Here is a 92,486-nt window from a genome sequence, read left to right on the forward strand (position 1 = left end):
GATATTCAAGCCTTATTACTGCAAGGCAAGAAGATAGAGGCGATTAAACAAGTACGGCTCCAAACCAACCTTGGCCTCAAAGAAGCCAAAGATTATGTTGAGCAGATTGAGCGTGGCGAAAACCCAAGCCAGCTGATTAGCCCAAATCGCGCTGTGCCTCAAGCCCAAGCCTTGCCCGATGATCTGCTGCGTGAAGCCCAAACCATCGCCCGCCAAGGCAACAAAATTCAGGCGATCAAATTGGTGCGTCAAGCAACCAACTTGGGCTTGAAAGAAGCCAAAGATATGGTCGATCGTTGGGTATAACAAAACCACGCTGGGCCAGAATCCAGCGTGGTTTTGAAGCATGGTTGCGTCAAGGCGACGCGAAGAGGTTCGACAAGCGAGGCTTGTCCGCTAATCAGGCTTTGTTGGCACGCACAGCTAAGGCATGCTCAATTGCCCAAATCGATTGTGGCCGCATGTACATACTGGCGCGGAACGTTCGCTCAACGCCCCATGCTTCTGGGGTGCGGAACCACAAACCAAGTTCGTTATAGGTGGCGTTATAGGCTCCCCAAGCGGTTTGCCAGCCTTCAACATCAAGGCCTTCTTGCAGCATCATGGCAGCAATCGCATAGGTTGTGCCGCTCCAAACTTCGCTCGCTTGGTTTGAACTAGTATCAACCGTGCCATCTGGATGCATGCCATTGACTGCACCCAAGGTTCCATCGGCATATTGCATCACGTTGAAGCGATAGACCGTTTGCAAAGCTGAGCGAATCATGGCGTGCGGGGCAACCGCTGGCAAGCCAATTGCGCCTGCATACCATTGACCAACCAATTGATCAGCCATAATCACTTCGCGCAAATCGGTATCGGCGGTGTGATAGCGGAAGTAGGTGCCATTCCAAAGCTTGGTTTCGAAGCTCTGGCGCGCAGCAGCCAACCATTCGCTCCAGCTATCTGCTTGCGCTTGCTCGTCCATGCGTTGGGCCAAGCGAATCGCCGCTTCCAAGGCACAAATCAACAAGCTGGCCGAGTAGCTAGCAGCACCGCTCATCGCCCAGGTATCGTAGGTTTGGTCGGCTCCGCTATGGTCGAGCAAGCCATCGCCATCGCTATCAAATTGGTGCACATATTCCAAGGCAGTCGGAATCGTTGACCACGTTTCTTCAAGCATGGCCTGATCGTTCCACAAGGTTACGTCGCGATAGATGCGCAAAATATACTTGAGGTTGAGATCTTTCCAATTATTGATGTCTTGGAAGTCGTAGGCATTGGTTTTGATCAAGGGTTGCTCTTTGGGCGCACCAAGATCGTGGGGCAAGGCTCCAGCTGCTTTGCGAATCGCTTGCACTTGGGTTGCCACAATCGTCACGACGGTATCATCAGCATCATTGACGGTTTTGGAGAAGGCAATAATTTCGCCGCGTTCAAGCTCTGGCCACAAGGCCAAAATGCTCCACGAGCTATAAAACGACACATCGAGCGTGCCATAGAACGGATAATCGTAGCATTCAAGGTAGCTGAACAAGCCCACCGAATCCTCAGCAGGTTCAGGCTCGCCCACCGCGCGATCAACCCACAACGTACCACCATCAACTAAATAATAAAGTTCGTTAAAAAGAGCAGATTTATACCAAAGTGGCCGTTGATCGTCGTTGAGAATTGGGTTTTGCCACGCTTCAATCGCGTTGCGCCATGCATCGGCGTTGTTCAAACTAGCGGTTGCCAAGGCTTGAGCTTGATCGCCATTCGTGCCCCAGAAATGGGTATAGCGCTTGTACCAGCGGCTTTCATCAGCAAACTCGACGATTGGGAAATCCCAAGCAAGGCTGAATGGAATCACCGCGCTTGCACCTGGCGCAAGTTCGAGGGTAACGGCAATTGCGGTAGCGCTCCGTTGGTCGGCAGCAACCTGTTGGCTGGTTGGATACTCGGTCAATTGACCATCGCTGGCAAAATCTTGCCATAGCGCGGCTGCATCTTGAGCAACATCCCAACACGTCCATTGACTAACGCTGGCAGATTCGGGTGCTTGGACGGCCAACGCCCACGTACCATTGTGGCTGCTCAAAGCTTGGTCGCTGGTTTGGCTCAAGGTCACGCCAGCCGTGTTGCCATCGTGCCATGCGTTGTGTTGGCGTTGCAAGCTCAGGCCCGCTGCCTCAACTGCCCGTGTATGTTCCCAGGTCAGCATCAAGCCCAAGCGCACGGTTTCGCTGCCACGGTTGGTCACGCGCCATGTAAACACGCCAACAGGGAAGCTACTTTCCTTGAGATTGCCAGCCAAAACAGGTGAGAATTGCTCTTGCACCAATTCAAGCGGCCAATCTGGGTGTTGATAATCGAACCAAGCGCGAGGGAAAAGCGCATGATACTTGCCAGCGCCAACTGGATAATTCCAATTCCATGTGCTCAGTTCATCGCCATCTGGTTGGGTTGTGCACAACACTTGGGCTGCTTGTTGGCTGGCGGTTTGCCAGAAAACACTCCATTGGTTGGGCCAAACGCTGCGATTAACGTGTTTGCCAACTTCTAAATGCCAGCGCGACCAATCGCCGCGAAAGTTACGGCCAATCGCCCCGCTGCCCATGCCACCAATTGGCAAACCATGAAAGACACCATCGTCAATGATTGGCCCATGATCGTGGGCGGCAACCGCCGCATTCTGGTAATCGAGGCCAAGCGGGCGTTGCCACGCTGCGAGAGGAATTGAGGGGTGGTGGCGTTGTTCGGTCATGATCCTGTGCTCCTATGTTTGGTTGCGATTCCCAAACACTGCTCGATAAATAACAAAGCGACGTGCAGACCTCAGCAACGCCAAAGTCTGCACGCCTTTGTCCCGGTTGTTGAGAAAATAAATCTATTTGACAGCGCCAGCGGTAAGGCCAGCGATAAATCGCTTTTGTAAAAGGAAGAACATCGCGGCAACTGGCAGAATAATCACCACCGACGCTGCCGAAAGCAACTCGTAGCGATTTTGCGAGCCAGCAACACCCGTAAATTGGCGAATCCCGACCGGAATCGTCTGTACATTCAAGATCCATGCGAACAACAGTTCATCCCATGCGGTCAAGAACACAAAGATCGCAGTTGAAATTACGCCTGGGCCTGCCAACGGCATAATAATATACAAGAAGGCTTGGAAACGGGTTGCCCCATCGACCATGGCCTGTTCTTCCAAGTCGATTGGAATCGTCGCAAAGAAACTGCGCTGAATCCAGAGTGAGATTGGCAAAAAGAAACCAACATACAGCACAATCGCGCCAAAATTGGTGCCAATCAAGGGAATGCCAAGGTTATTTTTCAACCAAAGGAAGGTCATATACAACGGAATTAGGAACAAAGTGCCAGGCACCAATTGGGTTCCCAAAATCGCCATACTAAACCCACCCGAACCAGGAAAACGGAAGCGGGCCAAGGCATAGCCCGACATCGAAGCCAAAATGGTCACAACGAGGGTTGTAACTCCACAAATAATCAAGCTATTGCTGAAATAGGTGCCGAATTTAACCCGCGTCCACATTTCGCTATAGTTGCTAAATTTCCACTCACTAGGGAAGAAGCTACTAGCAGCTGCGAACTCATCGCGTGATTTGAACGAGCCAAGAATCAAGAAGAGAATTGGCAACAACATAAAGGCAATCAGAATCAGCAACAAAATATCGCCACCACGATCGAACAACCATGCTTTATAGTTGATTGTCGCGCGTGCTGGTCGGGCCGATTCGGCCTTTTTACTGAGCGAAACACCCATAAACGGCCTCCTTATTCAGCCCGCAAGCTATCGCGGAATGTACGATACCAAATGCCAACAAAGATCAACAGCATGCCCATCAAAATCACCGAGGCTGCCGAGCCAAATCCATAGAGGTGACGTTCCCACGTCTGGCGCGTAATTGCTGGTACGAGCAAGTCGGCATATTCGCCTGCGAAACCGGTACCACCGCCAAACATTTGGACAGCGATATTATAGCCGCCGTAGAAACCATTAATCAAGCCAAACAACACTTGGGTTGCAGCAATCGGCTTAATCAGTGGCAAAGTAATGTGGCGAAAGCGCTGCCAGCCATTTGCGCCGTCAAGTGAGGCCGCCTCATATAAGTCGGTTGGAATCACCTGAATTGCGGCGAGGAACATAATCGTGGTGAAGGGCAACCCTCGCCAAACGGTGGCAATCACCAAGGCATACAGCGAGTTAGGGCCAATCAACCAGGTTATTGGCGTATCAACAATATTCAAGCCGAGCAAAATTCGATTGGCCAAGCCACCTTGTTCGAGCCAAATAAAGTTAAAGATCGTGCCAGTGACGAAGGTGGGCACAACCCACGGCAACAAGACCAAGGTTCGGGCAATCCCGCGCCAGCGGAAATTACGATTCAGCAGCATGGCCAGAATCAAGCCCACGCCCAGCGTGCCAATATTCGTCCAAATGGTATAGACTAAAGTATTTGAGGCTGCATTAATTAGGCCAGTTACCCGCGAGCTTGCGCCATCTTCACCGATGCCAAAAATCGCGTTGAATACTTCGATGTAGTATTTAAGCCCAACAAATGGAGCTTTGAGGTAGAGGGTCAGGGTGGTAAGCCGAACGTCGAGGAGTGAAAGATACAAGCCTTGCACAATCGGAATCAAGTGGACAACCAGCATCGCTACAATAGTTGGAGCGATAAATTTATATGCTAGGCTGTTTTGCCGAATCCGTTGCCACAATGAGAGTTTATTTTTTTTTGGTGCCAGAGCCATAAACGTCGCTCCATTGCGTGGATGCAGTCGCTGATGGGATGCAGGCGTTTTTCAGCCTACATCCCATCACCAAGTCCGATTATTTACCCAACAATTCGTTGACGGTTTGAGCAGCTTGATCCAAGCGGGTCTTGACGACTTCAGCGCTGACTGGGCCGCCAGCGGTTGCTACATCGTCCCACAATGAACCAAGTTGTTCGTTGAGAACGCTCTCAACTTGACCCCATTCAGCGATAGGTGCTGAGGTCTTGCCTTTAGCAGCAGCTGAGATGAACACGCTGTACAACGGATCGCTGGCGATGCTAGCATCTGCTTGAGCGGTCTTGGTTGCTGGCAACATCCCGATAGCTTGGCTGTAGCGCAATTGTGATTCGTTACCGGCCAAGAATTGGACGAACTTGACAGCGGCTTCGACGTTTTCGCAGCTCTTCAAGATAGCCAAGTTGCTACCACCAACGAAGGTGTATGAGCCACCTGGGCCTGCTGGGAATTCGGCGTAGGCCAAGTTGTCGGCCACGGCGCGGTTAGTCCAGCCACCAGCATCAGCAGCAGTGCGAGCATTGCTGATCAACCATGGGCCAGTGATGGCGCTGAAGGTGCGGCCATCGCCGAAGCTGGCATCAACTTGGGCTGAGTTCAATTCCAAGGTGTTGGTGACGGTCAATTTGCTGCTGTAGAGGTTTGCAAATTCTGAAACACCGGCCACAGCTGCATCTGAGTTGAAGGTTGCTTCGCTGAGGTCGCTGCTCAACAAATCGCCACCGCTGTTCCAGATCCACATTGAGCTATTTTGCCAAACGTTCCAGTCGTTGCGGCCTGGGAAAGCGATCCCAGCAACGTCAGGATTTTGTTCTTGGATGGTAGCCAAGGTGGTTTTGAAGCTAGCCCAATCCTTGAAGGCATCTTCTGGCTTCAAGCCAGCTTTTTCCAACAAGTCTTTGCGATAGGCCAAGGCGCGCACATCAGCAAACCATGGAATCGAGAACGTGCCTTCCATACCTTGCAATTGTGAGGTTGCCCATGAAGCGGCTACGAAGCTGTCGCTGCCACCCATAGCGGTGATTTCTTCTGCGGTGAATGGGCGTAAGCCACCCATTGCAGCAAAGGTTGGGTTCCAGGTCGTACCCAATTGGGTCAAACATGGGCCTTCGCCACCTTGAACCGAGGTTTGGATGCGTTGGAATGCAGCACCCCAGTCGAGCATTTCTGGCTCAACGTTAATGCCTGGGTTTGCTTTTTCGAAAGCATCAATTTCTGCTTGGATAGCATCTGCTGGAGCAGCACCGTTTGGCATGTGCCACAGCTTCAAGGTCACTTCGCCAGCAGCTGGCTCGGCGGTTGCTGGTTCGGTGGTTGCTGCGGTTTCGGCAGTTGCAGCAGTGGTTGGCTCAACTTGGGCCGCAGTCGTTGCGGTTGCAGCTGGAGCAGTTGTCGCGGTGGGAGCGGTCTCAGCACCACCACAAGCAACTAAGATCATTGAGATCAGGGTTAAGAGGGTTAGCCAATTAATAAACGGACGGCGTGAGCGTTGCATACGAATCCTCCTTGATTCCGGCGTTGAGTGGGTTGAACATCAATGTCCAATGCGAACGCATTTGGGATCGCTCCCAAAAACTCCCGTGTTCGATCAGACCATGCGATCTAGTGAATCCGGCGGGTTTATGAAACCCGTGGTCCGCACGATTGGCGTAAGACTAACGAAGGTGAGAGACGGATGTGTTGCTGAAGCGGTGGTCGCCCTTCGAGATGGTCAAGCAACATCGTAGCGGCGGTACTTCCGAGTTTTTGAATCGGTTGGTGAATTGTCGTCAGGGCTGGGGTTGTGTAGGCCGCGCCTGGCACATCATCAAAGCCGATCAACGAAATATCATGCGGGGCATGTAAACCGGCCTCATAAATAGCCCGTAAGGCTCCTAACGCCATGGTGTCGCTGGCCACAAAGACAGCGCTTGGTCGATGTTCAAGGCTCAGCAATTGGCGCATTGCAGCATAGCCACCCTCTTGGGTAAATTCGCCCTCAATCATCAATTGATGCTCGATTGCGACTCCAGCTTGCAACAGCGATTGCTTGTAGCCATCACGTCGATCAATGGCGGTTTTCATCTGAAGTAGGCCTGTAATTGCCCCAATCCGTCGATGGCCAAGTTGCAATAAATGATTGACTGCCAGCACTGCGCCCGCCCGATTTGCCACATCAACGGTATACATTGGTTGCATATAGGGGTGTTCGCCGATTAAGACCAACGGCATTTGGTCGTTAATCAACAAGGGCAAAACTGGGTCATCAATATCGCTCGAAAGCATCAACAGACCGTCGGTCATCCGACTACGTAATACTCGCTGATAGAAATCCCGTTCTTGTAGCCCCGTCACCATCGAGAGCATCACCGAATAATCCCGTTCAGAACAGGTTTCGGTAATTCCTTGAATAATTAAGGGAAAGAATGGATCAGTGAAGATAATTGCCGAGCTGCGTGGGATCAACAGGGTCACCACATTGGTTCGGCGGCTTGCCAGACTGCGGGCGGCTGCCTGCGGAACATATTCTTGTTCGCGAATAACTTCCAACACCCGTTGTCGCACTTCAGGCCGCACGCTGGGATGATTATTAATTACCCGCGAAACGGTTGAGCGTGAAACATTCGCAAGTTGGGCTATTTGACGAATCGTGAGTTGTTCCACGGTGAAACCCCACAAACTGATTTAAATTACTTTGGAACCGGTCTCAGAAGTCTTGGGGAGAGAATAAAAGATCTTATGTATTTTGTCAAGCTGTACGTTGCTAAATGCTAATTTTAGATTTCTTTATAGCTCTGTAGTAGGTTTTTAGCCCTTTAGAACAGGCAAAATTCAAATCTAAAAACTTTTTAAAATTTACGCTTGACAAGTTGCAATGAATCATTTAGGATATTTTTACTTTCATAACAACCTGTGCTTGGGAGCGATCTCATTCTACTACTGCATCACACTCCTTCCTCCTATATCACGCAACAAACGCTTGATTTCGAGCCATTGGGAGCGGTCTCAATCGCCTGAGCAAGCAACGTTGAAGCCACAGCGACCATGATCGTCGTGCTGTGCCACGCAGCACATCAGTACATGCAATCAACATTAAAGCCTTCAATGTAGGAAGGAGTGTCCAATGATGAGTACACCGCTCGAACGTTCGAGCCAACGCTGGCGACTTTTCGCCGGAATCGTTGCTTGTTTGATGATTGCAGGGCTAGTTCTTAGCCCAACCACCCCTACCAAAGCAGCCGCGCCGCTATACGCTTATGGCGAAGCACTGCAAAAGTCCTTTTTCTTCTACGAAGCGCAACAGGCAGGCCCAAAACCAAGCTGGAATCGCGTTACATGGCGCGGCGATTCAGTGCTCAACGATGGCGCTGACGTTGGCCTCAACCTCAGCGGCGGCTGGTTCGACGCTGGCGACCACGTTAAGTTTGGCTTTCCAATGGCGGCTTCGGCCACAATGTTGGCTTGGGGCGCGGTTGAATATCGCGATGCCTATGCCCAAAGCGGCCAGCTTGATGAATTGCTGAACAATTTGCGCTTCGTCAACAATTATTTCATCAACGCCCATCCCTCAGCCAATGTGCTCTACGGCCAAGTTGGCAATGGTGGCAAAGACCATGCCTTCTGGGGTCCAGCAGAAATTATTCACCTCGACGACCAAGCAGGCCCACGCCCTTCGTACAAAATCGATGCAACTTGTGGCGGCTCAGATTTGGCTGGCGAAACCGCCGCTGCCATGGCCGCCTCGTCGATTGTGTTTCGGCCAACCGACCCAGCTTATGCCGACACGTTGCTGAGCCATGCTCGCCAACTGTATAGCTTTGCCGACACTGTGCGCGGCAAATATAGCGACTGTATCACCGATGCCACCTCGTTTTACAACTCGTGGAGCGGCTACAACGATGAGTTGGTTTGGGGTGCAATTTGGTTGTATCGCGCAACCAACGAAACCAGCTACCTCAATAAAGCTGAGCAATATTATGCCAACCTCAGCACCGAACCCCAAAGCACAATCAAATCGTATCGCTGGAGCATCGCATGGGATGATAAATCCTATGGTTGCTATTTGTTGCTAGCCAAATTGACTGGCAAACAACAATACAAAGACGATACCGAACGCTGGTTGGATTATTGGACGGTCGGTTATAACGGCCAACGCATCACTTATTCACCAGGTGGCTTGGCTCAGTTGGATACCTGGGGAGCCTTGCGCTACTCGGCCAATACATCATTCGCCGCCTTTGTCTACAGCGATTACATCAGCGATGCAACCAAAAAAGCGCGCTATCACGATTTTGCGGTCAGCCAAATCAACTATATGCTGGGCAGCAACCCACGCAATAGCAGCTATGTGGTTGGCTTCGGCAACAATCCGCCAGTCAATGTGCACCATCGCACCGCCCACGGCTCATGGACAGATTCATTGAGCAATCCAGTCAATCAACGCCATATTTTATACGGCGCGTTGGTTGGCGGCCCAGCCAAAGGTTCGGGCGATGCCTACACCGATAGCCGCAACGATTATGTGGCCAATGAAGTTGCCACCGACTACAATGCAGGCTTCACCAGCGCTTTGGCTCGCATGTATAGCGAATTTGGCGGCGCGCCACTCGCCAGCTTCCCACCGGTTGAAACCGCTGAAGATGAATTTTTCGTGGAAGCCAAAGTGAATGCTTCAGGCCCACGCTTCATCGAAATTAGCGGCGTAGTGCATAACCAAAGTGCTTGGCCGGCCCGCAACAGCACCAAACTCAGCTATCGCTACTTTGTCGATTTGAGCGAAGTGTTTGCTGCTGGCTATGGCTTGAGCGATATTACGGTGAGCAGCGCCTATACCCAAGGCTCAGGCGTTTCGGCGCTCAAGCAATGGGCTGGCACCATTTACTACGTCGAAATCGCCTTTGCTGGCATCAACGTCTATCCAGGCGGCCAATCGGAATCACGCAAAGAAGTGCAATTCCGGCTCTCGTTGCCAACCAACACCAACGCCCAACAATGGGACAATACCAATGACTGGTCGTTCAATGGCGTTGGCACGAGCACTGATCGGCTCAAAACTCGCCGCATCCCAGTCTACGACAATGGCGTAAAAGTCTTTGGCGATGAGCCTGGTGGCAGCAACGTAACGCCAACCGCAACCGCGTTGCCAACCAACACGGCTACGCCAACCGTGCGCCCAACCAATACCGCAACCCCAACCACGGGGCCAAGCCTTACGCCAACGACGCGCCCAACCAACACCGCAACCCCAACCGTTGGCCCAAGTGTGACCCCAACCATCCGCCCAACCAATACCGCAACGCCATTGCCAAGTGCAACCGCGTTGCCAACCAACACACCACTACCAACCAACACGCCAGTTGCTGGTGCATGCCAAGTCAAATATCGCGTTGCCAACGATTGGGGCAGCGGCTTCCTTGGCGATGTGACCATCACCAACGGCGGCGCTGCCATCAACAGCTGGACGCTGACTTGGAGCTTTGCTGGTAATCAACAAATTAGCAATCTCTGGAGCGGCGTGGTCAGCCAAACTGGTCAAAACGTCGCGGTCAGCAACGCTGGCTGGAACGGAAATCTTGCCAATGGCGGCTCGGTCAATGTTGGCTTCCAAGGAACCTACAGCGGAACCAATAGCATTCCCACAAGCTTCAGCCTGAACGGCGCTGCTTGTACGATTGTGCCATAACCAATTAGCAAAGCCTCGGCAATGGTTGCAGCGAACGATCCGCGCTGTTTGCTACAACCATTGCCCTAGGTTCGCAAGCTAGTTGTATGGAAATAGATAGCTCTGCCGTCGATTGGGCAGAGGTTCGCTTCGTATTGTCTCTGAACTTTTCATTTATCCAAGGAGCATGTATGTCTCGGCACTATTATGCCCGAGGGGCGATGTTGTTAGCGCTGCTAACAATGATTGGTGGTCTGCTGACCACCCAAAATGCCAAACCAACCGCCGCCGCTGCCAGTTGTGTTGTCACGTATCGCGTTCCCAATGATTGGGGCAGTGGCTTCCTCGGCGATGTTAATATTCAGAATAATGGCGCTGCGCTCAGTAGCTGGACGGTTGGCTGGACGTTTGCTGGCAACCAGCAAATTACCAACCTTTGGAGTGGCGTTGTAACCCAGACCGGCCAAAATGTCAGCGTCAGCAACGCTGGCTGGAATGGCTCAATCGGCAGCGGTGGCGCTGTAAACTTTGGGTTCCAAGGAACCTACAGCGGAGCTAATGCCCTGCCAACCGTGTTTACGTTAAATGGTGTGGTTTGTGGTGAAACCAATCCCAACCCAACCGCAACTGTGCCACCAACCAATACAACTGTGCCGCCAACCGCGACCACTCGGCCAACCAATACCGTCGTTGTGCCACCAACCAACACGGCTGTGCCACCAACCGCGACCACTCGGCCAACCAACACGGCTGTGCCACCAACCGCGACCAACGGCCCAACCAGCACGCCACGGCCAACCAATACGCCAACCGTGGTGCCACCAACCAGCACCCCAACTATCCCAGGCGACGATACCTACGATCAACGCTTCTTGGAGCTGTACGCCGAGTTGAAAAACCCAGTCAACGGCTACTTCAGCCCAGAAGGCGTGCCCTACCACTCAATCGAAACCTTGATTGTTGAAGCCCCCGATTATGGCCACGAAACCACATCCGAAGCCTATAGTTACTGGTTGTGGCTCGAAGCCATGTACGGCGAAGCAACTGGCAACTGGCAACCATTGGCCGATGCTTGGCGCAACATGGAAATGTACATCATTCCAACCAGCCAAGATCAACCAAGCAGTGGTTCATACAACGCCAACAGCCCAGCCACCTACGCTGGCGAATGGGAACAACCAAACCTGTATCCATCACAATTGCAAACCAACGTTTCAGTTGGCCAAGACCCAATTGCCGCTGAATTGCGCTCGGCCTACGGCACCAGCGATGTCTATGGCATGCACTGGTTGCTCGACGTTGATAACTGGTATGGCTATGGCCGCCGTGGCGATGGCACCAGCAAACCATCATATATCAACACCTTCCAACGTGGCGCGCAAGAATCAGTGTGGGAAACCGTGCCCCACCCATCGTGGGAAAGTTTCAATGATGGCGGCCCCTTCGGCTTCTTAAACTTGTTCACTGGCGATGCCAGCTACGCTCGCCAATGGCGCTACACCAACGCTCCCGATGCCGATGCCCGCGCTGTCCAAGCGATCTACTGGGCTAAAGTATGGGCCGACGAACAAGGCGGCTCGCCAATCGTCAATGGCTTGGTAAGCAAAGCAGCCAAAATGGGCGACTACCTGCGCTACGCCTTCTTCGACAAGTACTTCAAGCAAATTGGCTGTACCTCAACCTCGTGCCCAGCAGGCTCAGGCTACAACAGCGCGCACTATCTGTTGTCGTGGTACTACGCTTGGGGCGGTTCGATTGGCAATGGCGGCGGCTGGGCATGGCGCATCGGCAGCAGCCACAATCACTTCGGCTACCAAAACCCAATGGCAGCCTGGATCTTGGGCAGCCAACCAGCGTTCAAACCAGCTTCAACCAACGGCGCTCGCGACTGGAACACCAGCTTGACCCGCCAAATTGAGTTCTACACCTGGTTGCAATCAAGCGAAGGCGCAATCGCTGGCGGTGCTACCAACAGCTGGAATGGCCGCTACGAAGCAGCTCCAGCAGGCACCAGCACCTTCTACAACATGGCCTACGACGAAAAACCGGTCTACCACGATCCTGCGAGCAACACCTGGTTTGGTTTCCAAGCTTGGTCGATGGAACGGGTCGCTGAATACTACTACGCTTCAGGCGATGTCAAAGCCAAAAACGTGCTCGACAAGTGGGTAACCTGGGCTTTGGCCAACACCACCTTGACCAGCAATGGCAGCTACGAAATTCCATCAACCTTGGCATGGACTGGCCAACCAGCGACTTGGAACGCCAGCAACCCAGCCGCCAACAGCAACTTGCACGTTACGGTTGTCGATAAAACTCAAGACGTTGGTGTTGCTGCTGCATATGCCAAGACCTTGATGTACTACAGTGCCGCTACCAAGCGCTATGGCACGCAACACGTTGCCTCACAAACCGTCGCCAAAGCATTGATCGATCGCATGTGGACACAGTATCGCGATGATAAGGGCGTTGCGAACCCAGAAACCCGCCGCGACTACAACCGCTTCGATGATCCAGTGTCTGTGCCAAACGGCTGGACTGGCACTATGGCCAATGGCGATCCAATCAACAATTCATCGACGTTCTTGAGCATTCGCACCAAGTACGAAGATGATCCAGCCTTCCCAGCAGTGCAAGCCTACCTCAACGGTGGCCCAGCACCAACCTTCACCTACCACCGCTTCTGGGCACAAGCAGATATCGCAATGGCGTACGCCGAATACGATCGCTTGTTCCAATAAGCAGCACGACTGCGCGTTAGTGCCGGCTAACGCGCAGTTGTTAATAAACCTTAATTGCAGGACTTTTAGGCTATCCATTAAATATCTTAATAAAGAGTAAACTGAGGGCGGCAGTTAATTGTCTGCCCTCTTTGTTCTGAATTGTTCTTTTTGGAGGTTGTTTGATGTTAAAGCATCGCAAAATGCTGCTGCTGGTGGCGTTACTCGCGCTCATTAGCGTGCCATGGCTGCAATCCAAATCAGCGCAAGGCAATAACGTTAGCCCATTGTTGTTCCCATACAATCAAGCTTCAGGCATTAACTATAATGTGACCGATCTCACACAGGCTTGGAATGAGTGGAAAAGCAACATGATCACCGCCAATAATGCTGGCGGCGGCAATCGGCTGCGCGTGATGGGCGGGGTCGATAACTCATCGACGGTTTCTGAAGGCCAAGGCTATGGCATTCTCTTCGCCTCGATTTTCGATGACCAAAATACGCTTGATGGCTTGTGGTTGTTCACCCGCGATCACCTCGACCCCAACGGCTTGATGCACTGGCACATTGGCAATCCAGGCCAATTGCGCGGTAGCTACGCCGCCACCGATGGCGACGAAGATATTGCCTTGGGCCTTGTCAATGCCTGTGTCAAGGTGCGCAAGGGCGTTTGGCAACCAAGCAGCAATGGCTTAGATTATTGTGGCTTGGCAACAACGATGATCAACAATATTTATACCTACGAAGTTGATCATCCTGGCTCAAGCCCAATCGCTGGCTTGCCCAACAACCCAGGCAACGAATTATTGCCCGGCGATGGCTGGAACTTGACCCGCGACTATCCAGAAGGCATCGTCAATCTTTCCTATTTCTCGCCTGGCTATTTCACCGTTTTTGGTAAATTCACTGGCAAAACCAGCGAATGGGAAGCGGTCAACAGCCGGAATTATGAAATTACCAACTTAGCTCAATCACGCCCGGGCAACTGCTCCAAACTCGTGCCCAACTGGAACCAATATGATGGCGATGCCCAACTCGTTTCGTGGCAGCCAGAAGAATATGCCTGGTGGAGCTACGACGCAGCGCGCTTTGCATGGCGCGTCGCCGTCGATAAGGCTTGGTACAACACCGCCAGCTCACGCGAAACCATGAACGAAGTTGGTGGTTTCTTCAGCAGTGTCGGCATCGAAAACGTCCAAGCACGCTACCGCATGAACGGCACGTCAGTTGATAATTATCGCGGCGTGTTCTTTGTGGCCAATGCTGCTGCCGCAATTTGGGCCGCCCCAGCTCCGCAAGCTGTCAATTGTGGCGCTGCCACGGGCCAGCTCAAAACCAGCCCGCAACAAGCGTATAACATGGTTTTGGCCACCAAAGATGCGCCAAATTCATATTATGTCAATGCTTGGCGCTTGATGAGCATGTTGCTGCTGACCGGCAACTTCCCCAATATTTATGAATTAGCCAACAGCGTTACGCCAACCAGCACGCCATTGCCAACCAATACAACGGTTCCAGCAACCAGCACGCCAATCCCAGCAACCAGCACCCCACGCCCAACCAATACAACGGTTCCGGCAACCAGCACGCCAGTACCAACCAATGTATTGCCAACCAACACGCCAGTGCCAACCAATGTATTGCCAACCAATACAGCGGTTCCAACAATTCGCCCAACCAACACACCTGTGCCAACCAGCGTACCGCCAACCAACACACCAATTGCTGGCGCATGCCAAATCACTTACACCATCAGCAACGATTGGGGCAGTGGATTCACCGCCGATGTCAGCATTCGCAACAATGGTGCAGCGATTAATAGCTGGAATGTCGCTTGGAGCTTTGCAGGCAATCAACAAATTACCAATCTTTGGAATGGCGTTGTCAGCCAAACTGGTCAAAATGTCAGCGTCAATAGCGCCGGCTGGAATGGCTCGATCGCCAGTGGCGGCACTGCCAGCTTTGGCTTCCAAGGAACCTACAGCGGTAGCAACGCCAAACCAAGCAGCATTAGCTTGAATGGCACTGCTTGTAGCGTCGCGCCATAAGATTCTTGGTATACTAGCCGTCGGTTTATTGCAAGGATGCAGCCCACCACTGCATCCTTGTTTTTGTGTCTAGGAGCAAACTCGATGAAGCAAGCATTCCACTCGCGTTGGGTTATTTTGGCCATTTTGGTCGGCCTCGGTTTTACGTTGCCACACGAGCAACCAGCCAAAGCTAGCCCGCAAGGATTTACCTTTCCCTATAATCAAGCTTCTGGCATTAATTACAATGTGACCGATCTCACGCAAGCATGGAACGAATGGAAAAGTGCCCAAGTTACTAGCAACAACGCTGGCGGTGGCAATCGTTTACGCGTTCTTGGTGGAGTCAGCAATAGCAGCACGGTTTCAGAAGGTCAAGGCTATGGCATGCTGTTTGCCTCGTTATTTGACGATCAAACAACCTTCGATGGTCTGTGGCTTTTCACGCGCGATTATTTGACCAGTCGCGGCCTGATGCACTGGCACATCGGCAATCCAGGCCAAATTAATGGCAGTGGTGCGGCCACCGATGGCGATGAAGATATGGCCTTGGGTCTCGTCAACGCCTGTGTCAAAGTGCAACAAGGGGTTTGGCCCGCCAGCAGCAATGGGCTGAATTATTGCAGCCTAGCAACAACAATGATCAACAATATTTATACCTACGAAGTTGATCATCCTGGCAGCAACCCACCCGCTGGCCTGCCCAATAACGAAGGCAACGAGCTTCTACCAGGTGATTCTTGGTCAACAGCGACCGAATATACGCAAGGTATTGTTAATCTCTCCTATTTTTCACCTGGCTATAGCACGGTTTTTGGCAAATTTACCAATAAAAATAGCGAGTGGGCCGCCGTCAATACCCGCAACTACGCCATCACCAACTTGGTGCAAGCCAAGGCTGGCAATTGCTCCAAGCTGGTGCCCAATTGGAACCAATATGATGGCGATGTGCAGTATGTTTCGTGGCAGCCAGAAGAATCGGCGTGGTGGAGTTACGATGCAGCGCGCTTTGCATGGCGCGTCGCGATCGATAAGGCTTGGTACAACACCGCCAGCTCACGCGAAACCATGAACGAAATTGGCGGTTTTTTCAGCAGCGTCGGCATCGACAACCTGCAAGCGCGCTATCGGCTTGATGGCACGTCGGTTGATAATTATCGTGGTGTGTTTTTTGTGGCCAATGCTGCTGCCGCGATTTGGGCCGCCCCAGATCCGCAAGCTGTCAATTGTGGCGCTGCAACGGCGAGCCTGAAAACTACGCCGCAACAAGCCTACAACGCAGTGCTGACGACCAAAGATACGCCCAACAGCTATTATCCCAACGCTTGGCGCTTGCTGAATATGTTGTTGCTAACCGGCAATTTTCCTAATTTGTATGAGCTGGGATTAGCAGGCAATGGTGGTACGCCAACGCCAAGCAATACGCCAACGAGAACGGTAACGGCTACGCCAAGCAATACGCCAACGAGAACGGCGACAGGCACGCCTACAACTAGCACCAACACGCCTGCGACAATTACCATCACGCCAAGTCGTACGGCAACCGCAACCGCCAGCCGCACGCCAACGCTGGTACCAAATTTAAATTTCCGTATGTATTTACCGTTTGCTAAATCTAATCGCTAATTAAATGCAAAACGGCGGCAGTTGGGTGGAACTGCCGCCGTTCGCCAAACCATAATAAAGATTCTCATTGCTACATCTGATTTGAGATTGTGTCATATTAAATAGCTGACAGCTAATTTAGCGCCGTTTCAAACGCCCCAAAATGCGTTGTTGCCAGACTGCTGCTTCGGGCGCACCCAAGGCGCTTGAACAAGCAAAATAAATCGCAATCGCCAATAAGCCGTTAAATAGCAACGAACCAAGCAAGCTGGCCAAACTTTGGGCTTGCGGCGCAATTTGCACCCACGTTGCCAGATCGAATAATTTGGTCTGCCATGCCAAGCCCAAGCCACCGATTGCAGCAATCGCAAAGCCCAACCATTGGGGCAGCGGCGTGGCCTTCAAACGTCGCCAGGCATAATTTAAGCCCAGCAAGCCAACAATCAACACGCTAAATATCGGTGCTTGCACCACCAACGCCATCGCCAACGAGCTAAGCAGCGTAATTAATAAAGAACGCTGCAATTGACCAGCACCATCAAGGTTGCCATTGCGCCGTCGCCACATTACCAGTAGCAACAACAATTCAAGATTGTTGGTAACGCTAAATGCTCCGGCCAGCACGATATGGCTGGTGCTATAACGAGTCAGTATCCAACACAGACCAATATTCAACACCACGGTTACAATCCCAATCACCACCGGAATCGTGGTTTCTTGACGGGCATAAAAGCCGCGAATCAAAATTTCGGCAGCACCAAAGGCTGGCAATGCTGTGGCATACATCATCAACGCTTGCACCACCCATAAAGTCGATTGGCTATCGAAGTTGCCGCGTTGGAATAGCACTTGGACAATTGGCGTGGCCAGCAGCATTAAGCCAACAGCAGCGGGAATAATTGCCCATAACACCGTGCCCAAGGTGCTGCGCGTCGTTTGGTTAAAGCCCTCGTGATCACCTGCCGCATCCAAGCGGCTAAGTTGCGGAAACATCACGGTCGCCAAGCTGAGGGCAAAAATGCCATGCGGCAACAACATCAAGGTGAGGGCATTACTCAACGCCGTGGCGCGGCCATCGCCAAGCAATTTGGCAAAGCTAAAAATAGCAATTGTGTTGATTTGCATTGCTGCTTGGCCAAACACCCGCGGCCCCATCAAGAGGCCAATTCGGCGCAACGCAGCATCGCGCCAATTGAAGAGAACTTGATAGCGAAAGCCTGCGCGATAGAGCACTGGCAATTGACAAACCAAATAGAGTAACGCGCCCAGCACCACGCCCCAGGCTGCGCCTTCAATCGAAACTGCCTGACCATTATGCTCAACCACGCTAATTGGGTGTTGCACCAAGCCAAAGCGCACCAGCAACGGCCCAATCAGCACAATTCCCGCAATAATCGCCACGTTATAAATCACTGGAACCAAGGCTGGCATGGTGAAATGATCAAGTGCATTTAACGTTGCCATTGCCAAGCCACCCAACCCAAGCAGCAACGGCGAGAGCATAAACAAGCGCACCAAATAAATCGCCAAGCCTAGTTGTTCGGGTGTATAGGTGGGGTTAAGCCAACGCAGCAGCGGGTCGGCCAGCAGCAAAATCGCCAACGAAACCACGCTGAGCACTGCCAAGGCGGCATTAATCACCAAATTGGCAACTTGCCAAGCCCGTTCATGGGTTTCTTTGGTATAGGCTTCGATAAAAATCGGAATAAAGGCTGTGCCCAACGCGCCGCCAATAATCACCAAATATAATAAATCGGGAATTTGAAAGGCTGTGGTATAAATATCGCTGATACTATTGGTGCCAAAGTAGCTCGACAAGACCGTTTGGCGCACAATCCCAATCACACGGCTCAATAAATAGCCCAACATCACGATTGCGCTATTGAGCACTGCACTCATCGAACGTTTGCGTAAGGGGCTGGAAGTCGGCGTGGGAGTCGGCGATAATGACTCGTTGCTCATTTTGATTCTTTCTGGTATAATCCATCGTCGCGAAACCAAATTAGCCGCAGGCTGCGTGGCCTCGGCGTTTTCTTATGATACCAAACCTTCGAGGAGGTCACGTTGGCTAATACAGCTTCAGCCCGCAAACGCATTCGGACAACTGCTCGCCGCCATGCACGCAACGTCATGGTGCGCTCACAACTCAAAACCTTGGTCAAAAAATCAGCTCAAAGCGTCAATGCTAAAAACGAAGCTAGCAAAGAATCGTTGGCAGCAGCGTTGAAAGCCTTGGATCAAGCAGCCGCTAAAGGCATCATTCACAAAAACCAAGCAGCCCGCCGCAAATCACGGTTGGTTCGCCGTTTCAACATTGCTAACGGCATCGGTACCCGCACCACTGTGCAATAAACCCTGCCATTTTTAGCATAGATCTGCAATGAAAGCCCCATCTGTGGGCTTTTTTGCGTTAATTCGAGGATCGGTTGTTGGGGGCTGGGGATCGGGAAGTAAGAACAGAGAGCAGAGAGCATAGAACATAGGGGGAGCCGAGGTTAGCGTTTTTAACGCAGCGGCGCAGAGATAAGTATGGCTATGGGCTGTTGGCTATAGGCTATAGGAATTGTTCCCAGAGCCTATAGCCCCAATTTTCATCCCTCATCCCTCATCCCTCATCCCTCATCCCTCATCCCTCATCCCTCATCCTTCAGTCGCTATTCATCGTCGTCGTGGTGGTGTTTGGCATTGGCGATGATGGTTTGGGCAACGCTGTGTGGCACATCATCATAATGGTCAAGTCGCATCACAAAATCGCCACGGCCTTGGGTAATCGAACGCAGATCGGTCGAGTAGCGTTGACATTCGGCTAATGGCACATGGGCCGTAATCAAGGTGCGGCTATGGCCAATTTGCTCCATGCCTTGCACTCGCCCGCGCTTGTTGCCATTCAAATCGCTCAAAATATCGCCAACATATTCATCGGGAACATTGATGTTGAGCACATAAATTGGCTCAATAATCACTGGATTGGCTTTGCGCGTAGCCTCGCGGAAAGCAAATTTACCGGCAGTTTTGAAGGCAATTTCTTTGCTATCAACCGGATGTTCCTTGCCATCATAAATCACGGCCTTCACATCAATTACTGGGTGGCCGGAAAGCACGCCCAAAGCCATCGATTCGCGAATGCCCTTTTCAATCGCTGGCCAGAACGAGCGCGAAACCACGCCACCCACAATCTCGCTCGCAAATTCGAGTGGATCAGCGCGATCAGGATCGGCTGGCAATGGCTCAAGCCGTAGCGAAATTTCGGCAAATTGGCCAGCGCCGCCAGTTTGCTTTTTATGGCGATAGGTTGAGCTAGCAGTGCTGCTGATGCGTTCGCGATAGGGAACGCTAGGAATTGCCAAATCGAAATGCACATCGAATTTGCGCTTCACTCGTTCAGCAATAAAATTCAAGTGCGTTTCGCTCAAACCTGCAAGCAAGGTTTCGCCAGTTTGGATGTCGCGCCCAAGCTGCAAAATCGGGTCTTCTTCAATAATCCGATGTAGTGCATTGCCTAACTTGTCGAGGTCATTTTTGGAGTGCGGCGTGACTTTGGCGGTAAAAGCGGCTTCGGGGTAGCTAATGCCGCGCAAGCGCAGCGGATTGTCGGGGCTGTAGAGTGTGTCGCCGCTCAGCGTGTCGGCGAGCTTGGCCACAGCTCCCAAATCGCCTGCATGCACCACCGAGACAGGCATTTGCTCCTTGCCGCGCAGCTGGAAGAGCTGGCCGATGCGTTCGTCGCGACCTGTACGGGCATTCCGCACCACCGAGTTTGAGTGCAACTCGCCGCTAAATACGCGGAAGCAACTCAAACGCCCAACATATTGATCGACATGGGTTTTGAAAACCAGCGCACTCAGCGGCTCATCGGCATTGCCTTCGAGAAAATAATCATCATCGTTGCGCAAATCGTGGGCAGTGGTCAAACGTTTGGCAGCAGATGGAATCGCATCGAGAATGCCATCGAGCAACTGGGGAATGCCCGAAAGCGTGGTTGCCGAGCCGATAAACAGCGGCATAATCGTATGCGCATTAATTGCAGCCTGAAAGCCTTGGCGAAGCTCTTCATCGCTGAGTGCTTCTGCGCCGCCTTCCAAATATTCCTCGATCAAGTGGTCGTTGGTCATGGCGATTTTTTCAATCAAGCCATCGGCCATTTGCAGTGCTGCTGGGCGAATCTCAGCAGGAATTTCGGCAATTTCATAAGCTCCATCTTTGCCATTGTGATGCAACCAAGCTTTGCGTTTGCGCAACGAGACAATGCCCTTGAAGTTGGCTCCGCTGCCAATTGGCATATGCATCGGCGTGATTGCCTCGCTCAGCAGGCCCTTGGCTTGTTCGACAGTACGTTGAAAGTTGGCATTTTCGCGATCAAGCTTGTTAATAAAAACAACTCGTGGGATATTCGCCTCACGAGCCATTTGCCAAAGTAATTCTGCGCCAACTTCGACCCCGCCAGCGGCATCGAGCACCAGCACCATGCCATCGATAACCCTGAGCGCCGCAGCAGCTTCGCCGCGAAAATCAGCATAGCCAGGCACATCGATAAAATTGAACTTGTTACCGTTCCATTCGATTGGAATCACCGAGAGGTTGATTGAGGCGTGGCGTTTGACTTCATCGGGGTCGTAATCGCTCACGGTTGAGCCATCTTCGACGCGCCCCATGCGTGGGAGGGCTTTGCTGGCGAAAAGCAGGGCTTCAGCGAGGGTGGTTTTGCCAGCACCGCCATGGCCAAACAGGCCAATTGTGTGGATACGATCCGGACCGTACTCTTTCATAGAGACTCCTCCTTTGGAGTTACTTGAAACGACGACGGAATCAATGTGAGGGTTGATTGTCTGTCGATTATAGCGCCGTCGCGACCGAACGGCAAGCTTAATCCTTAAATTCCCTAAACCACCACGCTTCGGCGATCGCGGTTTAGGCTTTGAGCATAGCATGCGCCAAGTGACAGAAAGTTGTAGTTTCGCTACCGTTGGGTATAAATCAAAAATTTTTAAGCGGCAAAAGCAAAGTGTTTTGGATTGAGGAAAATAAAAAAGCTTTTTAAACCACAAACGGCTCGCATAATGGAGCCGCTTGTGGGAGAGAAGAGAGAGGAGAAGGTTTGAATATATAGTACACCACCAATCACTCTCTGTCAAGAGGGTCTTTGGTGTTTTAGTTGGGCAATTTTCGCAACCTTTGTAGTAGCTAGTTGCTTTGAGTTTCCATGCCCGCCCAAAAGGCTTGCAATTTCTCGCGCACTTTGGCATGCTCAGGCAATTCTAGCTCAGGGTCGATCTTCAAGATGCGTTCGGCCTCGATTCGTGCCGCATGCAGCAAACGCGTATCGGTTAGTTGCGCCACTTTGAGATCGGGCGTGCCACTCTGACGAATGCCAAAAAACTCGCCAGGCCCACGCAGTTCAAGGTCAACCTCGGCCAAGCGAAAGCCATCTTCGCTTTCTTCCATCGACGAAAGTCGCGCTACCGTCACATCGTTATCTTCTTTGTCGCTGACCAAAATGCAGAATGATTGATGGCTGCCGCGCCCAACCCGCCCGCGAAATTGATGCAATTGGGCCAAGCCAAAGCGCTCAGCACCTTCGATCATAATCGTGGTGGCGTTAGGAATGTCGATGCCAACTTCAACTACTGCTGTCGCCACCAAAATATCAAATTCACGGTCGCGAAACTGCGCCATAATCGTGTCTTTTTCGCTCGCCGTCATGCGGCCATGAATCAAACCCACTTTCAGCTCAGGGAAAATCTCGTGCTGCAAATGCTCTTGCTCAACAATCGCCGATTTCACATCTTCGAGTTTTTCGCTTTCCTCAACCAACGGGCAGATCACAAAGGCTTGGCGACCAGCAGCAATCTCTTTGCGCATATGTTTGTAGGCTTTGCTACGTTCGCCTGAGCTAATCCATTTGGTGCGAATTGGCTGGCGGCCTGGTGGGCGCTCATCAATCACCGAAACATCAAGATCGCCATAAATCGTCAAGGCCAACGAGCGTGGAATTGGCGTGGCCGTCATCACCAACAGATGCGGATTAAAGCCCTTACGTTTGAGCGCCTCACGTTGCTCAACCCCAAAGCGATGTTGTTCATCGACCACCGCCAAACCAAGCGCCTGATAATCGACATTGGCTTGAATCAGCGAATGCGTGCCAATGATGATGTCAACTTCGCCATCGGCAATCAGTTTCAGCGCTTCGCGGCGTTGACGAGCTTTGAGGCTGCCAGTCAAAAGTGCCACCCGAATGCCACCTGGCTCTGGCTCTGGCTCATCGGCGAGCATCAGCAATTGCTTAATTTGCGCCAGCCGATTGCGTTTTTCCTGATCAAGATCGCTGCGCCAATCGCCATTCGTCGGCGTTTCGCGGCCAGGAATTTTAACATTCGCTAGCAGTTTTTTCAGGCCGCGATAATGTTGCTCGGCCAAAATTTCGGTCGGAGCCATCATCGCGCCTTGAAAGCCAGCAGCAACTGCTTGCACCAAAGCTGCTGCTGCAACCGCCGTTTTACCCGAACCAACATCGCCCTGAACAAGGCGGGTCATCGGTACAGGTCGCTCCAGATCGCGACAAATTTCGGTAAAGGTGCGCGCTTGGGCATTGGTCAAAGCAAAGGGCAACGAAGCCAAATAAGCATCATGAATTGCTTGATTAAAGGCAATTGGCTGGCCTTGCACCCCTTGATAGAGCCGTTTGCGCTGCAACACACCCAACTGAATATACAAAAATTCATCAAAGCCCAAGCGTTGGCGCGCTCGTTGCACCATCGCCCAGCTATCGGGAAAGTGAATTTGGCTGACGGCAACGCCCAAAGGCAACAAGCTGGCGCGTTCGCGTAACTCAATTGGCAATGGGTCGGGCAAGGTTGGCGTAAGCACATCTACCACCCGTTTGATCACTTGGCGGGCATTGCGATCTTGCAAGCCCTTGGTTAATGGGTGGACTGGCACAAGTCGGCCAGTATGCACCAAATCGTCTTCGACAAACGGCTCCCATTGTGGGTTGCTCATCGATTTCATTTCGCGGAACATACTGACTTTGCCGCTGAGCACAATCCGCATGCCTTCGCGAAATTGCTTGGCCATCCACGTGCCGCGAAACCACGAAGCCTTGAGCACGCCAGTATCGTCGCCAACCGTGATTTCAACCCCTTGACGACCTTTGGCATTGAAGCTTTTAATTGCATCGACGGTCACAATCACCGTATCGGTTTCGCCTACCACCAAATCGCAAATCTGCTTGCGTTTGCTAAAATCGTCGTAGCGATGGGGCACGTGATAAAGCAAATCTTCGAGGGTATGCACCCCAAGCCGCGCAAACGAACGCGCGGTGCTTGGCCCAATTCCTTGAAGATTTTTGAGCAGGGTATCAGGTGGCGGTACGGCTCCAACTGGCTCGGCAGGAGCTTTGGGCTGTTTACGAAATAAATTGCGCAGCCGATCAAGCGCGACGCTCAAACGAGCCTCACGTTCTGCATGGCCCAAATCGGAATAGCCATCGAGCGCATCAAGCACACCCTGCACAACTGGTTCATGCAAGGCTTGAGGATGCTGCAATTGCCATTCGCGTAGAAAGACGCTGATTCCCTCGGTGGTTGCGGTATCGTCACAACCGACTTTTTCCTCGGCGGCCAAGGTTTTGCCAAGGTCAATAATGTGCTGATTTGCTTGCATAGCCATCAAAACAACGAACATAGAAACAGGCGCTATGTTCGAATCTAGTCGCTCAACTGTGCGTATATTGTACCAGAATAAGAACATAGAGCAGAGAGCATGGAACAAAGGATGAAGGATGAAGGATGAAGGATGAGGGATGAAGGATGAGGGATGAGGGATGAAGAGGCTAGGGTTCAGGCTCTAGGCTAGTGGCTCATGGAAATTCAATCTGAGCAAGCTGGGCCAATCTGTGGCGAAAAAACTTAACCTTCGCGCGCTTCGCGTTCTTCGCGGTTTCGTTCTTTCCTGAACGCAGAGGCGCAGAGGGAATGTGGCTATCGGCTCTGGGCTTTTGGCTAATCAATTGGTGAAATTCGTGCAATTCGTGGCCAAAAAATTCATCTCGATAATCTGGGCCAATCTGTGGCGAAAAAACTTAACCTTCGTGTCCTGTGTGTACTTCGCGGTTTCAGCCTGCATGGGTAATTTCAACTATTCTCCCGATAGCCCAAAGCCTCATGCCAATAGCCTCATACAATGATTAAATCTTTTTCAATTGCAAATACCACAATGCCCGTTCCCATGGCAACAGATGTAAATTTTCAACGATTTTGAGCGCATCGGCCAAAAGATAGAAGTTTTGCGAAAAGACTTGCTCACCAGTATGAATATGTTGAATCATCACCCAAAAATTCTTGCCTTCACTCGTTTGTTTTTTAACCTGATCATAGGTATTGGTTGGATACAAACAAATAATTGGTTTGTCGGCTAGCAATTGCTTGGAAGCAGTTACGAGTTCATGGCCTTTGGGGCAATAATAATCATCTGGCAATTCCCAATCATCATCGTGAAATTCTTGCCATGATACACAATAATCGCAATGAAAACTCCAAATTACTTTCATTCTTCACTCCTTGCTATATATTTCGATTATAACGCTACACGAAGAATGAATAGGCGAAGGGTTAGGGGTCAGGGTACAGGCTTTTGGCTCTAGGCTATGGGCTATTGGTTATTGGCTCGTGGAAATTCAATCTGAGCAATCCGTGCCAATCTGTGGCGAAAAAACTTAACCTTCGCGCGCTTCGCGTTCTTCGCGGTTTCGTTCTTTCCTGAACGCAGAGGCGCAGAGGGAATGTGGCTATCGGCTCTGGGCTTTTGGCTAATCAATTGGTGAAATTCGTGCAATTCGTGGCCAAAAAATTCATCTCGATAATCTGGGCCAATCTGTGGCGAAAAAACTTAACCTTCGTGTTCTTCGCGGTTTCAGCCTACATAGGTAATTGCAACCATGCCCCCGATAGCCAAAAGCCTATAGCCTTCTCTTGTGCTTCATGGATCAAAACTGAGGCTTGCAATTCAGCAATAGCTCAAATATGATTCAAATTAATTTGAATCATTTCAATTTGGAGTATTTTATTGTATGCAACCGCTTATGCTTGAACCACCAGCAATGCTTAAGTTACTAGCGCATGAGCTACGTTGGCGCTTGCTACAACTTTTAGTTCATAGCGATTATCGTGTCCATGAATGTGTGGCCGCACTGCAAGCACCAATGAATGTGGTTTCTTATCATTTGCGGCTATTACGTGAAGCAGCCTTAGTGATTGAACGCCGCAGCGAAGCTGATGGCCGTGATGTCTATTACCATCTCGATTTACCAGCCCTACAAACTGCTTACCAAAGCAGTGCCCAAGCACTCCACCCTGATCTTGCTCCATTCGCCAATCAAGCAACCAGTCAACCCTACCAACTTACTAAGCCAGTCCGCATTTTATATGTGTGTACTCACAATAGTGCACGTTCGCAATTGGCCGAGGCTATTACCCGCCATTTCGCTGGGCCACAGCTTGATGTAGTGAGCGCCGGCACCCAACCTGCCGAGGTGCATCATTTGGTCTTAGCAGCCTTGGCCGAAAAAAAGATCTCCAGTGCTGGCCTCTATGCCAAATCGCTCCAGCCATACCTTGATCAGCATTTTGATTATGTGATTACAGCCTGTGATCGGGCGCGCGAACAATGCCCAACCATACCAGGCCACCCAACGAGTTGGCACTGGAGTTTTGCCGACCCCTTGCTCAAAACCAGCGAACTAGCCCAAGCAGCCGCAATTGATACCACCATTCAACAACTGATAACCCGTATTCGCTTTTTACTGACCACGATTGAGCGCCAACAGCATGAAGGGAGCAAATAATGGCCTTACGGATTGGAATTAATCGGTTCGAGCGGATGTGTTAGGAGCTAGCGATGCAACCACAATTTAAAGAATATACAATTGTCACCGCAGCCTATTGGGCCTTTACCTTGACCGATGGTGCATTACGAATGCTGGTATTGTTCCATTTTCATCAACTTGGCTATGGCGCTTTGGCGGTTGCGTCACTCTTTATTTTCTATGAAGTGTTTGGGGTTATTACCAACTTGTTTGGTGGTTGGCTCGGGGCACGCTTCGGCCTTAATCGCACCTTACATGCGGGTTTGGTATTGCAGGTGCTGGCTTTAGGAATGATGGTTGTGCCGAGTGCTTGGCTCAGTGTGCCATATGTCATGCTTGCTCAAGCTGGCTCAGGCATCGCCAAAGATCTCACCAAGATGAGCGCCAAAAGCAGCATCAAAATGTTGGTAGCCCACGACGCACAATCAACCTTGTTTAAGTGGGTGGCAATCTTGACTGGCTCGAAAAATGCGCTCAAAGGTGTGGGCTTTTTCCTTGGCAGTCTATTATTAAGCACAATTGGCTTTCGCAGTGCTTTCGTTGCCCTTGCGAGCCTAATTGCCATAGCCACCCTTGGCACATGGCTTGGTTTGCAACACGATTTAGGCCGCAGTAAAGCCAAACCAAAATGGCAACAAATGTTTGCCAAAAGCCGTGCGATCAATCTCCTTTCGGCAGCACGCTGTTTTTTGTTTGCAGCCCGGGATGTATGGTTTGTAGTCGGCTTACCAGTTTTTCTGAGTGAAGTGCTTGGTTGGTCGTTTTGGCAGGTTGGAGGCTATCTGGCCTTGTGGGTGATTGGCTATGGCCTCATCCAAGCGCTTGCGCCGCAAATCACCCGCCGCTGGCAGGCAACCCCCAATGGCTCGGCAGCAACGATTTTCGCCGCTTTATTAATGCTGATTATGGCGAGTTTAGCGAGCGTTGTGCAAATCAACCAACAATCGGCAATGGTAGTGGTAGTGGGATTAATTGGCTTTGGCGTTATCTTTGCGTTAAATTCGGCAGTCCATTCCTACCTCATTTTAGCCTATACCGATCAGGCTGATGTGGCGTTGAATGTTGGTTTTTATTATATGGCCAATGCTTTGGGCCGCTTGCTTGGCACCATTCTTTCTGGCTTGCTCTATCAACGTTATGGGTTGGTGGGCTGTTTATGGGCGGCAGCATGCTTAAGCGCAATAACGGCGCTTATCTCATTGAGCTTGCCTCGCGTGCCAAACCAACTTACGTCGGGCGATCAACAGGCTAAAGCTGGCTCGCTATAAGCAGAATGGAACCAAATTGCTACTTGTAAGTTGGCATGAATCTACTACAATAGAGCTAAGCACCGGATCGTGGTAGCTACCACGTGGCATTTTGGAGGAAACCCCAATGACTGATAATGAACCAGGGTTTTTCGAAAATTTGGTTGATAAAGCCAAGGATGTTGCCGAGTCGGTTGGTGAATTTTTAGGCGATGCCGCTGAAAAAGCTGGCGACCTTGCAGAACAAGCAGCAGAAAAAATTAGCGATGCTGCTGAAGTCGTTGGCGATAAAGCTAGCGATGTTTATGAAGCCGCCAAAGATAAATTGGGTATCGACGGCGACGAAGCTCCTCCAGCTGCCTAAGTTGCACTAAACCACAAAAAAACCACCCTCAGCATGGTTAAGTGCTGGGGGTGGTTTTTTTATGGGGATTGGTTCTTGGTCGTTGGGGATCGGGATATGCAACATAGCTTATGCTTAGATTCCGACCCCCAACAACCGATCCCCGAACCCTATCTTTAGCTACTCAGCATCAAACAATGGCGTGCTGAGGTAGCGTTCGCCGTTGCTTGGCACAATAAAGACAATCGTTTTGCCAGCATTTTCTGGGCGAGCAGCTACTTGCAAGGCAGCCCAAGCGGCAGCCCCAGAGCTAATGCCCACCATCAAACCTTCTTCATGAGCCAATTTGCGCGCCCATTCAAAAGCGTGTTCATTGGTTACCTGAATAACTTCATCGATCAAGCTGGTATCAAGCACATCGGGAATAAAGCCAGCACCAATGCCTTGGATTTTATGCGGCCCCATTTTGCCACCAGAAAGCACTGGCGAGGCAGTTGGTTCAACCGCAATGGCCTTAAAGTTTGGATTGCGCGCTTTGAGCACCGAAGCAACCCCGGTGAGTGTGCCGCCAGTGCCAACGCCTGAAACTAAAATATCAACCGCGCCATCAGTATCATTCCAAATTTCTTCGGCGGTTGTGCGTTGGTGCACTGCTGGATTAGCCTTATTTTTGAATTGTTGCGGAATAAAGCTGCCAAGTCGTTCGGCAGCCAATTCTTCAGCCTTGCGAATCGCACCAGGCATACCTTCTGGCCCAGGAGTCAGCACTAATTCAGCGCCAAAGCCCTTGAGCAATTTGCGCCGCTCCAAGCTCATTGTTTCTGGCATAACCAGCACAATCCGATAGCCTTTGGCGGCGGCCACGAAGGCCAAGCCAATGCCAGTATTGCCACTGGTTGGCTCGATAATCGTGGTTTCGGTTGGATTGATCAGACCTTCGGCCTCCGCTGCCTCGATCATCGCCAAGCCAATGCGATCTTTGACGCTGCTCGCTGGGTTGAAAAACTCAAGCTTCGCTAATACCGTCGCCCCCGTGGTATTAACTTTGCCCAAGCGCACCAGCGGCGTGTTGCCGACAAGTTGGGTAATGTTTTCGTAAATCCGCGCCATCGTTTGGGTCCTTTTGTTAACTAAGTTAAACGACAAACCTAACAATAATAGTAGCATAGCTTAGGGTACTGTCAATATTTAATCTTTATTTAATTGAGTTTTGGATTATTGCTCTCCGTTTGCAGTTTTTTGATGGCTTGACATCTCCGGCGCAATCTACTACTGTCAGCAGCAACCATCCTGAGAGAGGCTGATTCATGAAACGCACCAGAGCTCCTAGTCGCAAAGCCCGTTGGAAACGCTTGGTCGCTGCCTCGTTGCGCGACGGCTGGATTGTGTTTCGCGATTCGTGGGTGTGGTTGGGCTTGTGGCTCTTGCTCTGGCTGGGCTTTACCATGGCAATTTGGGCTGGCACGCGCCCAGTGCTGGCGTTTCACGAAGCACTGTATCAAGCATTTAGCCAAATGACCCTCAATCCTGTGCCCTTGCCCGAGCCATGGTGGTTGCAGCTCTTGTTTTATCTTGCGCCAGCCTTGAATATTATTTTGCTAGCACGCGGCGCGCTCAACATGGGCATTTTGCTGTTCGATAAACGCAATCGACGGGAGGCATGGCAAATGGCGTTAGCATCAACCTATCGTGATCATATTATTGTGTGTGGTTTGGGCAAGATTGGCTATCGGGTTGTTGGTCAATTACTGGCCAGCGGCTGCGATATTGTGGTGATCGATGCCCATAGCGATGGGCCGTTTCATGAATTGGTGATGGGCCAGCATGTGCCAGTGATTATTGGCGATGCTCGTCAGCCAGAGCTTTTGCAGCAAGCGGGTCTGCATCACGCCACCTCGCTCACCGTCGTAACTGGCGACGATTTGACCAACCTTGATATTGCGCTGACCGCTCGCGAACAACACCCCGATATTCATATTGTGATGCGGGTGTTCAACGATTCGTTGGCGGGCAAACTTAGCTCGGCGTTTAACATTCAGACCGCATTTAGCACCTCGGCCTTGGCAGCACCAACCTTGGCAGCAGCAGCCTTGGGCCGTGGCATTACCAACGCCTTATATGTTGCAGGCAAATTGCTTTCGACGGTGGAAATTATCGTCGAACGTGACGGCATTTTTGATGGCCGCTTGATTCAGACGGTCGAAAATCAACACGATATTTCGGTGCTCTATCGACGTGGGCGTAATGGCGAGGATTTACGCCCACGTGGCGATGAACGCTTGACCAGCGGCGATCAACTGGTGATTATCGGGCCGCTGACAGCAATTAATCATATTCAAGCACTGAACAAACCAAATGCAGCGCCGCACTCACCCTACCGGCTTTAGGCTTGATCGTTGGGATCTTGCCACATGCCCAACGAACGGGTTGGCGTGCGCCCGCCATACTCGGCAGGAGTGGAGCCAAAACTCGTTGGTTGTTCATAGCTATCGCTTGGTTGATAACTGGCAGGCTTGGGCGTATATGGCACAACGCTATCGCTTGGTTGATACTCAGTAGGCTTGGGCATATATGGCGCAACGCTATCACTTGGTTGATATTCATCTGGCTTGGGCGCATAGCTTAGCGGCGCGAGCGGTGTGGTTTGGCTGGCTGCTGGATAGGCTGTGCGCGGGCCAGCAGTTGCTGGATCATAGGACTGATAGGTAGATGTTGGTTTGCGGCGGCTCAACACGAAGCCAACCCCAACCAAGATCAAACCAACCCCAACCAAACCGCCAACAACCCAAAGCGCCCATTGTGGCACAGTCGGGCTGAGTACCCCAACGATCTCAAGCTGATAATCACGGGTAAGCGGATAAGGAAAATCATAGGTCAAGGTCTTTTTATCTTCGCTGACTGAGGCAATTTCGCGTTCGCTCCACGAATCGATGCGTTCAGGAAAGCGAATTGTCCAGCTGGTAGTTGGGCTGGCCATCAAACCAGAGCCCAACAAATCACTGCTTTCTTGGCTATCGAACATGCTGTTTTCGCCATTTTTGACCGTCGCACGCAGGCGGACTTGACGGCCATCTTGGATAACTTCAACATCTTCAAAGCGTATCAAACTATACAATTCGTTCAAGTCACTATTGGTCAATTGATCGCGCAGCATCGCCGCATCGCGAAATTGCATGCGAATTAATGTACCGCGATATTTGCCATCATCACTTTTCCAATTTTCGCTGCTTGCTTGCCATTCAGTGGGCAAGCCATTGGCAATTGAGCCTAACTCAAGTAGCGCATCATCAAGCGCATCATCACTTACCCCAGAACTGCCCATCGTGGCAAAATCGAGCATTTGCTGCGAAAAGCCAATTCGAATTTCATACGTACCACTGCCATCGGGATTAAATTCAGTTTGTTGTTGCTGACTCACACACCCGCTCAACAACATCAGACCGAGAAGCAACAACCAAGCGCGCATACACAAGCCTCCATTAATCAAAAATCGCTCACTCTAATCGTACCGCAATTTTGCCAGCTAAAACGCCAACACTCCGCCATAAAGACGGAGTGTTGAGCAAAATGTTTCACGCTAGATTATGGTTTGCGGTTAGGGTCATTGGGATCTGAATAGTTTTGTTGGGCGTTAGGGTCGTAGGTTTGGCCACCATATTGTTGATAGCCAGCAGCCACAGGAGCTGCTTTGCGGCGGCTCATCACGAAGAAGGCCACGCCAGCCAAAACTACCAACAAGCCAATCCCACCGAGAATCAACGGCAAACTGCTGCTACCTTTTTCGGCAACAGCTTTCAAGCTGTAGGTTGCCGTTTTATCAACGGGAATCGTCCACGTGACGGTATCGCCATTGACCTTGGTAATTTCAGCTGGACTGGATTCGGTAATATCACCAGGTAAAGTTACTTGCCATACAATCACAGCTGTTTTTGGGTCTTCAACTTGACCAGCAAGTGATTCCATTTCAGCGCCACCTTGGTCTTTAAGGGTAGCAGCCAAATCGGTAGCAGTAGCATTACCAGTAACAGTGAAGGTATCACCATCATTCGTAACTTGCATGTTCGACAATGCTTGGCCAGTAGGGCTATCATCACCACCTGAATCGGTCATAAATTTACCAAGTTGCTCATTTAACATGGCAAGATTAGCAAATTTCATATCAACTTTAACGCCTTTGTATACCGTACCGTTAATCGTTTCTTGCCAATCAGTTGAGGTTGCACCCCATTCGGCAGGATAGGCAGCAATGTCTTCTTTTACATTAGCAAAGGGTTCTTCAGCTTCACTACCACCAAGACTTGTAAACATACCCAAAGCTTTTTCGCCCAAGCCAACTTTAAATGTGTTCGTGCCACTGCCATCGCTGGTAATCTTAGTTTCGGTTTGCGAGGCGATACAACCACTTAAGGAAATAGCTAAAACGCCTAGTAAAATACGGCTCATCCATTGTTTCATGGGTTTCGCTCCTTCAATAACTATTCTACCGGAGGATACTGCGATTATAGATGGCAAACCATGCCATGTCTACCAACGTTCTGTGCTATCCTGATAGCAAAATTGCGATAAGGATAATGGTATGCGTTGCTGGCGAATCTGCCTTTTGCTTTTGATGTTGGCCGGTTGTAGCCCAACCACAGTTGCAAAGCCCACCGAACCACCAACTACAAGCTCATTAACTCCAACTCAGTCACTCAATACGACGCAAGTTGTCGCCACAACACTTCCCATAATTGCTGATGAAGCAGCCGTGGAACAAGCCAACCAACAGGGGCTTGAGCGCGATTTAGCTCAATTGGCGGTTGATTGGCGCTTGATTGCGGCCAAACCGCCAGCCTTAATTCCCAAAATGCCACCCCCATACGAGCAGCGCAGCTTTTGGGTTACCGATTTAACAAGTAATCAACAGCGCAATATCAGTGCCACCCTTCAAGTCAGCACAACCCACTTGTTAATCTATGTGGCCGATAATCTCCCAGTTGACCAACGAGCGCTGAGCAATGCTGCCAAGCAATTTGAGCAAGTTGGCTGGCCATTACTCGCCAAATGGTATCCGCAAGCTGCTTGGCCCAAAGTGCCCGTAACTGTGTTGAATACGAATATCAGCGGCGCTGGCGGCTATTATGCGAGCGATAATGAATTGCCCCAAGCGATCAATCCCTTTTCTAATGAACGCGAGATGGTGGTGATTAACGCTGCGGCCACGCCACCAAACGATCCGAGCTATGTTGCCACTGTAATTCACGAGATGCAGCATTTATTGCAGCGCAATGTGCTGAGCCACCCAGCAACATGGATCAACGAAGGCGCTTCGATGCTCAGCGAACAGCGCTCGGGCTATGGCAACGATAGCTTGGCGCTCGATTTTCTGGCCTCGCCCGATACCCAACTGAATGCATGGGCCAGCAGCCCGGGCATTGCGCTCAAGCACTACGGTGCGGCCCAGCTTTTCCTGAGCTACCTTGATCAGCAGCTTGCTGGTTTGCCAATGGGAACCTTGGCCGCTGCCGATGCTGGCGATAATCTGACCAGCATTACCAGCCTGATGGCCACGCGCTACCCCGATTTGAGTAGCTTTGACCAAGTGTTTGCAGCGTGGTCGGTGGCCAATTTGGTTAATGATCAGGGCTTGGCTGATGGCCGTTATGGCTACGATCTGCCGCGTGCTGTGTTGCCAGAAACAGCCCAAAGTAGCGAACAAAACCTTAGCATTCAGCAATTTGGCAGCGATTATTTGGCCTTTGAGCCAGCAGCCTTCGAACGAACAGTTGAGTGGCAGGGCAACAACACTGTACCTATTTTCGCCGCCGCTGTGACAAATAGCGCCACATGGTGGAGTGGCCGTGGCGATGCCCGCGTCAGCACATTAACCACGGCAATTCAGGTGCCAAGCACTGGCAGTCGATTAAGCTATCAACGCTGGTTTGATTTAGAGCAAGATTACGATTATGCCTATCTCAGCGTCTCGCTTGACCAAGGCCAAACCTGGCAGGCCATCGCAACCCCAGCCAGCACTGGCGCTAATCCGGTTGGCTTAAATATTGGCGCTGGCTGGACTGGCCAACAAACCACTTGGCAAGCAGAAAGCATTGATCTCACGCCGTGGGCAGGCCAAAATATTCAATTGCGCTTTTGGGTGATCAACGATGAAGCCTATAACGCCTCAGGCTTGGCCTTGAGCGATCTCACAATCGCTGGCCTAACGCCGCAATGGCAGGGGGCTGGCTTTGTGCCAGTGCGCAATCAACTAGCCCAGCGCTGGATGCTCACGGCGGTGCTCTATGATCAAACTGGGGCAGTCAAAATTATGTCAATTCCAACTGATAATGGCAAGGCCCGTTGGGTGATTCCGGCCAATCAGCGAGCAGTTTTAGTGGTCAATGCAACCACCCAAGGCACGACCGAAGCAGCCGATTACAGCTATAACGTCACACCGTAGTATAATTGGGCAGCCCTAGCTTAGATGGATTGAGGATTGGCTCATGACTGAAAGCGTCGCAATTGCCGAGCAGCCTAGCCAAACGGCTGCCATAACCATCCCTCGTTCGCCCTTAAGTCGGTTGTTATTGCCAATTGCCTTGGTTGTATTGGCGCTTGGTGCAGGGCTAGCAGCGTGGAGTGGGCTTAATTTTGGTTCGCAACCCATGCTGATTGGCGCAATTGCTGGTGGGGTTGGCGCGCTCGCCGCCTTGGTTGGCTTAATTGCTGGTTTGCGCCGTCGCCTGCCCTTGAGCGGTTGGGCCTTGGTCGTTGGCACCCTGAGCATTGCCCTAGGCGCGACGATGGTTTTCCCCGACCAGCGCGAATTGGCAATTATCAGCGCGGCCCTGCCAGTGTTGTGTGCCGCTCTGACCTTGCGTCCCTTGCACACTGCTATTGTTACGGTTGTTAGTTTAGCTAGTTTGTGGGCAGCAGCCTATTTTGCCGCTGCCGAGCCAAGCACCAACCAATTAATTCAATGGGGCGTTCTGAGCGCCTTTGTGCTGGTGATTAGCATTTTTGGCTTGGTATGTAGCGCAGCCTTACGCGCCTTTGATCGCCAGCAAACCGTTGGCCACGAATCAACGACTCAACTCAACAAGCAGCTTGGCGAAGAACAAGAGCGGGTCGAACGCGCCGCCCAAATGTTGGTGCAAGAGCGCGATCGCCTTGCGGCGGTGCTTGGCGCAGCCAGCGATGGCGTGGTTTTGGCTGATAGCAATGGCGTAATCGTCCAGGCCAATGCTGCTGCTCGCCAATTGTTGAATGAAACCTTTGGCGGCACGCTTGAAGGCCAAGCGCTCAACCAATGGAGCCAAGAAAACACAGGCCGTCTGCGCGTCATCAGCAACGAGCGCGAAGGCGAACGCCAACGAGTGGTTTTTGAGCAACAACAAGGCACGCGCAAACCAGTCATTGGTCTCAATCAAGTGCCAATTCGCAGTAGCGCTGGCAGCGTTTTGGGCTATGTTGGGGTCTTTCACGATAAAACCACCGAATTGGAAGTTGAGGAAATGCGCTCGCAATTGCTCGATTTCTTGGTGCAAGATATGCATGATCCGCTCAATTCGGTGTTGGCAGCCCAAGATACCTTGTTGGCTGGCGATTTGGGCGATGGCAATGAGCGGGTTTTATCGACCGCGCGCCGTACGACCTCGCGCTTGGTTGAATTGACCAATACCTTGATGGAAATGAGCCGTTTGCATGGCGATGCCAACAGCTTGCACCGTTTGGCCAACCCATTGCGGCCATTGATCGAAGGCAGCATTGCCCAAGCCACGCCCCAAGCCCAACAACGCGCAATCAACCTTGTGTTGGAATATGGCGCTGATAGCGGTGGGCTGGCCTTTGATGCAGATAAGATGCGCCGCGTGATGAGCCATTTGCTGGATAATGCCTTGCGCCGTAGCCCAGCCTATAGCACGGTGCGGGTGCAAGTCAGCAATACTGGCGGCAATGCCCAAGTGCGGATCGCCGACCAAGGCCCAAGTATTCCGGTGGAGCTGGCTGGCCGCATTTTCGACCGCTTCAGCAAACAGGTTGGCGAGCAACGCATCGGCGGGGTTGGCTTAGCCTATTGCAAACAGGTCATCGAGGCCCACGGTGGCCGAATTTGGGTCGATAGCACGCCTGGCAAAGGCAGTACCTTTATCTTTAGCATGCCCTCAGCAGCATAATCGAGGAGTAGTTCCATGGCAAAAGTAGGCCGCAATGATCCATGCCCATGTGGCAGTGGCAAAAAATATAAACAATGTCATGAAGCAGCTGATCGAGCGCAAGAAGACCAGTTGCGCTTATTGCGTCGCGCACAAGATCGCTTGTTTCCCAAATTGATCGATGCCAGCCAAAACGACGAGTTAGCCCCCAAAACCCCAGCCTTGTTTGAGCAATATTGGGGTGGGCGCTACACTGCCGCCGATATGATCGACCTCGACGAGAAGGAAGATCGTGGCTCAGAGCGCTTTTTGACTTGGCTCGCCTTTGATGCGCAAAGTGGCGACGACGGCTCAACCTTGGTCGAACGGATTGCCGCCAATCCGCCAGCTGAGCTTGAGCTTGATGAGCATGAACTTAATCTGCTGCCAACATGGTCGGGCATTCGCTTGCGACCATACCTGATTGTGGAAATTATCAAGGGCAAAGGCGCGTTGATTGAAGAGGTTTTGACCAAAGAAACCTTTACCCTGCGTGATCATGCCGCCGCCAAACGCTTAGAAGAAAACGAGTTGATTTTTGCGCACCTCGTGCCAGTTGGCGATGAATACTACATTGCTGGCGCTGCGGCGCAAACCACCCCCGATACGGTGGAGAAACTACACGAGTTCTTGGCCGTTAGCTTGGAAGATTGGCAATTGCGCAATCCTGATGCCGATTTGAACCAGTTTGTGCGCGAAAACAGCCACTTGTTCAATCACTTTATCTCGGTATTACCACGCGAAGAAAAAGAGCCATCGAAATTTGACGATTTGATGTTGCGTGGCCGTGCAGCCTTGTTGATGACCAAACAAACGTTGGGCTTGGGCAAGGATGACGACGACGACAACGACGATGACGATGACGATTTTGACGATGATGAGCGCGAATTCGACGACGCTGCTGCAGATGACGACGACGTTGAAGCCACTGAGACTGACAACGCCCCAGCAGCAAGCGACGCTGCTGACGACGATCAGCCTGAAGCAGTAGTCGATTCGAGCGAACAGCCAGCCAAATAAACAGCGCAAACAGATCGATCAGGGGTGGGAATCAGCATTCGATTCCACCCCTGATTGTTGATTAACCCTTTGACTTTGCTCCTGCGTTCAGCTACCATGCAATAGATCGAGAATTGGCTCAGGAATTGAGGAATATGTCTGAACAATCACCACTTAGCGAGCGTGAAATTGAAGTCTTGCAGCAGCTAGCGCTGGGTGCAAGCAATAACGAAATCGCCAATACGCTCGTCATCAGCCCCAACACAGTTAAAGTGCATATTCGCAATATCTATACAAAGTTAGGGGTTTTATCGCGAACAGAGGCAACGCTCGAAGCCGTGCGTCGCGGCTTAATTGAGGTTGCAATTAACCCAACCCTTGTGCCAGAGCCAGAAATTGTGCCAACAGAGCCAGAACCGCTTGTTAGGCCCCCAAGCAGCGAGCCACCCCCAGCAGAACCAGTTCAAGCAACCACGATTGTGCAACCAACAATACCGTCCATACCTGATCCAATTACCCCAGTGCTGACCCAACCAACCAATCAAATTACGATTCCGCGCAGCTATGCCTTGGCCATTTTGGGCGTATTGGGTGGGCTAATTGTGGCGGTGATGGCGATTGGCTGGATTGTTGTGCGCAGCAACATCACGCCAACAACCCAACCAGTGCCAACCACAGTTGTGAGCAATGTGTGGCAACCACTGACTGCATTGCCCCAACCAACCTATCAACATACCGGGGTCTTTTTGGCCGATAGCTTGCTTGTAATTGGCGGCAATACCGAGACGGGAGTGGTCGAGCAAACATGGCAACTCAACCTCGCGACGGGAGCTTGGCGGGAGCTTGCGCCCAAGCCAACAGCGGTCGCAGCCAGTGGCGCAGTGCAGATTGCAGGCCAAATTTATGTGGCTGGAGGTCGCGATAAAAATGGCAATGCAAGCAAGAGTTTTGAGATTTTTGACCTGGCCCAAAATCGCTGGCAAAGCGGGCCAGCCATGCCTGAAGCGCGCGCCAATGCCATGGTTGCGGCAATCGATGGCAAAGTGTATGTGTTTGGCGGCGAAAACGAAAGCGTGATTGCCGCAACCAGCTTTATTTATAGCCCCGATAGCAAAAGCTGGAGCCAAGGTGCACCGATTCCATTGCCATTACGCGATGCAGCGATTGCCCAAAACGGCAGCGATGTCGTGTTGATTGGTGGCCAAACCACCACCGGCCCAAACCTCAAAACCTGGCGCTTGCAAACTGGCGCTTGGCAGGCCTTGGCCGATTTGCCAGCCCCACGGATTGACGCAGGCGCAGTGTTTATTACCAATCAAATCTATGTGGTTGGTGGCGCGGAAGGCGATCAGCCGGTGCTGGTGTTGCAAAACAACCTGTGGACAACAACCGATTTACGCACTGGCCATGCCCTCAGCGAACACCTCGTGCTATCAAATGCTCGGGATATTTATAGCATTGGTGGGTGGAATGGCACGAATGCGCTCGCTGAAACTCGCAGCTGGACACCAATTACCAACATCTTTTTGCCAGGTGTGGGCAGATAGCTACATCCCAAAGCTCAAACGGGCAGCCAAAATATTGGGCAAGCCATGTTCAAGCATCAAGGTTTGGGTGCGCCGAATATTGTAAGTTGTGCGATGGAAGGTGACCGTTTGTTGCTCATCGTCGTAAATCGCCCAGCCGGAGCGGGCATCGCCATCGCGGGGTTGACCAACACCGCCAGCATTGATGATATAGCGCTTATCGGGCTGCAACTTGAGCACCAAGTTATCAGTAGGAATCGTGGCGGTGCAATGGTCGCCAAGCATATCGGCAGTAAAAATAACTGGCTGATGCGTATGGCCAACAAAGCAAATAGGTGTGCTAAAATGATCAAACGAATAGGTTGCTCCCACCGTATCAAGTAAATATTCCCAAACTGGGTCGCGTGGACTCCCATGGGCCAACGTAACCGTATCATTCACCTGCTGCATGGGGCTAAGGCTGAGCAAAAACTCGCGATTTTCCTCGGTTAATTGCGAACCATTCCATTCGTTGGCAATCCGAGCATCACGATTAAAATTCGACAGCGAAATTGAGCCAAGGCAACCGAGGTCGTGATTGCCGACCAACATCGCTTGCTGGCGTTCACGCATGAGCGCAACACATTCATTTGGTTGAGGCCCATAACCAACCGTATCACCCAAACACCAAACCGAATCGACCTCGCCTGCTGCTCCAAGAACAGCTTCCAGTGCGGCTAAGTTAGCATGAATATCAGCAAGAACCAGAACCCGCATGTGTTACCTTTCTGCAATCAAGCGCTGTTTCTGTGGCAAGGGTTGGTAGAGTATAATGGCGGTCAGAAGCCTTTTGAGCTTGAACGAGGAACGTCGTGGAACCAGTGCATCATTGCCCATATGTGGGCCTTAAACAAAATCGTGCGATTCGTTTCGCGAGTCCTACGTCGGAGCACCGCTGCTACATAACTGGTGAGGCCCACGATATTCCAGTGCCCCAAGCCGCGTTTTGTTTAAGTAGCAACCATGTGCGTTGCCCATTATATACTGGTGAAGATCTGCCGATTGAGCAGGCGGCTAGCCCGCCTACGTCGGTTGGGGTTGGTGGTTGGCGCGGTTGGCTCGCTGGCTTATCCACCCGCGATCGCCGCATTTATGCCACCTTGGTTGGCTTGCTTTGCTTAATTATTGTGGCCTATGCCATTAGTGGGGTTGTCTTATTTAGCAACAACTCCAGCACTACGACACCGAGCACCACAGCGTTGGTCGTGCAACCAACCAACATTGGCCCAACAGTAACCGTTTCACCATCGCCAAATGCCTTTGCCACAGCAGCGGTTCGTCAAACTCAAACAGCCGAAGCTATCGCTCTAACCACTACCGCCACTCCTTCGGTCTCTGCTACACCATCGGCTTCTGCAACCACTCAGGTGATTCTTGCATCGCCTACATTTGTTATTGTACCGCCAACTGAAGATGTGATTGTTGCTAGTCCAACTCCTAGCATTCCGTTTGCCACCGATCTGCCAACCTTCGAGCCAACCTTATCGCCAATTGCGACGACGGTTGTGCCAACCGTTGAACCAACAATTGAGCCAACCCTCGAACCAACAATCGAGCCAACAATTGCACCAACCGTTGAACCAACAATCGAGCCAACCACAGAGCCGCTGCCAGAGCCAACTGCCCAGCCAACCGAGGAAACTGGTGGCCGTGAGGTCAATCAATTGACGCTGTTTTATGCAGATAGCACCGGCCAAGTGTTGGTGCCGGTTTCGCGCCAAATTGCAACAACGCGTCGGCCACGCACTGCTGCGATCCACGAGTTGATTGCTGGTGCGCGCAGCGATTTGCGCAGTTTGTTGCCCAGCGATACCCAATTGCTTGGGCTACGCTTAAACAATGGCATCGCTACGGCTAATTTTAACCGTATCCCGACGTTTGGCAATTCAGGCGTGGAAGATTTGGGCTTGCGTTCGATCGTTTTGGCCTTGACTGAACAACCAGACGTTAGCCAAGTGCAGCTTCAAGTCCAAGGCCAGAATCTTGGTGGCTTGCGTTACCGACCCAACGTCAACCCCGATAATCCACAGGGTTTAAATGGCCAGTTTAACACAACTTCGTTCTTACCGTTGTATTTTCAAGCCAGCACTGGCCGTTGGGTGCGCGTGATGCGCCTTGTGCCAAGCACCAAAACCGAGGCGCGAGCCACTATCGATGAGCTTATTCGTGGTGCGGGCCGCTATAGTAACGTAGTCAGCAGCGCGATTCCTAGCACGAGCCAAGTTCGGCGCTTGGTCATTGTCGATGGCGTGGCGCAGCTCGATCTCAGCGCTGAATTCAGCCAAACCAGCAATCCCCGCGCAGCCGTTGATGCCTTGGTCTTGGCATTAACTTCGTTCAGCAGCGTACAGCAGGTCTTTATCACAATCGAAGGCCAGTCGCTCAGCGCTATCTGGGGCGAATCATTCAGTAATCCGTTCACGCGCCCAGAGCTCAATCCTGAATAAGATTAGTAGGGGTTAGGGGCTAGGGGTCAGGGGCTAGGTGTGTAATGGTTAATTGGATGGGCAATAGTGTTCCCTCACCCCCAACCCCTCTCCCACTGAACGCTGGAGAGGGGAGCACGCGTTTTTACCGACGAATTGCGCAAGAACCACGAAGTTAAAGCCCCTCGCCCGCGACACGGGAGAGGGGTTGGGGTGAGGGGATCAGGATGTGGTTAACCCAATAAATCGAAACTTCGTGCTCTTCGTGTCCTTCGTGGTTAAAAAAACCTAATCAAAACAATCTGTGGCAATCTGTGGCTAACGAAAAGGATGAAGGATGAATTATGAGGGATGAATTTTGAATCCTACCAGCCCATAGCCAATAGCGACTTCCCCTTCGTGCTCTTCGTGTCCTTCGTGGTTTCAATACAATCTCCACTAGCCAAAAGCCCATAGCCCATAGCCAATTAACTCCCCTGCCTAGATCACACCTGCTATGTTAAAATGCAGCTATTGGTTTAGCTAGATTGGGAACGTGTATGGATTATGCTCATTTAATTGCCAAAAGCTTGACGGTGCGTGCCGACCAAGTTACCGCCGCAATTCAATTGTTTGATGCTGGCAATACCTTGCCGTTTGTCGCTCGCTACCGCAAGGAGCAAACTGGCGGCTTGGATGAAGAGCAACTGCGCAGCATCCAAAGCCAAATTGCCCGTTTACGCGAGCTTGATGAGCGCCGCGAGGCGATTTTGAATGCTCTGCGTGAACAAGGCAACTTGACTGATGCGCTCGCCCAAGCCTTGGCCGAAGCCAGCGATAAAACAACGCTCGAAGATTTGTATGCACCTTTCAAGCCCAAACGCCGCACCCGCGCCAGCATCGCCCGCGAACGTGGCCTCGAAGGCTTGGCCGAAATTATCCAAATGCAGCCCAACGATGCGCTTGAAGCAACTGCCCGTCAGTTTCTCAACGACCACGTTGCGAGTGTTGATGAGGTCTTGGCCGGAGCGCGCGATATTGTGGCCGAGCAACTGAGCGAGCATCCAGAAGTGCGCCGCCAAACCCGCGAACGAGCCTTGCGTTGGGGCGTTGCTCGCAGCGAGTTAATCACCGATGCAGACGATAGCAAAGGCCTATATCAGACCTACTATCAATTCGAAGCCATCGCCAATCGGCTCAAACCCTACCAAGTGCTGGCGCTCAATCGCGGCGAGGCCGAACATATTTTGCGCTTCAAAATTCAGGTCAGCGAACGCGATTGGGCCGATGTTGCCGCCAAATATTTTCCACTCGATCAACGCTCGCCTTGGGCCGAGCAACTGCGCTTGGCAGTGCACGATGGTGCTGAGCGCTTGCTGCTGCCAGCGATCGAGCGCGATGTGCGCCGTGCGCTAACTGAACAGGCAGAAAGCCATGCGATTACCGTTTTTGCCAAAAACGTGCATTCGTTGTTGTTGCAAGCGCCAATTGCCAATAACGTCGTTTTGGGGCTTGACCCAGGTTTTCGCACTGGCTGCAAAGTGGCGATTATCGGCCAAACTGGCAATGTGCTGACCACTGCCACAATTTATCCGCATAGTGGCGCGGCGGCGCGCGAACGAGCGTTTCAAGAATTGCTGGGTTTGATCAAACGCTACACTGTGAGTTTAATCGCCATCGGCAATGGCACAGCATCACGTGAAACCGAGCAATTGGTCGCCGATGTGATTCGCCAACAAGCTGGCCTCAAATATTTGATTGTTAGCGAAGCCGGAGCCAGCGTTTATAGCGCCAGCACACTTGCCCGCAACGAATTGCCCGATCTCGATGTGAGTTTGCGCGGCGCGGTTTCGATTGCGCGGCGGGTGCAAGATCCACTCGCCGAGTTGGTTAAAATTGAGCCAAAAGCGATTGGCGTGGGCATGTATCAACACGATGTTGATCAAGCGGCGCTCGGCAATGCGCTCGATGGCGTGGTTGAAAGTGCGGTTAATAATGTTGGTGTTGATGTCAACACAGCCTCGCCTGCACTCTTGCGCTACGTTGCGGGCATTGGTCCCAAACTTTCGGCCCAGATTGTCAGCCATCGCGAGGAGCATGGGCCATTTCGTTCGCGCGTCGCACTCAAAAAAGTCAAAGGCTTGGGGCCAAAAGCCTTTGAACAAGCAGCAGGCTTTTTGCGCATTCGCGATGGCGATGAGGCCTTAGATGCCAGCGCCATTCACCCAGAAAGCTATGCTGTAGCACGAAATTTGCTAGCCAAGCTCAATATCAACGCCAAAACAGGCCGCAACGAACGCATCAAACGCTTGGAAGATCTGAAAAATCAGCCATTGCATGGCCTCGCGGCAGAATTAGGCACTGGTGTGCCAACCCTGATCGATATTATCGATCAATTGCTGCGGCCAGGCCGCGACCCGCGCGACGATGTGCCAACGCCAATTTTGCGCAGCGATGTGCTGGCTTTTGAAGATTTGCAGCCAGGCATGCAGCTCAAAGGCACAGTGCGCAATGTCGTCGATTGGGGCGCATTCATCGATTTGGGGGTCAAGCACGATGGCTTGTTGCACCGTTCGCAAATTCCCCGTGGCCTGAGTTTGAGCGTTGGCGATATTGTGGATGTTAGCATTCAATCAATCGACCAAGAACGCAAACGGATTGCCCTCGTTTTAGCACAATAATTGGGGCAGCCTGCGGTACAATAGACGGCGGCGCTAGCGCAATCTAGCGCCTTAATCTTTGCATTATCAATAAAGAGGTAGCTTGTGAGCACAACTCCTATCAGCGATTTTTTGCGCCATAACTTTCGCCACTTCAATGCGGCAGCCTTAATCGATGCCAGCGATGGCTATGTGCAGCACCTGGCCAACAATGGCAAAATGATGATCACCCTTGCAGGCGCGATGAGTACCGCCGAATTGGGCCTCTCGTTGGCCGAAATGATTCGCCAAGACAAAGTGCAGATTATTTCGTGTACCGGCGCGAATCTCGAAGAAGATTTGTTTAACTTGGTGGCGCACGATTACTACGAACGCGTGCCGCATTATCGCGATTTAACGCCTGATGATGAAGCAGAACTCTTGGCTCGCCATATGAATCGCGTCACCGACACCTGTATTCCAGAAGAAGAAGCCATGCGCCGCTTGGAACGGGCCTTGGTCGATGAATGGACATCAGCCGATGCAGCAGGCGAGCGCTACTTTCCTCACGAGTTTTTATATCGGATCTTGCGCAAGGGCGTTTTAGAAGAATATTTCCAAATCGATATTAAAGATTCGTGGATGTACGCCGCGATGGAGAAAAACCTGCCAATCATCGTGCCAGGCTGGGAAGATTCGACGACTGGGAATATGTTTGCAGCTCACGTTATGCAAGGCGAAGTCAAGAATGTGCACACCGTGCGCACGGGCATCGAATACATGACCTACTTGGCCGAGTGGTATATCGAAACCAGCAAAACCCATTCAATTGGCTTCTACCAAATTGGCGGTGGCATCGCTGGCGACTTCCCAATTTGTGTTGTGCCAATGTTGCACCAAGACATGCAGATGGGCAATGTGCCAGTTTGGGGCTACTTCTGCCAAATCAGCGATTCGACCACCAGCTATGGATCGTACTCAGGCGCTGTGCCCAACGAAAAAATCACCTGGGGCAAGTTGGAGCCAACCACGCCTAAGTTTATCGTTGAATCCGATGCCTCAATCGTGGCTCCGTTGATGTTTGCCTTGATTTTGGGGCAATAAATAGAGCATAGAACATAAGCTATAGGCTATTGGCTTTGGGCTATTGGCGATTGGAATGATTGATTTTTGGTACTTCCAAGATATTTAGTTCCAAAGCCGATAGCCTTCATCTTTTATTTTAACCACGAATTGCCCGAATTCCACGAATGATATTCTCGCCAGCCCATAACTTCATCCCTCATAATTCTTCCTTCATCCTTTATTTTAGCCACAGATTAGCACAGATTTTTAGGATTAGGTTCGTGCCAACCCATAGCCAATAGCCATTATTGCTCTGCACCGCTGCGTTAAAAATGTGATCCACGAAGCGCACGAAGGGCCACGAAGGGGAATTGGCTCTGGGCTTTTGGCTAACGGAGATTGTTTGGAGTTTCATCAAATGTTCCGCTAGCCAATAGCTGTATTGGTTCATCACGTTAACCACAATCTGATCCCCTCACCCCAACCCCTCTCCCGTGGCGCGGGCGAGGGGCTTTAATCCCGTGGTTTTGACGCAATTTGTCGGTGAAACACCGGTGCTCCCCCTCGCCCGCGTCCAGTGGGAGAGGGGGGTGGGGGGATCAGGTTGCCAATCCAATGTACCAGTACACCTAGCCCATAGCCTTGCATCCCTTTTCTGACTTTTGATTTTCGCCTTCTGCCTTCATCCCTACATATATAGCCATGGATCGATACTTGCTTGAGACAGGCACTCAAGGAAGCGCCGATAAACATCTAGCTCAGTTTGTTAATCGCGCGCTTGCTGTTGGGTTGGATTGTGGCCCAACCGACCAAACATCGCTAAGCATTTAAACCCAATTGCTGCATCAACACAATTCAGATGATAGTGATCGCAGGCAACATAACCATTATGCTTGGGGCAAATCGTTCCAACTGATAGGCGGCAATCGATGCGCCCAAAGAAAATAGTTGGCAAATTGTGGCAGAGATTTATCCGGGTAATCGTCAACGTTAAGCCTAGCCCAACCAGTAACTACTGTTAGCGCAATGTTAAAAAGTAGCCAAAAAGAAATTTCCTAGGAACGTTCGCGATTATTCAACGTTCTACTTACAACGAAAGCAAATTGGGTAAATTAGTTGGTTAACTTGAAATTGTAGGCTGAAACCATAGTTTTCTTGATGGAGAAAACGTTTCCAACCATCAAGCGAGGCTATTGGTGAATAGTAGAAACGAAAGGGTAGTAGCACACAAATGAGCATGGTACTTGAAACACAAACATATACAATCAAAATTTCGCCTAATGCAGATGAGCAGAGCATTTCGATTGTGCGCTCTGATGGCATCGAGGCTACATGTTACCAACTTAACGAAGTGATAACCGTTGTCGAAGTGCTCGGCGGGCGCGGCTGGTGGCAACAACACCAAACCCAAATTCGCAGCCTGCTCGAAGCCTGCTTTGGGGAAACCGTCTGTTAAACCCCAAGCCATAGATCAAACAGGGCGGATCTTGCATCCGCCCTGTTTTTATTTAACCCAGTTCGCCATTGGCATAGCGGGCACGCAAGACTTTTTTATCAAACTTGCCAACGCTGGTTTTGGGAATTTCGCTAAGGAAGACAACCCGCTCAGGCAGCCAGAATTTGGCCACCAACGGCTCAAGATAATCCAACAATTCGCTTGGCTCGACTTGGCCAGCGTCGTTGGTCAAAACCACGCAGGCCAGCGGGCGCTCGCTCCAACGCTCATCAGGAATTGCGATCACCGCCGCTTCAGTCACTTTGGCATGGCCCATCAAGGCGTTTTCAAGCTCGACCGATGAGATCCATTCACCGCCGCTCTTGACCAAATCTTTGGTGCGGTCAGTAATGCCCAAATAGCCTTCGTGATTGATCGTGGCCACGTCGCCAGTGCGAAACCAACCATCGGCGGTAAAATGCTCGGCGGTTGGCTCAACTTTGTAATAGCCAGCAGTCACCCACGGACCACGCGCCTGCAACTCGCCCACCGTCGTGCCATCCCACGGCAATTCCTCGCCTGCATCGTTGACGATGCGCAGCTCGACTCCGCCAATTGGGTAGCCTTGTTTGGCGCGCAAATCCCAGCGCTCGTGGTCGCTCAAATTGCGATGTTGCGGTTGCAGGCTCGAAATTGTGCCTAATGGCGAAAGCTCGGTCATGCCCCAGGCATGCAGCACTGGTACGCCAAAATCGCGCTCGTAGGCTTCGATCAAGCCACGTGGCATGGCCGCGCCGCCCACCGCCAAACAACGCACATGCGAAAAATCGCGTGGTCGAGCGCGCATTTCTTGATACATCGCAGTCCAAATCGTGGGCACGCCAGCAGGGAAGGTAATTTTCTCGTCGGCGATCAAATCGGCCAAAGCCACCGGATTAAGGTGCAAGCCAGGCATCACCAAATCTGCGCCTGCGAACATAGCCGAGTAGGGCAAGCCCCACGCCATCGCATGAAATTGGGGCACAACGGGCATCACAATATCATCGGGGGTAAAGGCCAAGGCAGTGGCCTGATTTTCGCCCATCGTGTGCAAATAGAGCGAGCGATGGCTATACAACACGCCTTTGGGATTGCCGGTCGTGCCACTGGTGTAGCAAAGCCCCATCGCTTGGCGCTCGTCGGTCACCGGCCAATCGAATTCAGCCTCAGCGGCAGCCATCAGATCTTCATAGTGCAAGACATTGGGGAAGGGGAGTTCGATGCCAGGTTGGCCATTGATCAAGACGATCGTTTCGACCGCAGGAATATCATCGGCCAGCTTGGAGAACAACGGCAGCAAGGTCGCATCAACAAAAATCACCTTATCTTCGGCGTGATTGATGATATAGGCCAATTGCTCGCTTGAAAGCCGAATGTTGAGCGTATGGCAAACAGCGCCAGCACAAGGAATTGCATAGTAGAGTTCAAGATGTTGGTAGTTGTTCCAGGCAAACGTCCCGACTCGATCCCCTTGGTTGATGCCAAGTTTGTGGAGCACATTACCTAAGCGTTTGACACGGTGGTATAAATCGGCGAACGAATAGCGGTGGAGTGAGCCATCTGGTTGCTTGGTCGTCACGCGTTTGTGGGGGTAGAGCTTATACGCGTGGTCGAGCAACCGATCAACGGTCAGCGGATAGTCCATCATCAGGCCACGTAGCATGCAAATGCCTCCTTGCACTCCGAAACGGGTCTGGCTCTCAGCTATACATTTGCGCCATCATACCATATTCGAGGGATCGGGGATCGGTTGTTGGGGATCGGGGAAAGTCAGAAGTCAAAAGGCAAAAATCAAAAATCAAAAGTCAGAAGTCAGAAGTCAGAAATCAATAGCCCGTAGCCAAGAATCAAAAGCCCAATCCTCAAAATCTGTGGAATCTGTGGCAAAAAATAATCATTTGTGAAATTCGTGTCCTGTGTGGGTCACGATTTTAACGCAGCGGCGCAGAGCACCAAAGGATGAGGGATGAAACACCAAAATCAAAAGGATGAAGAACATAGAACATAGGGCTATGGTCTAGCAGAAACAAGGAATTTCCAATCATGGTTCCGCTAGACCATAGCCCCAACTTCGTGCCCTTCGCGTCCTTCGTGGTTAAAAAAGCACTCTATGTTCTATGTTCTATGTTCTATGTTCTATGCTCTATGTTCTTCGTACGTGGCTCAGGCAGGCGGCGCGAGAGCAACCAGCCGCCAAAAGCACTGGCAGCGCTGATCCAAAACAAGGGCAAATAGCCAAATTGCGCTAGCAGCAAACCACCCAACACGGGAAAGAAGGTTGCCACGCCCATCAGCGTATTGCAAACGCCAACATACACAGGCCGCTGCTCAGCTGGTGCCAGCTCCATCACATAGGTCAAACTGGCAGTGTTCGAGCCATCAACGCTCAAGCCAATCAGCAAAAAGATTACGCCAAACATCCAGCCCAAGGCTTCTGGGCCTAAAACGCTGGCAAATGGCATAATCAGCAACGCCCACGTTGGCACGGTGATAATCAACGCGCCAGTTAATACAATCAACAAACGATTGCCACGCTGATCGCCAATGCGCGACCAAAACAGGTTCGATAAGGCTGCGGCAAACACCCGCACTGCCAAATATACCCCAATCATGCGTGGCGAGACGTGCAGCACTTCGCGGGCATACAAAATATAAAACGGATCGGCCAAGCCACCCAAACGCGTGACCATACGCGAAAGCACATATTGGCGAAAATTGCGGTCGTGCTTGAGCAACACCGGAATTTTGGCAAACATCTGTTTGGCCGAAATTGCCGCCGGCGGATTGGTCGTGGGCGGTTCGGCAAATAAGCTAAACGAAATAATGCCAAAGCCAATCAGCACAAACGAAATAAACAGCAAAATGCCGTAGTTATGCGGAAAAACCAAGGGACTGCTGCGGCTAAGCAGCCAGCCAACCAACGGGCTAACCATCACAAACGAAAGCAAACCGCCAATCAAATTGCGCGAGCCAAAAAATTTACCCCGCTGGCGAGCTGGAATCGTTTTGGCCACAACTTCTTGAAAAGCGACCGAGCCAGAGCCGCCAGTAAAATTGTACATGGCGTAGCCCAGTAAAAACAACGGCAGCAAAACCAACACCGGCAAACTGGTGGCATTCCAAACTACAAGCAGCATCGCCAGCCAAATAAAGAAGCGCACAATGCCAACTTGGCGATAGACTGGCAATTTGTAGGTCATGCCTTGCAAACGCCCAGCGCTCAACAATTGCGGCAACAACCAACCGCCAGATTTGAGCGATGGCAACAAACCAACCACCCACGGCGCAGCACCCAACTCACGCACAAACACCGTCAAAACCAAATTCGCATCGCTAAATGCATCGGCTAAAATAAATAAAACTCCATTGGCCACTCCTAAGCGCATGTTGCGGCGCAAAGTTTCTTCATTGCTCGCTCGGGGAGCAATTGGCCGATGAAGTGCTAATTTCCATTGCATAGCACGTTTGTCCTTCGCAACGGGCCGTTTCCCGCTACTTACAAAAAAACGCCCAAGAACCCAGTTGTTCCCGAACATTTGCTGCTGTACGGAGCTGCCGTACCAGATTCAATTAGCGCCCATTCTACTGCGATGTGCTGCGTTATGCAAGTATGCGAAAATGACCATATTGATCCACGAATCGCACAAAGAGCACAAAGTCTGAAACCGCGAAGGACGCGAAGAGCGCGAAGGGAAATAGCTATTAGCTTTTGGCTATTGGCTTTTGGCATTACCAACCCATGTTCGATAGCCTATCGCCTCAAGCCATCCCTCTTTTGATTTTTGATTTTTGATTTTTGATTTCTGACTTTTGACTTTTGCTTTGGCCTTTCATCCCTCATAATTCATCCTTCATCCTTTCCCCTATGTTCTATGTTCTATGCTCTATGTTCTTAATTTCATCCTTCGCAAGCCCGATCTTGGGGTGGGCGCAGCTGTGCTAAAGTGAGGTTATTGATTCTTTTATGGAGTTACACCAATGAAAATCACCAGTTTGATGATCCTGAATCGCCCTTCGGCCCAACATAGACTACACGGGAGATCATCGAACATATGTTATTGCAGATCAACAACCTCAATAAATCTTATGGCCCACATCAAATCCTCAGCGACATTGCGCTAATCATCAATCGCGGCGAACGGATTGGCTTAGTCGGAGCCAATGGCGTTGGCAAATCAACCTTATTGCGTTTAATTATTGGCCAAGAGCAAGCAGATACTGGCTCCATTCGCTGGGGCGAAGGCTGCGAATATGGCTATTTAACTCAGCAATTAACCACGTCCACTGCCATGAATGTTGAGCAATTACTGGCTGCCAGCCAACAACAGCTGAACGAGCTAAGCCAACAACTTGAGCAGTTAAGTGACCACATGGCAAGCGCCGACCCCGATCAACTTTCAGCCATTTTAGAACGCTATGGCGATGTGGCCCAACGATTCGAGTTGCGTGGTGGCTACGAGCTTGATCATCGCATCGATCAAGTGATGCAAGGCCTTGGATTGAACCATATTCCCCGTGAACGCTCGGTGCAAGAGCTATCTGGGGGCGAGAAAACGCGGCTCGGTTTAGCTGCCCTGCTGATTAGCAACCCCGATCTGTTGTTGTTGGATGAACCAACCAATCACCTTGATCATCAGGCCAGCGCATGGCTGGAAACATGGCTGCAAGCGCATACTGGTGCAATGCTGGTGGTTTCGCACGATCGCGCCTTTCTCGACCAAGTGGCAACCACCATTCTTGAGCTTGACGAACATACGCATCAACTCAAAACATACCCTGGCAATTACAGCGCTTATTTCGCTGCCAAACAAGCAGAACGCGAGCGTTGGGAAGCGGATTATGAGCGGCAGCAAGCCGAAATTCGCCAATTGCAACAGCGAGCCAAAGCCCAAAATCAACAAGTTGCGCATAATCGAGCGCCACGCGATAACGATGGCTTTATTTACCACACCAAGGGCGAAAATGTGGCAGCGGCGGTTTCGCGCAATGTGCGTTCAGCCCAACAAGCGCTCGATCGCATTTTGGCTGATCCAATTGCTGAGCCACCAAAACCACTCACCATCAACCCAACCTTCAACCCAAGCCCCGATGGCAGCCAACAAATGCTTTCGATCGAAGGCCTAAGTTACCAACGCGAGCAGCAAACCATCCTCGAGCAGATCGATTTAGAATTACGACCCCGCCAACGAATTCTAATTACCGGAGCTAATGGCAGCGGCAAAACCACCCTGCTTGATCTGATAGCAGGCGATTTGCAGCCAAGCAAGGGTCAAATTCGCTCTGGCCCAAATATGCAAATTGGCTATTTACGCCAAGAATATCAGCGCCCCAAGCCTGAGCAAACGCTCTTTGAAGCCTATCGCGAAGGCTTAATTGGCTTCAACAAAGACTTAATCAACGAGCTAGTGTGGTCGGGCTTATTTCGCTATGCTGAGGTTAATCGTCCGGTTGGTGGCATTAGCACAGGCCAGTTGCATAAGTTACAATTAGCCCGCTTGATCGCCTTGCGCGCCAATTTGCTCTTGCTCGATGAACCAACGAACCACCTAAGTTTTGATGTTTTAGAGCAATTTGAGGCGGCGATCAATCAATTTGCTGGGCCGATCATTGCCGTTTCGCACGATCGGCGCTTTATCCAGCAATTTGCTGGCGAGATTTGGCACTTACACGAGGGACGGTTAACGCGCCTATGCTGACATCTTTTGAACAAACAATTATCGAACCAGCCCGGTATCAACTAGAGACGTTGATTATTGGCCAAGAATTACTAGGCCTCGAACAAACTGCTTCGACCAACAGCCTGATTCGCGAACGGGCCTTTGCTGGAGTGGCCGAAGGCTTGGTGATTGTGGCCAACGAGCAAACCGCAGGTCGTGGGCGACGCGGGCGCAACTGGAGTGCTCCCGCTGGCAGTAGTTTGTTGTTGTCGCTGCTTTTGCGGCCAACCTGGCTGGTGCCAAGCGAAAGCTTCTTGCTCACAATGTTGGCGGCGGTGTCCATCAGCGAGGCAATCGAACGCGAAACCAGCTGTACGGTTGAACTCAAGTGGCCCAACGATCTGCTGATTAACGGGCGCAAACTGGCTGGCATTTTGGTCGAGCTAGAAACCGCTGGCCCCGAACGGTTGCGCTGGGCGGTGATTGGCAGCGGCATTAACGTCAATTGGCAGCCAAGCGATGATCCAACAATTAACCAAGCGGCAACCTCGTTGGCAAGTGAATGTGGCCATGAGGTTGATCGCGCTGGCTTGCTGCGGGCAATTTTGCATAGCTACGATCGCCATTATCTCAATTTGCGTAGCGGTCGCCGCGAAGCATTACGTCAAGCATGGTTAGACCGATTAACCACCTTGGGCAAAGCGGTCGAGGTTGAACTGAGCAGCCATAGCTTTACTGGTGTGGCCGAAGCAGTTGATCAGCATGGCGGCTTGCAGGTGCGCGACAGCACCGGCGAACTCCAAACCGTCTATGCAGGCGATGTTAAAGTGCGGCCATTAGCCTAAGCCTAACCAAGCTAAAACCCCACAATAGCCTAGCGTTGGCCAAGCCTTAAGGTTTGACAGCGTTTTAGGCTATTGTTATACTCGCCACGTTGTGACAGCTGTCACATGAATTAAAGGCCACGATGCATGCAGATCGAATCCCATCCTTCAACTCAGGCGAAGCAATCAGTTTGGCAGCACTATCAGCCATTCGTAGCCATGGCGAGCGCAGGTCTAGCCATCATCTTGGCATTGTTCAGCTTTGGCTTTGGGCGTAGCATCGATTGGTTTGCGCTTAATTTCACGCCGATGGTTGGAGTTGGCAGCTTTTTGCTCTTTGTGATGTTAATTCCTGGCTGGGCAGCCATTCGCTGGCTTAGCCCTGCCCAATTGCTCAGCAGGAGCGAACGTTGGGCCTTGAGTTGGTGTGTTGGCATTGCCCTGCCGCCAATTGGATTAAATCTGTTCCACATTCTGGGCTTAGCGATTAATCGCTGGGTAATTATTGCCTATGCTTTGCTTGGGCTGCTCGCTGCAATCTGGCCAGCGCCACGCTCAAGCTGGGCTATGCGAATGAGCCAGCTGAAAACCATCAGGATTAGCGGCCATGGCTGGCTGCTTTTCAGCATTACGCTGGTAAGCCTGCTGCAACGAATGCTGGCGGTGCGCAACTTAAGCGTCGCTCAATGGAACGATGCCTATCACCATACGCTCATCACACAGCTCTTCTTAAATAATGGTGGCATTTTCGAGACATGGCAACCCTATGCCGCTTTAAATACATTCAGCTACCACTATGGTTTTCATGCCAATAGCGCCTTTTTGGCGTGGTGGAGCCAGCTCGCCGCCACGACCAGCGTTTTGTATACTGGACAACTCCACGGCGTTGCTACCACAGTCATGGCCTACCTGCTTGGGCGACGGCTCAGCGGGCGGCTTAGCGTGGGCTTAATCGCCTTTGGCCTCACCAGCTTCTACAACCTGATGCCAGCCTTTTATGTTAACTGGAGTCGTTTTACCCAATTAACTGGCCAAATTATTTTGGTGGGCTTGGTCGTTGTGTGGTTTATGGCCTTAGAATATTCGCGCTTTTCGTGGCAGTTGGTTGGTTTAGCCACCATTCTGACCACTGGTTTATTATTGACCCATTATTTGGTAACGCTGTTTGCAGTGGTGATGGTTGCGCTGCTGATCCTAGCATTATTAGCCTTGCGACCAACATTTGCGCAGTTAAAGCAGCTGAGCCTACGAGCGAGCGCAATTACAATCGCCAGTGCGCTTATTGCCGCACCGTGGCTATATACAATTATTCAGAGCAAACTTACAGCGATTGCCCGCAACTATGTCACTGGCTATAGTTCGGGATATGCGGCAACCGTTGCTACGCTCGACCAAATTGTGCCAACCTATATTAAAGCGCCAATTATGCTTTTGGCCTTTGTCGGCATTTGGCTTGCTTTTGCCCAACGCGCTTGGCGCATGCTTTTGCTCGTGGTTTGGAGCCTTGGAATTCAGATTTTAGCGGTTCCCTATGTCTTTAATTTACCGATTAGCGGTATTATTAGTGGCTTCGCGGTTTCAATTATGTTGTACATTCCGATCATTCCCTTAGCCGCCTACCCGCTGGGGCTGTTGCTCGATCGCTTCAGCAGAAACTGGTATCTCAAAGGCGTGGCTTTGGTTGGCTTATATGGCTTGATCGTATGGTCGACACCATGGCAAACGGCGATTGTGAATGAACAAAATCGGCTATTAACCAGCGCCGATGAGCAAGCGATGGCTTGGATTCGCACAACAACCGAGCCAGATGCACGCTTTTTGATCAATGGGCTATCGAGCTATGGCGATGCATTAATTATTGCCGATGATGGTGGCATGTGGATTCCCTTCCTGACTGGTCGCCAAACCACAATTCCACCATTAACCTATGGCTCGGAAAAAGCGATTGACCCAAAACTTGATCGCGATGTATATATGCTGTATGACGCGTTGCGTTCGACCGCCTTAGAAAGCGCCGAAGGCATCGCCTTGCTTCAGAAAAATCAGGTTGATTATATTTATACTGGCCCGCATATGGGCCAGAATGCACAAAATACCCAGCTGAACATTCAAGCCCTTCGTTATCGGCCAGAGCAATTTCCAATTGTCTACGAGCGTGATGGAGTGGTGATCTTTGCAGTAAAGGCGCAACAATGAAACTGTGTGTGGTTGGACCAACCTATCCCTATCGTGGGGGGATTGCTCATTACACCACGCTTTTGGTCAAACACTTGCGCGAGGTGGGCCATCAGGTGCGATTTTATTCGTATACCCGCCAATATCCGCGCTGGCTTTTTCCAGGCAAAACCGATAAAGATCCAAGTGCAACGCCATTGCGGGTTGAATGCGAGTATGTGCTCGACCCAACCAACCCGATTACATGGTGGCGCTTATGCCGCAAAATTCGCGCCGATAATCCCGATTTGGTGGTGCTGCAATGGTGGGTTCCCTACTGGACACCATCGCTGAGCTATATTTCGCGCTGGCTGAAGAAACACACCAAAGCCAAAGTTGTGTATATTTGCCACAATGTGATGCCGCATGATGGCGGGGGCTTTTTGGATCGGCGCATGGCTTCGACGGTGCTCAAGCAGGGCGATGCCTTAATTGTGCATAGCGATCAAGATTTGCATCGTGCTCAAGCGCTATTGCCGCAAGCAGCCGTGCTTAAATCGCAGTTGCCAACCTTTGAAGAGGTTGCCAAACACACCGATGCCGCGGCAATTGAAGATTTGCGCAGCCAACTTAGCATCTCCAGCGAGCACGATATTTTGCTGTTTTTTGGCTTTGTACGGCCCTACAAAGGCCTCGAATATTTGATTCAAGCCTTGCCGTTGGTGGTCAAAGAGCGGCCTGTACACTTGCTGGTGGTTGGTGAGTTTTGGGCTTCGCCCGAATTTTATCAGCGCTACACCCGCGAGTATGGCGTTGAAGCCAATGTGACCTTTGTCAATCGCTATGTGCCCAACGAAGAGCTTGGCCCCTATTTCGATCTCGCCGATGTCGTGGTATTGCCCTATATCTCGGCCACTCAAAGCGCGGTGGTGCAATTGGCTTTTGGGCTGGGCAAGCCAGTCATCACCACCCGCGTTGGCGGTTTGCACGAAGTTGTGCGCGATGGCGTAAATGGCTTAGTCGTGCCGCCGCAAGATGAAGTAGCGCTAGCCAAAGCAATTGTGCGCTATTTTCAAGATGAGCTTAAAGCGCCAATGACTGCTGCGGTTCAGGCTGAACGCGGCCAACAACTGCATGGCTGGGAAAATCTGATCAGCTGCCTTGAACAAATTGGGGCCAAATAATGCGGCGGATCGTGTTTCTAATTACGATGGGCATTGAACGGCCATCGGGCCAGCGCTACTTTAATCTGGCCCGCGAGTTGGTGCGCAATGGCGACCAAGTGCGCATTTTAGCCTTGCACCCCGATTTGGCCCAATGCCAACAGCGCCGTTTTAAGCAAGATGGCGTTGAAATTTGGTATGTTGGCCAGATGCACTCGCGCAAACGCCATGGCGAGGTGCTGCCATTTTCGCCCTTGCAACTCCTCTGGGTCTTAATCACCGCAACCTTGGGCATGCTTTGGGGCATTCTCTGCTCGCCAGCAGCAATTTACCACCTTGGCAAGCCACAGCCCGTTAATGGGTTGGCGGCGGTTTTAGGTGTGCTGCTTGGGCGCGGCCAGCAGTTTTGGGTCGATTGCGATGATGATGAAGTTGGCAGTAATCGGCTCACCAATCAGGCCCAGCGCATGGTCTTTGCTTTTTGGCAATGGCTCTTGCCGCGCTTGGCCAAGGGCGTAACCGTCAATACCCAAGCCTTAGCCGCCCGTATGCTGCAAGCACGCGCTCCCAAAATTGTTTATGTGCCCAACGGTGTTGATTTAAGTCTGTTTCAAGCGCCAGAACCAACAGTTTTGGCTGGGTTACGTAGCAGTTTGGGCCTAGATGGCACCAAGGTGATTGCCTATGTAGGCACAATTGCCCTCCACAATCACCCAATCAATTTGCTGCTCGAAGCCTTTGACCTGCAATTAAAGCACGATCCACTAATTCGCGTGTTGCTGATTGGCGGCGGCGAGGATTTGGGTTATATCCAAAACTGGATTCGTGAGCATGGCTATCACGAGCAGATCATCTGCCTCGGCCATCAAGATCGGCGCACGATTCCCACTTGGATGGCGCTTGCCGATGTTACGGTTGATCCCGTGTATGATGATGCGGTGGCGCAAGCCCGTTCGCCATTGAAGCTCTTTGAAAGTTTGGCCTTGGGCATTCCAGCGGTCACTGGCGATGTCGGCGATCGGCGCTTGATTTTAAATTTTGTCGCCGATCGCTTGATTGCGCCTGCTGGCGATGCCTTGGGTTTAGCAAAAACCCTGCAAAGCGCGCTTACAAGCTGGAGCGATGCAGATCGCCACGCCTGTTTTGAGCGAGCGGCTGATTATGCTTGGTCTGCTTTAGCGCTACGTTGGCGCACAGGCTACGAGGAATAATATGCAAACTAGCCGCCTGATCTGGCCCCAACCAACGAGCGAGCATCGTCATGATTAAGGATTCTACCTCAACCCAAGCCACCGCGACCGAACCCCAAGCATCGGCCAAATTACCACGGGCGCGGCTTTTTCAGATTAGCTTTGGGGTTGGCGGCGTTATGCTGGCGCGGCTGTTGGGGATTTTCACCCAAATTATTTTGGCCCGCCGCTTAGGTGCCGAGCAATATGGCTTGTTCAACTCGCTGTATGCCTTGCTGAACCCATTAATTATTCTGGCCAATTTGGGCTTGGATAATTGGTTGCTACGCCAAAGCTCCGATCGGGTGCTGCTAAATAAATCGGTAAGTCGCGTCTTTGCTTTGCGTGGCTTTGTGCTGGCAGGGCTGTTATTAGTCGCCGCACCGTTTGTCAGTATGCGCAACCCTGCCTTTACCCCGCATTTGATCGCCTTAGCCTGCGCAGGCATTATTGGCGATTTATTGGTTGGCACTGCCGATACCGCTTTGCGGGCTTCGATTCAGGTGCTCAAAGCTTCTAGCCTGCAAATTGTCGTCGCGCTGAGTTTGTTTGTGCCAATTTGGTTTACGCCCCAATTGCCATTCTCAACCGTGGTGATCTATCGCTGTATTGCGGTAGCCTTGGGTTTTGGCCTCAGTGTGTACTATTTGCATGGCATTTTGCGCTGGGTTTGGCAGCCGCGCCAATGGATTAATACCATTCGCGAGGCGCGCTTCTACTTTATTTCCGAAGTTATGGCCTACCTAACCTTGCGCGTCGACCTCTTTTTGGTGGCCTTGCTATTACCAACGATTAATTCAGGGATTTATGCGCCGCCGCTGGCAATTATCAATAACACATTTTTAGTGCCCAGCATTACCGCCCAAATTTTGCTACCGATGATCGTCAAGCATTCGCCAAAATCACCACTCTATCGGCGGGTTATTCGCTTGGCAATTGGCTTGAGCGTGCTGTATGGCTTGGCATGGTTCGCGCTGCTCACATGGTATTCCGATTGGATTATCAACCTGATGTATGGCGCGCAATATGCCGATGCAATTCCATTGTTGCAAATTATGGCAATTATTCCCTTGCTCAAGAGCCTGAATTTTTGCTGGGCGACCTTTATGGTTTCCAACGATCAGCAGCCATTGCGGGTCAAATTGCAAACCATTGGCGCGACCATTAGCATTCTCGGCAATTTTGTGGTAATTCCGTTGTATGGCTTGCAAGGCGTGGCGATCATCAATATGATCACCGAAATTGCGCTGTTTATCTCGTATGGATATGGTGCTTGGCTAACCTATCAGAAAGTGATGCGATGAAGGTTTTGTTGTTAAACGCCCATTCGCCGCAAAATGCTGGCGATTTGGCCTTGCTTGAGCAATCGTTGGCCCATTTACAGGCAGCGTTTCCCCATGCCGATGTGAGTTATGTGATCAATCAGCCAGAGCCAGCAGCCTGGCTCCCAGCAGCTGTGCCCTATATTCGTTCGATTCACGAACATAAAACCAATTTGATCAAAGATGCACCCAAGCCACGGCGCAAATGGCTGATGCTTGGTTTGGCAATCTGGTTGGTCAGCATCAGCTTAATCTATCGCTGGACAGGCCTCAGATTCAAGCCCCGCGCAAGCAGTGCTTGGCGCGAATTACTTGATCATTATTTTGAGGCCAACGTAGCTGCGGCGATTGGCGGCGGCTACTTATATGCCACCAAAGCCTTTGACCTCAACTATATTTGGGTTTGGTTGGGCGTGGCCTTGCCTGTGATCATGGGCAAGCCGCTGGTGATGTTGCCGCAATCGTTTGGGCCAGTTACTGGCAAAATCAATCAATTGTTGTTGGCGTGGTTGGTCAATCGCTCGGTGCTGGCCTATGCCCGCGAGGAGCGCTCGCAGCAATATTTGTATAGCATTGGGGTTAATCAACCAGTGCATGTTGTGCCCGATGTGGCCTTCAATTGCCCAACTGTCGAGCCAGCCCAAGCAGAAGCCTATTTGGCAGAGTGGTGGCAACCAGCCAAACGCCCAGCCTTGTTAATTGGCATCACGGCCATGGATTTTGGCATTCAGCATCCAGGCTCTGGGTTTAGCCATGGCCAGCGCTACGAACAAGCCTTGCTTGATTTGATTCAGCATATCAGCCAGCACGACGATGTGCATATCTTGGTGTTTGCGCAATGTGTTGGCGCGAGCGAGGCCGAGGATGATCGGGTTGTGGCGCGGCGTTTGCTGGCCCAATTGCCTGCCGAAACCCCAATTACCTTTATTGATGATCGTTTGCAGCCAGCGATGCTCAAGCAATTGTATAGCAAGCTCGACTTGCTGGTAGCGACCCGCTTGCATTCGGCGATTTTTGCCTTGAGCAGCAACACGCCAAGTTTTGTGATTGGCTATTTGCACAAATCGGCGGGTGTCATGCAAATGCTCGGCTTAGCTGATTATCAAATTCCGATCGAATCGATTGATAGTGCCAACATTATTAGCGCATTCGACCAAACCGTGGCCGCGCGCAGCTTGATTAAAACCCTGATGCGTAGCACAATTCCCAGCCTCCAAAGCCAACTAGAGCGCTTGCCCAGCCAAATTCGGGCAGCGGTTGGCGATTGGTTACGAGGAGCAAAGTAGCAGATTATATGGATAAAATAACTGTCGCTCATGTGATTACCGGCTTTGCCAGCGCCGAAGGTGCTGGTGGCTCGGCGCTGTTTGGCATCGAAGTTGCCCGCGCCTTAGATAAAAGCCGATTTCGGCCAATTGTCTGTGGAATTCATCGCTACGATGCGCCATCCGAGCAGCGCTGGCTCGAAACTTTGGCTGCTGAAGGCATCGAAACCAGAATTATGGTGCCAGAACGCAGAAAATTGCGCTACGATATGGTGCGTTTTAGTGCCCTCTTCAATCAACTGATTCAAGAGCAAGCGGTTGATATTATTCATACCCATGTCGAACGGATCGAATTTTTCATTAGTGTGCAAAAACTGTTGCACCCAAGCTACTACCCCAAATTAGTGCGCACCCTGCATATTAACTCGATGTGGGTAACTAGGCCATTGGTGCGGCGCTTGATGAATATTGCCTATAGCCAATTGTTTAGCGAAGAAATTGCAATTTCGCAAGCCACCAAAACCATGCTTGATAACCGCATGGCAGCGCGGGTTTTTGGCCGTTCAGCGACGCTGATTCAAAATAGCTTACCCTTGGCGCGCTTGCAAAAATTCGATTTGCCAAAACAGCACACGCCGTTTAGCCCACCACGCTTCTTATTAATTGGTCGGCTAGAGATTCAAAAAGCCCAAGATATTTTTATTCAAGCGGCGGCGCTAGTACTGCAACACTCTCCAGATGCAGAATTTTGGCTCGCAGGCGAGGGCACGCAAGAAGCCAATTTCCGCCAACTTGCAGCCAATTTAGCTATCGAGCATGCCATAAAATTCCTTGGGCCACGCGATGATATTCCCGAAGTTTTGAGCCAAGTTGATGTGCTTGTTTCAACGTCGCGCTGGGAAGGCTTTGCAACCGTTATTTTGGAAGCAATGGCAGCGCGCACGCCAATTATTGCCAGCGATATTGGCGGCAACAACGAGCAAGTCGTCGATGGCGAAACAGGGCTATTGGTCGAGGCCGAAAATGCGAGCGCTGTGGCCGAAGCAATGATCTGGATGCTGGAACACCGCAGTGAAGCGGCGCTTATGGGCCAGCGCGGCTACGAGTGGGGGCAGCAGTTCACGATGGAACGCACTGCTGCCCAGTATGAGGCAATCTACGAACGGCTAATTAGGGAGCAAAAATATCGACCTTGATTGCGCCAAGATCAAGCTTTTTATCGCTTTGAGCATCAATTACCATCGTTACCTGATCGGGGCCAAGTAACACCTTATAATTCCCAAACACATCGCCGACTACGATGACATAGCGATGGGGTGGAATATTTTCAAAGACAAAATCGCCTTGATCATCGGCAACCGTGATTGGGCTATGAGCGGTATTCAGCACAAAATTGGTTTCGCCTTTTTCATTATCATAGGCTTCAGCCAATTGAACTGGGACTTGGCTATAGGGTTGATTATTGGTTGGGTTGCTGACATTGCCAATAACCGTTGCCCGGCCACTTTCAGGATCTTTAACTTGGCTCAAATCGCGATCTTCGGCGATCATGAGGGTTGGGGTTGGCAAGGTTCCGACCGTTGGTAAGGAACTGTTCGCGGTGGGCACTGGGTTGGTTGTAGCGGGCAAGCTACTATCGCTACAGCCAGCCAACGCGCCCAGGATCAACCCTGTCAAAAGAATTTTGCGCATAAACAATGTACCTCTTTCTTAGAACATGAAATTAGCGACGAGTAATATGCAAGCGACTTTTATGCTCAAAGCGAAATTCAGCTTGGCGATTACGGAAGAAATCATCGATAGCCTGGCGACACCCAGACCAACTCTCATAGTCGTCGATGACCAAGATGCCACCTTGCACCAGATGTGGCACAATGCGTTCAAGACAAACCATCACTGAATCGTACCAATCGCAATCAATGTGGGCTAAAGCGACAGGCTGATCGATCTGAAGGCTATCTTCGTATAAGCCCTTAACCAAACGTACATGGTGTTGCTCAATGGGATAGCCTGCTGCTGCAAAGGCGGCAATTACCTTTTGATCAAGCGCCTCCTCGTAGCCATAATAGCGGCGATTACCCAACCCTGGCGATTTACCAGTGCTAATCACTTCGTAGCGTTGATGCACATCATGACCATCACGTTCTGAAGGTGGCGGAATCATGCCAAAGACATCGTAAATGGCAAATGGACGTTGTTTGGCTTTGACACTGGTAATGACAATCGCCGAGCCACCAGCAGCACAGCCCAATTCGAGCATTTGGCCAGCGATGCCCTCTTGTTCAAGTTGACGCACTGCCAAGCCAAGATCGATCAAGGCTGCTTGATCAAGATAAGTTAAGTGCTGTTTTTGCACATGCCTGATCGCACTTACCAGCGCTGGATACTGCCGATTGAGCGTACTCAAGCGCCAAGAACTGATCAGTTTTGATGCGCTATTCTTTAATCGTGCTTTGATTCCCAAATCTGGCAACTCCTCGTTAATCGAGCGAAATTAACCCCTCTAAACAGCTCTAAACCAGCTAATTAACCCAAAAGGATTAGTCGTTTAACAAGGGATTAAAGGAAGAGCAAATCAACAATTTATCCGAAATTAAGCGTTTCTAGGGCGCTGGAATAAGCAGCAGCGACAACTAATCCTTGCCAAAAGCTAGCCAAGCATACCATGCTGAATACATCAGATCAAATCCAGCAAAGAAGCAGCAATACTCGAAATAATCCCTCTATTAGCCAAGATGGAGTATTGCACTGAACCTATGATCTTGTGATACTATAGCCAGCATCCAAGGGAATACCTAACGAAGTGTTTAGGTACATTAACGGTCTTATAAAGGAGTTCATCCATGACGTTTGCAAAGCTGCGTGTCCGGGCAATGATGGTTGCCTTGTTGCTTTCAATCTTTGCAGTAGGCGGTCGGGGCGTATCAGCTCAAACCAATGCCTATGCAACCGCCTTCACCACCTCAATCACCTACCAAAACATTGGTGCTGGTACTGCAAACATTAACTTGGTTGTGTACAGCTCAACTGGTACTCCATCAACAGTTCCATCATCAACCTTGGCTCAAAATGGCGCTGGCTCGTTCTTCGTTGGCTCAGTTAGCAGCTTTGGGACGAGCTTCAATGGTTCAGCAGTTATCTCAGCTGATCAACCAATCGCTGCAACGTTGGTTCAAATCCCAGCAGCAGCTTCAGTTGTCAAGAACCGCCCATTGTCAAATGGTTTCTCAAGCGGTTCAGCAACCGTTTTGATTCCAACCGTTTTGAAGTCATTTGCTAACTACACCAGCAAATTTGTGATTCAAAACACCGACACCGTTGCGAACGATTTCAAGATTGAATTCGTCACCCCAACTGGTGTTTCGTACACCGCCAACCCAACCAACGTTTTGCCAAACGCTTCAGTGTACTACGACGCTGGCACGATTGCAGAATTGGGCGCAAGCTTCAATGGTTCAGTTCGTGTAACCGCCACCAAGAATGGCACCAGCAACCCAGGTAGCGCTGTTGGTACCGCCCTTGAATTACAAACCAACGGTGCTGGCGCATATGCTTCACAAGCATTCCCATCAACCGCTGCTGCAAACAAAGTCTACATGGCAAGCGCCCTCTGCGACTTAGTAATTCCAAGTGGTAAAGCTACCACGTTCTATGCAGTGCAAAATGCTAGCACTTCACCAGCTACAGTTAGCGTTACCTATGTTAGTAGCGCAGGTGGTGCACCATTAACTTCACCACAAGTCACCATTGCCCCAGGTGCTAAAGCAAGCTTTAACCCTTGTGGTGTGACTCCAGTGAACTTCAATGGCTCAGCAACCATCAACTCAAACCAACCAATCTTGGCAATTGGTAAAGTTAACGGTGCTGGCTTGTACACCGCATTCGAAGGTGCAACCGCTGGTACTGCTAAGGTTGCATTGCCATACGTTCGCTGGTTGACCCCAGCTCAAGGTGGCCAACAAACCTTCATCGCCATCCAAAACGTTGGCACAGCTGCTGCAAGCAATGTCACCGTCAAGTACTACAACGCAAGCGGTACCTTGCTCGGTACCCACACCATCCCAAGCATTGCAGCTGGCGCTAAAGCTAGCTCAAACCCAACCAGCGCAACCCCAAGCGCTGCCGGTATGGGTGTTGGTGGCGGTTCAGCCGTGGTTGAAGGCGCAGGCGCTAGCTTGATCGTTGTTACCCGTGTCCAAACTCCTGTTGGCACTGGTACCACCGGCGAAGACTACAACGGTATTCCTTTCAACTAGGCTTAAACCTTTGAGGATTCCCTTGGGCCTGCTCCAGCAATGGAGCAGGCTTTTTTTGTGCATTCAAAAACGCCAGTTCACATGAACTGGCGTTTGCTCGTAGGTAACTGAGTTTATGCCAACACGGAGCTATAGACAGGGCTGCACCATTCGCGGCGCTTCGCATCTTGGCCATGGGTCGCTGCATAATACAGGCTACGCAGCTGCGTGAAGATTGGACCAATCTCGCCATTACCAACCGCACGATGATCAACCTCAACCACCGGCGTAACTTCAACGCCCGTGCCACAGAAGAAGATTTCATCGGCTGCATAGAGTTCGGTACGATCAATCGTACGCTCAACCACCTGCAAGCCAAGCTCCTCGGTTGCTAGTTGTTTGATGACATGGCGAGTAATGCCTTCCAGAATGTTATCGGTAATGCCTGGCGTATACAACACGCCATTGCGCACCACATAGATATTTTCGGCACTGCCTTCGCAAACATGGCCATCTTGGGTCAAAACAATGCCTTCATCAAAGCCATTTTGCATGGCTTCGCTCTTAACCAGCGCTGAATTAACATACGATCCGGTAGCTTTCAGGCGGGCTGGAATCGCATTATCATCAATTCGTCGCCATGAGCTAATGCCAACTTTCAAGCCAGCTTCTTTTTCAATGTATTTGCCAAATGGAATCGCCCAAATCGTAAAATCGTCGCTGATGTCGTGCAAGCGCACCCCAATGCCTTCAAATGATTTGTAGGCTAATGGGCGAATATAGACATCGCTGCGAAATTCTTCGCGCCGCAATAATTCGAGCGTGGTTTCGACCAGTTGCTCAACACTGTATGGCAAGCGAATTTGTAGCACTTTGCACGAGCGCAACAAGCGTTCGTAGTGGGCTTGCAGATGAAACACATACAATTGCTCGTCGGCTTCGTTCCAATAAGCCCGAATGCCTTCAAAACAGCCAGTGCCATAATTCAAGGCATGATTCATAACACTGACTTTGGCATCAGCAATCGGCACAATTTCCCCTTTGAAAAAGGCAAAACGATTGGTTGACATAGCTACTCCTTAATTGTAGGCAAGAATTAATTAGCTGCTGGAAGCGGCCACGCTCTGACGACGAAATGGCCATTTGCCATTAACGATGATCACGCCCAGCAAAATCAAACATAAACCAATCAGCATATCGCTGCGAATGGCTTCATTCAAAAACAGCCAGCCCCAAAAAATCGCGAAGATTGGCAAAATATAGGTCACTTGCGAGGTACGCGCTGCCCCAACTTGCTTCACCAACCAGAAATAGAGAATCTGGGCAATTGCAGTGCCTAAAATGGCCAAGCCAAACAGCGATCCAACCGAAACTAAACTCGGCGTTTGCCAGCTATTATGATCAACCACAATCGCGATTGGCAAAAGCATCAGCGCGCCACTCACCATCTGGCCAAACGCTGGAATCAGGGCTGGCAAGCCGCCAAAGGTGCGGCGCACATACAACGTGCCAATGCCATACATCGCCGAAGCAATGATACAAGCAATTTGGCCCCACGTATCCAAGCTATTAATGTTGCCAATTGAACGCGAAAAGAGATATACGACCCCAGCGAAGCCCAGCAAAATGCCAAACGTCCGCACCCCGGTCAAGCGTTCTGAACGCACAAAGCTAAACGCCAGAATCACTGTCCATAATGGTGTTGTAGCATTATAGATCGAAGCTAGCCCGCTGGCATTTGCGCCCATTTTGTGCTCGCCCCAGGCAAAGAGGCAGTAGGGCAAAGCCGCATTAATAAACCCAACAAAGCCCAACGAATACCAAAGTTTGCGCTCACGGGGCAAACTAATTTTTTGCCAGCGCAAGACTGCATAAATCAACATCGCAGCAATTGCCAGCCGCAGAAACACAAAGCTAATTGGCGGAATTGTTTCTACGCCCAGCCGAATAAATAAAAACGATGCTCCCCAAACTAACGCTAAAACCATCAATACGCCCATTTGCCGCAGTGTCATACCACAATTTCCTTCCTTGCAAGCCAGCAATCTATTCGATGTAACCAAGGCGTAGCAGTGCTGCTCCAGCGTTGTTTTGGCTCACCAAAATCACATTAACGGGGTCGTTTCGCGCCAAGCCCGCGCAGCAAGTTGGCCGCAACGCAAGACATGGCGGGTCAAAACATCGCCCAGTAGGCGAATTCCACGATCAATTGATTCTGGTGATTGGGTGGCAAAACAAAGCCGCAGGTGAGCATTGCGCGGCGGTTGGGGAAAGAAGACATTGCCAAGCGTTACGCCAACGCCTGCTTCAATCGCCTCGGTATAAATATCGGTGCCATTCAATCCAGCAGGCAAGGTTAGCCAATAGCATAACCCGCCGCGTGGATGCGTCCATTGAATATCACGGGGACAATAGCGGTTGAGCGCTCGTTCCATGGCATCGCGGCGCTCGCGATAGAGTTCGCGCACATAGCGCAGATGGGCTGCCAATTGGCCGCGCCCAAGGTAATCGGCCAAGGCGCGTTGCAACAATGGCGAGCAGTGCAAATCGTTGCCACGTTTGGCAGCAAGCAATGGGTGCAACAACTCATCGCGGGCAACCAAATAGCCTAAACGCAAACCAGGAGTCAAAATTTTGGAGAAACTGCCAAGATACACCACTCGCCCATTGGTATCGCGAGCTTTGATTGGGTGCGGTGGTTGGGTATCATAGCTCAACGGCCCATACACATCATCTTCTAAAATAATCAGATTATGCTCTTCGGCCAATTGCAACAGCGCTGCTTGGCGTTCTGGCGAAAGGCAAACTCCGGTTGGATTATGAAAGGTTGGCACGGTGTAGAGCAAGCGTGGTTTGTATTCGCACAACACCCGTTGCAAAATATCCAGCCGCAAGCCGTGGTCATCCAAGGGAATGCCAATTAAGCGCACGCCCAACGCTGTTGCTTGTTCGATAAAGCCTAAGTAGGTTGGTTCTTCGACCAACACCACATCGCCTTGACGCACAAAGGCCTTCAAGGCCAAAGCCACGCCTTGCTGCGCGCCAGTTGTCACCAGCACATGGTCGGGCGAGGTCACGACGTTGCGATCAAGCAGCCAAGTTGCAATCGCTTCGCGCAAACATAATTCGCCTTGAGTTGGGCCATAGCCTAGAGCGCTCGGGTCACGCAGCGCTTGCTGAATGGCTCGGCCAATTTCGCGCACTGGAAAGGTTTCTTCTGCAGGCGAGGCTTGGGCAAAGGAGATCAGGTTGGGCTGTTGGGCCAAGCGCAGCATATCAGCCAGCATGCCTTGGCTAATCCAGGGGGTTTGCAGCTCATCGACAGCGCGCTGACGTAGCTCGTATTCGGGAATAATTGGCTTCGAACGTTCGGCGACGAAGGTGCCGCGCCCAACGTAGGCCTCAACCCAACCACTAGCTTGCAATTCACTATAAGCATTGTGGACAGTCAATCGAGTAAGGCCAAGAGATTCGGCTAAATCGCGCACTGGTGGCAATTTGGTGCCAGCCGGCAAAGAGCCACTCCGAATCCGTTCTTGTAATTGTTCGGACAATTGAATGTAGAGTGGCTTGGCATGTTGGCGATCAAGCTGAAATTCCATGGTTGGCCTTTCTGTGGCAGGATTGGCAATTAAAGACAATGGCGTAGAGCTGTATTGTACCAGCCCTACGCCATTATTGTCATCTAGCCCATGACAAGTGAAAAGACAAGCAAGACAATTGGTAGGACAATAAAGACATTCAGCGGGTTTTTGATTGTCCAATGGGCTTCTGTATCAATTGGCATCCATGATTGTTGACTTGATGCGCTAAATATATTGGTTGATTCTTGCTTATACATACATTAGTTCCTTTTTGTTGTGACTATTGTCTGCAACTAATGTACCATTCAGTCAACATATTGTAGAGTGACAATGTAGCATTGTATACTAGGACATATTGTCAATATTTGTTAATAAAATAGTGGCTAATTAGAGGATTTCAGGCTTGCAGGGGCAAATAAATCGTAAAAACGCTACCTTGACCAATCTGGCTGCTTACGTCGATAGTGCCGCCGTGGAGATCGACGATTTCCTTGACGACGAAGAGTCCAATGCCTAGCCCAGCTACATGGCTACGGGCTGCATTGCTGGCGCGATAGAAGCGGGTAAATAAGTTTGGCAAGGCCTCCGGTGGAATGCCAATCCCATGGTCGCGAATCTCGACAATCGCTTGCTGCATATTGCGGTCAACTCGCACCAGCACTTCGGTTTGTTCGGGGCTATATTTGAGGGCATTGTTGATCAAATTGATAAAAACTTGCTCCAAGCGCATTGAGTCGCCCGTGACTTGAATTGGCTGGCTGGTCAGGCATTGGTAGCTAAGCTGATGATGATCAGTTGTCAGCGCTAAATCATTGACCAAATTGTGCATCAATTGGCCAAGATCGATCTGATCGTGCTGCATATCGAGCTGGCCCATTTCAATCCGTGAAACATCGAGCAAGGCTGTAACCATTTTGTTCATGCGATTGGCTTGGGCTTCGATTGCTTGGAGCGAACGCTGGAGCCGTTCATCCTCATAGTTTAGGCGTTCTAGGCGGCGCAAGCTTAATTGTGATTGGCCAAGCAAGGTGGTCAGTGGGTTTTTCAACTCGTGCGAGGCAATCGATAAAAAGACATCACGCAACCGCACTGCATCTTGGGCTTGACGATAGAGATGGGCCTGCTCAAGCGCCAAAACCATGCGTTGACCAAGCTCCTCGGCCAATTCAAAATCAGTTTGATCAAAATCGCGTTCAGCATGCAAAAAGACAATCGCCCCACTTAGTTGATGTTGATCTTTAAATGGGATGATAATTGCAGATTGATAGCCATGCGGCAAGCCTTGATCGATAATTTGAGCGTGACCACTGGCAATTGCTGGGGCAAAAGCCTGGTGTTCGTGCCAATCGATCAAGGCTTGATCGGCACTGCTATAGCTAGTCATTGGCTCATCATCGGGATCGAGCACAAGATACAAGCCGCAGGCCGTGCTAAAACTTGGAGTTGGCACCGCAGCGCTGGTTGCTAAAACCTGGCTCAAATCAATTGTAGAAGCTAATTTATTATGTAATGTACGCAGCAACCGTTGGCCAAATTCATCGCGATAGCGCTCGGTCACATCGCGAAACACCATCACCGCGCCAATCACCTGTTGTTCGCGATCGTAAATTGGCGCGGCACTATCCTCGATGGCGACATAATCATTGCCTTGGCGCATCACCACCGAATTGCTCAAGGTGACAATTTGTTCTTGCTCCAAGGCTGTATTCACCGGATGTGCCAAGGTTTGCTTGGTGATGGGATCGAAAATCTCTGCCACTTCGTTGATCGATTTGCCCAGCGCTTGATCTTCGGGCCACCCAGTAATTGTGCTGGCAATATGGTTCATAAAGCTAATTTTGCCATTGGTATCGGTAGTTAATACTGCATCGCCAATGCTAGCGAGGGTGACGGCAAACCATTCGCGTTGATTGCGCAGCTCATTGGCAGTTTGGTCGCGGCGGCGCACATCGCGCTTGGTCAAGATCATCGTGCCAATTACAAAGGCACTAGCAATTAACGTTGCAAATGCTAAGGCCACGCTCGAGCGTAACACGTTGAGCTTGGTTTGCGATGCTCGTTCAAGCGCGCGATTATTTTCACGGATCAACAAGCCATTGACAATCTGGCGAATTGTATCCATATGCTCTTTGCCTTGATTTTCCAGCACAATAACTTGAGCTGCTTCAAAGCCTTGCGTACGTCGCAACTCGATAGTGGTAATAAGTTCTTGTTGTTGTTGTTGAATTAGGTTTTTTAAATCTGGAAGCCGCGCATGAAAAATTGGACGCGTGCTACTATGCGCTTCAATCTCAGCAATTAATCCAGGTAGCTCAATTTGGGCAATGTTGTAGGGTTCTAAATATTGCTCGCTGCCAGTAATAATAAAGCCACGTTGGCCGGTTTCTGCATCGGTTAACAAGGCTAAAAGTCGATTTAAGCGATTGGTCATCGCTTCCGATTCAATCACGTTCGCATTATTCGCTTGAATGGTTAACAGATATTGCCATGACAGAAGGCCATTGACGATAATGATAAATGCTGCTAGCATGAACCAACGAGTTAATTTGTGTGATCCTACTATTTTCATTGTAGCCATCTCAACACATTCAGACCCCACATTCAACGAGCATGAGATGCAAGCAGTTCTGCCGAATCATCGCCTAGCGAGCTTTGACCGACGTTATAACTGTCGTCAGGAAGCGCTGTTGCAGCAATTGCAACCTATGGAGTACTCGGTGTGTTTGAATTGTAGCATATTCATGCCACAGCATTTACCCCCTAGCGGTTTCAACATCCACCCATAACTGATCTGTGTAGCCTCGGCTAGCGCAATCACAGGAAGGAGCATTGTATGTTCAATGCCCAACAACGAACCGTTTTAGAACAACAAGCAGTCAAGTTGTTTTGCCAACATGTTGCAAACCCTTGGCACGGTTTCGTGCCACCTCAACGTTATGGCATTATTGATGGCGACTCGTTGCAACCACCGCAATTTCCTGCAATTAAACGTAACTCATTGGCAATCGAAGCCCATCCCGCCGATACACACTCATTCTTTGTAGTGTGTCAACGCCGCGATAATAAAGATGGCAAATGGTATCGATTACAACGCTTGTTTAACTATCAAATTCTAGCAAATTTGGCGCTTAGTTAAGCAACAATTGGCAAAAAAGAGGTCTGGCATTGGCAGAGCTTGATCAAGCTGTGCAATTTGCTATGTTTGCTTGCCAATGGATTTTAACTGGAGTACAATTTTTCCTTGGATAGAGCTTCCGTTCAGCCATTTAAGGAGTTGTGTCGTTTTGAGTAAGAAAATTCGCGTCGCCATTATCGGCGTGGGCAACTGTGCCTCATCACTCGTTCAAGGGATTGAATTTTACAAAAATGCCAATGAGAACGATCGCGTTCCTGGCCTGATGCACGTCAATCTCGGTGGCTATCACGTGAGTGATATTGAATTTACCGCTGGGATCGATATTAATATTACCAAGGTAGGCAAGGATTTGTCTGAGGCGATTTTCGCCCAGCCAAATAATACCTATAAATTTGCCGATGTGCCGCACTTGAATGTGCCAGTCTATCGTGGCATGACCCACGATGGTTTGGGCAAATATCTGACCCAAGTGATTGAAAAAGCGCCTGGCTCGACCGCAGATATTGTTAAAATTCTGCGCGATACCAAAACCGATGTTGTAATCAGCTACCTGCCAGTTGGCTCAGAAATGGCCACTAAGTGGTATGTTGAGCAAATTCTCGAAGCTGGCTGTGCCTTCATCAACTGTGTGCCAGTCTTTATTGCTAGCCAAGAATACTGGCGCAAACGCTTCGAAGAAAAGAACTTGCCAATTATTGGCGACGACATCAAATCGCAAGTTGGCGCAACCATCGTGCACCGCGTGCTGACCAACTTGTTCGAGCAACGGGGCGTTCAATTGGATCGTACCTATCAATTGAACTTTGGTGGCAACACCGACTTCTACAACATGCTCGAACGCGAACGCTTGGAATCGAAAAAGATTTCCAAGACCAACGCCGTTACCAGCCAATTGCCCTATGGCTTGCCTGACGAAAACGTCCACGTTGGCCCAAGCGATTATGTGCCTTGGTTGACCGACCGCAAGTGGTGCTATATCCGCATGGAAGGCACAACCTTTGGCAATGTGCCATTGAACGCCGAAGTCAAGCTTGAAGTGTGGGATTCGCCAAACTCTGCTGGCGTGGTGATCGATGCAATTCGCTGTGCCAAATTGGCGCTTGATCGCGGCGTTGGTGGGGCTTTGTACGCGCCTTCATCATACTTTATGAAAACCCCACCAGAACAATACACCGATGACGAAGCTCATCGCCGCACCGAAGCCTTTATTGCTAGCGAATAGTTGAGGGAGAGCATAGGGATAGAGCGTAGAACACTGTGAGGTGCTAGGGATCAGGGACTAGGAGTCAGAGGTAACGTGGCTCAACGTTTGACGTTTTTTAGCCACAGATTAGCACAGATGAACAAGATTATTCATTGATGCTTCTTTGCCTAACTACTAGCCCCTGAACCCTAGTCCCTGGCTCTGTTCTATGTTCTATGTTCTGCGGAATTATGAATACACTAAAACTGTATCGTTTGGCAATGCGTTGGTTGCCGCGCTTTCCCAATTGGCTAGTGTATGCAGCCTGCGATGTTTGTGCTCTGTTAGCATTGTTTAGCCCCAAACTCCGCCGTAACACCCGCTCGAATCTGGCTCGAGTTGCCCCCAAAACCAAAGGCCTAGCCCGTTTGTACGTGCAATGGCGCGTGGTTGCCAATGTTTTGCGTCATTATGCCGACCTTGTGCGCTTGCCAGCTTGGAGCCTTGAGCACATGCGCCAACGCTTCGATTACTCTGGCTTAGAGCATTTGCAGGCGCTGGCCGAAACTGGCGGCTTATTGGTGGTTGCCCATACTGGCGCATTTAGCACAGGGCTTTCGGTGTTGGCGGCTCATGGTTTACCCGTGGTACTGGTTGTCGAGGCCATCGAGCCACCAGAATTTTTGCACTTGGTCAAAGAGTTGCGCGAGGCTCATGGCGGCGAGTTGATTGTGCTTGGGCCAAATGCAGGCCGCGAAGTGCTCAAAGCGCTACGAGCTAAGAAAATTGTGGTTTTGGCAGGCGATCGCGATTTGGCTTCGCAAGCGATCAAAATTCCCTTTTTTGGCGAGTTGGCCGATGTGCCAATTGGTCCAGCGCGCTTGGCGTTACGTGGCTGGCCAGTGGCGCTTGGCAGTTGCGCATGGTTTGGCGCAAATGAGCCATTCTTTCGCGTCGATCCCATTCGCCATTTTCAGGCCTTGCCCACTGAAACCGCCGACCAAGCAGCAGAACGGGTAGCGCGTGAAATGCTCAGCTATTTGGAAACATGGATTGTAAACTGGCCAGAAAGTTGGGGCGTGCTCCAACCAGTTTGGCCTGAACGCACCAACGATTGAATTTCGTGCTACTATTGGGCCGATACAGGCAATCTGCTGATTCGCTGAATAACTAGCATACAAAGGAAGGCCACGCCCATGGCCACGATGCCAATGAGTGAAACCTATATTCAACCAAGCGAACCGACACGCAGCCATCCATGGCGGGTAATTATTCAAATTCCATGTTTGAACGAAGAAGAAACCTTGCCAGCGGTGTTGAATGATATTCCCTTGGATTTACCCAATGTGCATTTTGAAACCCTCGTCATCGACGATGGCTCGACTGATCGCACGGTTGAGGTAGCGCGTGAGCTTGGGGTTAACTACATTGTGCGCCATCGTGGGCGCAAAGGTCTGCCAGCAGCGTTTCAATCGGGCATGGATGCAGCGCTCAAACTTGGCGCTGATATTATTGTCAACACCGATGGCGACCATCAATATCCAGGCTCGGCGATTCCCGAGTTGATCAAGCCGATTTTAGAGGGCAAGGCCGATATTGTGATTGGCGATCGCCAAACCCAAAATGTCGAGCATTTTTCAACCCAAAAGAAATTACTGCAACGGGTTGGCAGCTGGGTCGTGCGCGTTGCCTCCGATACCGATGTGCCCGACGCGCCCAGTGGTTTTCGCGCCTACTCTAAAGAAGCTGGCTTGCGCTTGTATGTCACGAGTGAATTTTCCTATACGATTGAAAATTTAATTCAAGCTGGCAAGCGCCGCCTGCATGTTGATCATGTGGCGATTACCACTAAGCCAACCAGACCATCGCGCTTGCATCGCGGCAATTTCAATTTTGTAAAACGCCAAGGCGCGACGATTATTCGTACCTATGCCCAATATGAACCGCTAAAAACCTTCACCTACTTTGCGCTGCCGTTTTTGCTGATTGGCGGTGGCCTGCTGCTGCGCTTTATGATCTACTACCTGCTTGATCCCAATCAGACCTATACCCGCTATTTGCAATCGGTTTTTATTGGCGGCGTATTTATGATTGTTGGGATTTTGACCTTCTTTATTGGCATTTTGGCCGACTTGAGCGGTAACAATCGCCGGATCAACGAAGAAATTCTCTATCGCTTGCGCAACCTTGAAGTCGAGGTTGCCCGCCGCTCGCCACCCAATGATGGCACGGAAATTCACGAGTAGCTACGCAAATCAGAAGCCAAAAGGCAAAAGGGATCGGACTCTAGGTGTACTGGTACATCAGGTTAGCCACGTTTTGCCCCCTCACCCCAACCCCTCGCCCGTGCGCGGGCGAGGGGCTTTAACACCGTAGCTCTCCCTCAATTCCTTGGTGAGAAACGGTCGGCTCCCCCTCGCCCGCGTCCAGTGGGAGAGGAGGTTGGGGGGTGAGGGCATGCTCATCATTGTCAATCCAATGAACCATTACAGCTAGGCTATCGGGGATTATTTCGAAATTCCAACAATTGTTTCGATAGCCCATAGACCACAGCCCTGAATCCTTATCCCCGACCCCTGATCCCTGAATCCTGACCCCTTGGATTATAATAGGCCTATCGTCCCGCATTTGTTTTGGGAGGCTTGTGATGAATCAGTTTGATGATGTACGTGCCGTGTTATGCGATATGGATGGCGTATTAGTCCACGGCGCGCAAATTATTCCTGGCGCACCGGAGTTTTTGGGTCGGCTCCGCGCTTCAGGTCGCAAATTTTTAGTTTTGACCAATAACTCAATTTATACGCCGCGCGATTTGCAAGCACGTTTGGCACGCATTGGCTTGCCCTTAGAAATTGAAGATATTTATACCTCGGCCTTGGCCACCGCCAAATTTCTCGATTCGCAACGACCCAATGGCACAGCTTTCGTGATTGGCGAGGCTGGGCTGACCAATGCGCTCTACGACGTTGGCTACACCATGACCGAGCATGATCCTGATTATGTGGTGATTGGCGAAACCACATCCTATAGCTTTGAACGTATCACCCAAGCTGTGCGTTTAGTGGCTGCTGGCTCACGCCTGATCGGCACCAATCCTGATGTTTCAGGGCCATCGGAGCGCGGAATTTTGCCAGCATGTGGCGCGGTTGTGGCCTTGATTCAAGCAGCAACGAATGCGGAAGCCTATTTTGTGGGCAAACCCAACCCCGTGATGATGCGCACCGCTTTACGCACAATCGATTCGCATGCTGCCGAAGCGATGATGATTGGCGACCGCATGGACACCGATATTATTGGCGGCACCGAGGCTGGCATGCGCACCGCCCTCGTGCTTTCGGGCATGATGACCCGCTTGGATGCAGAGCGCTACCCCTATCGCCCAACCGCAATTATTGAATCAGTCGCAGAATTGTTCAATTAAACAGCAAACGTCCGCTGGTATTGCACAGCGGACGTTTGTTTCAACTACTCATTTAGACGCTGACTTTGGCGTTTGCACCGAGGCTGACAGACTGCTCACCGAGCGCTTCGGTTAATGTTTTAGCATCGATCACACTGCTATTGGCAGCAGTTGGAAAACTCCGCTCGCGCACTTCGTGGGCATATTGATTCAGCGCTTGTTCAATTGTGCTGCCCAAATCGGCGTAGCGTTTGGTGTGGCGGGGAAGATGATCGCTATACAATCCCAAAATATCGTGCCAAACTTGTACCTCGCCATCGCAACCAACCCCTGCGCCAATCCCAATCGTCGGAATATGCAGCCGCTCGGTGATTGCTTTGGCCAACGCAGCGGGAATTAACTCCAACACAATTGCAAACGCGCCAGCAGCTTCCAAGGCCAACGCATCTTCGAGCAACTGACGAGCATGAGCCACGGTTTTGCCCTGCACACGCATACCAATTTGATTGACTGATTGCGGCGTAAAGCCCAAGTGGCCCATCACGGGAATGCCCAAATCGACCAGCCGGCGCACGGTTGGGGCCATGGTCACGCCGCCTTCCAACTTAACCGCGCCACAACCGCCAAGCTGCATCAATTTGCCAGCATTTTGGATGGCCTGCTCAGGGCTGGTGTAGCTCAAAAATGTTAAATCGCTGACCACAAGGGCTTTGCTGCTGCCGCGCATCACGGCCTTGGTGTGATAGACAATTTCATCGATGGTAACGGGCACGGTCGAGCTATTGCCCTGCACAACCATACCCAACGAATCGCCCACCAAAATCAAGGGAATATCGGTGCGATCGATCAATTGGGCGCTGGTGTAGTCATAAGCAGTCACCATCACCAAGCGTTCGCCTCGATCTTTCATCCGTTGAATGTCGCTTAATTGGGTACGCATTGCTTAGCTCCTTTGCTTGGTTGATAAAGAATTGTTTAACGTTCTGATCCACGAGGGGAACGAAGAATACGAAGGCTATGGGCTATAGGCTGTTGGCTATCGGAACAATCGTTGGCATTTCAAACTCAGTTCTATCAGCCAAGAATCGTATGTTTTCTGCACTGTTGAATTAAGTTTTTTTGCCACGAATTGCACAAATATGTATTTTTTCGCCACAGATTGCCACAGATTGCTCAGATTGATTTCCCACTAGCCAACAGCCTATAGCCAATTTTCCTCGCCCCTATTTTGACTTTTGACTTTTGACTTCATACGTTCTTATGTTCTATGCTCTTTGTTCTATGTTCTGATTTTCATCCTTCATCCCTCATCCTTCTTACTTTCGCTATGTTCTATGTTCTATGCTCTATGCGCTGACTTTCATCCTTCATCCCTCATCCTTCTTAATTTCGCTATGTTCTATGCGCTGACTTTCATCCTTCATCCCTCATCCTTCTTACTTTCGCTATGTTCTATGTTCTAACAATGGTTGCGTTGCTTCAATGCAAGCGCGATACAAGCGCGCAATCTCGGGAGCATTAACATCCAGCGCCTGAAGATGGCGTTCAACTGTGCCATAATCGCCGCGGGCCAATGGGCCGGTTAATGCTTGCGGCAAACCAAGCCGTGCCAAATTCTCAACGTTATCGCGCAGCAACGGCACAAGTGCTTGCAAAGATTCAGGCCCCGACCAACCGCAAAGTTGCAGCAAATCGACCGCCCGTGCAGCGAGGGTAATGGCATAATTAGCTGAAAGCACGGCGGCACTGTGATAAAGCACTTTGTGCTCGGCCTGAATTGGGCGTGGAATTCCGCCAATGGCCTGCACAAGCTCGGCCAGCACCGCATAGAGCGCTGGCTCGGCCTCGATTGCCCAGGTAATTGCTTGGGGTAAGGGCGTTGTGCGGCTAGCAAACGGAGCCAACGGATGGCAACTAGCAACTTGCCATCCGCGCACTTGCAACGGTTGCAACACGCTACTGGTCAAGGCTCCAGAACAATGCGCCACAATGCCATTACCTTGCGGCAATATTGCGGCGAGTTCTTGGGCTAACGGGGCCAATTTATCATCGGGGATAGTCAGAAAAATAAGTTGGGCTTGGGCGAATAAAGCAGCAGGTGTTAGCACCGAGCATTCAAGCTGCTGGGCCAACATCTGGGTCGACGTTGGTGAACGTGAGGAAACGCCAGCAATCGGATAGCCAGCCTGCTTTAAGGCCAAAGCCAAAGCAGTGCCAACCTTGCCTGCGCCAAGCATGCCGACCGTCGGTCGAGCGGAAAAAGCCATAAAAAAACCTCCGCAACGCCGAATCGCGTCAGCCGAGGAGAACGAAGCACATCACTGTGTACTTACCATCTCGGTCGGGTGCGATCCAAGTGGTGTTTGAAACCAGAAAACGAACCAGTGCTTCCCGCCAACAATGGTCGAGAGCATGATCATTGTAGCACGTTCTGTTAAATGTCAATCCAGTCAAAATTTGTGCGCTTCGTGGATCATGAGTTCAACGCAGAGGCGCAAAGGAACCGAAGGATGAAGGATGAAGGATGAGGGATGAAAAGAGCATAGAACATATGAATAAGGTTATAGGCTGTGGGCTATTTCGGAGGTTGCTTGAAATGGCAACAATTGTTCCGCTAGCCTCATGCCAATAGCCTATAGCCTATCACTCTTCGCGGTTCCAATCCCCAACCCCCAACCTCAATTATAACAACCACGCCATGCTATACACAATCAAGGCTTGGGCTGGGCCATAGGTAAACCAAACTACGTCGCCAATCCCGCGCCAGTGAGCATTATTAAACAGCTGGGTTGCCAAGACTAAATCGCTCAGCAAAAAGAGCGCAGCCCCAACCGCAAAAGTCGCCATTGGCAATTGCTCCAAGGCCACGCCGGTGGCAACTCCAGTTGTGCTAGCAAGCAATAAAGCATAGGGCAAGGCAACTTGATGCAAACGGCTGCGTGAGCTATCGTGCCAAACGATCATATACCAGCCAATCGCCCCAACGATCATCCAGATGAGCCAACTCAGCCAATCAAAACGTTCGATGCGCAAGCCAGCGCTAATATAGGCAACGTGGCCCAAGCCAAACGCGCTCATCCCACCAAGCACATAATTGTTAATCGGAAAAACTTTGGCCATAAACAAATCGCCTAAAAAGCCCAAACTCATGCCAACTGCGAGCAATAAGGCCGTCAGATTGTGGGTTTGGCGCAATTGCCACCACCAACTCCAAGCTGCCACAACTAAGATCGCCGATGATCCTAAACGCCCCCAAAGCGTCATGCGCCGTGTACCCTCTGGATTGGGCCGCCCAAGCACAAACCCACCAACGAGCACAAGCGCCCAAGCGATCAATAATCCAGTCAACCAAAGCTGCATCGGAGCGGAGAGTGCGTCCATACTGACTCCTATAGTGGCTACAAAATAGTAATTTTGCACCCTTGTCTGGTCTTTTGTGGCCTATTATACTAATTGCTGCGCTTTCTGCGCATCTTTCACGACCAAAGGAGATCATCGTGAACAATTTAATTGTGCTTGGTTCTGGCACGGCACTTCCCGATGCTGAGCGTGAAAATAGTGGCTATGTTTGGCAAAGCGAGGCTGGTTTGGTCTTGCTCGATTGCGGCGGCAGCCCGTATCGCCGTATGCTCAAATATGGGCTTGATCCACGCCAACTGCGGGCGATCTTCATCTCGCACAATCACCCCGACCATCTGATGGGCCTGCCAAGTTTGTTGTTACACCTGTGGCTGGCGCAACACAATGGCGAATTGCTGGTTTTTGGCAATCAACGCACAATCGCTACTGCTGAGGCAGTCATTCAAGCAGCCGATTTGGGCATTCATGCAATTGTGCCAAGCTTTCAAACAGTAGCCGATGCTGGCGGCACAATCGAGCTACCATTCGATTTAGGCGCAAGCTTTACCAGCGCACCAACCTATCATAGCCGCCCAACCTTGGCCTTGCGCATCGATCAGCCAGGCAAACGGAGTTTGGTTTATGGAGCCGATAGTGGGCCATGCGAGGCATTGGTTGGGCTAAGCCAAGGCGCACATACCTTAATTCATGAATGCACCGTGTCAACACCGTTCGAAACCCATTCAACACCTGAACAGGCCGCGACCGCTGCCCAAAACGCTGGCGTGCAACGGCTGATTCTGACCCACTATAGCCCAATCAACACAGCGCCAGAGGCCGAAGTATTGGCCCGTGTCGCCAAGATTTTCCAAGGCGAGGTTTTGATCGCCCATGATGGCGCTGTTTTTGCATTGAGCGAGGCATAAGCATGCTAAGATAGCGTTGTGGTTACGGCCACCTCTTTTTGTGTCACTTCCCAATAAGGAGCTACGCCAATGGTTGTGCGCTTAGTTCGGTTAAAATTTGCACCCGAACATGTAGCAGAATTTCTTGCATTTTATGCTGAATGCGAGCCAACAATTCGCCATCAAGAAGGCTGTTTAGCCTTATCGCTTTTACGTGAAACTGGCGACCCAACCGCCTTTGCAACCTGGAGCACCTGGGAATCAGGCCGTGACTTGCAACGCTATCGCCGCTCGGAGTTTTTCCGTGGTTTTTGGCCACGAGTCAAATCGCTGTTGCGCGAGCCTGCCGATGCAGTTTCTTACGATGCATTAACTGGCGATGCTATTCCCGATTTTCATCCGCAGCCAACACATGGTGCTCCGTTAACGCCGCTTGCAACTGAGTAATCAAGCGCTCACGCACTGCCGGAGCCATGCTATAGCGGGCCTTAACTTTTAATGTAATCGTCGTCGTTACTGCACCAATCTCACCATCTTCGCTGATGATTTCAGGGGTTTCGATCACATCATCGCCGGGATCGCTGATCACTTGGTGCAGAACGACCATCGTTTCATCAAGTTTGGTCGTCGGCACGGTTAATTTAATGCTGGCTGGCGACCATTTGCCACGCGTAAAATTGCGAATCGTGCGAATATCGCCATTTGGCACCAGCCAAAGCTCGCCCGACTCGCCGCGAATATAGGTCATGCGCAAACTGATCCGTTCAACACACCCCACCACTTGGCGATCGCCAATCTCCACTTTATCGCCTAAAGCAAATTGATCCTCGAAAAGTAGGGTAATGCCACCCAGAAAATCGCTCACATATGGGCGGGCGCTAAAGCCCAAGCCAGCGCTAAACAAGCCCAAAAAGGTAAATAAGGCGCTTGGCTGCACAAACATGCCCAAAATCAAAAACAACGAAATTAATATCGCCAAGCCATTGGTTAACGATGAAACCAAGGCCCGCAAGGTGGTGCGCCGGCGCTCGCTCAGATTATGCCGCAACAGTTGAGCATTCGAGAGAAAAGCGCGCCGAATGATGACGCTAATTGTTCGAGCGGCTACAGCAACCACTAAAAAGGTAATTGTGCCCCGAAGAAGGTAGTATGCAATGCTATTTGCTGGTGGTAAATAGGGTTGAAGCCAATCGAACATAGGGTTCCTCTGCTAAATGTTTTGCCGAAGTATGCGGCAATTCGCATGCCACAGAGTAGCATAGGAAAGGATGAAGGATGAGGGATGAGGGAGGAAAGCAAAAGGCAAAAATCAGAAGTCAAAATCAAAAAGGGCGTAGAGGTCAGGGTCAAGGATTAACGCAGCGGCGCAGAGCGACGATGGCTAGAGGCTATTGGCTTTGGACTATCGTAACATTCTTCGGGTAATTCGGGCAATTCGTGGCTAAGAAGAACTCTCTTCGTGTAGCTTCGTGTCCTTCGTGGATCAAAACGTAACTTCATAATTCATCCCTCATATTTCATCCTTAAAAAAACGCTTCCCTGCCCTCAATCAATGAGAACAGGGAAGCGTTATGGTTGCCCAATAGTTAGAGGCTCTTGTTGAGCGTCAGCAAGAACTCATCGTTGGTACGGGTTTTGGACATGCGCGTCAGCACTAATTCGGTGCCTTCGTTTTCGCCCAACATACTCACCATCCGCCGCAAGGTCCAAACTTGGCGCAATTGCTCGGGCAAGAGCAACAATTCATCGCGCCGCGTTGAGGAGCGGGCAATATCGACTGCAGGATAGGTGCGGCGTTCAGCTAAGCGCCGTTCCAAGTGCAATTCCATGTTGCCAGTACCCTTGAATTCTTCGTAAATCACGTCGTCCATACGGCTACCAGTATCAACCAAACAGGTAGCGATGATCGTCAAGGAGCCGCCGCCTTCGATGTTACGGGCAGCACCAAAGAAGCGCTTTGGGGGGTAAAGCGCAACCGGGTCGATACCACCAGTCAAGGTTCGGCCTGATGGCGGCATATCCAAGTTGTAGGCGCGCGCCAAACGGGTGATTGAGTCCATCAAAATCACCACATCTTGGCCACCTTCGACCAAGCGTTTTGCTCGTTCGAGGGTCATTTCTGAAACTTTGGTGTGGTCTTCGACTGGCTCATCGAAGGTCGAAGCAATGACTTCGCCGCGCACTGAGCGCCGCATATCAGTTACTTCTTCTGGGCGCTCGCCAATCAACAAGACCATCAAGTGGGCATCTTGATAATTCGAGGTGATGCCATTGGCAATCGCCTTCATCAACATCGTTTTACCAGCTTTGGGGGGCGAAACCAACAAACCACGCTGGCCACGACCGATTGGCGCAATCAAATCAACCAAGCGGGTTGAGAGAATTTGTGGCTCGGTTTCCAAAATAAAGCGTTCATTGGGAAAAATCGGGGTCAATTTTTCAAAATGGGGGCGCTTGCGAGCTTGCTCAGGGTCCATGCCATTAACTAATTCAACCCGCAGCAAACTATAGTAGCGTTCACTTTCCTTGGGTGGGCGAATTTGGCCGGAGATGCGGTCGCCAGTGCGGAGGCCAAAGCGACGAATTTGGGTTTGCGAGACATACACATCATCGGGGCCAGGCAGCATCCGATCACTCCGCAGAAACCCGAAACCATCAGAAACGATGTCGAGAATCCCCGTGTTGAAAATATTGCCTGCTTGTTCAGTTTGAGCCTGAATTAATTTGTAAATGAGGTCTTGTTTCTTGAGGCGACTATAGCCAGAGATATCTAACTCCCGAGCCATTTCTTGGAGGTCGCTCAACGTTTTGTTTTCTAAATCAGCAAGGTTGACCACCGTGCTATCCTCCTACGATGAATTCTTACAGCGGGCGTGCATCATCCGACCTCTTCAAAAAATCAATGGCGTTGCGTGGCGAACTAAATAGCATAGTTCAACCAATATGCCGCACTACCATGCGTTCACGGACGTGCCCACAATGGGAAGCGATCTTGTGAGGGGATGTAACAATGAGTTGTGTTTTAAAATAGTTGGCTGCTGTTTGGAGATGTGTGAATGTGACGCTGGAAGGGGATTCCCAAATGCGTCGCACGCAGTATACCACGACTGACAAAAGCAAGCAACGCCATTTTTCGCATGACGTTGCTCAATTTTAAGCAATTTCTAACTTATGCAGCAATGATATTTTTAGTGCTCAGCAAACGGCAAATCTGAGATCCGCATCAATTTATCCCAACGGTGACGAGACTCGATGTAGCGCACTGTGCCAGAGGCCGAACGCATAACCAACGAGTGAGTGGTAGCACCCCACCCAAAAAATTGTACGCCTTTGAGAAAATCTCCGGTCGTAATTCCCGTCGCCGCCCAAAAAATATTGTCTCCTTGTACCAAATCGTTGGTCGTGTACACTTTTTCGAGATCCAAGCCATTCTGACGGGCTAGGTCGCGCTCACCATCATTGCGAGGCCAGAGCTTACATTGAATCTCGCCACCAGTACACTTCATGGCACAGGCCGAAATCACCGACTCTGGTGCTCCGCCAATGCCCATCAGAATATCTGCGGGGGCCTCAAGCATACTCGGCATGAGGCTCGCTGCAACGTCACCATGCAAAATCAGCTTAATCCGCGCTCCTAGTTCACGAATCCGCGCAATAACATCGTGATGACGGGGCCGATCAAGCACAATCACGGTTACGTCTTCGACCCGTTTTTTAAGTGCTTTGGCAACGCTTCGGATATTGTCCTCGACCGAAGCATTGATATCAATACTACCCTTGGCCGATTCGCCAACGGCAATTTTATCCATGTAGACGATTCCAGGCGGGTTGAAAAGACTGCCGCGTTCCGCCGCTGCGACGACCGCAATTGCCCCCGGCATGCCTTGCGCTAGCAAGGTCGTGCCTTCAACTGGATCGACCGCAATATCAACCTTTGGTTCGTTGCCGTTGCCGATCTGCTCGCCAATATAGAGCATTGGTGCTTCGTCTTTTTCGCCTTCGCCAATCACCACAATCCCATCCATATCGGTGGCATTGAGTGCAAAACGCATGGCATCGACCGCCGCACCATCGGCTTCGTTCTTATCGCCCCGACCCATCCAGCGGGCTGACCGTAACGCAGCCGCTTCCGTTGCCCGTTGGAGATCAAACCCCAAATTTCGCTCCAGCTTCATGCCAACCTCCTTGTTGCGCAATATCATCGCTTGCGAGCTTTACGATTATTCTAAAAATGCGATTGTACCATATTTCGCAAAGTCGGCAGCAATTGATGATTGCTAACGAGCACAATCAAATTTGTAGGATGTTGAATTAAGCGTGTGAGCCGTTGGTTCGCCTAACTGCGGCTGATAATACCATAGTTTTTTACCACAACGTAGTAGGTTCTTAGTCCTAGTGTCAATCAGCATGTGTGGGAGTTATTTGGGGGCAAAACGGCCCACCAAGGGCAACCAGCGCGTTGAGCGGACATAAATATGGCTCAGCGCACCATTACCTCGCCAGCGCACCATCGCATGTGCCAGCCCAACCCACATGCCCAAAACCGCCAGACCAACCACAAGGCCCAACCATGAGCCAACCAAATAGCCAAGCAACACCGCCAACGAAAATAAAATCAGCATAATCAAAAATTCGCTCGGGTCGTCGGCTTTGTAGGTTCTCGGGCGTTGCGGTTCGTCGGCTTTGGCTCGTGGTTTGCTCGGCTGAGCAGGATGTTGCTTAACCTTGGTTGGCAGGGCTTCGCTTTCAATCGTTGTGCTATAGCCACCCAATCCATTGCTGGAATGGGTTGCTTGCTGTTGCTGCTCACAAAACACTTGCTGCCAATCGAAGCCGGTCGTGGCCTGCGACTGTGCCCACGTTTCCAAGGCCAATTTGATCGCTGCTGGATAGCCACCAGCCAGATTGATGACTTGGTTAATGGTGGCTGGATCAGGATCAAGCTTGGCACTTTGGGTCAGGGTATCGATTAAACTGCGAACTTCGCGCTCAGGCATTGGTGGCAGCGTGATTTGGCTGAGCGTGCTTTGCAAATCAGGCGCAACTTGATCAAGCGCTTGGCTGCTGGCCGCTACGATTTGCAAAAAGCCTTGGTTAACCCAGCCACGCAGCGCACTGCGTACAACCCCAATCCAGCCCAAGCCTGCCGCTTCCAAATCGTCGAGCAACAGCAACATCGGCGGGGTATTGGTTTCGTTGAAAGCTTGGGTAAGGCTTAACTCATCATCGCCGTTGGCGCGCAAGGCCCGCAACATTGGCGAATACAGATCACGGGCATCGTTAACCCGCGTTAGGCTGAGAAAAACAACTTGGGGAGGCTCGTCAAGCACCATGGCCACTGCTTGGCCAATATGGTGCAGCAACGAGGTTTTGCCGCTGCCTTGGGGGCCGATCACTGCACATGAGCGACCAGCCGCCAAGGCTTCGTTAATTTGAACAATTTCACGCTCACGCCCAACAAAGTCGCGCGGATCGTGGATGGGTGCTGTGGAAAAATAGCTTTGTTTCATAAATTAGAGCATAGAACAAAGAGCATAGAACATAATAAAGCATTAGCTGAGCATACGTCTATGATACTCGAAACTTAGCAAGTTCCAAAGAGCTATGTTCTATGTTCTATGCTCTTTGTTCAAATTAGACAATCATCACTTCTTGATACACGCCAAAGACTTCGCGCAAGACATCGCACATTTCGCCCAAGGTGGCATAGGCATTGACCGCCGCCAAAATTGGCTCCATCAAATTGTGCTCGCCTTGCGCTGCTTGGCGCAAATCGTTCATGGCTGCCGACCAACGAGCTTGATCACGTTCGTTGCGCACTTTGTTCAAACGCGCCATGTGTTTGCTCTCGCCGTTGGGGTCCATTTGCAAAATCGGAATTTCAATTGGGTCGTCAACGGTATATTTGTTGACCCCAACAAAGCCGCGCTGGCCGCTATCGACCTCTTGCTGGAAGCGATATGACGAATCGGCGATTTGTTGTTGAATCCAGCCTTTTTCCAAAGCAGCTTCCATGCCACCTTGCTCCTCGATGCGGCGGAAGTAATCGAGACATTCTGCTTCCATGCGGTTGGTCAGGGCTTCGACAAAGTACGAGCCAGCCAACGGATCGACGGTGTTGATTACGCCGCTTTCTTCAGCAATAATTTGCTGGGTGCGCAGCGCAATTGTCACAGCTTTTTCCGATGGCAAGGCCAACGCTTCGTCCATCGCATCGGTGTGCAACGATTGCGTGCCGCCGATGACCGCTGCCAGCGCTTGAATCGCAACCCGCACAATGTTGTTTTCTGGTTGCTGGGCGGTGAGCGAAACCCCAGCTGTTTGGGTGTGAAAACGCATCCACCACGAGCGGGGATTTTTCGCACCATAGACATCGCGCATTTGGCGTGCCCAAACCCGCCGCGCCGCCCGATATTTGGCAATTTCTTCGAAGAAATCGTTGTGAGCATTGAAGAAATAGGAAATTCGTGGCGCAAAATCATCAATATTCATGCCTCGTTTGATGCAGGCTTTGACATAGGCCAAGCCATCACCAAGCGTAAAGGCCAATTCTTGGGCCGCAGTTGAGCCAGCTTCGCGAATGTGATAGCCGCTGACCGAAACCGGATTCCACTTGGGCATGTGTTGCGCAGCAAATTCAATCGTATCGACGACCAAACGCATCGATGGCGCAATTGGAAAAATATATTCGTTTTGGGCTGCATATTCTTTGAGGATGTCGTTTTGGAGTGTGCCGCCCAATTTGGCGCGCGAAATGCCGCGTTTTTCCGCCGCCGCGATATACATCGCCCAAACAATCGCTGCTGGCGAGTTAATTGTCATCGATGTGGTTACTTGATCCAATGGAATGCCATCGAACAAAATTTCCATATCAGCCAATGAGGTGACAGCCACGCCACACTTGCCAAATTCACCCTCGACCAAGGGATGATCGGTGTCGCGGCCATAGAGGGTTGGCATATCGAAGGCGGTCGAAAGCCCAGTTTGGCCTTGGCTTAGCAAATATTTGAAACGCGCATTGGTTTCTTCAGCAGTGCCAAAACCAGCAAACATGCGCATCGTCCAGAGCTTGCCGCGATAGCCAGTTGGGTGAATCCCACGGGTATAGGGAAACTCGCCAGGAAAGCTAATATCCTTGGCATAATCGGTATCGGCAATATCGAGCGGCGTATACAACCGCTGAATCGGCTCGCTTGAGACGGTGCTAAATAACGCCGGACGTTCAGGAGTTTTCTGGAGCGTCGGAGCCAGCGTTTCATCGTTCCAGCGCTCCTGCGCCGCCCGCATTTGAGCTAACTGATCGGGACTAAACATCGTCGTTTCCCCCTTGGGTTATGAAAAATCTCAACGTTCATGCGATATGCATCCATTGTAGCAAAGAAAGTCAAAGGGCAGAAATCAAAAGGCAGCAGAACAGAGAACATAGAGCATAGCTGTAATGGTACAATGGTTTGACAATCCTATTCATGTCGATCGTAGAGGTCGTATGGGAATCCATCGCAATGCCGCACTGACGGTCCGCCAACGCCAAGAACTGCAACGTCTGCGCCGCGAGGAGGGCTGGACCATTGCCCGCTTAGCCACCCATTTTCGCGTCAATCGCAGCACCGTCTTTCGCTGAATTCACCGTGACCAGCCCGACGACCGCTCGTCCGACCCCAAACGCCATGGCCGGATTGTCGTCACCGAGGCCTATCGCGATGCCAATCCGCATCACGGCATCAGCGCATCGCCCATGAACTCCAGGCCCAATTTCCAACCGCCAATAAAGCCACCATCTGGCGCATGCTGCATGCCGCTGGCCAGATTGGACCGCGCCCCAAAAAAAACGCCTAGTGTGGCACATTCCGGTTGGGCGGCATCGTGTCCAGCTCGATATTCAGGAATTACCGGCGATTCAGGGGCAGCGGGGACGCGAATACAAAATCAGTGCGATTCATCTGCGGACACGGATCAACTATTCCGAAATCCATCCGACCCAAACCAGTGCCGTGATTGCGGGGGTCCTCGCACAGGCGGTGACGCGCTTGTCGCCATTTCATCTGGTGGTCACAGATAATGCGATGATGTTCACGATGGCCTATACGGCCCATCCGCAGCGGGTCACGGCCTTTGAACGGATGATGGAGCACTTGGGATTACGGCATTGGCGGATACCCCGCCGCGCGCCGTGGCGCAATGGGTTTATTGAACGGAGTAATCGGACGGATAACGAGGAATGTTTCCATTGACAGCAGTTCGTGTCGTCGGAAGAACGGCGGTATATCCATCGCTTGTGGGAAATGCGCGACAACACGCGGCGACTGCATCAAGGGCTTGGGGCGAAACCCCCGATGCAGTGTACCGTCGCGCGTATGCCAAGGATTCCAATATCCAGTTGCTAATGCTATGAACCATTCCACATAGAACATAGAGCATAAAGCGAAAGGATGACTATGGGGCTTTTGGCTATGGGCTATCGAAACATTGCTCAGAAAGCACAGGATCATCCATCCTCCAACCAAAAGCCAATAGCCTATAGCCCATAGCCTCACTTCGTGCGCTTCGCGATCTTCGTGGTTTCATTCTTCGTGTCCTTCGTGGATCACATTTGAGGAGTTAAACAATGGCAGGATACACCGTTAACATCGAATGGGAACGCCAAGCGGCAACATTTAGCGATGGCAAATATAGCCGCGCCCATCGTTGGATTTTCGATGGCGGGCAGGTTGTGCCAGGCTCTTCGTCGCCGCATGTTGTGCCGCTACCCTACTCCGACGAACAGGCGGTTGACCCAGAGGAAGCGTTTGTGGCAGCCTTATCCAGCTGTCATATGCTCTGGTTTTTATCAATCGTGGCCGAAGCAGGCTTTGTCGTTGAGCGCTATTCCGATCAGGCGCTGGGCAAAATGGGCAAAAATAGCGCTGGCAAAATCGTCATGAGCAAAGTAAGCTTGCGCCCAAGCATAACCTGGGTCGAGCCAGCGCCTAGCGCCGAGCAAATCAAGCACTTTCACCATCAAGCCCACGATAAATGCTTTCTCGCCAACTCAGTCCATACTGAAATTAGCGTCGAGCCACAAGCCTAACGCAATAGTTGATCGAACTCCTGAGCGGCTTCATGCATTTTGCCTTGCGGCTCGCTCAGGCTCCATTCGCGCCATTGCTGGCCAAACGGCTGATCAACAAACCAACATAAAGCCTGCACCTGCGGGTTGCCACTCACTTCGCGCAAGGCATTGCTCAGCCACCCATTAGGATAGTTTTCCAGTGGCGTTTGGCCTTGCTCAGGGTGAAACGTGTTGGTAGCGGTGATATAGACCGGACGATTGGCCATACTTGGATAGCGATTGATAATCGCCAGCCAATCGCGATAGAGCCGAAACCCACGCTGCGCCTTGCCCGATTGCGCCAGATAAACATCGCGTAATGGCTCTTGGGCAGGGTCGGCGCTCTGTTCTGGCCAGCCAAAGGTGCTTACTGCAAAGCCATCGGGCGCAACATTAATTTGCTGCGCGTGCTTCAAACGAATCGTTTGATCAAGCAACACCAAGACACTATTAAAATAATTGAGCCATGGTTGATTCAGCGGGTCGGTCCAGTCACCATCTGCATCGTTGCTCCAAGGCCGCACCGGCCCGACCAGCAGCTTGAGCTGCGGATTCAAGCCGCGCATGGTTTCAATCACATTATCGTGGCGTTCAACTGCAACGCCATAACCAACCAACATGCGGGCAACCCAAGCAGGAGTTAATGGCTCTTGGGTAAGCGTGTTTTCGCCGATGCTATTGTAGCCATTGCCAATGCTATAGCCATAAACCACCTGCAAGCGTTGATCGTGGGCTAAACGCTGGCAAAAACGCAAAAAAATCGCCAAAGCAGTTTCATCATCATTCGGCGGCAAACTTTGGCCTTGGTCGTAGGCAACCCGAATAATGACCCGCAAGCCAGCTTTATGCGCTGCCGCGACTCGCGAGGCCAAGGCATCGATGCTCCACTGGCTCTCATCGGCACGCAACGCATAAGCTAATTCAATCGTCCACGCCGCGCGGCCATACCAATCGCGCTCAGGATTGGCGAACACAGCGCCAAGCAAGGTGCTTTGGCGTGGCATCGGCGTTGGCGCAGGCTGGCCAAGCATCAAACTGCCACGCTCTTGGCAGCCACGGTCGCAATCGTGATAAAAACGAATATCAGCTTGGGTCAAATTCCCTGTTGTGTTCCAACGCCATGTCCATGGGTCGCTGCCAGTGGCAAATTGCTGATCGCGGCTCAACGTCGTGCCATCAAGTGTCAAGGCCACATACACCCAAGGCTGGTTATCGCGCACATAGACCCATTGCTGATTTTGGGCATCACGCTCGAACCAAATTTGCGGCCAGCCAGCCTGTTGGTTGGTCTGAAGGACTAAATTACCGTCGATTGGCAGCAGCCAGTAGATGATTGAACCAAGAACGAGTAGGCTAAACCAACGCAATTTAGTCATAGGGCAAAATCCACCATACATGCGTGCCAGTCGGCGAGCTGGTGCTACTTTCAACCTGCAAGCTGCTATGATGGCGCGCCAAAATCTGTTTGACCAAGCTCAAGCCCAAGCCGCTGCCTTGATTATCCAGCACGCCACGATACAATGGCTCGGTTACATGCGGCAAATCAGCGGCGGCGATGCCCGGACCACTATCTTCAACACTACAACGCAACCCTTGCTCGTTGGCCTCTACGCGCACCAACACCCAATCGCCAGCCCGACAATAGCGCAAACAATTGATCAACAAATTTAACCAAACTTGTTTTAAGCGATCAGGATGGGCTAAAACTCGTTTATGCGTTGGGTCGGCCTCAAATTGCAATTCAATTTGCGCTTCGTCGGCCATCACCCAAATACTGGCAATCGCTTCTTCAGCCAGCAGCGCCACATTAACCGGCACTAACGGCAATTCTTCGCTTAATTCTAACCGATGCAATTCCAACAGATCGCGCACTAAGCGCGCCATGCGTTGGGCTTCGCGCTCCAATGTCAGCAACGAATGATCGCGCACTGTTTGCTCGCTTTGTTGGTTGCGCACAATAGCGGTATGCGCTAAAAGAGCGGTCAACGGCGTGCGCAATTCATGCGAAAGCGTGCCAATAAAGGCCCGATGTTGGGCAATTTGCTGGCGCAAAATCGGATCAGCAGTGTGCTGAATAATTGGGCGCTTGCCGCGCTGACCCAGCCACCAGCCAACGCTAGCAACCAGCCAAAGTAGCAGCAATAGCGCAAAAATCATAGCTTTGAGCGGCAGAACAATCATGGCTCACACTTCAAGCGATAGCCAAACCCACGTACCGTCTGAATTGGGTCGGCACTAGGATCAAGTTGGTTGATTTTAGCACGTAAGCGTTGCACACACACATCAACAATCCGCGAATCGCCCAAAAAGGTAGTGCCCCAAACGGTTTGCAACAAGGCCAAACGGCCCCAAACATGGCTCGGCTGACGCATTAATTGCAATAAAACGCCACTTTCTTTGGGAGTTAATTCGAGCAATTGTTCATCCCACCAAGCGCGCTGCAATTCGCAATCGAAGCGCAATTTGCCGCATTCCAATGCGCCAAGCGTTTCGCGTTGATGTTGGGCCAAGCGCAAAATTGCCCGTACCCGCGCCAATAATTCAGCTGGCGCAAACGGCTTGGTCAGATAATCATCAGCGCCAACCGTCAGGCCTTCAACCCGATCATTCAATTCATCACGCGCCGAAAGCATTAAAATTGGCAAATATTGGCTGCTTTGGCGAATTTGGCGACACAACTCAAAGCCATCGCCATCTGGCAACATTAAATCGAGAATCACCAAGCTTGGCGGATTAAATGCCTGCAATTGCGCCCGCGCCTGAGCCACACTTGCAGCCTGAGCAATCTCATAGCCTGCTTGCTCCAACAAGGTGCTCACCCCACTTAAAATTGCTGGATCATCATCGACAATCAGGATGCGACCACTCATAGCCCAAAACCTCCAAACTGTTGCATAGGGCTATTTTAGCCATAAAACCCTCTTCTCAGCAGCACATCAGCGCATTATCAGCCAATTGTTACCTAATTGTTACACATGGGTGCTAGGCAGCTGCGTAGGAAGTTGCTACAATACGCAGTGAGGGGTGCGAATTAGTTAGTGTGTGGAAGTGATATGTGGTGGTTGATCGGGTAGCATTGCTACCCTTTTTAATTTAATCCACGAAGGTCACGAAGCTGAGAAACCGCGAAGATCGCGAAGGCCATATTAGCGAGAGGCTAGAGGATTGCAGCCATGGTCTGGTCCCTCACCCCCAGCCCCCTCACCTCACAAGGGTAGGTTCTCAGCAATTGGTCGGATGTAGAGCGTTCCCTCACCCCCCAACCCCCTCTCCCACTGAAACGCGGGCGAGGGGGAGCCGACCATTTTTCACCAAGGAATTGCGACAGAACCATGGTGTTAAAGCCCCGCGCACGGGAGAGGGGTTGGGGTGAGGGAATCTTCACACCGACCCTTGTAAGCCAGCTCACTCGCCCAGTGGATGGACGCTCTAGCCAAAAGCCTACAGCCCACAGCCCGACCCCTGATCCTGT

Annotated in this window: 70 protein-coding genes (1 of these 70 cut by a window edge); 37 read left to right on the plus strand and 33 right to left on the minus strand. The window is 51.1% G+C overall.

Annotation, left to right across the window (positions count from 1 at the left end; all coding sequences use genetic code 11):
- Positions 1-306: the 3' portion of a ribosomal protein L7/L12 gene (locus C5S61_RS15460; RefSeq protein ID WP_110516157.1), read on the plus strand. It extends 201 nt beyond the left edge of the window; only the last 306 of its 507 coding nucleotides appear in the window; its start codon lies beyond the left edge, outside the window; its stop codon occupies positions 304-306.
- A 94-nt stretch (positions 307-400) separates the two neighbouring features.
- On the opposite strand, the gene C5S61_RS15465 is transcribed toward C5S61_RS15460, so the two are convergent.
- The 5 genes from C5S61_RS15465 to C5S61_RS15485 all read right to left on the minus strand — a co-directional run bounded on the left by C5S61_RS15465 (position 401) and on the right by C5S61_RS15485 (position 7,413).
- Complete coding sequence (locus tag C5S61_RS15465; RefSeq protein WP_110516159.1) at positions 401-2,725, minus strand: GH116 family glycosyl hydrolase; 2,325 nt, start codon at positions 2,723-2,725, stop codon at positions 401-403.
- A 123-nt stretch (positions 2,726-2,848) separates the two neighbouring features.
- Entirely contained in the window at positions 2,849-3,742 is an 894-nt protein-coding gene (locus C5S61_RS15470) for a carbohydrate ABC transporter permease (protein WP_205701411.1), read from the minus strand.
- 11 nt (positions 3,743-3,753) lie between these two features.
- A complete protein-coding gene (locus C5S61_RS15475; RefSeq protein ID WP_110516161.1) occupies positions 3,754-4,731 on the minus strand; it encodes a carbohydrate ABC transporter permease in 978 nt (325 codons plus the stop codon).
- A gap of 79 nt (positions 4,732-4,810) precedes the next feature.
- On the minus strand, positions 4,811-6,265 hold the full coding sequence (locus tag C5S61_RS15480; protein WP_110516163.1) for a sugar ABC transporter substrate-binding protein: 1,455 nt from the start codon (positions 6,263-6,265) through the stop codon (positions 4,811-4,813).
- 125 nt (positions 6,266-6,390) lie between these two features.
- Positions 6,391-7,413 (minus strand): LacI family DNA-binding transcriptional regulator, encoded by a 1,023-nt coding sequence (locus tag C5S61_RS15485; RefSeq protein ID WP_124033441.1) that lies wholly within the window; start codon positions 7,411-7,413, stop codon positions 6,391-6,393.
- A gap of 460 nt (positions 7,414-7,873) precedes the next feature.
- Between C5S61_RS15485 and C5S61_RS15490 the strand changes: the two genes are divergently transcribed.
- The 4 genes from C5S61_RS15490 (at position 7,874) to C5S61_RS15505 (ending at position 16,784) form a co-directional block, all read left to right on the plus strand.
- A complete protein-coding gene (locus C5S61_RS15490; protein WP_110516168.1) occupies positions 7,874-10,432 on the plus strand; it encodes a glycoside hydrolase family 9 protein in 2,559 nt (852 codons plus the stop codon).
- Between the two features lie 170 nt (positions 10,433-10,602).
- On the plus strand, positions 10,603-13,152 hold the full coding sequence (locus tag C5S61_RS15495) for a glycoside hydrolase family 48 protein (RefSeq protein ID WP_110516170.1): 2,550 nt from the start codon (positions 10,603-10,605) through the stop codon (positions 13,150-13,152).
- A gap of 164 nt (positions 13,153-13,316) precedes the next feature.
- A complete protein-coding gene (locus tag C5S61_RS15500) occupies positions 13,317-15,179 on the plus strand; it encodes a glycosyl hydrolase family 8 (RefSeq protein ID WP_110516172.1) in 1,863 nt (620 codons plus the stop codon).
- 84 nt (positions 15,180-15,263) lie between these two features.
- Entirely contained in the window at positions 15,264-16,784 is a 1,521-nt protein-coding gene (locus C5S61_RS15505; protein WP_110516174.1) for a family 8 glycosyl hydrolase, read from the plus strand.
- Positions 16,785-16,901: 117 nt separating this feature from the next.
- Here C5S61_RS15505 and murJ read toward each other — a convergent pair whose 3' ends face one another.
- Entirely contained in the window at positions 16,902-18,725 is a 1,824-nt protein-coding gene (murJ, locus tag C5S61_RS15510; protein WP_110516177.1) for a murein biosynthesis integral membrane protein MurJ, read from the minus strand.
- Between the two features lie 102 nt (positions 18,726-18,827).
- Here murJ and rpsT point away from each other — a divergent pair, with 102 nt between their 5' ends.
- Positions 18,828-19,115 carry a 30S ribosomal protein S20 gene (gene rpsT / locus C5S61_RS15515; protein ID WP_054535094.1) on the plus strand — a complete coding sequence of 96 codons (288 nt, stop codon included), beginning with the start codon at positions 18,828-18,830 and terminating at the stop codon, positions 19,113-19,115.
- A 302-nt stretch (positions 19,116-19,417) separates the two neighbouring features.
- On the opposite strand, the gene C5S61_RS15520 is transcribed toward rpsT, so the two are convergent.
- The 3 genes from C5S61_RS15520 to C5S61_RS15530 form a co-directional block, all read right to left on the minus strand.
- Positions 19,418-21,529 carry an elongation factor G gene (locus tag C5S61_RS15520; protein WP_110516178.1) on the minus strand — a complete coding sequence of 704 codons (2,112 nt, stop codon included), beginning with the start codon at positions 21,527-21,529 and terminating at the stop codon, positions 19,418-19,420.
- A 415-nt stretch (positions 21,530-21,944) separates the two neighbouring features.
- A complete protein-coding gene (gene recG / locus C5S61_RS15525; protein WP_164689519.1) occupies positions 21,945-24,422 on the minus strand; it encodes an ATP-dependent DNA helicase RecG in 2,478 nt (825 codons plus the stop codon).
- A 523-nt stretch (positions 24,423-24,945) separates the two neighbouring features.
- Positions 24,946-25,308: a hypothetical protein gene (locus tag C5S61_RS15530; RefSeq protein ID WP_110516182.1), complete on the minus strand. Its 363-nt coding sequence runs from the start codon at positions 25,306-25,308 to the stop codon at positions 24,946-24,948.
- Between the two features lie 519 nt (positions 25,309-25,827).
- Between C5S61_RS15530 and C5S61_RS15535 the strand changes: the two genes are divergently transcribed.
- The 3 genes from C5S61_RS15535 (at position 25,828) to C5S61_RS15545 (ending at position 28,233) form a co-directional block, all read left to right on the plus strand.
- A complete protein-coding gene (locus C5S61_RS15535; protein ID WP_110516184.1) occupies positions 25,828-26,601 on the plus strand; it encodes an arsenate reductase/protein-tyrosine-phosphatase family protein in 774 nt (257 codons plus the stop codon).
- A 53-nt stretch (positions 26,602-26,654) separates the two neighbouring features.
- Positions 26,655-27,890 carry an organoarsenical effux MFS transporter ArsJ gene (gene arsJ, locus C5S61_RS15540; RefSeq protein ID WP_110516186.1) on the plus strand — a complete coding sequence of 412 codons (1,236 nt, stop codon included), beginning with the start codon at positions 26,655-26,657 and terminating at the stop codon, positions 27,888-27,890.
- 106 nt (positions 27,891-27,996) lie between these two features.
- The gene (locus tag C5S61_RS15545; protein ID WP_110516188.1) at positions 27,997-28,233 is read left to right on the plus strand and encodes a hypothetical protein; all 237 of its coding nucleotides are present in this window, start codon (positions 27,997-27,999) and stop codon (positions 28,231-28,233) included.
- A gap of 159 nt (positions 28,234-28,392) precedes the next feature.
- Here the strand turns inward: C5S61_RS15545 and cysK are convergent, their stop codons facing one another.
- On the minus strand, positions 28,393-29,322 hold the full coding sequence (gene cysK, locus C5S61_RS15550; RefSeq protein WP_110516190.1) for a cysteine synthase A: 930 nt from the start codon (positions 29,320-29,322) through the stop codon (positions 28,393-28,395).
- 197 nt (positions 29,323-29,519) lie between these two features.
- Between cysK and C5S61_RS15555 the strand changes: the two genes are divergently transcribed.
- Entirely contained in the window at positions 29,520-30,599 is a 1,080-nt protein-coding gene (locus C5S61_RS15555; RefSeq protein ID WP_110516191.1) for a potassium channel family protein, read from the plus strand.
- Here C5S61_RS15555 and C5S61_RS15560 read toward each other — a convergent pair.
- Together C5S61_RS15560 and C5S61_RS15565 are read right to left on the minus strand one after the other, a co-directional pair.
- Entirely contained in the window at positions 30,596-31,678 is a 1,083-nt protein-coding gene (locus tag C5S61_RS15560; RefSeq protein ID WP_110516193.1) for a hypothetical protein, read from the minus strand. The genes C5S61_RS15555 and C5S61_RS15560 overlap by 4 nt on opposite strands.
- A 116-nt stretch (positions 31,679-31,794) precedes the next feature.
- Positions 31,795-32,667 carry an LppM family (lipo)protein gene (locus C5S61_RS15565; RefSeq protein ID WP_110516195.1) on the minus strand — a complete coding sequence of 291 codons (873 nt, stop codon included), beginning with the start codon at positions 32,665-32,667 and terminating at the stop codon, positions 31,795-31,797.
- Between the two features lie 121 nt (positions 32,668-32,788).
- Here C5S61_RS15565 and C5S61_RS15570 point away from each other — a divergent pair, with 121 nt between their 5' ends.
- The 4 genes from C5S61_RS15570 (at position 32,789) to C5S61_RS15585 (ending at position 38,929) form a co-directional block, all read left to right on the plus strand.
- Positions 32,789-34,648: a M6 family metallopeptidase gene (locus tag C5S61_RS15570; RefSeq protein ID WP_110516197.1), complete on the plus strand. Its 1,860-nt coding sequence runs from the start codon at positions 32,789-32,791 to the stop codon at positions 34,646-34,648.
- A gap of 43 nt (positions 34,649-34,691) precedes the next feature.
- Positions 34,692-36,365, plus strand: a complete 1,674-nt coding sequence (locus tag C5S61_RS15575) for a sensor histidine kinase (protein ID WP_110516199.1) — start codon at positions 34,692-34,694, stop codon at positions 36,363-36,365.
- A 15-nt stretch (positions 36,366-36,380) separates the two neighbouring features.
- Complete coding sequence (locus tag C5S61_RS15580) at positions 36,381-37,403, plus strand: YecA family protein (RefSeq protein ID WP_110516201.1); 1,023 nt, start codon at positions 36,381-36,383, stop codon at positions 37,401-37,403.
- A 134-nt stretch (positions 37,404-37,537) separates the two neighbouring features.
- Positions 37,538-38,929, plus strand: a complete 1,392-nt coding sequence (locus C5S61_RS15585; RefSeq protein WP_110516203.1) for a Kelch repeat-containing protein — start codon at positions 37,538-37,540, stop codon at positions 38,927-38,929.
- Here the strand turns inward: C5S61_RS15585 and C5S61_RS15590 are convergent, their stop codons facing one another.
- Positions 38,930-39,664, minus strand: coding sequence for a metallophosphoesterase family protein (locus C5S61_RS15590; RefSeq protein WP_110516205.1), 735 nt, complete (start codon positions 39,662-39,664; stop codon positions 38,930-38,932).
- A gap of 248 nt (positions 39,665-39,912) precedes the next feature.
- Between C5S61_RS15590 and C5S61_RS15595 the strand changes: the two genes are divergently transcribed.
- The 4 genes from C5S61_RS15595 (at position 39,913) to C5S61_RS15620 (ending at position 46,512) form a co-directional block, all read left to right on the plus strand.
- A complete protein-coding gene (locus C5S61_RS15595) occupies positions 39,913-41,394 on the plus strand; it encodes a GerMN domain-containing protein (RefSeq protein WP_124033442.1) in 1,482 nt (493 codons plus the stop codon).
- Between the two features lie 518 nt (positions 41,395-41,912).
- The gene (locus C5S61_RS15600) at positions 41,913-44,033 is read left to right on the plus strand and encodes a Tex family protein (RefSeq protein WP_110516208.1); all 2,121 of its coding nucleotides are present in this window, start codon (positions 41,913-41,915) and stop codon (positions 44,031-44,033) included.
- 84 nt (positions 44,034-44,117) lie between these two features.
- The gene (locus C5S61_RS15605; protein WP_110516210.1) at positions 44,118-45,095 is read left to right on the plus strand and encodes a deoxyhypusine synthase family protein; all 978 of its coding nucleotides are present in this window, start codon (positions 44,118-44,120) and stop codon (positions 45,093-45,095) included.
- A gap of 1,192 nt (positions 45,096-46,287) precedes the next feature.
- Positions 46,288-46,512: a hypothetical protein gene (locus C5S61_RS15620; RefSeq protein WP_164689520.1), complete on the plus strand. Its 225-nt coding sequence runs from the start codon at positions 46,288-46,290 to the stop codon at positions 46,510-46,512.
- 52 nt (positions 46,513-46,564) lie between these two features.
- On the opposite strand, the gene C5S61_RS15625 is transcribed toward C5S61_RS15620, so the two are convergent.
- Both C5S61_RS15625 and C5S61_RS15630 read right to left on the minus strand, forming a co-directional pair.
- Positions 46,565-48,193, minus strand: a complete 1,629-nt coding sequence (locus C5S61_RS15625; RefSeq protein ID WP_110516217.1) for a long-chain fatty acid--CoA ligase — start codon at positions 48,191-48,193, stop codon at positions 46,565-46,567.
- 466 nt (positions 48,194-48,659) lie between these two features.
- Positions 48,660-49,988, minus strand: coding sequence for an MFS transporter (locus tag C5S61_RS15630; RefSeq protein WP_164689522.1), 1,329 nt, complete (start codon positions 49,986-49,988; stop codon positions 48,660-48,662).
- Positions 49,989-50,582: 594 nt separating this feature from the next.
- Between C5S61_RS15630 and abc-f the strand changes: the two genes are divergently transcribed.
- The 8 genes from abc-f to C5S61_RS15670 all read left to right on the plus strand — a co-directional run bounded on the left by abc-f (position 50,583) and on the right by C5S61_RS15670 (position 61,340).
- Complete coding sequence (gene abc-f / locus C5S61_RS15635; RefSeq protein ID WP_110516221.1) at positions 50,583-52,226, plus strand: ribosomal protection-like ABC-F family protein; 1,644 nt, start codon at positions 50,583-50,585, stop codon at positions 52,224-52,226.
- Complete coding sequence (locus C5S61_RS15640; RefSeq protein ID WP_110516223.1) at positions 52,220-53,032, plus strand: biotin--[acetyl-CoA-carboxylase] ligase; 813 nt, start codon at positions 52,220-52,222, stop codon at positions 53,030-53,032. Before abc-f ends, C5S61_RS15640 begins: the two co-directional genes overlap by 7 nt.
- 126 nt (positions 53,033-53,158) lie before the next feature.
- Complete coding sequence (locus C5S61_RS15645) at positions 53,159-55,207, plus strand: hypothetical protein (protein WP_110516225.1); 2,049 nt, start codon at positions 53,159-53,161, stop codon at positions 55,205-55,207.
- Positions 55,208-55,215: 8 nt separating this feature from the next.
- Positions 55,216-56,349: a glycosyltransferase gene (locus tag C5S61_RS15650; RefSeq protein ID WP_240614527.1), complete on the plus strand. Its 1,134-nt coding sequence runs from the start codon at positions 55,216-55,218 to the stop codon at positions 56,347-56,349.
- The gene (locus C5S61_RS15655) at positions 56,349-57,539 is read left to right on the plus strand and encodes a glycosyltransferase (protein WP_110516229.1); all 1,191 of its coding nucleotides are present in this window, start codon (positions 56,349-56,351) and stop codon (positions 57,537-57,539) included. The genes C5S61_RS15650 and C5S61_RS15655 overlap by 1 nt, the downstream gene beginning before the upstream one ends.
- Positions 57,540-57,589: 50 nt before the next feature.
- Positions 57,590-58,861, plus strand: coding sequence for an oligosaccharide flippase family protein (locus C5S61_RS15660; protein WP_110516231.1), 1,272 nt, complete (start codon positions 57,590-57,592; stop codon positions 58,859-58,861).
- Positions 58,858-60,165: a polysaccharide pyruvyl transferase family protein gene (locus tag C5S61_RS15665; protein WP_110516233.1), complete on the plus strand. Its 1,308-nt coding sequence runs from the start codon at positions 58,858-58,860 to the stop codon at positions 60,163-60,165. Before C5S61_RS15660 ends, C5S61_RS15665 begins: the two co-directional genes overlap by 4 nt.
- Positions 60,166-60,173: 8 nt before the next feature.
- Entirely contained in the window at positions 60,174-61,340 is a 1,167-nt protein-coding gene (locus tag C5S61_RS15670; RefSeq protein ID WP_110516235.1) for a glycosyltransferase family 4 protein, read from the plus strand.
- On the opposite strand, the gene C5S61_RS15675 is transcribed toward C5S61_RS15670, so the two are convergent.
- Positions 61,315-61,836 (minus strand): hypothetical protein, encoded by a 522-nt coding sequence (locus C5S61_RS15675; RefSeq protein ID WP_110516237.1) that lies wholly within the window; start codon positions 61,834-61,836, stop codon positions 61,315-61,317. The genes C5S61_RS15670 and C5S61_RS15675 overlap by 26 nt on opposite strands.
- 31 nt (positions 61,837-61,867) lie before the next feature.
- Complete coding sequence (locus C5S61_RS15680; protein ID WP_110516239.1) at positions 61,868-62,608, minus strand: TylF/MycF/NovP-related O-methyltransferase; 741 nt, start codon at positions 62,606-62,608, stop codon at positions 61,868-61,870.
- A 379-nt stretch (positions 62,609-62,987) separates the two neighbouring features.
- Here C5S61_RS15680 and C5S61_RS15685 point away from each other — a divergent pair, with 379 nt between their 5' ends.
- Entirely contained in the window at positions 62,988-64,400 is a 1,413-nt protein-coding gene (locus tag C5S61_RS15685) for a hypothetical protein (protein ID WP_110516241.1), read from the plus strand.
- 113 nt (positions 64,401-64,513) lie between these two features.
- Here C5S61_RS15685 and C5S61_RS15690 read toward each other — a convergent pair whose 3' ends face one another.
- The 5 genes from C5S61_RS15690 to C5S61_RS15705 all read right to left on the minus strand — a co-directional run bounded on the left by C5S61_RS15690 (position 64,514) and on the right by C5S61_RS15705 (position 70,493).
- Positions 64,514-65,449 (minus strand): branched-chain amino acid transaminase, encoded by a 936-nt coding sequence (locus C5S61_RS15690; protein ID WP_110516243.1) that lies wholly within the window; start codon positions 65,447-65,449, stop codon positions 64,514-64,516.
- A 30-nt stretch (positions 65,450-65,479) separates the two neighbouring features.
- The gene (locus C5S61_RS15695; protein ID WP_110516245.1) at positions 65,480-66,394 is read right to left on the minus strand and encodes a DMT family transporter; all 915 of its coding nucleotides are present in this window, start codon (positions 66,392-66,394) and stop codon (positions 65,480-65,482) included.
- A gap of 90 nt (positions 66,395-66,484) precedes the next feature.
- Positions 66,485-67,981 (minus strand): MocR-like pyridoxine biosynthesis transcription factor PdxR, encoded by a 1,497-nt coding sequence (gene pdxR, locus C5S61_RS15700; RefSeq protein WP_110516247.1) that lies wholly within the window; start codon positions 67,979-67,981, stop codon positions 66,485-66,487.
- Positions 67,982-68,064: 83 nt separating this feature from the next.
- Complete coding sequence (locus C5S61_RS26895; RefSeq protein ID WP_164689523.1) at positions 68,065-68,220, minus strand: hypothetical protein; 156 nt, start codon at positions 68,218-68,220, stop codon at positions 68,065-68,067.
- A 140-nt stretch (positions 68,221-68,360) separates the two neighbouring features.
- Complete coding sequence (locus C5S61_RS15705) at positions 68,361-70,493, minus strand: ATP-binding protein (RefSeq protein ID WP_164689525.1); 2,133 nt, start codon at positions 70,491-70,493, stop codon at positions 68,361-68,363.
- A 303-nt stretch (positions 70,494-70,796) separates the two neighbouring features.
- On the opposite strand from C5S61_RS15705, the gene C5S61_RS15710 reads away from it, so the two are divergent.
- The 5 genes from C5S61_RS15710 to C5S61_RS15735 all read left to right on the plus strand — a co-directional run bounded on the left by C5S61_RS15710 (position 70,797) and on the right by C5S61_RS15735 (position 75,703).
- A complete protein-coding gene (locus tag C5S61_RS15710) occupies positions 70,797-71,099 on the plus strand; it encodes a hypothetical protein (protein ID WP_110516252.1) in 303 nt (100 codons plus the stop codon).
- Between the two features lie 148 nt (positions 71,100-71,247).
- Positions 71,248-72,321, plus strand: coding sequence for an inositol-3-phosphate synthase (locus tag C5S61_RS15715; RefSeq protein WP_110516254.1), 1,074 nt, complete (start codon positions 71,248-71,250; stop codon positions 72,319-72,321).
- Positions 72,322-72,533: 212 nt separating this feature from the next.
- Positions 72,534-73,400 carry a lysophospholipid acyltransferase family protein gene (locus tag C5S61_RS15720; RefSeq protein WP_164689527.1) on the plus strand — a complete coding sequence of 289 codons (867 nt, stop codon included), beginning with the start codon at positions 72,534-72,536 and terminating at the stop codon, positions 73,398-73,400.
- A gap of 78 nt (positions 73,401-73,478) precedes the next feature.
- Positions 73,479-74,528 carry a glycosyltransferase family 2 protein gene (locus C5S61_RS15725; RefSeq protein WP_110516258.1) on the plus strand — a complete coding sequence of 350 codons (1,050 nt, stop codon included), beginning with the start codon at positions 73,479-73,481 and terminating at the stop codon, positions 74,526-74,528.
- A 401-nt stretch (positions 74,529-74,929) separates the two neighbouring features.
- The gene (locus C5S61_RS15735; protein WP_110516261.1) at positions 74,930-75,703 is read left to right on the plus strand and encodes an HAD-IIA family hydrolase; all 774 of its coding nucleotides are present in this window, start codon (positions 74,930-74,932) and stop codon (positions 75,701-75,703) included.
- Between the two features lie 52 nt (positions 75,704-75,755).
- Here C5S61_RS15735 and panB read toward each other — a convergent pair whose 3' ends face one another.
- The 3 genes from panB to C5S61_RS15750 form a co-directional block, all read right to left on the minus strand.
- Positions 75,756-76,622 (minus strand): 3-methyl-2-oxobutanoate hydroxymethyltransferase, encoded by an 867-nt coding sequence (gene panB / locus C5S61_RS15740; protein ID WP_110516263.1) that lies wholly within the window; start codon positions 76,620-76,622, stop codon positions 75,756-75,758.
- 505 nt (positions 76,623-77,127) lie between these two features.
- Entirely contained in the window at positions 77,128-77,949 is an 822-nt protein-coding gene (locus tag C5S61_RS15745; RefSeq protein WP_110516265.1) for a Rossmann-like and DUF2520 domain-containing protein, read from the minus strand.
- A gap of 415 nt (positions 77,950-78,364) precedes the next feature.
- Positions 78,365-79,063, minus strand: a complete 699-nt coding sequence (locus C5S61_RS15750; protein ID WP_110516266.1) for a lysoplasmalogenase — start codon at positions 79,061-79,063, stop codon at positions 78,365-78,367.
- A 116-nt stretch (positions 79,064-79,179) separates the two neighbouring features.
- Here C5S61_RS15750 and C5S61_RS15755 point away from each other — a divergent pair, with 116 nt between their 5' ends.
- Positions 79,180-79,947 carry an MBL fold metallo-hydrolase gene (locus tag C5S61_RS15755; protein WP_164689529.1) on the plus strand — a complete coding sequence of 256 codons (768 nt, stop codon included), beginning with the start codon at positions 79,180-79,182 and terminating at the stop codon, positions 79,945-79,947.
- Between the two features lie 69 nt (positions 79,948-80,016).
- Positions 80,017-80,373, plus strand: coding sequence for a putative quinol monooxygenase (locus tag C5S61_RS15760; RefSeq protein ID WP_110516270.1), 357 nt, complete (start codon positions 80,017-80,019; stop codon positions 80,371-80,373).
- Here C5S61_RS15760 and C5S61_RS15765 read toward each other — a convergent pair.
- From C5S61_RS15765 to C5S61_RS15785, 5 genes are all read right to left on the minus strand, one after another.
- Entirely contained in the window at positions 80,309-81,124 is an 816-nt protein-coding gene (locus tag C5S61_RS15765) for a mechanosensitive ion channel family protein (protein WP_110516272.1), read from the minus strand. The genes C5S61_RS15760 and C5S61_RS15765 overlap by 65 nt on opposite strands.
- 388 nt (positions 81,125-81,512) lie before the next feature.
- Positions 81,513-82,763, minus strand: a complete 1,251-nt coding sequence (gene rho / locus C5S61_RS15770; RefSeq protein WP_110516274.1) for a transcription termination factor Rho — start codon at positions 82,761-82,763, stop codon at positions 81,513-81,515.
- Positions 82,764-83,114: 351 nt separating this feature from the next.
- Positions 83,115-84,101, minus strand: coding sequence for a class II fructose-bisphosphatase (gene glpX, locus C5S61_RS15775; RefSeq protein WP_110516276.1), 987 nt, complete (start codon positions 84,099-84,101; stop codon positions 83,115-83,117).
- Positions 84,102-84,344: 243 nt separating this feature from the next.
- Positions 84,345-85,436, minus strand: coding sequence for an nSTAND1 domain-containing NTPase (locus tag C5S61_RS15780; RefSeq protein WP_110516278.1), 1,092 nt, complete (start codon positions 85,434-85,436; stop codon positions 84,345-84,347).
- A 124-nt stretch (positions 85,437-85,560) separates the two neighbouring features.
- The gene (locus C5S61_RS15785) at positions 85,561-87,240 is read right to left on the minus strand and encodes an acyl-CoA mutase large subunit family protein (RefSeq protein ID WP_110516280.1); all 1,680 of its coding nucleotides are present in this window, start codon (positions 87,238-87,240) and stop codon (positions 85,561-85,563) included.
- A 172-nt stretch (positions 87,241-87,412) separates the two neighbouring features.
- On the opposite strand from C5S61_RS15785, the gene C5S61_RS15790 reads away from it, so the two are divergent.
- From C5S61_RS15790 to C5S61_RS15800, 3 genes are all read left to right on the plus strand, one after another.
- A complete protein-coding gene (locus C5S61_RS15790) occupies positions 87,413-87,547 on the plus strand; it encodes a helix-turn-helix domain-containing protein (RefSeq protein WP_164689531.1) in 135 nt (44 codons plus the stop codon).
- Between the two features lie 214 nt (positions 87,548-87,761).
- Positions 87,762-88,157 carry a DDE-type integrase/transposase/recombinase gene (locus C5S61_RS15795; protein WP_164689532.1) on the plus strand — a complete coding sequence of 132 codons (396 nt, stop codon included), beginning with the start codon at positions 87,762-87,764 and terminating at the stop codon, positions 88,155-88,157.
- A 374-nt stretch (positions 88,158-88,531) separates the two neighbouring features.
- Positions 88,532-88,993: an OsmC family protein gene (locus C5S61_RS15800; protein ID WP_110516287.1), complete on the plus strand. Its 462-nt coding sequence runs from the start codon at positions 88,532-88,534 to the stop codon at positions 88,991-88,993.
- Here the strand turns inward: C5S61_RS15800 and C5S61_RS15805 are convergent.
- The 3 genes from C5S61_RS15805 to C5S61_RS15815 are packed head-to-tail and all read right to left on the minus strand — an operon-like array spanning position 88,990 to position 91,884.
- A complete protein-coding gene (locus C5S61_RS15805) occupies positions 88,990-90,390 on the minus strand; it encodes a hypothetical protein (protein ID WP_110516289.1) in 1,401 nt (466 codons plus the stop codon). The two genes, C5S61_RS15800 and C5S61_RS15805, sit on opposite strands and share 4 nt — an antisense overlap.
- Positions 90,383-91,195: a sensor histidine kinase gene (locus C5S61_RS15810; RefSeq protein ID WP_110516291.1), complete on the minus strand. Its 813-nt coding sequence runs from the start codon at positions 91,193-91,195 to the stop codon at positions 90,383-90,385. Before C5S61_RS15810 ends, C5S61_RS15805 begins: the two co-directional genes overlap by 8 nt.
- On the minus strand, positions 91,192-91,884 hold the full coding sequence (locus tag C5S61_RS15815) for a response regulator transcription factor (RefSeq protein ID WP_110516293.1): 693 nt from the start codon (positions 91,882-91,884) through the stop codon (positions 91,192-91,194). The genes C5S61_RS15810 and C5S61_RS15815 overlap by 4 nt, the downstream gene beginning before the upstream one ends.
- Positions 91,885-92,486: the final 602 nt, after the last annotated feature.

It is taken from the genome of Herpetosiphon llansteffanensis, from assembly GCF_003205875.1.
GTDB classification, from domain to species: domain Bacteria; phylum Chloroflexota; class Chloroflexia; order Chloroflexales; family Herpetosiphonaceae; genus Herpetosiphon; species Herpetosiphon llansteffanensis.

Coding starts and splice junctions, on each gene's coding strand:
- C5S61_RS15465 (WP_110516159.1), bottom strand. CDS start 2,725: ATGACCGAACAACGCCACCACCCCTCAATTCCTCTCGCAGCGTGGCAA.
- C5S61_RS15470 (WP_205701411.1), bottom strand. CDS start 3,742: ATGGGTGTTTCGCTCAGTAAAAAGGCCGAATCGGCCCGACCAGCACGC.
- C5S61_RS15475 (WP_110516161.1), bottom strand. CDS start 4,731: ATGGCTCTGGCACCAAAAAAAAATAAACTCTCATTGTGGCAACGGATT.
- C5S61_RS15480 (WP_110516163.1), bottom strand. CDS start 6,265: ATGCAACGCTCACGCCGTCCGTTTATTAATTGGCTAACCCTCTTAACC.
- C5S61_RS15490 (WP_110516168.1), top strand. CDS start 7,874: ATGATGAGTACACCGCTCGAACGTTCGAGCCAACGCTGGCGACTTTTC.
- C5S61_RS15495 (WP_110516170.1), top strand. CDS start 10,603: ATGTCTCGGCACTATTATGCCCGAGGGGCGATGTTGTTAGCGCTGCTA.
- C5S61_RS15500 (WP_110516172.1), top strand. CDS start 13,317: ATGTTAAAGCATCGCAAAATGCTGCTGCTGGTGGCGTTACTCGCGCTC.
- C5S61_RS15505 (WP_110516174.1), top strand. CDS start 15,264: ATGAAGCAAGCATTCCACTCGCGTTGGGTTATTTTGGCCATTTTGGTC.
- murJ (WP_110516177.1), bottom strand. CDS start 18,725: ATGAGCAACGAGTCATTATCGCCGACTCCCACGCCGACTTCCAGCCCC.
- C5S61_RS15520 (WP_110516178.1), bottom strand. CDS start 21,529: ATGAAAGAGTACGGTCCGGATCGTATCCACACAATTGGCCTGTTTGGC.
- recG (WP_164689519.1), bottom strand. CDS start 24,422: ATGCAAGCAAATCAGCACATTATTGACCTTGGCAAAACCTTGGCCGCC.
- C5S61_RS15530 (WP_110516182.1), bottom strand. CDS start 25,308: ATGAAAGTAATTTGGAGTTTTCATTGCGATTATTGTGTATCATGGCAA.
- C5S61_RS15535 (WP_110516184.1), top strand. CDS start 25,828: ATGCAACCGCTTATGCTTGAACCACCAGCAATGCTTAAGTTACTAGCG.
- arsJ (WP_110516186.1), top strand. CDS start 26,655: ATGCAACCACAATTTAAAGAATATACAATTGTCACCGCAGCCTATTGG.
- C5S61_RS15545 (WP_110516188.1), top strand. CDS start 27,997: ATGACTGATAATGAACCAGGGTTTTTCGAAAATTTGGTTGATAAAGCC.
- cysK (WP_110516190.1), bottom strand. CDS start 29,322: ATGGCGCGGATTTACGAAAACATTACCCAACTTGTCGGCAACACGCCG.
- C5S61_RS15555 (WP_110516191.1), top strand. CDS start 29,520: ATGAAACGCACCAGAGCTCCTAGTCGCAAAGCCCGTTGGAAACGCTTG.
- C5S61_RS15560 (WP_110516193.1), bottom strand. CDS start 31,678: ATGCGCGCTTGGTTGTTGCTTCTCGGTCTGATGTTGTTGAGCGGGTGT.
- C5S61_RS15565 (WP_110516195.1), bottom strand. CDS start 32,667: ATGAAACAATGGATGAGCCGTATTTTACTAGGCGTTTTAGCTATTTCC.
- C5S61_RS15570 (WP_110516197.1), top strand. CDS start 32,789: ATGCGTTGCTGGCGAATCTGCCTTTTGCTTTTGATGTTGGCCGGTTGT.
- C5S61_RS15575 (WP_110516199.1), top strand. CDS start 34,692: ATGACTGAAAGCGTCGCAATTGCCGAGCAGCCTAGCCAAACGGCTGCC.
- C5S61_RS15580 (WP_110516201.1), top strand. CDS start 36,381: ATGGCAAAAGTAGGCCGCAATGATCCATGCCCATGTGGCAGTGGCAAA.
- C5S61_RS15585 (WP_110516203.1), top strand. CDS start 37,538: ATGTCTGAACAATCACCACTTAGCGAGCGTGAAATTGAAGTCTTGCAG.
- C5S61_RS15590 (WP_110516205.1), bottom strand. CDS start 39,664: ATGCGGGTTCTGGTTCTTGCTGATATTCATGCTAACTTAGCCGCACTG.
- C5S61_RS15600 (WP_110516208.1), top strand. CDS start 41,913: ATGGATTATGCTCATTTAATTGCCAAAAGCTTGACGGTGCGTGCCGAC.
- C5S61_RS15620 (WP_164689520.1), top strand. CDS start 46,288: ATGAGCATGGTACTTGAAACACAAACATATACAATCAAAATTTCGCCT.
- C5S61_RS15625 (WP_110516217.1), bottom strand. CDS start 48,193: ATGCTACGTGGCCTGATGATGGACTATCCGCTGACCGTTGATCGGTTG.
- C5S61_RS15630 (WP_164689522.1), bottom strand. CDS start 49,988: ATGCAATGGAAATTAGCACTTCATCGGCCAATTGCTCCCCGAGCGAGC.
- abc-f (WP_110516221.1), top strand. CDS start 50,583: ATGTTATTGCAGATCAACAACCTCAATAAATCTTATGGCCCACATCAA.
- C5S61_RS15640 (WP_110516223.1), top strand. CDS start 52,220: ATGCTGACATCTTTTGAACAAACAATTATCGAACCAGCCCGGTATCAA.
- C5S61_RS15645 (WP_110516225.1), top strand. CDS start 53,159: ATGCAGATCGAATCCCATCCTTCAACTCAGGCGAAGCAATCAGTTTGG.
- C5S61_RS15655 (WP_110516229.1), top strand. CDS start 56,349: ATGCGGCGGATCGTGTTTCTAATTACGATGGGCATTGAACGGCCATCG.
- C5S61_RS15660 (WP_110516231.1), top strand. CDS start 57,590: ATGATTAAGGATTCTACCTCAACCCAAGCCACCGCGACCGAACCCCAA.
- C5S61_RS15665 (WP_110516233.1), top strand. CDS start 58,858: ATGAAGGTTTTGTTGTTAAACGCCCATTCGCCGCAAAATGCTGGCGAT.
- C5S61_RS15670 (WP_110516235.1), top strand. CDS start 60,174: ATGGATAAAATAACTGTCGCTCATGTGATTACCGGCTTTGCCAGCGCC.
- C5S61_RS15675 (WP_110516237.1), bottom strand. CDS start 61,836: ATGCGCAAAATTCTTTTGACAGGGTTGATCCTGGGCGCGTTGGCTGGC.
- C5S61_RS15685 (WP_110516241.1), top strand. CDS start 62,988: ATGACGTTTGCAAAGCTGCGTGTCCGGGCAATGATGGTTGCCTTGTTG.
- C5S61_RS15690 (WP_110516243.1), bottom strand. CDS start 65,449: ATGTCAACCAATCGTTTTGCCTTTTTCAAAGGGGAAATTGTGCCGATT.
- C5S61_RS15695 (WP_110516245.1), bottom strand. CDS start 66,394: ATGACACTGCGGCAAATGGGCGTATTGATGGTTTTAGCGTTAGTTTGG.
- pdxR (WP_110516247.1), bottom strand. CDS start 67,981: ATGGAATTTCAGCTTGATCGCCAACATGCCAAGCCACTCTACATTCAA.
- C5S61_RS26895 (WP_164689523.1), bottom strand. CDS start 68,220: ATGTATAAGCAAGAATCAACCAATATATTTAGCGCATCAAGTCAACAA.
- C5S61_RS15705 (WP_164689525.1), bottom strand. CDS start 70,493: ATGCTAGCAGCATTTATCATTATCGTCAATGGCCTTCTGTCATGGCAA.
- C5S61_RS15710 (WP_110516252.1), top strand. CDS start 70,797: ATGTTCAATGCCCAACAACGAACCGTTTTAGAACAACAAGCAGTCAAG.
- C5S61_RS15720 (WP_164689527.1), top strand. CDS start 72,534: ATGAATACACTAAAACTGTATCGTTTGGCAATGCGTTGGTTGCCGCGC.
- C5S61_RS15725 (WP_110516258.1), top strand. CDS start 73,479: ATGGCCACGATGCCAATGAGTGAAACCTATATTCAACCAAGCGAACCG.
- C5S61_RS15735 (WP_110516261.1), top strand. CDS start 74,930: ATGAATCAGTTTGATGATGTACGTGCCGTGTTATGCGATATGGATGGC.
- panB (WP_110516263.1), bottom strand. CDS start 76,622: ATGCGTACCCAATTAAGCGACATTCAACGGATGAAAGATCGAGGCGAA.
- C5S61_RS15745 (WP_110516265.1), bottom strand. CDS start 77,949: ATGGCTTTTTCCGCTCGACCGACGGTCGGCATGCTTGGCGCAGGCAAG.
- C5S61_RS15750 (WP_110516266.1), bottom strand. CDS start 79,063: ATGGACGCACTCTCCGCTCCGATGCAGCTTTGGTTGACTGGATTATTG.
- C5S61_RS15760 (WP_110516270.1), top strand. CDS start 80,017: ATGGTTGTGCGCTTAGTTCGGTTAAAATTTGCACCCGAACATGTAGCA.
- C5S61_RS15765 (WP_110516272.1), bottom strand. CDS start 81,124: ATGTTCGATTGGCTTCAACCCTATTTACCACCAGCAAATAGCATTGCA.
- glpX (WP_110516276.1), bottom strand. CDS start 84,101: ATGAAGCTGGAGCGAAATTTGGGGTTTGATCTCCAACGGGCAACGGAA.
- C5S61_RS15780 (WP_110516278.1), bottom strand. CDS start 85,436: ATGAAACAAAGCTATTTTTCCACAGCACCCATCCACGATCCGCGCGAC.
- C5S61_RS15785 (WP_110516280.1), bottom strand. CDS start 87,240: ATGTTTAGTCCCGATCAGTTAGCTCAAATGCGGGCGGCGCAGGAGCGC.
- C5S61_RS15790 (WP_164689531.1), top strand. CDS start 87,413: ATGGGAATCCATCGCAATGCCGCACTGACGGTCCGCCAACGCCAAGAA.
- C5S61_RS15800 (WP_110516287.1), top strand. CDS start 88,532: ATGGCAGGATACACCGTTAACATCGAATGGGAACGCCAAGCGGCAACA.
- C5S61_RS15805 (WP_110516289.1), bottom strand. CDS start 90,390: ATGACTAAATTGCGTTGGTTTAGCCTACTCGTTCTTGGTTCAATCATC.
- C5S61_RS15810 (WP_110516291.1), bottom strand. CDS start 91,195: ATGATTGTTCTGCCGCTCAAAGCTATGATTTTTGCGCTATTGCTGCTA.
- C5S61_RS15815 (WP_110516293.1), bottom strand. CDS start 91,884: ATGAGTGGTCGCATCCTGATTGTCGATGATGATCCAGCAATTTTAAGT.